The 115343-nt window shown below is 60.6% G+C and carries 99 protein-coding genes and 5 pseudogenes (1 of these 104 running past the window's edge); 46 read left to right on the top strand and 58 right to left on the bottom strand.

The features are described from left to right. Positions 1-521 precede the first annotated feature (521 nt). From PSH57_RS13695 to PSH57_RS13710, 4 genes are all read right to left on the bottom strand, one after another. Positions 522-908 carry a putative zinc-binding protein gene (locus PSH57_RS13695; RefSeq protein WP_305390106.1) on the bottom strand — a complete coding sequence of 129 codons (387 nt, stop codon included), beginning with the start codon at positions 906-908 and terminating at the stop codon, positions 522-524. Between the two features lie 85 nt (positions 909-993). Continuing rightward, the gene (locus tag PSH57_RS13700) at positions 994-1671 is read right to left on the bottom strand and encodes a Crp/Fnr family transcriptional regulator (RefSeq protein WP_305390107.1); all 678 of its coding nucleotides are present in this window, start codon (positions 1669-1671) and stop codon (positions 994-996) included. A 423-nt stretch (positions 1672-2094) separates the two neighbouring features. After that, the gene (gene narL / locus PSH57_RS13705) at positions 2095-2742 is read right to left on the bottom strand and encodes a two-component system response regulator NarL (protein WP_092398418.1); all 648 of its coding nucleotides are present in this window, start codon (positions 2740-2742) and stop codon (positions 2095-2097) included. Beyond that, on the bottom strand, positions 2739-4538 hold the full coding sequence (locus tag PSH57_RS13710) for a HAMP domain-containing protein (RefSeq protein ID WP_305390108.1): 1800 nt from the start codon (positions 4536-4538) through the stop codon (positions 2739-2741). Before PSH57_RS13710 ends, narL begins: the two co-directional genes overlap by 4 nt. A gap of 314 nt (positions 4539-4852) precedes the next feature. Between PSH57_RS13710 and PSH57_RS13715 the strand changes: the two genes are divergently transcribed. The 12 genes from PSH57_RS13715 to PSH57_RS13770 all read left to right on the top strand — a co-directional run bounded on the left by PSH57_RS13715 (position 4853) and on the right by PSH57_RS13770 (position 21299). Then, positions 4853-6154, top strand: a complete 1302-nt coding sequence (locus tag PSH57_RS13715; protein ID WP_305390109.1) for an MFS transporter — start codon at positions 4853-4855, stop codon at positions 6152-6154. Beyond that, the gene (locus tag PSH57_RS13720; RefSeq protein WP_305390110.1) at positions 6132-7529 is read left to right on the top strand and encodes a NarK family nitrate/nitrite MFS transporter; all 1398 of its coding nucleotides are present in this window, start codon (positions 6132-6134) and stop codon (positions 7527-7529) included. Before PSH57_RS13715 ends, PSH57_RS13720 begins: the two co-directional genes overlap by 23 nt. A 64-nt stretch (positions 7530-7593) precedes the next feature. Further along, positions 7594-11367: a nitrate reductase subunit alpha gene (locus tag PSH57_RS13725; protein ID WP_305416658.1), complete on the top strand. Its 3774-nt coding sequence runs from the start codon at positions 7594-7596 to the stop codon at positions 11365-11367. A 1-nt stretch (position 11368) separates the two neighbouring features. Further along, positions 11369-12907, top strand: a complete 1539-nt coding sequence (gene narH, locus PSH57_RS13730) for a nitrate reductase subunit beta (protein ID WP_305390112.1) — start codon at positions 11369-11371, stop codon at positions 12905-12907. 2 nt (positions 12908-12909) lie between these two features. Beyond that, the gene (narJ, locus tag PSH57_RS13735) at positions 12910-13665 is read left to right on the top strand and encodes a nitrate reductase molybdenum cofactor assembly chaperone (protein ID WP_305390115.1); all 756 of its coding nucleotides are present in this window, start codon (positions 12910-12912) and stop codon (positions 13663-13665) included. Further along, positions 13658-14338, top strand: coding sequence for a respiratory nitrate reductase subunit gamma (narI, locus tag PSH57_RS13740; protein ID WP_305390116.1), 681 nt, complete (start codon positions 13658-13660; stop codon positions 14336-14338). Before narJ ends, narI begins: the two co-directional genes overlap by 8 nt. Before the next feature lie 10 nt (positions 14339-14348). Then, positions 14349-15320, top strand: coding sequence for a peptidylprolyl isomerase (locus tag PSH57_RS13745; protein ID WP_305390117.1), 972 nt, complete (start codon positions 14349-14351; stop codon positions 15318-15320). Positions 15321-15345: 25 nt separating this feature from the next. Further along, positions 15346-16338, top strand: coding sequence for a GTP 3',8-cyclase MoaA (gene moaA / locus PSH57_RS13750; protein WP_305390118.1), 993 nt, complete (start codon positions 15346-15348; stop codon positions 16336-16338). A 314-nt stretch (positions 16339-16652) separates the two neighbouring features. Then, positions 16653-18668, top strand: a complete 2016-nt coding sequence (locus PSH57_RS13755) for a ribonucleoside triphosphate reductase (RefSeq protein WP_305390119.1) — start codon at positions 16653-16655, stop codon at positions 18666-18668. A 31-nt stretch (positions 18669-18699) separates the two neighbouring features. Continuing rightward, on the top strand, positions 18700-18861 hold the full coding sequence (gene nrdD / locus PSH57_RS13760) for an anaerobic ribonucleoside-triphosphate reductase (protein ID WP_003182303.1): 162 nt from the start codon (positions 18700-18702) through the stop codon (positions 18859-18861). Next, complete coding sequence (locus tag PSH57_RS13765) at positions 18858-19553, top strand: anaerobic ribonucleoside-triphosphate reductase activating protein (RefSeq protein WP_305390121.1); 696 nt, start codon at positions 18858-18860, stop codon at positions 19551-19553. Before nrdD ends, PSH57_RS13765 begins: the two co-directional genes overlap by 4 nt. A 123-nt stretch (positions 19554-19676) precedes the next feature. Further along, a complete protein-coding gene (locus tag PSH57_RS13770) occupies positions 19677-21299 on the top strand; it encodes a methyl-accepting chemotaxis protein (protein WP_305390123.1) in 1623 nt (540 codons plus the stop codon). A gap of 499 nt (positions 21300-21798) precedes the next feature. Here PSH57_RS13770 and PSH57_RS13775 read toward each other — a convergent pair whose 3' ends face one another. From PSH57_RS13775 to PSH57_RS13790, 4 genes are read right to left on the bottom strand one after another with little or no spacing between them, the layout of a single operon-like run. Further along, the gene (locus tag PSH57_RS13775) at positions 21799-23154 is read right to left on the bottom strand and encodes a 4Fe-4S binding protein (protein ID WP_305444909.1); all 1356 of its coding nucleotides are present in this window, start codon (positions 23152-23154) and stop codon (positions 21799-21801) included. Next, complete coding sequence (locus tag PSH57_RS13780) at positions 23142-23996, bottom strand: FTR1 family iron permease (protein ID WP_305390125.1); 855 nt, start codon at positions 23994-23996, stop codon at positions 23142-23144. The genes PSH57_RS13775 and PSH57_RS13780 overlap by 13 nt, the downstream gene beginning before the upstream one ends. 22 nt (positions 23997-24018) lie before the next feature. After that, entirely contained in the window at positions 24019-24369 is a 351-nt protein-coding gene (locus tag PSH57_RS13785; RefSeq protein ID WP_422766082.1) for a cupredoxin domain-containing protein, read from the bottom strand. Positions 24370-24371: 2 nt separating this feature from the next. Next, positions 24372-24902: an iron transporter gene (locus PSH57_RS13790; protein ID WP_305390126.1), complete on the bottom strand. Its 531-nt coding sequence runs from the start codon at positions 24900-24902 to the stop codon at positions 24372-24374. Positions 24903-25105: 203 nt separating this feature from the next. On the opposite strand from PSH57_RS13790, the gene PSH57_RS13795 reads away from it, so the two are divergent. Then, the gene (locus PSH57_RS13795; RefSeq protein WP_305390127.1) at positions 25106-25339 is read left to right on the top strand and encodes a DUF3079 domain-containing protein; all 234 of its coding nucleotides are present in this window, start codon (positions 25106-25108) and stop codon (positions 25337-25339) included. Between the two features lie 124 nt (positions 25340-25463). Here the strand turns inward: PSH57_RS13795 and PSH57_RS13800 are convergent. The 3 genes and pseudogenes from PSH57_RS13800 to PSH57_RS13810 form a co-directional block, all read right to left on the bottom strand. Further along, positions 25464-27206: pseudogene (locus tag PSH57_RS13800) on the bottom strand (dipeptidase). A 230-nt stretch (positions 27207-27436) separates the two neighbouring features. Next, on the bottom strand, positions 27437-29437 hold the full coding sequence (locus PSH57_RS13805; RefSeq protein ID WP_305390129.1) for a peptidase U32 family protein: 2001 nt from the start codon (positions 29435-29437) through the stop codon (positions 27437-27439). A gap of 115 nt (positions 29438-29552) precedes the next feature. Further along, on the bottom strand, positions 29553-31121 hold the full coding sequence (locus PSH57_RS13810) for a sensor domain-containing diguanylate cyclase (protein WP_305390130.1): 1569 nt from the start codon (positions 31119-31121) through the stop codon (positions 29553-29555). A 217-nt stretch (positions 31122-31338) separates the two neighbouring features. Here PSH57_RS13810 and PSH57_RS13815 point away from each other — a divergent pair, with 217 nt between their 5' ends. The 3 genes from PSH57_RS13815 to PSH57_RS13825 are packed head-to-tail and all read left to right on the top strand — an operon-like array spanning position 31339 to position 32743. Then, positions 31339-31905 (top strand): chalcone isomerase family protein, encoded by a 567-nt coding sequence (locus PSH57_RS13815; protein ID WP_305390131.1) that lies wholly within the window; start codon positions 31339-31341, stop codon positions 31903-31905. Further along, a complete protein-coding gene (locus PSH57_RS13820; protein ID WP_305390132.1) occupies positions 31902-32441 on the top strand; it encodes a DUF3833 domain-containing protein in 540 nt (179 codons plus the stop codon). Before PSH57_RS13815 ends, PSH57_RS13820 begins: the two co-directional genes overlap by 4 nt. Continuing rightward, positions 32438-32743, top strand: a complete 306-nt coding sequence (locus PSH57_RS13825) for a DUF6482 family protein (protein WP_305390133.1) — start codon at positions 32438-32440, stop codon at positions 32741-32743. The genes PSH57_RS13820 and PSH57_RS13825 overlap by 4 nt, the downstream gene beginning before the upstream one ends. A 29-nt stretch (positions 32744-32772) precedes the next feature. On the opposite strand, the gene PSH57_RS13830 is transcribed toward PSH57_RS13825, so the two are convergent. From PSH57_RS13830 to PSH57_RS13855, 6 genes and pseudogenes are all read right to left on the bottom strand, one after another. Beyond that, positions 32773-33261 carry a DUF2878 domain-containing protein gene (locus tag PSH57_RS13830; protein WP_305390135.1) on the bottom strand — a complete coding sequence of 163 codons (489 nt, stop codon included), beginning with the start codon at positions 33259-33261 and terminating at the stop codon, positions 32773-32775. Further along, positions 33261-34526, bottom strand: coding sequence for an SAM-dependent methyltransferase (locus PSH57_RS13835; protein WP_305390137.1), 1266 nt, complete (start codon positions 34524-34526; stop codon positions 33261-33263). Before PSH57_RS13835 ends, PSH57_RS13830 begins: the two co-directional genes overlap by 1 nt. Continuing rightward, a pseudogene (locus PSH57_RS13840) lies at positions 34501-35315 on the bottom strand (DUF1365 domain-containing protein). Before PSH57_RS13840 ends, PSH57_RS13835 begins: the two are co-directional and overlap by 26 nt. Continuing rightward, positions 35312-36559, bottom strand: a complete 1248-nt coding sequence (locus PSH57_RS13845; protein WP_305390139.1) for an NAD(P)/FAD-dependent oxidoreductase — start codon at positions 36557-36559, stop codon at positions 35312-35314. Before PSH57_RS13845 ends, PSH57_RS13840 begins: the two are co-directional and overlap by 4 nt. 3 nt (positions 36560-36562) lie before the next feature. Next, entirely contained in the window at positions 36563-37318 is a 756-nt protein-coding gene (locus tag PSH57_RS13850; protein WP_305390141.1) for an SDR family NAD(P)-dependent oxidoreductase, read from the bottom strand. Then, positions 37315-37737, bottom strand: coding sequence for a nuclear transport factor 2 family protein (locus PSH57_RS13855; protein ID WP_305390142.1), 423 nt, complete (start codon positions 37735-37737; stop codon positions 37315-37317). Before PSH57_RS13855 ends, PSH57_RS13850 begins: the two co-directional genes overlap by 4 nt. 383 nt (positions 37738-38120) lie before the next feature. Between PSH57_RS13855 and PSH57_RS13860 the strand changes: the two genes are divergently transcribed. From PSH57_RS13860 to PSH57_RS13885, 6 genes and pseudogenes are all read left to right on the top strand, one after another. Next, positions 38121-39461 carry a flavin-containing monooxygenase gene (locus PSH57_RS13860; protein ID WP_305390143.1) on the top strand — a complete coding sequence of 447 codons (1341 nt, stop codon included), beginning with the start codon at positions 38121-38123 and terminating at the stop codon, positions 39459-39461. Beyond that, positions 39461-39871 carry a RidA family protein gene (locus PSH57_RS13865; RefSeq protein WP_095144154.1) on the top strand — a complete coding sequence of 137 codons (411 nt, stop codon included), beginning with the start codon at positions 39461-39463 and terminating at the stop codon, positions 39869-39871. Before PSH57_RS13860 ends, PSH57_RS13865 begins: the two co-directional genes overlap by 1 nt. Positions 39872-39881: 10 nt before the next feature. Next, entirely contained in the window at positions 39882-40556 is a 675-nt protein-coding gene (locus PSH57_RS13870) for a DUF1028 domain-containing protein (protein WP_305390144.1), read from the top strand. Next, positions 40549-41718, top strand: coding sequence for an acetylornithine deacetylase (gene argE, locus PSH57_RS13875; protein ID WP_305390145.1), 1170 nt, complete (start codon positions 40549-40551; stop codon positions 41716-41718). The genes PSH57_RS13870 and argE overlap by 8 nt, the downstream gene beginning before the upstream one ends. A gap of 40 nt (positions 41719-41758) precedes the next feature. Then, positions 41759-41863, top strand: a pseudogene (locus tag PSH57_RS13880) (hypothetical protein); the annotation flags it as partial. 50 nt (positions 41864-41913) lie between these two features. Next, on the top strand, positions 41914-42954 hold the full coding sequence (locus tag PSH57_RS13885; protein ID WP_305390146.1) for an ABC transporter substrate-binding protein: 1041 nt from the start codon (positions 41914-41916) through the stop codon (positions 42952-42954). Positions 42955-42986: 32 nt separating this feature from the next. On the opposite strand, the gene PSH57_RS13890 is transcribed toward PSH57_RS13885, so the two are convergent. From PSH57_RS13890 to PSH57_RS13910, 5 genes are all read right to left on the bottom strand, one after another. Then, entirely contained in the window at positions 42987-43898 is a 912-nt protein-coding gene (locus PSH57_RS13890) for a LysR substrate-binding domain-containing protein (protein WP_305390147.1), read from the bottom strand. 210 nt (positions 43899-44108) lie between these two features. Continuing rightward, positions 44109-45311, bottom strand: a complete 1203-nt coding sequence (locus PSH57_RS13895) for an NAD(P)/FAD-dependent oxidoreductase (RefSeq protein WP_305390148.1) — start codon at positions 45309-45311, stop codon at positions 44109-44111. A gap of 244 nt (positions 45312-45555) precedes the next feature. Then, positions 45556-45930: a response regulator transcription factor gene (locus PSH57_RS13900; RefSeq protein ID WP_305390149.1), complete on the bottom strand. Its 375-nt coding sequence runs from the start codon at positions 45928-45930 to the stop codon at positions 45556-45558. A gap of 101 nt (positions 45931-46031) precedes the next feature. Continuing rightward, a complete protein-coding gene (locus PSH57_RS13905) occupies positions 46032-46682 on the bottom strand; it encodes a response regulator transcription factor (protein ID WP_305390150.1) in 651 nt (216 codons plus the stop codon). Then, the gene (locus PSH57_RS13910; RefSeq protein ID WP_422766098.1) at positions 46679-48130 is read right to left on the bottom strand and encodes a sensor histidine kinase; all 1452 of its coding nucleotides are present in this window, start codon (positions 48128-48130) and stop codon (positions 46679-46681) included. The genes PSH57_RS13905 and PSH57_RS13910 overlap by 4 nt, the downstream gene beginning before the upstream one ends. A 546-nt stretch (positions 48131-48676) precedes the next feature. On the opposite strand from PSH57_RS13910, the gene PSH57_RS13915 reads away from it, so the two are divergent. Further along, the gene (locus PSH57_RS13915; protein ID WP_305390153.1) at positions 48677-49618 is read left to right on the top strand and encodes a LysR family transcriptional regulator; all 942 of its coding nucleotides are present in this window, start codon (positions 48677-48679) and stop codon (positions 49616-49618) included. A gap of 25 nt (positions 49619-49643) precedes the next feature. Here PSH57_RS13915 and PSH57_RS13920 read toward each other — a convergent pair whose 3' ends face one another. Continuing rightward, positions 49644-50654, bottom strand: coding sequence for a GlxA family transcriptional regulator (locus PSH57_RS13920; RefSeq protein ID WP_422766099.1), 1011 nt, complete (start codon positions 50652-50654; stop codon positions 49644-49646). Positions 50655-50805: 151 nt separating this feature from the next. On the opposite strand from PSH57_RS13920, the gene PSH57_RS13925 reads away from it, so the two are divergent. The 4 genes from PSH57_RS13925 to PSH57_RS13940 all read left to right on the top strand — a co-directional run bounded on the left by PSH57_RS13925 (position 50806) and on the right by PSH57_RS13940 (position 55546). Then, positions 50806-51798, top strand: a complete 993-nt coding sequence (locus PSH57_RS13925; protein WP_305390155.1) for a helix-turn-helix domain-containing protein — start codon at positions 50806-50808, stop codon at positions 51796-51798. 70 nt (positions 51799-51868) lie between these two features. Further along, a complete protein-coding gene (locus PSH57_RS13930) occupies positions 51869-52801 on the top strand; it encodes a SphA family protein (protein ID WP_305390156.1) in 933 nt (310 codons plus the stop codon). Between the two features lie 10 nt (positions 52802-52811). After that, on the top strand, positions 52812-54071 hold the full coding sequence (locus PSH57_RS13935) for an MFS transporter (protein ID WP_305390157.1): 1260 nt from the start codon (positions 52812-52814) through the stop codon (positions 54069-54071). Between the two features lie 17 nt (positions 54072-54088). Beyond that, positions 54089-55546 (top strand): amidase, encoded by a 1458-nt coding sequence (locus PSH57_RS13940; protein ID WP_305390158.1) that lies wholly within the window; start codon positions 54089-54091, stop codon positions 55544-55546. Positions 55547-55652: 106 nt separating this feature from the next. On the opposite strand, the gene PSH57_RS13945 is transcribed toward PSH57_RS13940, so the two are convergent. Continuing rightward, positions 55653-56087, bottom strand: a complete 435-nt coding sequence (locus tag PSH57_RS13945) for an Rrf2 family transcriptional regulator (RefSeq protein ID WP_305390159.1) — start codon at positions 56085-56087, stop codon at positions 55653-55655. Positions 56088-56233: 146 nt separating this feature from the next. On the opposite strand from PSH57_RS13945, the gene PSH57_RS13950 reads away from it, so the two are divergent. Then, positions 56234-57127, top strand: a complete 894-nt coding sequence (locus tag PSH57_RS13950; protein WP_305390161.1) for an NAD(P)/FAD-dependent oxidoreductase — start codon at positions 56234-56236, stop codon at positions 57125-57127. A 23-nt stretch (positions 57128-57150) separates the two neighbouring features. Here PSH57_RS13950 and PSH57_RS13955 read toward each other — a convergent pair whose 3' ends face one another. From PSH57_RS13955 to PSH57_RS13965, 3 genes are read right to left on the bottom strand one after another with little or no spacing between them, the layout of a single operon-like run. Then, complete coding sequence (locus PSH57_RS13955; RefSeq protein ID WP_305390163.1) at positions 57151-58458, bottom strand: CitMHS family transporter; 1308 nt, start codon at positions 58456-58458, stop codon at positions 57151-57153. Positions 58459-58508: 50 nt separating this feature from the next. After that, positions 58509-58832 (bottom strand): AtuA-related protein, encoded by a 324-nt coding sequence (locus tag PSH57_RS13960; protein ID WP_256230060.1) that lies wholly within the window; start codon positions 58830-58832, stop codon positions 58509-58511. After that, entirely contained in the window at positions 58832-60178 is a 1347-nt protein-coding gene (locus PSH57_RS13965; protein ID WP_305390166.1) for an acyclic terpene utilization AtuA family protein, read from the bottom strand. The genes PSH57_RS13960 and PSH57_RS13965 overlap by 1 nt, the downstream gene beginning before the upstream one ends. A gap of 101 nt (positions 60179-60279) precedes the next feature. On the opposite strand from PSH57_RS13965, the gene PSH57_RS13970 reads away from it, so the two are divergent. Beyond that, a complete protein-coding gene (locus PSH57_RS13970) occupies positions 60280-61155 on the top strand; it encodes a LysR family transcriptional regulator (protein ID WP_305390167.1) in 876 nt (291 codons plus the stop codon). 148 nt (positions 61156-61303) lie between these two features. Here the strand turns inward: PSH57_RS13970 and PSH57_RS13975 are convergent, their stop codons facing one another. Together PSH57_RS13975 and PSH57_RS13980 are read right to left on the bottom strand one after the other, a co-directional pair. Then, on the bottom strand, positions 61304-62155 hold the full coding sequence (locus PSH57_RS13975) for a CAP domain-containing protein (RefSeq protein WP_305390168.1): 852 nt from the start codon (positions 62153-62155) through the stop codon (positions 61304-61306). Positions 62156-62451: 296 nt separating this feature from the next. Next, the gene (locus PSH57_RS13980) at positions 62452-64086 is read right to left on the bottom strand and encodes a methyl-accepting chemotaxis protein (RefSeq protein WP_305390170.1); all 1635 of its coding nucleotides are present in this window, start codon (positions 64084-64086) and stop codon (positions 62452-62454) included. 270 nt (positions 64087-64356) lie between these two features. On the opposite strand from PSH57_RS13980, the gene PSH57_RS13985 reads away from it, so the two are divergent. Beyond that, complete coding sequence (locus PSH57_RS13985; RefSeq protein ID WP_305390172.1) at positions 64357-65187, top strand: undecaprenyl-diphosphate phosphatase; 831 nt, start codon at positions 64357-64359, stop codon at positions 65185-65187. After that, on the top strand, positions 65184-65594 hold the full coding sequence (locus tag PSH57_RS13990) for a DUF1294 domain-containing protein (RefSeq protein ID WP_305390173.1): 411 nt from the start codon (positions 65184-65186) through the stop codon (positions 65592-65594). The genes PSH57_RS13985 and PSH57_RS13990 overlap by 4 nt, the downstream gene beginning before the upstream one ends. Before the next feature lie 3 nt (positions 65595-65597). On the opposite strand, the gene PSH57_RS13995 is transcribed toward PSH57_RS13990, so the two are convergent. Continuing rightward, entirely contained in the window at positions 65598-65951 is a 354-nt protein-coding gene (locus PSH57_RS13995) for an MmcQ/YjbR family DNA-binding protein (protein WP_256230067.1), read from the bottom strand. After that, positions 65948-66856 carry a LysR substrate-binding domain-containing protein gene (locus PSH57_RS14000; protein ID WP_305390175.1) on the bottom strand — a complete coding sequence of 303 codons (909 nt, stop codon included), beginning with the start codon at positions 66854-66856 and terminating at the stop codon, positions 65948-65950. Before PSH57_RS14000 ends, PSH57_RS13995 begins: the two co-directional genes overlap by 4 nt. Positions 66857-66985: 129 nt before the next feature. Here PSH57_RS14000 and PSH57_RS14005 point away from each other — a divergent pair, with 129 nt between their 5' ends. Further along, entirely contained in the window at positions 66986-67594 is a 609-nt protein-coding gene (locus PSH57_RS14005; RefSeq protein WP_305390177.1) for an FMN-dependent NADH-azoreductase, read from the top strand. A gap of 60 nt (positions 67595-67654) precedes the next feature. Here the strand turns inward: PSH57_RS14005 and PSH57_RS14010 are convergent, their stop codons facing one another. Together PSH57_RS14010 and PSH57_RS14015 are read right to left on the bottom strand one after the other, a co-directional pair. Then, positions 67655-68848 (bottom strand): MFS transporter, encoded by a 1194-nt coding sequence (locus tag PSH57_RS14010; protein ID WP_305390179.1) that lies wholly within the window; start codon positions 68846-68848, stop codon positions 67655-67657. A 377-nt stretch (positions 68849-69225) separates the two neighbouring features. Then, on the bottom strand, positions 69226-70815 hold the full coding sequence (locus PSH57_RS14015) for an ABC-F family ATPase (protein WP_092398087.1): 1590 nt from the start codon (positions 70813-70815) through the stop codon (positions 69226-69228). Between the two features lie 402 nt (positions 70816-71217). On the opposite strand from PSH57_RS14015, the gene lpxO reads away from it, so the two are divergent. Then, a complete protein-coding gene (lpxO, locus tag PSH57_RS14020; RefSeq protein WP_305390182.1) occupies positions 71218-72117 on the top strand; it encodes a lipid A hydroxylase LpxO in 900 nt (299 codons plus the stop codon). 24 nt (positions 72118-72141) lie between these two features. Here lpxO and ligD read toward each other — a convergent pair whose 3' ends face one another. Together ligD and ku are read right to left on the bottom strand one after the other, a co-directional pair. Next, a complete protein-coding gene (ligD, locus tag PSH57_RS14025; RefSeq protein ID WP_305390184.1) occupies positions 72142-74130 on the bottom strand; it encodes a DNA ligase D in 1989 nt (662 codons plus the stop codon). Between the two features lie 34 nt (positions 74131-74164). Continuing rightward, entirely contained in the window at positions 74165-75055 is an 891-nt protein-coding gene (ku, locus tag PSH57_RS14030; RefSeq protein WP_305390185.1) for a non-homologous end joining protein Ku, read from the bottom strand. 199 nt (positions 75056-75254) lie between these two features. Here ku and PSH57_RS14035 point away from each other — a divergent pair, with 199 nt between their 5' ends. The 4 genes from PSH57_RS14035 to PSH57_RS14050 all read left to right on the top strand — a co-directional run bounded on the left by PSH57_RS14035 (position 75255) and on the right by PSH57_RS14050 (position 78654). After that, positions 75255-75593, top strand: a complete 339-nt coding sequence (locus PSH57_RS14035; RefSeq protein ID WP_305390186.1) for a hypothetical protein — start codon at positions 75255-75257, stop codon at positions 75591-75593. A 46-nt stretch (positions 75594-75639) separates the two neighbouring features. Beyond that, positions 75640-76788 (top strand): PQQ-dependent sugar dehydrogenase, encoded by a 1149-nt coding sequence (locus PSH57_RS14040; protein WP_305390187.1) that lies wholly within the window; start codon positions 75640-75642, stop codon positions 76786-76788. A gap of 198 nt (positions 76789-76986) precedes the next feature. Continuing rightward, the gene (gene ilvA, locus PSH57_RS14045; RefSeq protein WP_305416660.1) at positions 76987-77994 is read left to right on the top strand and encodes a threonine ammonia-lyase, biosynthetic; all 1008 of its coding nucleotides are present in this window, start codon (positions 76987-76989) and stop codon (positions 77992-77994) included. 381 nt (positions 77995-78375) lie between these two features. Continuing rightward, positions 78376-78654 carry a DUF1652 domain-containing protein gene (locus PSH57_RS14050; protein WP_305390189.1) on the top strand — a complete coding sequence of 93 codons (279 nt, stop codon included), beginning with the start codon at positions 78376-78378 and terminating at the stop codon, positions 78652-78654. Between the two features lie 79 nt (positions 78655-78733). Here PSH57_RS14050 and PSH57_RS14055 read toward each other — a convergent pair whose 3' ends face one another. The 10 genes from PSH57_RS14055 to PSH57_RS14100 all read right to left on the bottom strand — a co-directional run bounded on the left by PSH57_RS14055 (position 78734) and on the right by PSH57_RS14100 (position 90280). Then, on the bottom strand, positions 78734-79672 hold the full coding sequence (locus PSH57_RS14055) for a carbohydrate kinase family protein (protein ID WP_305390191.1): 939 nt from the start codon (positions 79670-79672) through the stop codon (positions 78734-78736). A gap of 12 nt (positions 79673-79684) precedes the next feature. Further along, on the bottom strand, positions 79685-81172 hold the full coding sequence (gene xylB / locus PSH57_RS14060; RefSeq protein WP_305390192.1) for a xylulokinase: 1488 nt from the start codon (positions 81170-81172) through the stop codon (positions 79685-79687). Positions 81173-81353: 181 nt separating this feature from the next. Next, positions 81354-82835 (bottom strand): mannitol dehydrogenase family protein, encoded by a 1482-nt coding sequence (locus PSH57_RS14065; RefSeq protein WP_305390193.1) that lies wholly within the window; start codon positions 82833-82835, stop codon positions 81354-81356. Between the two features lie 15 nt (positions 82836-82850). Continuing rightward, a complete protein-coding gene (locus PSH57_RS14070; RefSeq protein WP_305390194.1) occupies positions 82851-83954 on the bottom strand; it encodes an ABC transporter ATP-binding protein in 1104 nt (367 codons plus the stop codon). 39 nt (positions 83955-83993) lie between these two features. Continuing rightward, a complete protein-coding gene (locus PSH57_RS14075) occupies positions 83994-84824 on the bottom strand; it encodes a carbohydrate ABC transporter permease (protein ID WP_173406940.1) in 831 nt (276 codons plus the stop codon). A gap of 10 nt (positions 84825-84834) precedes the next feature. After that, complete coding sequence (locus PSH57_RS14080; RefSeq protein ID WP_305390195.1) at positions 84835-85767, bottom strand: carbohydrate ABC transporter permease; 933 nt, start codon at positions 85765-85767, stop codon at positions 84835-84837. Between the two features lie 142 nt (positions 85768-85909). Continuing rightward, positions 85910-87223 carry an ABC transporter substrate-binding protein gene (locus PSH57_RS14085; protein ID WP_305390196.1) on the bottom strand — a complete coding sequence of 438 codons (1314 nt, stop codon included), beginning with the start codon at positions 87221-87223 and terminating at the stop codon, positions 85910-85912. A 328-nt stretch (positions 87224-87551) separates the two neighbouring features. Beyond that, the gene (locus PSH57_RS14090; protein WP_305390198.1) at positions 87552-88457 is read right to left on the bottom strand and encodes an AraC family transcriptional regulator; all 906 of its coding nucleotides are present in this window, start codon (positions 88455-88457) and stop codon (positions 87552-87554) included. Between the two features lie 57 nt (positions 88458-88514). After that, positions 88515-89828, bottom strand: a complete 1314-nt coding sequence (locus tag PSH57_RS14095; RefSeq protein ID WP_305390200.1) for a glycosyltransferase — start codon at positions 89826-89828, stop codon at positions 88515-88517. A gap of 80 nt (positions 89829-89908) precedes the next feature. Then, positions 89909-90280: a response regulator gene (locus PSH57_RS14100; RefSeq protein WP_422766083.1), complete on the bottom strand. Its 372-nt coding sequence runs from the start codon at positions 90278-90280 to the stop codon at positions 89909-89911. A gap of 249 nt (positions 90281-90529) precedes the next feature. Here PSH57_RS14100 and PSH57_RS14105 point away from each other — a divergent pair, with 249 nt between their 5' ends. Genes PSH57_RS14105 through PSH57_RS14125 form a run of 5 tightly spaced genes read left to right on the top strand, consistent with a single transcriptional unit; the run spans position 90530 to position 97067 of the window. Further along, the gene (locus PSH57_RS14105; protein WP_305390202.1) at positions 90530-94012 is read left to right on the top strand and encodes a response regulator; all 3483 of its coding nucleotides are present in this window, start codon (positions 90530-90532) and stop codon (positions 94010-94012) included. After that, positions 94012-94827, top strand: coding sequence for a CheR family methyltransferase (locus PSH57_RS14110; protein WP_305390204.1), 816 nt, complete (start codon positions 94012-94014; stop codon positions 94825-94827). The genes PSH57_RS14105 and PSH57_RS14110 overlap by 1 nt, the downstream gene beginning before the upstream one ends. Next, a complete protein-coding gene (locus tag PSH57_RS14115; RefSeq protein ID WP_305390206.1) occupies positions 94824-95411 on the top strand; it encodes a chemotaxis protein CheB in 588 nt (195 codons plus the stop codon). The genes PSH57_RS14110 and PSH57_RS14115 overlap by 4 nt, the downstream gene beginning before the upstream one ends. Before the next feature lie 5 nt (positions 95412-95416). Further along, positions 95417-96697, top strand: coding sequence for a hybrid sensor histidine kinase/response regulator (locus tag PSH57_RS14120; RefSeq protein WP_305390208.1), 1281 nt, complete (start codon positions 95417-95419; stop codon positions 96695-96697). Beyond that, a complete protein-coding gene (locus PSH57_RS14125; protein WP_047229102.1) occupies positions 96690-97067 on the top strand; it encodes a response regulator in 378 nt (125 codons plus the stop codon). Before PSH57_RS14120 ends, PSH57_RS14125 begins: the two co-directional genes overlap by 8 nt. A 67-nt stretch (positions 97068-97134) precedes the next feature. Here the strand turns inward: PSH57_RS14125 and PSH57_RS14130 are convergent, their stop codons facing one another. The 8 genes and pseudogenes from PSH57_RS14130 to PSH57_RS14165 all read right to left on the bottom strand — a co-directional run bounded on the left by PSH57_RS14130 (position 97135) and on the right by PSH57_RS14165 (position 109793). Continuing rightward, on the bottom strand, positions 97135-98805 hold the full coding sequence (locus tag PSH57_RS14130) for a response regulator (protein WP_305390209.1): 1671 nt from the start codon (positions 98803-98805) through the stop codon (positions 97135-97137). Next, positions 98802-100305, bottom strand: a pseudogene (locus PSH57_RS14135) (ATPase domain-containing protein). Before PSH57_RS14135 ends, PSH57_RS14130 begins: the two are co-directional and overlap by 4 nt. Before the next feature lie 153 nt (positions 100306-100458). Then, on the bottom strand, positions 100459-101514 hold the full coding sequence (locus PSH57_RS14140; protein ID WP_305390213.1) for a tetratricopeptide repeat protein: 1056 nt from the start codon (positions 101512-101514) through the stop codon (positions 100459-100461). 409 nt (positions 101515-101923) lie between these two features. Next, on the bottom strand, positions 101924-103345 hold the full coding sequence (locus PSH57_RS14145) for an efflux transporter outer membrane subunit (RefSeq protein WP_305390215.1): 1422 nt from the start codon (positions 103343-103345) through the stop codon (positions 101924-101926). Then, the gene (locus PSH57_RS14150) at positions 103342-106521 is read right to left on the bottom strand and encodes an efflux RND transporter permease subunit (RefSeq protein ID WP_305390217.1); all 3180 of its coding nucleotides are present in this window, start codon (positions 106519-106521) and stop codon (positions 103342-103344) included. The genes PSH57_RS14145 and PSH57_RS14150 overlap by 4 nt, the downstream gene beginning before the upstream one ends. A 15-nt stretch (positions 106522-106536) precedes the next feature. Further along, on the bottom strand, positions 106537-107790 hold the full coding sequence (mexE, locus tag PSH57_RS14155; protein ID WP_305390219.1) for a multidrug efflux RND transporter periplasmic adaptor subunit MexE: 1254 nt from the start codon (positions 107788-107790) through the stop codon (positions 106537-106539). 201 nt (positions 107791-107991) lie between these two features. Continuing rightward, complete coding sequence (locus PSH57_RS14160) at positions 107992-108756, bottom strand: substrate-binding periplasmic protein (protein WP_305390221.1); 765 nt, start codon at positions 108754-108756, stop codon at positions 107992-107994. 164 nt (positions 108757-108920) lie between these two features. Next, positions 108921-109793, bottom strand: a complete 873-nt coding sequence (locus PSH57_RS14165; protein WP_305390223.1) for a LysR family transcriptional regulator — start codon at positions 109791-109793, stop codon at positions 108921-108923. Between the two features lie 101 nt (positions 109794-109894). Between PSH57_RS14165 and PSH57_RS14170 the strand changes: the two genes are divergently transcribed. Beyond that, entirely contained in the window at positions 109895-110320 is a 426-nt protein-coding gene (locus PSH57_RS14170) for a VOC family protein (protein ID WP_256230273.1), read from the top strand. A gap of 48 nt (positions 110321-110368) precedes the next feature. Here the strand turns inward: PSH57_RS14170 and PSH57_RS14175 are convergent, their stop codons facing one another. The 4 genes from PSH57_RS14175 to PSH57_RS14190 form a co-directional block, all read right to left on the bottom strand. Then, on the bottom strand, positions 110369-110851 hold the full coding sequence (locus PSH57_RS14175) for a copper chaperone PCu(A)C (RefSeq protein WP_305390225.1): 483 nt from the start codon (positions 110849-110851) through the stop codon (positions 110369-110371). Then, positions 110851-111456 (bottom strand): SCO family protein, encoded by a 606-nt coding sequence (locus PSH57_RS14180; protein WP_305390227.1) that lies wholly within the window; start codon positions 111454-111456, stop codon positions 110851-110853. The genes PSH57_RS14175 and PSH57_RS14180 overlap by 1 nt, the downstream gene beginning before the upstream one ends. Continuing rightward, positions 111453-111914 (bottom strand): hypothetical protein, encoded by a 462-nt coding sequence (locus PSH57_RS14185; protein WP_305390229.1) that lies wholly within the window; start codon positions 111912-111914, stop codon positions 111453-111455. Before PSH57_RS14185 ends, PSH57_RS14180 begins: the two co-directional genes overlap by 4 nt. Positions 111915-112027: 113 nt before the next feature. After that, a complete protein-coding gene (locus PSH57_RS14190) occupies positions 112028-112630 on the bottom strand; it encodes a helix-turn-helix domain-containing protein (protein WP_305390231.1) in 603 nt (200 codons plus the stop codon). A gap of 161 nt (positions 112631-112791) precedes the next feature. Between PSH57_RS14190 and PSH57_RS14195 the strand changes: the two genes are divergently transcribed. After that, positions 112792-113487, top strand: coding sequence for a B3/B4 domain-containing protein (locus PSH57_RS14195; RefSeq protein ID WP_305416662.1), 696 nt, complete (start codon positions 112792-112794; stop codon positions 113485-113487). A gap of 29 nt (positions 113488-113516) precedes the next feature. Next, positions 113517-114410: a dihydrodipicolinate synthase family protein gene (locus PSH57_RS14200; RefSeq protein ID WP_305390235.1), complete on the top strand. Its 894-nt coding sequence runs from the start codon at positions 113517-113519 to the stop codon at positions 114408-114410. A gap of 54 nt (positions 114411-114464) precedes the next feature. Here PSH57_RS14200 and PSH57_RS14205 read toward each other — a convergent pair whose 3' ends face one another. Further along, complete coding sequence (locus PSH57_RS14205; RefSeq protein WP_305390237.1) at positions 114465-114806, bottom strand: DinB family protein; 342 nt, start codon at positions 114804-114806, stop codon at positions 114465-114467. Positions 114807-114956: 150 nt separating this feature from the next. On the opposite strand from PSH57_RS14205, the pseudogene istA reads away from it, so the two are divergent. Then, positions 114957-115343: pseudogene (istA, locus tag PSH57_RS14210) on the top strand (IS21 family transposase) (it continues 1129 nt past the right edge of the window).

Below are 115343 nucleotides of genomic sequence, written 5' to 3' on the forward strand. Positions count from 1 at the left end.
AGTATTAGCCGCAGTGTTTGTGGGAATAGACTTACAGATTCTTGGGAAAAATCGCCTTCTTAGGATTAATCCTAAGAAATTTCCGTGAGTAATTGCTGAGAATTTTTATGTTCTTGATGCACTGTTTCAGTCAAGACTAGCTATGTAGCGCTGGTTGAACTGATTTAGAAAAATCTGAGTAAAAATTTTAACAATGGTAGTTCCTTCGGACACTATGAAACGGTATGCAGTCATGAAAGCTCCCGCAAAATTTTCTGAAGGAACGCGACACTGGAAATGATCAGTTCAGGCCGAAATGGCAAAGCGTATGAACCAATAAAGGCGTTTTTGCGCTACCTTTTGGGAGCCTGGTTTCCCCGCAATTGGGTCGAGCTGCGTTCGGACGAAGCAGTCGTAAAACCGGCAAATGCATTCTAACTGACATACCGCGGATACAGGTTTTAGGACCGCTTCGCGGTCCAGCGGGAGCAAGCTCCCTCGCCACAGGTTTTGGTGTTCGACACTAGGACCTGTTCGCCTTCTCAAGCCGTCTCGGTGGCTTCGATCATCTGGCTTTCAATTAGCCGCTTGATCTCCTCAAACAACTCGTCACTCTGCTCCTCGGTGCAATCCTCGCCGTTGCGTTTGCGCAAACCGTGGTGGCTGACGATCAGATGCACATCGGCGTGTAGGTCGTGCTGGTTCAGGCAGCTTTCAACGCATTGCAGCGGGCAGCCGTCCAGCGCCAGGATTCTCCGTCCCGAGCGCGCTTTATTGACCAGCGCAGCCACATGCCCGCCGACCCCGACGATGCAGGACATTTCGGCCAGGCCGCTGCGATCCAGGCGCAGGGCCAGGGTATTGGCCAGCTGCGCGACATTCGAGCAACCGGAGCAGGAGTAGACCAAGGGAAGGCTTGAATCGGACATGAGGGTTCTCCTCTGATAGACACTGCCAGTGTGCGAGGCCGGCTGTAGTACGCCTTGATCATGATCAAATCCGAGACCGGCTCGGCTACTGTTGGTAAGCAGTAAGCTCTTCCTCAGCTAGGATCCGAATGTTGCGCCGCTCCATGGCAATCAGGCCACCGTCTACCAGGCGATGGAGAATGCGCGAGAAAGTCTCCGGCTGGATTCCCAACTTGGAGGCCACCAGGCGTTTGGAAACTTGCAGCACTACCTGACCGTCGCGCGGGTCGCGCTCCTGAAGCAGGAAATTGATGACCCGCCGGCTGGCGCTGGCCAGGGTCAGATTGTCGATGTCCTTGAGGCGCTGGTGCAAATGGATACTCATGCTCGCCAGGATCGCCAGGCAGACCTTCGGCTGGTCCTCCAGGGCCTTGCGGTAGTGCGTGCCTTCGATACTCACCAGCGCACTGTCCTTGAGCGCCGACGCACTGACCGGGTAGCACCGGGCCTGGCTGAACAGCAGTGCCTCGGCGAAGGTCTGCCCCGGCTGGATGATTTCCACCAGGTTCTCCTGGCCTTCACCGGTGACCCGGAACAGTTTGATCTGACCGCTGACCAGCAGGAAAAACCGCTTGGCCGGGTCGCCCTGGTGCATGAGCGTGCTGTTGCACTCAAGGCGTTTGAGCACGGCCAGGTTGCACACGTCTTCAAAAACCCGTTCCGGCAACTGGCTGAACAAGTGATGACGACGCAACAGTAAAACGATGGAAGGATGAGTCAGCATGGCGTACCTCCGCGTGCCGTCATGGTAGAACCCCACGCGCTCCCGGCCTATGCCTCGGCAGGCTTACCTCGGAAGAGGGATGGGCTTGCCGCTCAATACACAAACCCTGTGGGAGCAAAGCTTGCTCGCGATAGCGGAGAGTCAGCTTGCAGGGGTGTTGAATGTGCTGCCGTCATCGCGAGCAAGCTTGCTCCCACAGTTTTTCGAGTCATGCGCAGGCGCTGTATTCGCCTGAAACACCCTGTGGGAGCAAAGCTTGCTCGCGATAGCGGAGGGTCAGCTTGCAGGGGTGTTGAATGTGCTGCCGTCATCGCGAGCAAGCTTTGCTCCCACAGTTTTTTCCGAGTCATGCGCAGGCGTTGTATCTGCCTGGAACACCCTGTGGGAGCAAGCTTTGCTCCCACAGAAGGTGTGGTTTGCCGGCTAGCCGGCGCCGCGCAGATGCTCCATGGCCCATACGGCCGCTTCGACCCGTGAGCGCAAACCCAGTTTGTGCAGCAGGTTCTTCACATGAACCTTGACCGTGCCTTCGGTGATGCCCAGTTTGTGGCCGATGACTTTGTTGCTGCAGCCGCCGGCGATGGTCTTGAGCACCTGGCGTTCGCGTTCGGTCAGTTCCACGTCGGCCTGACGGGGAGGGGAGCGCAGAGCCTGGGCCATGACGCGGGTCAGGCCGGGGCTGATCACCAGCGCGCCGTTAAGGGCATCGCGGATGTACTGCACCAGCAGCTCCGGTTCCATGTCCTTGAGCAGATAACCGTTGGCATCCAGGCGCAGGGCATCGCGGATGTCGTCCTCGGCGTCGGATACGGTGAACAGCAATACCTTGCCGGTGTAATGCATGGCCCGCAGCCGGCGCAGGGTTTCGATGCCGTTCATTTGCGGCATGTTGTTGTCCAGCAGCACCAGGTCAGGTTTGAGCGGTTCGATCAGTGTCAGGGCTTCTTCGCCGTGGCTGGCTTCGCCGACGATGTGCAAGTCGTCTTCGAGTTCGAGCATCTGGCGGATCCCTCGACGCATCATGGGATGGTCGTCGACCAGCAGGAGGGTGTGACGCAGGGGGGCGTTCATGATGCGAGACCTTCGCTGTGTTGGCCCAGGAATTCCGGTTGGAAATGCACCTGGATACGGGTGCCCTGGGGCGTTCGGGAGAGAATTTGCAGTTCGCCGCGCAAGCTGCGGGCCCGTTCGTTCATGATGTTCAGGCCGTGATGTTCGCGCTGGTCCACTTCGCCACTGAAGCCCCGGCCATCGTCTTCGACCGACAGTCGCACGGTCTCGCCTTCCTGACGCAGTTCGAGCCAGGCGTTCTCTGCGTGGGCATGGCGCAGGCAGTTGGAGAGCGCTTCGCGGGTGATCTGCAGGATATGGATCTGCTCGCTGGCCGACAGCTCGAAGGCCAGGGTGTCGACGAACAGATGCACCCGGAAATCCCCCCGGCGGGAGAACTCTTCAGCGGTGTCCTTGAGTTCCTGGACCAACCCGTCGTCGTGGATTTGCAAACGGAACGTGGTGAGCAGCTCACGCAACTGACGGTAGGCATTGTTCAGTCCTTCGCGCAGTTCGGCGGTGACGGTTTCCAGGGTTTGCACCGGCTCGCCGCGTCGCATCAGCGTTTGCATGCGGCTGACTTGCAGCTTCATGTAGGACAGGGCCTGGGCCAGGGAGTCATGCAGCTCGCGGGCAATGATCGTGCGCTCATCGAGCAGCAGCAGGCGATGGTCCTGTTCGCGCTGGCGCTTGAGAGACAGCGAGGTGCCGATCAGGTTCGCCAGGGCTTGGATCAGTGCGGTTTCCCAGGGTTGCGCCGCATGACCGTCGACGAAATGCGCCTTGAGCTCACCCAGTTCCGTGCCCTGGTTACTGATGCTGAACGTCTGCGGCCGGGCGCTGTGATGTTTCTGGCAGGTGGCGCAATCGCTGCTGGCGCAGACCTCGCGGCTGTTGGCGCCATGCAGCGACAGCAGTTGCCGGGCAGGTGCCTGCAATTGACCTTGCAGGCACAGCGACAGGCGCAGGCCCGGCAGCCGCTGCTGGAACCGACTGATCAGTTCATCCAGCCCTTCGGCGTTGGCCTGTCGCGTGGCCAGGCTGCGGCTGCTCTGATACAGCAGTTCCAGGGCGGCATTGGCCTGTTGCAGGTTCAGGGTCTTTTGCCGGACCTGATTCTCCAGGGTGCGGTGGGATTGCTCAATGGTCTCGGCCATGGTGTTGAAGCTGGTCGCCAACTGGCCCAGTTCATCCTCGGAATGATGGTTGACCCGCACCTGGAACTCGCCACGGCGAAAGCGTTGGGTGGCGTCCACCAACTCCTGCAAGGGCGTGACCACGCCGTACTGTAATTCATACAGACCGATCAACAGGATGATCATGGTGCTGAACAGCGCCATGCCCTGGATCGTCTGTTGCCAGGCTTGCTTGTGCTCACTCTGGCGTTGCAACAGGGTGACGAACTGGTCCAGTTGCGTAACGAAGGAACCGGCGCTGGCCTGGAAGAATGCCGAATCGCCGCGTTCGATGGCCGGACGCAAGGTCTGGTTCCAACGCTGCACCAGGCTCTGATAGCTCAGATGCAGGGAGGTCTCCGGTCCGTCTTCCAGCACCGCGCGCAGGGACGGGCTTTGGAGGCGTTGTTGCAGGCTGTCGATGATTGCCGGGATATCGTCGCTGGCCCCGGCTGCCAATTTCCAGCTCAGGTGATAGGTCTCCATGCGCACGGAACCGGCGGTGTTGATGGCGGCCGCATCGCCCTGGCTAAACCAGGCAATGAGCCCGGCGCTCAAGGAGCTGGCCAGGGCGAGGATGGCGATCAGGATCACCGCTAGCCCGGCGCGAGCGGGCAGGGAACTGCGCAGCCAACGCATCATCGAGACGGGCCCTGGAAGAAAATCTGCAAACCGAACATGGGGGGGCGCCCTGGCGTGGGGGGGAGGGTAGCAGCCGATCCGGGGCGTACTACCTCTAAAGAGTTGTCGGCCGCTTCATTTTGATAGAAGCGTCGGTCGACGTGTTCAAAGCCTTGATAAATAAAGGTTCTTATCAACTTCAGGCTCTACCCCCTAAGAGGTAGACGGCCCCAGCATAGGCCAGCACCGCCGGGACGCACGTTGACCCAGGTCAAGTTTTGGCGGGGTAGGCATCACTAGGCTGCGCTCATCGAACTGACGGGGAGTGCATCAAGATGCGAGCGCAAGTGCAACAAGGATTGGTACTGGGGATGAGCACCCTGGCCTTCACCGTGTGCTTCATGGTCTGGATGATGTTTGCCGTGCTCGGTGTTCCGATCAAGGAAATGCTGGCGCTCAACGAAACCCAGTTCGGTCTGCTGGCCGCTACGCCGGTGCTGACCGGTTCCCTGGTGCGCCTGCCTCTGGGTCTGCTGACCGACCGCTTCGGTGGGCGCATCGTGTTCTTCCTGCTGATGCTCTCCTGTGTGCTGCCGCTGTACCTGATCACCCTGGCCACCGAGTTCTGGCAGTTTCTGGTGCTGGGCCTGTTCGTCGGGCTGGCCGGCGGATCGTTCTCGGTGGGCATCGCTTATGTCGCCAAGTGGTTCGATAAACAGAACCAGGGCTTTGCCATGGGTGTGTTCGGCGCGGGTAACGCTGGCGCCGCGTTGACCAAATTCCTCGCTCCGGCGTTGATCGCCTTCGGTTCCTGGCACCTGGTGCCGAAGGTGTTCAGCGCCATCCTGTTCATCACCGCGCTGCTGTTCTGGTTCCTCACCACCGAGAAAAAAGAACACAGCGGCGCTGGCGGCGCCACTTTGCGCGAGCAATTGAAAGCCCTGAAAGAACCGGCGGTGTGGCGCTACTGCCAGTACTACTCGATCGTGTTCGGCGGCTATGTGGCCCTGGCCCTGTGGATGACCAAGTACTACGTGCAGGAATACGGCTTCAGCCTGCAAAGCGCGGCGCTGTTGGCGGCGTGCTTCTCGCTGCCCGGTGGCGTACTGCGAGCGGTCGGTGGCTGGATGTCCGACCGCTGGGGCGCTCAGAGCGTGACCTGGTGGGTGTTGTGGGTCAGCTGGATCTGCCTGTTCCTGCTCTCGTATCCACAGACCCAACTGCAAGTGCAGACCGTCAACGGTACCGTGGATTTTCACATCGGCCTCAACGCCACGCTGTTCACCGTGCTGCTGTTCGTGATGGGCATCGCCTTCGCGTTCGGCAAGGCCTCGGTCTTCAAGTACATCGCCAACGACTACCCGAAAAACATGGGCGCGGTGTCCGGCATCGTCGGACTGGCCGGCGGCCTGGGCGGGTTCGTGCTGCCGATCATGTTCGGCGCCCTGGTGGACCTCACCGGCGTGCGCTCGTCCTGCTTCATGTTGATGTACGGCGTGGTCTGGGTCTCCCTCATCTGGATGTACCTCACCGAAGTTCGCAAGCGCCCGCTGCTGGGTAAACAGCCGCCGGCCCTCCAGTCCCCGTTTTCCAGCATTGCCCAAGGAGAAGAACATGTCCGTTCTACAAACGCCTGAAAAGGGCCCGGTCATTCATGACTGGCGTCCGGAAGACCCTGCTTTCTGGGGCAAGAGTGGCAAACAGACTGCCCGGCGCAATTTGTGGATTTCGATTCCGGCGCTGCTGTTGGCCTTCGCCGTGTGGATGGTCTGGAGCACGGTGATCGTGCGCCTGAACGCCATCGGCTTCAGCTTCAGCACCGACCAGCTGTTCTGGCTGGCGGCGTTGCCGGGGCTGTCCGGCGCGACCTTGCGCATCTTCTATTCGTTCATGGTGCCGATCTTCGGCGGTCGTCGCTGGACGGCCCTGAGCACTGCGTCGCTGCTGTTGCCGGCGCTGTGGATGGGTTTTGCCGTGCAGGATCCGGCCACGCCTTACAGTGTGTTCGTGCTGATCGCGCTGCTCTGTGGCTTTGGTGGCGGCAACTTCGCTTCGAGCATGTCCAACATCAGCTTCTTTTACCCCAAGGCCCAACAGGGCACGGCCCTGGGCCTGAACGCCGGGCTGGGCAACCTGGGCGTGTCGGTGATGCAGTTCAGCGTGCCGCTGGTGATTTCCTTCGGCGTGTTCGGCTTCATGGGCGGCCAACCGCAGGTACTGGCTGACGGCAGCTCGCTGTGGCTGCAGAACGCCGGTTTCATCTGGGTGCCGTTCATCCTCGCCGTGACCGTGATTGCCTGGTTCGGCATGAACGACCTGTCCAGCGCTCGTGCTTCGTTCAGCGAGCAGGCAGTGATTTTCAAGCGCAAGCACAACTGGCTGATGTGCTGGTTGTACCTGGCGACCTTCGGCTCGTTCATTGGCTTCTCCGCTGCGTTTCCACTGCTGATCAAAACCTCGTTTCCGGAAGTGATCGCCCTGAAGTTCGCTTTCCTCGGCCCGCTGGTCGGTGCTCTGGTGCGGCCACTGGGTGGCTGGCTGGCGGACAAGCTCGGTGGTGCGAAGGTCACGTTGTGGAACTTCGTACTGATGATCGCGATGGTGTTCGGGGTCCTTCATTTCCTGCCCCAAGGCGGCCAGGGCGGCAACTTCTACGGCTTCCTGGGGATGTTCATGTTGCTGTTCATCACCACTGGCGTGGGCAACGGTTCGACCTTCCGCATGATCCCGGTGATCTTCCGCACCCTGCATGAAAAAGCCAGCCGCGGCCAAAAGCCCGAGCTGCGCGAACAAGCGCTCAAGAACGCTGGCAAGGAGTCGGCCGCGGTGCTGGGTTTCAGCTCGGCCATGGGCGCCTTCGGCGCGTTCTTCATCCCCAAATCATTCGGCACTTCGATGGCCCTGACCGGCGGCCCGGAGATGGCCTTCTACATGTTCGTCGGCTTCTACCTGAGCTGCATCGTGGTGACCTGGTGGTGGTATGCCCGCAAGGGCGCCGCGACACCGTGCTAAGCCGAACCTAAACCTGCGTGGGCGGGGCGCAGACCCCGCGGAGCAAGCCTGAGAGGAACACACTGTGAGTCATTTACTGGATCAACTGCGGTTTTTCAACCGCAAGCAAGGCGAGTTTTCCGATGGTCATGGCGAGACCCGCAAGGAGTCCCGCGACTGGGAGAACGTTTACCGCTCCCGCTGGCAGTACGACAAGATCGTGCGTTCTACCCACGGGGTGAACTGCACCGGTTCGTGCTCGTGGAAAATCTACGTCAAGAACGGCCTGATTACCTGGGAAACCCAGCAGACCGACTATCCGCGTACCCGTAACGACCTGCCTAACCACGAGCCGCGCGGCTGCCCTCGGGGCGCCAGCTACAGTTGGTACATCTACAGTGCCAACCGGCTCAAGTACCCGAAGATCCGCAAGCCCTTGCTCAAGCTGTGGCGCGAAGCCCGGCAGACCCTGGCGCCGGTCGAGGCGTGGGCCAGCATCGTCGAGGACAAGGCCAAGGCCGACTCGTATAAAAGCAAGCGCGGCATGGGCGGTTTCATCCGTTCCAACTGGGAAGAAGTCAACGAGATCATTGCCGCCGCCAACGTCTACACCGTCAAGCAATACGGCCCGGACCGGGTGGTTGGCTTCTCGCCGATCCCGGCGATGTCGATGGTCAGCTACGCCGCCGGTTCGCGTTACCTGTCGCTGATCGGTGGCGTGTGCCTGAGTTTCTACGACTGGTACTGCGACCTGCCGCCAGCCTCGCCGATGGTCTGGGGCGAGCAAACCGACGTGCCGGAATCGGCCGACTGGTACAACTCCAACTACATCATTGCCTGGGGCTCCAACGTCCCGCAGACCCGTACCCCCGACGCGCACTTTTTCACCGAGGTGCGCTACAAGGGCACCAAGACCGTGGCGATCACCCCGGACTATTCGGAAGTCGCCAAGCTCACCGACCTGTGGCTCAACCCCAAGCAGGGCACCGACGCGGCACTGGCCCAGGCGTTCAACCATGTGATCTTCAAAGAATTTCACCTGGACAAGCCCAGCGCCTACTTCACCGAGTACGCCAAGCGCTACACCGACCTGCCGGTGCTGGTGATGCTCAAGCCGATGCTCGGCGTGGCACCGGGGGCCGGCTACCAGCCTGATCGCTTCCTGCGCGCCAGTGACCTGACCAACAACCTCGGCCAGGAAAACAACCCTGAGTGGAAAACCATCGCCCTGGATGCCAGCGGTGAACTGGTTTCCCCCCAAGGTTCCATCGGCTATCGCTGGGGCGAAGAGGGCAAATGGAACATTCTTGCCCGTGAAGGCGGCGAGGGCCGTGAGATCGACCTCAAGCTCAGCCTGATTGGCGATGACGTGGCTGAAGTGGCCTTCCCGTATTTTGCCGGTGAAGCCCAGGAGTACTTCCAGCACGTGGCCGGTGATGCGGTGCAGTACCGTCGGGTGCCGGTACACAACGTGGTGCTGGCCGACGGCAGCGTGGTCAAGGTCGCCACGGTGTTTGACCTGTCGGCGGCCAACCTGGCCATCGACCGTGGTCTGGGCGGCGCTAACGTCGCCAAGGACTACAACGACGCCTCGGTGCCTGGCACCCCGGCCTGGCAGGAGCAGATCACGGGCGTAAGCCGCGAGAAGGCGATCCAGATCGCCCGCGAATTCGCCGACAACGCCGACAAGACCCGTGGCCGTTCGATGATCATCGTCGGCGCGGCGATGAACCACTGGTACCACATGGACATGAACTACCGTGGGCTGATCAATATGCTCATGCTGTGTGGTTGTGTCGGCCAGACCGGCGGCGGCTGGGCCCACTATGTCGGCCAGGAGAAACTCCGTCCGCAATGTGGCTGGTTGCCCCTGGCCTTCGGCCTGGACTGGAACCGTCCACCACGGCAGATGAACGGCACCAGCTTCTTCTATGGCCACAGTTCGCAATGGCGCCACGAGAAGATGAGCATGCACGACGTGCTGTCGCCCCTGGCGGACAAATCGCAGTTTCCCGAGCACGCCCTGGACTACAACATCCGCGCCGAACGCGCCGGCTGGTTGCCCAGCGCGCCGCAACTGAACACCAACCCGCTGAACATTTGCCGCGATGCCGCTGCCGCCGGCATGGACCCGAAAGACTACGTGGTCAAGTCCTGGCAAGACGGCAGTCTGCGGTTTGCCTGCGAACAACCTGACAGCCCGGAAAACTTCCCGCGCAACATGTTCATTTGGCGCTCCAACCTGTTGGGCTCCTCGGGCAAAGGCCACGAGTACATGCTCAAGTACCTGCTGGGCACCAAGAATGGCGTGATGAACGAAGACATCGGCTTTGGTGGCGAATCCAAGCCTACCGAGGCTGAATGGGTCGACAACGGTGCCATCGGCAAACTGGACCTGGTGACTACCCTGGACTTCCGCATGTCCTCGACCTGCGTGTATTCCGACATCGTCTTGCCGACCGCAACCTGGTACGAAAAAGACGACATGAACACCTCGGACATGCACCCGTTCATCCACCCGCTGTCCGCTGCCATCGATCCAGCGTGGGAATCGCGTTCCGACTGGGAAATCTACAAGGGCATCGCCAAGGCGTTCTCCGCCATGTCGGTCGGGCACCTGGGTGTCGAGAAAGACCTGGTCACCGTGCCATTGATGCATGACAGCGTCGGCGAACTGGCCCAGCCGTTTGGCGGCACCGATTGGAAAAGCGCTGGCGTGGCGCCGCAACCGGGCAAGAACGCACCGAACCTGCACGTGGTGGAACGCGATTACCCGAACATCTACAAGCAGTTCACCTCCCTGGGCCCGATGCTGGAGAAACTCGGCAACGGCGGCAAAGGCATCAACTGGAACACCGACGATGAAGTGAAATTCCTCGGTGAGCTCAATCACCATGAGGTCGACGCCGGTATCAGCCAGGGGCGGCCGAAGATCGACAGCGCCATTGACGCGGCCGAAGTGATTCTGTCCCTGGCCCCGGAAACCAACGGCCAGGTGGCCGTCAAGGCTTGGGCGGCCCTGTCGAAATTCACCGGCATCGATCACAGCCACCTGGCGCTGTCCAAGGCCCACGAGGCGATTCGCTTCCGCGACATTCAGGCACAGCCGCGCAAGATCATTTCCAGCCCGACCTGGTCTGGCCTGGAAGACGATCACGTCAGCTACAACGCCGGTTACACCAACGTTCACGAAGCGATTCCATGGCGCACCATCACCGGCCGCCAGCAGTTCTACCAGGATCACCCGTGGATGCAGGCGTTCGGCGAGCAACTGATGAGTTATCGGCCGCCGGTCAACACCCGCACCATCGAAGGCGTGAAGGGCAAGCGCAGCAATGGCGAGACCGAGATCGTCCTGAACTGGATCACCCCGCACCAGAAGTGGGGCATCCACAGCACCTACAGCGACAACTTGCTGATGCTCACCTTGAGCCGAGGCGGGCCGATCGTCTGGCTCTCGGAAGTCGACGCCAAGCGCGCCGGTATTGAGGATAACGACTGGATTGAATGCTTCAACGTCAACGGTGCGCTGACCGCCCGTGCGGTGGTCAGCCAGCGGGTCAAGGAGGGCATGGTGATGATGTATCACGCCCAGGAACGGATTGTGAACGTGCCCGGCTCGGAAACCACCAAGACCCGTGGCGGCCACCACAACTCGGTGACCCGCGTGGTGCTCAAGCCCACTCACATGATCGGTGGTTACGCACAACAGGCCTACGGCTTCAACTATTACGGCACGGTCGGTTGCAACCGCGACGAGTTCGTCGTGGTGCGCAAAATGTCCAAGGTCGATTGGCTCGACGGTTCCAGTGGCGATGATCTGCCGCGTCCACTGCCCACCGATATCGAGGAGAACTGAGATGAAAATTCGCTCACAAATCGGCATGGTTCTGAACCTGGACAAATGCATCGGCTGTCACACCTGCTCGATTACCTGTAAGAACGTCTGGACCAGCCGCGAAGGCATGGAATACGCCTGGTTCAACAACGTCGAATCCAAGCCTGGCATCGGCTATCCCAAGGAGTGGGAAAACCAGGACAAGTGGAAGGGGGGCTGGATCCGCAACGCCGACGGCTCGATCAACCCGCGCATCGGCGGCAAGTTCCGCGTGCTGGCGAACATCTTCGCCAACCCGGACCTGCCGAGCCTGGACGATTACTACGAACCGTTCGATTTCGACTACCAGCACCTGCACACCGCGCCTTTGGGCGAGCATCAACCCACCGCACGGCCGCGCTCGCTGGTGACTGGCAAACGCATGGAGAAAATCGAGTGGGGCCCGAACTGGGAGGAAATCCTCGGTACCGAGTTCGCCAAGCGGCGCAAGGACAAGAACTTCGACCAGATCCAGGCGGACATCTACGGAGAATACGAAAACACGTTCATGATGTACCTGCCGCGCCTGTGCGAGCACTGTCTGAACCCGACCTGCGCGGCGTCTTGCCCGAGCGGGGCGATCTACAAACGCGAGGAGGACGGCATCGTCCTGATCGACCAGGAGAAGTGCCGGGGCTGGCGCATGTGCATCAGCGGCTGCCCGTACAAGAAGATCTACTTCAACTGGAAGAGCGGCAAGTCGGAGAAATGCATTTTCTGCTACCCGCGCATCGAAGCCGGGATGCCAACGGTTTGCGCTGAAACCTGTGTCGGCCGGATTCGCTACCTCGGTGTGCTGCTGTATGACGCCGATCGCATCAGTGAAGTGGCGAGCACCGCCAACGAGCACGACCTGTATGAGAAACAACTGGAGATTTTCCTCGACCCGAACGACCCGGCGGTGATTCGCCAGGCCCTGGCCGACGGCGTACCGCAGTCGGTAATCGACTCGGCGCAACGCTCGCCGGTCTACAAAATGGCCGTGGACTGGAAACTCGCGCTGCCGTTGCACCCTGAATACCGCACCTTGCCAATGGTCTGGTACGTGCCGCCACTGTCGCCTATCCAGAACGCTGCGGCGGCCGGCACCGTGGGCATGAACGGGGTGATCCCGGACGTCGACAGCCTGCGGATTCCGCTGCGCTACCTGGCCAACATGCTCACCGCCGGCGATGAAAAACCGGTCAAGCGCGCCCTCAAACGCCTGCTGGCAATGCGTGCCTACAAGCGTTCTGAGCAGGTGGACGGCGTGCAGGACCTGCAAGTGCTGGCCGATGTCGGCCTGAGCGTGAACCAGGTCGAGGAGATGTACCGCTACCTGGCCATCGCCAACTACGAAGACCGTTTTGTCGTGCCAAGCGCCCACCGCGAAGACGCCATGAGCGATGCGTTCGCTGAACGCTCCGGTTGTGGTTTCAGTTTCGGCAGCGGCTGCAGCGGCAGTTCCGACACCAACATGTTCGGTGCCAAGAAGGCCAATCGCCGCGACGTCATCAAAACCGTGCAGTTGTGGGAGGAATGAACATGCGCATTCTCAAGGTGATTTCGTTGCTGCTCGATTATCCGACCGAGACCCTGGTGGCCGGTCGCGACGAGCTGGAGCAGGCGATTGTGCAGGCACGGGAAATCAGCCCGAAGCAGCGCGCCGGGCTGTTCGAGCTGCTGGAACTGATCTGTGGCCAGGACCTGATGGACGGCCAGGAGCACTACGGCGCGCTGTTCGGCCGTGGCCGCTCGCTGTCGCTGCTGTTGTTCGAACATGTCCACGGTGAGTCCCGCGATCGGGGCCAGGCCATGGTCGACATGATGGCCCAGTACGAAGAGGCCGGTTTTGCCATCGGCGTGAAGGAACTGCCGGATTACATCCCGTTGTACCTGGAGTTTCTCTCCACCCGCGAAGACATCGAGGCCCGCGAAGGACTGGCCGATGTGGCGCATCTGCTGGCCTTGCTGGCGGCGCGCCTGGAAGAGCGGGAAAGCGCCTACGCCAGTTGTTTCCGGGCCTTGCTGCAAATCGCCGGGGCCGAGCCCCAGGTGGCGGTGGCCGAGTTGCGTGAGCAGGTGAAGGCCGAGCCTCGGGACGATTCCCTCGAAGCCCTGGACAGGATCTGGGAAGAGGAGGCGGTGGATTTCATGAAGGCCGAGCAGCAGGACCGTTGCAGTTCACTGCCGAGCGCACCGGGCAAGGCCCGGGACGAAAGCGCGGTGCCGTTGCATTGGGTGGATTTTCAGCATGAAGGGCAGGCCGCAGCGCCGGCCGGGGAGGTGGGCAATGTCTAAATGGGATCTGTTGATGTTCGGGGTCTACCCCTATGTCGCTTTGGCGATTTGCCTGATCGGCAGTTGGGCGCGGTTTGACCTGTCCCAGTACACCTGGAAGGCCGGCTCCAGCCAAATGCTGAGCAACCGTGGCATGCGCGTGGCGAGCAACCTGTTCCATATCGGTGTGTTGTTCGTCCTGGCCGGCCACTTTGTCGGCCTGCTGACGCCGGCGGCGATCTATCACCATGTGTTGAGCACTGAGAACAAGCAGTTGCTGGCGATGGTTTCCGGCGGTTTCTTTGGGGTGCTGGGTCTGATCGGCCTGGTGATGCTGCTTAATCGGCGGCTGAGCGACCCACGGGTGCGCGCCACTTCCAGTACCTCGGACATCCTGGTGTTGGTGGTGCTGCTGGTGCAACTGGTGCTGGGGTTGATGACCATTGTGGCGTCCACCGCCCACATGGACGGCTCCGTGATGGTGATGCTGGCCGACTGGGCACAGAACACCGTGCTGTTGCGTCCGGTGGAGGCGGCCGCAGCCATTGCGCCGGTGGGCTTGGTCTACAAGCTTCATGTGGTGCTGGGCCTGACCCTGTTCGTGCTGTTCCCGTTCACCCGTCTCGTCCATATCGTCAGTGCGCCGGTCTGGTATCTGGGACGTCGTTATCAAATCGTACGGCAGAAGTTTTAAGGAGACGATCATGGCTAGTGGATGCGGATGTGGCGGTGGTAACGGGGGCAGCGGCGGCTGTGGTTCTTCGGCGAAAACGGCGCCAGTGACCGCGCCGGTTAGCGACATCGAACCGGCGGGCGCGGTGCAGTTCGAACCGGCCCAGGCCGGACCGGCGGCGGGCGATGAAGCTGCGGCACAATTGATCGCCAGCAGTGAGCAGGAGTGGCCGATCATCAGCGTCAACGGGGTGTCGATCACCCCCCAGGCGATGGCCCAGGAGCTGCAATATCACCCGGCTGAGAGCCGCGAGGATGCGGTCTACCAGGCTGCCCGGGCGTTGGTGATCCGCGAGTTGCTCCAGCAACGCATCGCCGAACTGGGGCTGGCGTTGCAGGTGGGCGCCGGTGAAAACGAAGAAGAGGCGGCCACGCGGCTGTTGCTCGAACGTGAGGTGCAGGTGCCGCAATGTGACGAGGCGACCTGCCTGCGCTACTACGAAAGCAATCGGGCGCGCTTTCACAGCGCACCGTTGCTGGCGGTGCGGCACATCCTGCTCGAATGCGCACCGGACGACGCCGAAGCTCGTGATCAGGCGCGCGGCCAGGCCGAAATCCTGCTGCAACGCCTGGACGAGTTCCCCGGCAGCTTTGCTGAACTGGCGTTGAACCACTCGGCCTGCCCGTCCAAGGCACAGGGCGGCTCGCTGGGGCAGATCAGCAAGGGCCAGACCGTGCCCGAACTGGAGCGCCAGTTGTTTGCCTTGCCGGCGGGCCTGGTGGGCAATCCGCTGGAAAGTCGCTACGGCTGGCATGTGATCAGCATCGATCAGCGTGTCGAAGGCCAACCGTTGCCTTATGAGGCGGTGGCGACGGCGATTCGCACCCAGCTGCAACAAGGCGTGTGGCAGAAGGCGCTGGTGCAGTACCTGCAAACCCTGATCGGTGCGGCGGACATTCGCGGCATTCATCTTCAGGGCGCCGACTCGCCGCTGGTGCAGTGAGCACCGGCTCAATCAGGGGACAGACATGAACGCCGTGTTGCAGGACGGATTTGGGCGCCAGATCGATTATCTGCGGATGTCGGTGACCGATCGTTGTGATTTTCGCTGTGTGTATTGCATGGCGAAAAACATGACCTTCCTGCCGCGCCAGCAAGTGTTGACCCTGGAGGAACTGCACCGATTGGCGCGGCTGTTCGTGGGGCTGGGGGTCAAGAAAATCCGCCTGACCGGTGGTGAACCGCTGATCCGTCCGGGCATCGTCGGGCTGTGTCGCGACATCGCGGCGTTGCCCGGCCTGCGGGAACTGGTGATGACCAGCAACGGTTCGCAGCTGGGGCGACTGGCCCGGCCGCTGGTCGATGCCGGGGTCAAGCGCATGAACATCAGCCTGGACAGCTTGGATGGCGAGCGTTTTCGGGCGATCACCCGCAACGGTGACCTGGATCAGGTGTTGGCGGGCATTGACGCGGCGAAGGCCGCGGGGTTCGAGCGGATCAAGCTCAACTGCGTGGTGATGAAAGGACGCAACTTCGATGAAGTCCCGGCGCTGGTGCAGTACGCCATCGAGCAACGCATCGACATCAGCTTCATCGAGGAAATGCCCTTGGGCGAGGTCGGGCGTTCGCGGGGCGAGTCGTTCTGTTCCAGCGATGAAGTCCGGGCTGTCATTGCCAGCCATCACCGGTTGCTCGACAGCACCGAAAACAGCGGCGGCCCGGCGCGTTATGTGCGCCTGGAGCAGCATGCGCAGACCCGGATCGGGTTCATTTCGCCCAATACCCACAACTTTTGCGCCAGTTGCAACCGGGTACGCATGACCGTTGAAGGGCGATTGCTGCTGTGCCTTGGGCAGGAGGACTCTCTGGACCTGCGCAGCTTGCTGCGGCGCTATCCGCTGGACGATCAACCGGTGATCCAGGCGGTGCAACAGGCGCTGCGCGGCAAACCCCTGCGTCACGACTTCAACCCTGGTGGGGAAGTGCAGATTGTGCGGTTCATGAACATGAGTGGTGGGTGAGCAGTGCTCAGGTCCCACAAGGGGATCTGTGGTGAATCCAAATCCAACAATCACTCCGTAACCCATGTGGGAGCGGGCTTGCTCGCGAAGGCGGTGGGTCTGCTTGCAGTGATGTTGAATGTGCTGGCCCCTTCGCGAGCAAGCCCGCTCCCACTGGGGATCTGGGGTGCCTTCAAATGTCCTTCAAGCCTGAAGGGCAGTCCACCCTCGATTCTTGATATCGATCAATTGCAACCCTGACTTTTGGCCGTACTCTCCACTGCATATTGTGTTTGAAGCTTGTTAATTATCTATATGTAGTGTCTGGAGCCAAAATGCAGAGCACGTTGATCTCAGTAGGCTGTAACCGCTTGCACAAGCGCGATGGCAGTGTGGTTGCCTTCGACGCGGACAAGATTCGCCAAGCGCTGATCGCCGCCGGCAAGGCCACTGGCGAATACGCCGAATCCGAGGCCGAAGGGTTGCTGGAAGCGGTGCTGACGCGATTGGAAGGGCAAACACGCTTGAACGTCGAGCAGATCCAGGACCGTGTCGAGCGAGTGCTGATGGATGCCGGTTTCTTTCTGGCGATGCGCGCCTATATCGTCTACCGCGAGCAACATGGACGTCTGCGCCGGGATCGCCGGACCCTGGTGGAAGTCGCCACCTCAATGAATGAATACCTGGACCGCGAAGACTGGCGCGTACAGGCCAACGCCAACCAGGGTTACTCCCTCGGCGGGCTGATATTGAACGTGTCGGGCAAGGTCACCGCCAACTATTGGCTCGACGAGGTCTACAGCCAGACCATCGGCCAGGCGCACCGCGAGGCCGACCTGCATATCCACGACCTGGACATGCTCGCCGGCTACTGCGCCGGCTGGTCCCTGCGCACGCTGTTGCACGAAGGCCTCAACGGGGTGCCGGGACGGGTCGAGGCCGGGCCGCCCAAACATTTGAGCAGCGCCTTGGGGCAGATGGTGAATTTCCTCGGCACGCTGCAAAACGAATGGGCCGGTGCCCAGGCGTTCAGCTCGTTCGACACCTACCTGGCGCCCTACGTGCGCAAAGACAAACTCAGCTACGGCGAGGTCCGTCAGTCGCTGCAGGAGTTCATCTACAACCTCAACGTGCCGTCACGTTGGGGCACGCAAACACCTTTTACCAACCTCACATTCGACTGGGTCTGCCCGGAGGATCTGCGCGAACAGATCCCGGTGATTGGCGGCCAGGAGATGCCGTTCGCCTATGGCGACCTGCAGGAAGAAATGGAACTGATCAATCGTGCCTACATCGAGGTGATGCAGGCCGGTGATGCAAAGGGGCGGGTGTTCACTTTCCCGATCCCGACCTACAACATCACCCACGACTTCCCGTGGGACAGCGAGAACGCCGATCGCCTGTTCGAAATGACCGCCCGTTACGGTTTGCCGTACTTCCAGAACTTCCTCAACTCGGACATGCAACCCAACCAGGTGCGCTCGATGTGCTGCCGCCTGCAACTGGATGTGCGCGAGTTGCTCAAGCGCGGAGGTGGCCTGTTCGGCTCGGCGGAACAGACCGGCTCATTGGGTGTGGTGACGATCAACTGCGCACGCCTGGGCTACCTGTACAAAGGTGACACCAGCGCGTTGCTGCAGCGCATCGATACGCTGATGGAACTGGCGAAGGAAAGCCTGGAGGTCAAGCGCAAGGTCATCCAGCACCACATGGACGCCGGGTTGTACCCGTACACCAAGCGCTACCTGGGCACCCTGCGCAATCACTTCTCCACCATCGGCGTGAACGGCCTGCACGAAATGCTGCGCAATTTCACCGATGACCAGCAAGGCCTGCATACCGAGCAAGGCCGGGCATTCGCCCTGAAACTGCTGGATCACGTGCGCGCCACGCTGCTGCGCTTCCAGGAAGAAACCGGCCACCTCTACAACCTGGAAGCCACACCCGCCGAAGGCACCACCTACCGCTTCGCCAAGGAGGACCTCAAGCGTTACCCCGATATCCTGCAGGCCGGCAGTCCGATCGCCCCGTATTACACCAACTCGTCGCAATTGCCAGTGGGCTTCACCGACGATCCGTTCGAAGCCCTGGAACTGCAAGACGAACTGCAATGCAAATACACCGGCGGCACCGTGCTGCACCTGTACATGGCCGAGCAGATCTCCTCCACACAGGCCTGCAAGCAGCTGGTGCGCAAGGCCCTGGGACGTTTCCGTCTGCCGTACCTGACCATCACGCCGACGTTTTCCATCTGCCCGGTCCACGGCTACCTGGCTGGCGAACACGAGTTTTGCCCCAAATGCGACGAGGCCTTGCTGGTGCAACAGCAGTTGGCAGGCAGCGTTCACTGATCCGATCCATCAACCGCAAGGAGCTTCACCCATGAATGCATCGCAAAGCCTTCCACAAGCCCAGCGTCAACGTTGCGAAGTCTGGACCCGAGTGATGGGTTATCACCGTCCGGTGGCGGCCTTCAACCCGGGCAAACAGTCCGAGCATCGCGAACGGGTTCATTTCACTGAAAGCGCGGCCGGGCGTCCATGAGTCGAGCGCTACGGGTCGGGGGCATGGTGCCCCTGACCACCCTCGATTATCCGGGCCAACTGGCTTGCGTACTGTTTTGCCAGGGCTGCGCCTGGCGTTGTCGTTATTGCCATAACCCGCAACTGATCCCGCCGCGCGGCAGCGAAGAGGTGGATTGGTGTCGGGTGTTGGCATTTCTGCAGCGTCGCCAGGATCTGCTTGACGCCGTGGTGTTCAGCGGCGGTGAGCCGACCTTGCAGGACGGTTTGGCGCCGGCCATGGAGCAGGTGCGGCAGATGGGTTTTCGCATCGGCCTGCACAGCGCCGGCATCAAACCGGCGGCCTTCGCCAAAGTGGTCGGGCTTGCCGACTGGGTGGGCTTCGACATCAAGGCTTTGCCCGAAGACGCCCTGGACGTGACTCGGGTTCATGGCAGCGGTGCCGCCAACTGGCGCAGCCTCGACCATCTGCTGGCCAGCGGCGTGGATTATGAATGCCGGACCACCGTGCATTGGCATTTGTTCGACCCCGAGCGGTTGTTGACCCTGGCCCGCCGCCTGAGCGAGCAGAGCGTCACGCGTTTCGCAGTGCAACTGGTGCGCACGGCCCGGATGCTCGACCCCCATCTTTCCAGTGTCTCGGCACAGGCCTTGCAGCCCGAATTGTGGGCCGCCATGCGCGAGTTGTTTCCCTCGTTCGTGTTACGCAGTTGACCCTGCCCAGGGACGCAGGACCGACAGCGGTCCGGGATCGCCGGGCCGCTCTTTTTTATGGCTTTTCTTATGGTTTTCAAATGCGCTGCCAATCGGCAGGTAGTTGAACAGGGAGCATTTGATATGACCAGACTCACCACTGCCCACCGTATCGTGATCGGTTTTGCCATCGCGCCACTGGCGTTGATCGCCCTGGCGTTATACGCCTTGAACGACCTGGCCACGCTGCGCGACCAGGCGGTGCAAATCGTCAGACAGGATTGGCCGAAGATCGACCCGATCATGGTGATCGCCACGGGTGTGCGCGATAACGCCAGGAACACCCGGGACCTGTTGATTGACAAGAACAACGCGCAGGTCCAGCAATCGATCGACATGACCCGGCAACGTATTACCCAGGCCTTTACCACGCTGGAGCCGCTGTTCGACCAGCCCGAAGGCAAAACGGCGTATGCGGCACTGAAGAAGCACCGTGAGGCGTATGTGGCCGCGTTCGTTCAGGTCCAGACGTTGATTCGCCAGGGTGCGACGGACGACGCGATGACCCAACTCAAGCAAGGCGTGATGCCGGCGGAGCTTGAGGTCTACAAAAGCCTGGAAGGGCTGATGGCGATGCAGGGCAAGTTGTTTGTCGAGCGTGAACAACTGGCCCAGGCGCGCTACAGCGATGCGCGGCGCAACATGCTGGCGCTGGTGCTGGCCTGCCTGGCCCTGGTCAGTACGGTTGCAGTCCTGGTGACCCGCAGCGTGACCCGTCCGCTGGGCGGGGAGCCTGATGATGCGGCGCGGGTGCTGAGCCAGATTGCCCAGGGCGACTTGACGATCCGCGTACCGCTGAATGCCGGGAGCGCAAACGACAGCGTGATGAGCAACATGCATGACATGCAGCAGAGCCTCAACAGCATGGTCCGGCACATTGCCGCTTCGGTGGATCGCGTGGCCAGTTCCTCCGAAGAGCTCAGCGCGGTGAGCAGTCAGACCAATAGCACCCTGGAACTGCAAGGTCAGGAAATCGAACAGGCCGCGGCGGCCGTGAACCAGATGACCGCTGCGGTGGATGAAGTGGCGCGCAACGCCGTGAGTACCAGCGAAGCCTCGCGGATTTCCGAGCAAACCGCCCAGCGCGGTCGTGAGCAGGTTCAGGAGACCGTCGCTTCGATCAGCGCATTGGCGCTGGGGGTCACGGACTCTTCAGGACGCATCCAGCAGTTGGCAGGCAGGGTCGAGCACATCAGTTCGGTGCTGGACGTGATCCGCAGCATCGCCGATCAAACCAATCTGCTGGCCCTCAACGCCGCCATTGAAGCGGCCCGCGCTGGCGATGCCGGGCGAGGTTTTGCGGTGGTGGCTGACGAAGTTCGGGCCCTGGCCCATCGCACCCAGGATTCGACCCGGGAAATCGAAGAGATGATCGGCAACATCCGCCAGGACAGCGAGCAGGCCGTGACAGCCATGCAAAACAACAGCGAACTGGTGCAGGCCACCCTGCAAGTGGCCCGGCGCTCCGGCGATGCCCTGGATGAAATCGCCCGCTCGATCTCGCAGATCAACGAGCGCAACCTGATGATCGCCAGCGCCACGGAAGAACAGGCGCTGGTGGCCCGGGAGGTAGATCGTAACCTGGTGGGTATTCGCAACCTGTCCGAACAGGTATTGCTCGGGGCCCGGCATACCGATACCGCCGGCCAGGACCTGGCGCAGATGGCCGGTTCACTGCATGAGACGGTGGCGCGGTTCAAGGTCTAGCCTGTGGGAGCAAAGCTTGCTCGCGAGGCGCTTGCACAGCCAACACCTCCCCAACTGACCCACCGCGATCGCGAGCAAGCTTTGCTCCCACAGGGCTTCGCGTGGTTCCAAGGTATCGTGAACGCCAGCGATCCGCTGAGGGTGCAAAGCTTGCTCCCACAGGGTTTCGCGCGGTTCCAAGGTATCGCGAACGCCAGCGATCCATCGTGGGAGCACAGCTTGCTCGCGAGGCGTCTGTACAGCCAACCCCTCCCAAACTAACCCACCGCGATCGCGAGCAAGCTTTGCTCCCACAGGATTTCGCGTCGTTCCAAGGTATCGTGAACGCAAGCAATCCACCGTGGGAGCAAAGCTTGCTCGCGAGGCGTCTGCACAGCCAACACTTCCCCAACTGACCCACCGCGATCGCGAGCAAGCCTTGCTCCCACAGGGTTTTGCGTGGTTCCAAGGTATCGTGAACGCCATTGATCCAGGTGGGAGCAACGCTGGCGCTGCGTGCTCACCATCCCCAGAACTGCAACCACCAGCCATATCCCACCAGGCCGTTGGCCAATACCAGGCAGGCCATTGCGAGTAGCCGCCGGGGTGCATGTTCCAGGCGCTTGTAGCCCAACCACAGGTTCCAGGCGATTGCCGCCGCGAGCAGCCCAGCCCGTGCCGGTTGCACCCAGTCGAGCAACAACCCTTCATAGCGCAGCAGTTTGACGGTGGTGGCCGACAAGCCGAGGAACAACCCTGCACCGCCGAGGGGCGGCAGGGTGATGGCCAAGGGCCAATATTGTGCAGGATCCCCCGAGAGTCTTGCCGCCAGGCGCATCAACAGCATCAGCGACGTGCCCAGCAGCAAGGCGCTCATGCCCAAGTAAGCGACGATGCAAAAGCCATCGAGCCAGCTGAAACTGTCGTTGAGCTGCGGATAGTGGGTCAGCAGCCACCAGGGGGCGTTGTCCTGTAACGGCCAGAACAGCTCATGGGCGACCAGCCATTGGGCCAGGCTCTGTTTCAAGGCAATGAACCAAGGGCTGACGGTCCACTGAAAGGCCCCCATGGCCAGGCCGATGACGCCGAACAACAACAAGCGCGCGTCCCAGGGTGAGAGGGTGTTTGCCGTTGAGTGAAGGATTTCCTGGTTGCTGGAGCGGGCAATCAGACGCACCGCATCGCGCTGGCCACTGCAGCGACCACAGGCGTGGCAATCGGCGGCACCGCGCATCCGGCGAATGTCCAGCAATGGCGCGCAATTGGGGGGAGGGCGGCGCGGCGCGGGGTTTTCCAGCCAGCGTTGCTCGTCCACCTGAAAGTGCACCGGTGCCAAACGGGCGAGCAGGGCGAAGACGCCACTGACTGGACACAGGTAGCGGCACCACACGCGTTTGCCTCGGGCAAACAGCAGGCCAACGATCACCGCTGCGACGGTCGAGCCTCCCAGGATCAGCAGCGCCGCCTGGGCATAGTCATAGACGCTGATCAACTGCCCATAGATCGTGGTCAGGCAGAACGCCAGGGTCGGCCAGCCGGCCCAACGCACCCCGCGCGGCACGCCCAGGCCCTTGCCATATTGGCTGGCCCATTCACTCAAGGCGCCTTCAGGACACAGCACGCCACACCAGAGCCGGCCAAACAACACGATCGACAGCAACACGAACGGCCACCAGATGCCCCAGAACAGAAACTGGGCCAGCAGCGTGAGGTTGTCGAACAGGCGTGCCTGGCTACTGGGCAAGGGCAACAGTGCCGGCACCACCAGCAGCACCGCATAGAACAGCACCACCGCCCATTGCACGGCGCGAATGGTTGCGCCGTGGCGGCGCATGCCATCACCCAGGCGTTGCAGCCAGAGGTTCAAGTCGGACATGGCAGCGTTTGCGCTTTGCGTGGGCGTAGCCAGCCGGCAACCACCAGCCAGTAACCAAGCCACACCAACAAGGTCATGGCACTGGGACTGGCTCGATAGCCGGTGAAATCCGCCAGGAAACCACCCAGGCCATGGCTGTCATCCAGTACCGCGCTGCTGTCCCAGAGCGTGTCGCCGATGCCGTGATAGACCACTTCGGGCCAGTCCATCGCGAGCAACTGTCCGCTGATCCGCTCGATGGCGCTGACCAGCAGCGCCGCTCCCAACAGCAACAGGATGGTTTCGCTGATGGCAAAGAAGCGCGGCCATGAGATGAACCGTCGACTGCCGTGCAGCAAGGAGATGGTCAGCAGCGCCAGCACCAGACCGGCCAGCGCGCCCACCGCGAACACACCCAGTGGCGCCCCTTGCAGACGAGCACCGGCGCCATACAGGAAGACCACGGTTTCACTGCCTTCGCGGCTGACGGCCAGCAACGCCAGTACCATCAGCCCCCATCCTCCCTGGCGGCTCAAGCGCTGGTCGGCGTGACGCGTCAGATCGTGTTTCAGGGTCCCGGCGTTTCGGTGCATCCAACCGACCATTTGCACGATCAGCAGACTGGCGACCAGCGCCAACGAAGCCTGGAACCATTCATTGGCCGCGCCGCTCATGGCTTCGCCGGCCAACAGAATCAGACCGGCCAACACACCCGACAGCAGCAAACCCAGGGCCACGCCAGCCCAGACGAACCGCAGCAACTGGCTGGCCTGTTGCTGCCGACTGACCCAGGCCTGGAGTATGCCGATTACCAGCAGCGCCTCGACGCTTTCACGCCAGACAATAAACATGGATTGAGTCATGCAAACGCCTCCTGTTCGCCGACTACTGGGCGAGGATTCCGCCCTCGGGCAGTTGCGGGTTGAATTCATCGAAAAACGGATAGTGCCCGGGGCGCAGCGGGTGAATGACGACAAAAGTCGTGACGCCGGGCGACAGGACCTTTTCGACCCGCAGCGGCGTGCTTTCAAATTCCGCCGGACCCTGACCGACGTTTTTCAGCACGATCTTGAAGCGCTGCCCAGCCGGCACTTCCAGCAGCGGCGGGGTGAAATGCCCGTCGCGCATGCTCAACTCGTAAGTCAGCAGTTGGGAATGGGCGATTGAGGGCAACAGCAAGCCGACCAGCATCCACCCGGCCAGATATAGCGGTGTTCGGCTCGTTGAGCGACGCATCCTCAATACCCGCCTTTTTTGCCAATCCCTGCGTAGACGAATTCGTAATGCAGTTCACAGCGCTCAAACCACGGCGCCACGCCGGTTTCCTTGTCGGTATGCCGGCCGAGGGAGTCATGACCACCAGGCGGCAGGACGGTGAAGGTCAATTGGTATTTGCCGGGACCGAGCAGCTTCACGTTGTCGCCATAGTGCGGCCCGTCATTGGCAACCATGGCGTGGAAGTCGCCCTTGAGCGGGGTGTCGTTGCCCTGTTTTTTCAGTTGGAACGACACGTTGAGGTAGGGCACGAAGCTGCCTTCCTGAAAACCCTGCTGGTTGTCTGCCGTGGCCCTGATATCGGCCTCCAGGTGAACGTCAGACTCGGCGGTTGGGCGCATCATGCCGGCCGGGGCCATTTCAATCGGTTGCAGGTACACCGCGCCGACCTCCAGACCCGGGCACATTTGCGGTTCACCAATGGGATATTCCTTGGCCTGGGCCAAGGGGGCGAGAAACAGCAGGGCGAGAGACAGCGGAGCAAGGGTACGCATGTGAAGACTTCCTGAAGAACTAAGGGGTGGCCGAGTCTAGGAAGCTTTGCTGCGAATAATAATGATTCTTGTCAATTTTCAAGATAATTTTACCCGGCGAGAGCACCGCTACAGTCATGCAGGCTGTTCTTGATCGATATCAAGGGCACTTTAGCCCTGGAGCGGTAGGGTATGGGCACACCCATCGGCTATACGGGGTCGTCATGGCAAAGCCCTTTCCCATCAGTCCGAAACATCCCGAGCGCATTTGCTGGGGCTGCGACCGCTATTGCCCGGCCAGCGCCTTGGCGTGTGGTAACGGGGCTGATCGAACGATGCACCCGGCCGAAATGATCGGGGAGGATTGGTACCTGCATGGTGATTGGGGGGTGGAGCTGGCTGACACGGCGGACAAGGCGCCGGTTGAAAGCACCAATCACCCTGACGAAATGAAGTAACCCTGTGGCGAGGGGATTCATCCCCGCTCGGTTGCGCAGCGACCGCAAAATCTTGGGGCCGCTGCGCAGCCCAGCGGGGATAAATCCCCTCGCCACATTAACGCCAACCTTCCCGGACAGGTGATCACAACTTCGGCAACTGCCCGATCCGCCCCATCATCTCGGTCACGATCTGCAGGTCCAGCAGGAACTGCTCGACGGTCTTGAACTCGTTGTCGTTATGACCGGTGTACTTGACGTCGGGCATGGCCAGGCCGAACTGCACGCCGTTGGGCAAGTCATGAACCGAAGTGGCACCAGCGGAGGTGCCGTACTTGTGCTCCATGTCCAGGTTTTCACTGGCCACGGACAACAGTGCCTTGACCCATTCACCGTTCGGATTGCGGTACATCGGCTCATCGATTGAATAGTCGAACGCCACGGCAACCTGCGCCTTCTTGCTCCAGGCGACCAGCTTGTCGGCGATTTCAGCCTTGAGCGTTTCCGTCGGCTTGCCCACTGGCACGCGCAGATTGACGGCCAGCTTGAAGGCTTTGGCATCCATGCCGACATATGTCAGAGAAGCGGTCAGCGGCCCCATGAAGGCGTCGGAAAAGCCAATCCCCAGTTTGCTACCCACGTAGTCCAGGCCCCAGTTGTCGGCGGCATAGCGGGCGGCATCGGTGATGTGGTTGTGCTTGAGCGCAACCTTGCCCTCGAGGCTGTTGATGAAGTCCAGCATTCTCGCCACCGGGTTGACCCCGGACTCTGGCTCGGAGGAATGGGCGGACACACCCGTGAAGGTCAGTTTGACGTCGTTTCCGACGACCTCGGTGGTTACCTGGAAGTCGCCGCCGTTACCCTTGGCGTACTCAGACGCGGCTTTTAGCAGCGTGGCGGCCAGTTCAGCAGGCTGGTCGCCCACGAAAGTGGCAACCGATGTGGACGGAATCTGATTGGTGGCCAGGCCACCGGTCATTGCCGTGATCTCAGCCCCTTTGCCCTGCGCCTCCCGCCGGGCGAAGTTCGCCATGACGGTGCCATAGCCTTTTTCCGCAATCACAACCGGGTAGCCGCCATCCAGCGCCAGGTTGTAGTTGGGGGTTGGGTTGCGCTCGAAGTAATAGGGGATGGCGTCGCCGGTGGTTTCCTCGGTAGTGTCTACCAGCAGCTTGAAATTCCTCGCCAGCGGCAGCTTTTCTTCCTTGATGATCTTCATCGCGTAAAGCGCCACGACGATACCGTTCTTATCGTCTTCGGTGCCCCGGCCGTACATGCGGTCGCCCACCAGGGTGACCTTGAACGGATCCAGACGAGTGCGCCATCTTTCAATACCCAGTTTTCCGGGGTCACCGGCACGACGTCGGCATGGGCGTGAATGCCCACGACTTCGTCGCCACTGCCATGCAGTGAAATCTCGTAGACGCGGTTATCGATATTGCGAAAGTCCAGATTGAAGGCTTGGGCAAGGCGCTTTGATTTTGTCCGCGATCTTGAGGAACTCGGGGTTCTCGTGCTGGGCAACGCCGTCCTTGCGAAAGGTCGGGATCGCCACCAGTTCGCGCAGGGTTTCGGTGGCGGCGTTACCGTATTTCAGCCGTGCATAGAGGCCCAGCAGACGATGGATTTCGTTCTGCTGCTCAGCCGAAAGGGGCTTGTTGTCGAGGAACGTGCAGATGGCCGGGGCGAGCTTGGCGGTTTCGGCCAACTCGCTCCTGGCCACATATCCCAGGAACTGCCTGAAGTCTGTGAAGGAGGTGTCAGCGAAGGTTTTGACGAGGGCCGAACTCTGTTGCGCAGTGATATTGGCCAAGGCGGGTGGGGTGATCGACGCCAGGCTGGACAGCAGCAGGGTGGTCACGGCCAGGTGCTTGAGGGAAAAGTCCATTGCGAGGGGCATTCCTTTGCAGGTGGTGGGAAGCAGTGAGTGATTAATGAAACAATCACTTACAACCTAGCACCGAGAAGGGCCTGCCGGGGAGTTTTGTCATCAACATTCATGCATGCTGATCCACCGCTATCGCGAGCAGGCTCGCTGCTCCCACAGGGGATTGGGGGTGGTCACCGATTTTGTGACCACTTTGCAACCCATGTGGGAGCGAGCCTGCTCGCGATTGCTTAATGCGGAGCGCGAGGGATCGTCTTGAGCAGATCTTCCGGGCTGATGTGACCGACGATTGGCTCCGCGCTGCTTCCCGGCAGCGGCAGGTCGAGGATATGCCCCTTGATCTTGCCGACCACATGCATCTCGCAGGGTTTGCAGTCGAACTTCAGCGTCAGCACCTCGTCACCATGGATCAACTGCATCGGCGCAACCTTGGTGCGCACGCCGGTGACGCCCTTGGCCTGCTTGGGACAGAGGTTGAACGAGAAACGCAGACAGTGCTTGGTGATCATCACCGGCACTTCACCGGTTTCTTCGTGGGCTTCGAACGCCGCGTCGATCAGTTTCACACCGTGGCGATGATAAAAATCCCGGGCCTTCTGGTTGTAGACGTTGGCCAGGAACGACAGGTGCGACTCCGGGTACACCGGCGGCGGCGTGGTCTCGGCCTTGCGCCCCCCTCGGGGATGGGCCTCGACACGGGCGGTGGTCAGGGCTTCGATGACTTCGCGGCGCAATGCCTTGAGCTGTGAGTTGGGAATGAAATACGCCTTGGGCGCATCCAGTTCGATGGCGGTGGCGTGGTACTCGGTGGTGCCCAGTTGGCCAAGCAGATCGTGCAGTTGCTCCAGTGCCTGTTCCGGCTTGTTCGCCAGGCCGAATGGCCCGTCCAGGCTGACGCTGGCGCTGACGCCTTCCTCGCTGGTGGCGGTCAGGTCCAGGCGTTCTTCACGCAGGCGTGCGACCCAGGCCAGGCCCACCCGGCGCTCGGAGGAGGTCTTGAGCAGGGCTTGCTGCCAGTTGTGGTCCAGGTTGCGGCTCAGTGGATGGTTGGGGCGCAATGCGTGCAACCCTGCCGGCATTTCATTGGGCTCGACGCGGTAGCGGTAGCGCTTTTGGCCGTCCTCTTCGAATTCACCCTTGGGCTCGGCGATGTTGGCGCGAAAACCCACCACTTCTCGCTTGACCAGCACGTTGAGGCCATCGCCGTTGGACAGCGGATCAAAGGTCACGACCTGCAGGTCGCGCTTGCCGACTTTCTCCACCACGCCCACCGGCACGCCGGTAAAGGTCGGGGAATCGAAGGCGCCGATGTCGATCTTGCGCTCACTGACAAAGTAATCGGTGCTGCCGCGATGGAACGTCTTCTCCGGGTCAGGCAGGAAGAAGTGCGCGGTGCGACCGCTGGAAGCGCGGGCCAGGTCCGGACGGTCTTCGAGGACATCGTCCAGGCGCTGACGGTAGTAGGCAGTGATGTTCTTCACATAGCCCATGTCCTTGTAGCGTCCTTCGATCTTGAACGAACGCACGCCGGCTTCCACCAGGGCACGGATGTTGGCGCTCTGGTTGTTGTCCTTCATCGACAACAGGTGCTTCTCATAGGCAACCACCCGGCCCTGGTCATCCTTGAGGGTGTAGGGCAGGCGACAGGCCTGGGAGCAATCACCACGGTTGGCGCTGCGTCCGTTCTGGGCGTGGGAGATGTTGCACTGGCCGGAAAACGCCACGCACAGCGCACCGTGGATAAAGAACTCGATGGCCGCGTCGGTTTCGTCGGCGATGGCGCGGATTTCCTGCAGGTTCAACTCCCGTGCCAGGACCAGTTGGGAGAAGCCGGCCTGATCAAGGAACTTTGCCCGTGCCAGGGTACGGATGTCGGTCTGGGTGCTGGCATGCAGCTCGATCGGCGGGATGTCCAGCTCCATCACCCCTAAATCCTGGACGATCAACGCATCGACACCTGCATCGTACAACTGGTGGATCAACTGGCGGGCCGGCTCCAGCTCGTTGTCATGCAGGATGGTATTGATCGTGGTGAACACCCGGGCGTGGTAGCGATGGGCGAACTCCACGAGCCGGGCGATATCACTCACCTCGTTACAGGCGTTGTGACGCGCGCCGAAACTCGGGCCACCGATGTACACGGCGTCAGCGCCATGCAGGATGGCCTCGCGGGCGATGGTCACGTCGCGGGCGGGGCTGAGCAATTCCAGATGATGTTTGGGCAAGGACATGTTTTTTATCAGGCTGGTCACGGTCGAAGCGCGCATTGTAGCTGCCGGACGCCCGACAGGCACCTGCGGACGTGGATTTGCGCGATATGACCGATATGCGGCTTTGCCGTAGGGATCAGCCCGGTGATGCATCAGGGCTGCACCAGCGGTTTCGCCCAGTGTTTTTCGCCAGATACAAGAAGGCATCAGCGGCCTTGATCAGCATGGCCGGCGTTACGTCCTCGGTGCTTGGCCGGCAAGTGGTGATGCCCGCACTGGCCGTGACCAACCCCAACGGGTGGTCGCTGTGCTCGATGTTCAGCGCTCTGATGGACTCCAGGATATCTTGTGCAATCCTGCCGGCGCCCGCGCTGTGGGTGTCGGGCAGCAAAATGGTGAACTCTTCACCACCGTAGCGCACCGCCAGGTCACCGGGCCGTTTGATCGCTTGCTGGATCGCTCCCGCGGTCGCGCGCAGACAGTCATCCCCGGCAGCATGTCCGTATTTGTCGTTGAAACGCTTGAAGTAATCGACATCAAGCATGATCAGGGCCAACGAAGTGTCTTGGCGTCTGGCCCGGCGAATCTCATCGGCCAATGCGATGTCCAGCCGCCTGCGGTTGCCCAGGCCGGTCAGGCTGTCAGTCAGTGCCATATCCCGCATGGTTTGGTGGGCGCTGCGAATCTGTTTCTCCATGGTCATTCTGTAGCGCAACTGGCTCAACACGATCAGTCCGAAGCCGACGAGTATCACGATCAGGAATATCAGGACGAAGCCGGTCTTGAGCAGGTCGTGACGCCAGGGGGCGATGATGGATTCGCGAGACAATCCGGCCTCGACCACCAGCGGATAAGTGGTCAAGGCCCGGTAGCCGTACAGGCGTTCGGTGTCGTCGACGACGGCCCTGGCCTCGACGACGCCCCGATTGGAGTTCGGCAGGTGCTTACGGAAGATCACGCTATTGACCAGGCTCTTGCCGACCACCGAGGCGACGAAGGGCCGCCGGACCAGAATGGTGCCATTGCGCATGGCCAGGACCAGAGCGCCCTTGTCGTCGATCTTGAAGTCGCCGTAGTAGTCCACGAAATAGCTGACCTTGACCGTGCCCAGCAGCACACCGGCAAACGAGCCGTCAGGATTATTCAAGCGGCGGGAGACGGGGATGATCAGGTCGTTGGTCGATCGGCTCCTGATCACCTCGCCGATCCGCACGTTTCGGTCCTCGTGGGTGCGGTGATACTGGAAGTAGTCGCGGTCGGCATTGTTCGCCAGGGCCGGCGTTGCTTGCTTGTCCGTGACCACCCATTCCCCGTTGGGGCCGTAGATAAACAAGCCGTGCAACTGCGGCATGATGGCAGACTGCTGGACCAGCAATTTATGGATGCGTGGGATGTCGATGTTCTGCAGGCCATCGCCTTCCACTCGCTCACTGAGTGCGGCGGTCACCACGTCCACTTGTCGAATGGTGTCTTCGGCGTGCTGGGCGGTCGCCCGCACCAGGTTCGTCACCGAGTCGCGGGCGGAGGCAAAGGCTGCGCGATAGTCACGCCATGTTCTCCAGCCTTCAACGGCCAGGAATACCATCACCACCACGAGCATGAAACTGATGGTGAGCCGCAATGCAGCTCCGGCCCGCGCTACCTGAGGGGGAAAGGATTCGTCAGCACTTTCATTCTTTTGTCGCGGCCGTTTGCGTCCGAGCATTAACATTTCCTTCTACAGCACGACTGCGCCTTATTCGGGCGCAGGGTACTTTATTCGATAACAGCACGTTAGCTGATGGATTCGAAGCAGTCACAGATCGCGACAGTATGGTTGATATAAACGGCATAGCCCAAAACGCCCTTCAAAAAAGCTGTACAAATCACGCTTCATGTACAACTATTGAGCGACCTTCGGCAAATCCAGTGATGCTTTTTCAATGGCCAGGTCGTTTGCGTTCAAGAAAAGCCTCAGCCGGTTCATGACCTGCGTTTTGGTGCTTTACGCCAGCCAGGCTCTCTGCGACTGGCGCACGGTACTGCCTGATGCACGTCTGGTGGGGCAAGCCGATTTTTCCTGGTACGGGTTCGATCTCTATCAGGCCAGGTTATGGAGTTCGGCTTCGCAACCCAGCCTGGAAACGCCGCTGGCACTTGAGTTGAATTACCGCCGCTCTATCAGCAAGCAAACCCTGGTGCAAGCGAGCATCGAGGAGATGCGCCGTATCGCGGGTAAATCCCTGGATTCCGGACGGCTCGACAGTTGGACCGATGACATGCGGCGGTCCTTCGTCGACGTCAGGGCAGGCAGTCAAATCACCGGGCTTTATCTGCCTGGCAAGGGTTGTCGCTTTTACGTCGACGGGCGCTTGACCCATGAAGTCGACGATCCAGCGTTCGCTCGTTTTTTTTTCGCCATCTGGCTCGATCCCCGCACCCGGTATCCGGCGTTGCGGCAACAGTTGCTGGGGCTCAATAACACGCGCGCGGTGGGGGAAACACCATGATTCGGTTAATGGTTGTACTGCTTTTAATAATGAGTTTGACCAGTTGCGGGAACGTGAATGTCGATCGTTATGCTGACCAGCAACCTCAGCTCGATCTGGTGCGTTTCTTCAGTCAGCCAGTCAAAGCCTGGGGCATATATCAAAAACGTTCCGGCGAGGTCATCAAGCGTTTCGAGGTGCAGATACTGAGTCGGCGCGAAGGCGAACGGCTGATACTCGATGAGCGCTTTCTCTACAGTGACGGCAGCCGACAACGGCGCGTATGGACGCTGACCCCCGACGGCCCGGGGCACTGGCGCGGTCGCGCCGACGATGTAATCGGCGAGGCGCAGGGAGAGGTGGCTGGCAATGCGCTGCGCTGGCGCTATCGATTGAACCTGCCAGTAGACGGATCGACTTACGAAGTGACCTTTGACGACTGGATGTACTTGATGGACGAAGACACGATGATCAACCGTTCGAGCATGAGTAAATTCGGCGTCGAGTTGGGTCAGGTGACGCTGTTTTTCCGGCGCCAGGGCGCAGGCCTGCCATGAACCTGCAAACCCTGATCGAGCTGGCCGTCGAAGGCCGGGTACACGAGCTGGAGTTGTGGTCGCTGGAGGGCGGTATCTACGTGTTGCGTGCGCGACTGGACCGCGGGTTTCGTACGTTGCTCGACAACTCGGGACGGACGTTGCACTTGCGATCCACTACCCATTTGCGTGAGTTGCTGCGTGACGCGCCGCGGTTACCCTGCATGTTGGTACAGCATGTCGTTCACGACGAAATGTGTGGTCAGCGTGAGGGACCGATAGAGCCTTTGCGCGTGCCGCTTTTTCTGGATGAACCCTGGTAAATGCTGTTTGCTTGGTTGGGGTTCAGGCCTTAATGGGAATCAGCCAGGCGCAACGCCAACGGCAGCCAAAGTGCCCATAAGGGCGCCAGCACCAGAGCGGTTCCCACGATGCCAAGCGGCAGCGCAACACCGGCCAGCGGTGCTCCTGCGCAATAGGCCAGCGGACCGCCGACCATGCCCACCAACGCACCGCGCCATACAGGCCGCACGGCCCAGGCCAGGCTGTGGCGCAAGCTTGTGGCAAATACCAGCCAGAGCAGCGCCAGCCAGAGGGGCAGGGCGGTCTGAGCGAATCCGAACAAACCCAGCATACCCAGGCACCAGTCCAGCGCCATGCCGCACAGCCCCACACGTATCACGGCCTGCAGCTCGGCCCGGGGTTGTGGACAGAAGCTCAGGTGAGCGAGCAATCCCGCTGCAACAGCCAGGAGCCACCAGGCATTCTGTGCACCCAGCACACAACCCCACCAGCCCAACTGGACCCAGAGTGCGTTGACGATCAGGCCCGCGCGACTCATCAGGTTTCCCGTTGCTCCAGTAATGGGGCCTGACGCGCCCCGGGAGCGGCAAAGAGCAGTTGCGCGACGCCGATGGCACGCTCCTGGAATCCGCCTTCGCAGTAACACAGGTAGAACTCCCACAGGCGTTGGAAGGTTTCGTCGTAACCCAGCTCCAGCAGCGCTTGACGTGACTGCCGCAAGTTATCGTGCCAGTGTTTCAGCGTGTGGGCGTAGTGCGCGCCGAAGTCTTCCAGATGCAACAGGTTGAGCGGTGTGTGACGGCTGGCGGTGTTTAGCAGGACGGACAACGATGGCAGCGCGCCGCCGGGAAAAATATGCCGCTGGATGAAGTCTACCGAGCGTCGTGCCTGCTCATAACGCTGGTCGCGAATGGTGATGGCTTGCAGCAACATCAGGCCGTCATTCTTGAGCAGTGCGGCGCAGCGCCGCAAGTATTCGGGCAAATAACGATGACCGACAGCTTCGATCATTTCGATCGAGACCAACTTGTCGTAACGACCCTCCAGGTCGCGATAGTCCTTGCACAGCACCTCAATGCGCTGCTGCAGGCCCAGCGCCTCGACGCGCCGACAGGTGTGGGCGTACTGCTCGTGCGACAAGGTCGTGGTGGTCACCTTGCAGCCATAGTGGCTGGCAGCATAAATCGCCAGGCTGCCCCAGCCAGTGCCGATCTCCAGCAGATGGTCGCCAGGCCGCAGGTCGAGCTTGCGACAGATGCGCTCGAGCTTGTTGAGCTGGGCTTGCTCCAGACTTTGTTCGGGGCTTTCGAACATGGCGGCCGAGTACATCATGGTGGGATCAAGCAATCGCTCGAACAAGTCATTGCCCAAGTCGTAATGGGCAATGATGTTGCGCCGCGAGCCCTGCCGGCTGTTCCGGTTGAGCCAGTGCAGCCAGCGCAGCACCGGGCGACCAAGGCGAGCCAGGCCGCTGTCCATTGCATCGAGCACCTCCAGGTTGGCGACGAACACGCGGGTCACCGCCGTCAGGTCGTTGCTGCGCCAGTATCCCTGGATATAAGCCTCACCGGCGCCGATCGAGCCGTTACTGGCGAGCATGCCCCAAACGACGTCGTCGAGAATTTCGACTTCGGCCTGCAGAACACTGGCCGGATCGCCGAAGCTTAACGATTCGCCATCGAGCAGCAGACGCAAGTGGCCTTGGCTCAGGCGCCGCAATTGGCCGAGGACAACGTGCTTGAAGAAGCCGTCGTTGAACAGGCGAAAGCTGCCGGCCTTAGCACTCAGGGTGGGTTCGGGCATGGTCGGGGTCCTTGTGGGCGGTTTCGCCGACGCTCAGGCCGCTCTGGCAGGCCTGATGGTCGTGCAGGGGTGTGCGTTTGAAGAGCAGGCGCAAGGCCTGCCAGTAAATGGCGCTCAAGGTGCGCAGGCTCATCCACGGAAAGGCCAGAACGTGACGGCGCACGGCTGCGGCATCGAGAGGTTGGCGCTTGAGCGCAAGGTCGGCCTCGAACACCTTGCTGCCATCGCGCCAGTTCTCCATATGCACCCGGATATGTGAGTCCACGACCAGAAAACGCATGCGGTACTCCATGTCCTGAGGCAGGAACGGTGACACATGGAACGCCTTGGCCACCCCGGAACGCATGAGGCTCACCGGGGCTTACCGGCAACACATAGTGATAGCGTTCGCGCCATGGAGTGTTGCGTACCTCACAGAGAATGGCTGCCAGACGCCCATCGGTTTCGTGGCAGAAATAGAAACTCACCGGATTGAAGGACAGGCCCCAACTGCGCGGTTGGGTCAGTAGCTGGATTGTGCCCTGGGGGAGCGGTGCCCAGGGCTTGGGCAAGTAATTCGCGCACCGCGTCGACCAAGGGGACGCCCAGACGTGTGCGCGCGGGCAGGTAATCGCGCTCGCGCCAGCACAGCGGTGCCAGGGGCCACCCTCGCAACAGACGTGACAGGCCCAGCACCTGAGTTTGTTCGGCGAGGTCCAGATACAGCATGCCGATGGGGTATCGGAACCCATGGGCGCGGGGTGAATAGCGGCGATGGTCGATCCAGCCGCGGCACAGGCTACTGTTCAAAGGTATTCCCCAAAATGCCCGGCCACATCCAGCGCACTGACCACACCGTCTTCGTGAAAGCCGTTGGCCCAATAGGCGCCGCAGAAGTAACTGTGCTGGCGCCCTTGCAGATCACCCTGGCGGGCCTGGGCGGCGACGCCGGCGAGGCTGTATTGCGGATGCGCATAATCGAAGCGAGCCAGGACCTTGGCCGGATCCACCACGTCACTCTGATTGAGGCTCACGCAGAAGGTCACCGGGGCTTCCAGGCCCTGGAGGATGTTCATGTTGTAGGTCAGCGCGGCAGGCGCACGCATTGAACCGCCCAGTCGGTAATTCCAACTCGCCCAGGCCTGGCGTCGCTGCGGCAAGACACCGGTGTCGGTGTGCAGCAGTACTTCGTTGCTGGCGTAGGCCAGGGCAGCGAGCACTTCACGTTCCGCTTTGCTTGGCGTTTCGAGTAACGCCAGGGCCTGGTCGCTGTGGCAGGCAAACACCACTTTGTCGAAACGCTCAAGTCCCGCAGCGCTGAGGATGCCCACCCCTGTAGCGTCGCGGCTCACGCGCTGCACCGGGCAGTTGAGCCGGATATGCTGGCGAAAGTCTGCGCACAATGGCTCGATGTAACCCCGCGAGCCACCCTCGATCACCCGCCATTGTGGGCGTCGGTTGACCGATAGCAGGCCGTGGTTATGGCAGAAACGCAGGAAGAATTGCAGCGGAAACTCCAGCATTCCAGCAGGCGACATCGACCAGATCGCCGCCCCCATGGGCACGATGTAATGGTCGATGAACCGTTGTCCATAATTGTGGACATGCAGGTAATCACCCAGCCGGGTAGTGCGGTCAATGCGTTGCGCCTTCAAGTCGGCAGTGGCCTGGCGGTTGAACCTGAGGATGTCCTGCAACATGCCCCAGAAACCCGGCGACAGCAGGTTGCGTCGTCGGGCGAAAAGGCTGCGCAGGGTATGCCCCTTGTACTCCTGGCCAGTGGCTGGGTCATGCACCGAAAAGCTCATCTCAGTGGGACGGGAAGTCACACCCAACTGGTCCAGCAACCGGATGAAGTTCGGGTAGGTCCAGTCGTTGTAGACAATGAAACCGGTGTCTACGCCATAACGCTGGCCTTGCCATTCCACGTCCACGGTGTGGGTGTGGCCGCCGATCCGGTCGTCGGCTTCGAACAGGGTGATCTGGTGCTGGCGAGCCAACAGGTACGCGCATGTCAGCCCCGATATGCCGCTGCCGATGATTGCGATGCGCATGCTTCAAGACTCCTGGGAAGATCGTGCCAGGCGCCGGCCAAGGGCCAGGCGCCAGCGGGCGGGCAAGCGTCCGAGCAGGCGCAGGACGAAGGTGAAGAACCATGGGAAAGCGATGTCCAGCGGTCGCGCCTGCAGGCGCTGGGCGATATGCCGCGCCGCGCGTTGTGCCGACCAGCGCATGGGCATCGGGAAGTCGTTGCGGCGGGTCAGCGGGGTGTCGACGAAACCGGGGCTTATCAAGGTGACATCGATACCCTCGGCCGCCAGATCGATGCGCAACGATTCGAACAAGTAGCGCAACGCCGCCTTGGACGCGCCATACGCGCCGGCACGCGGCAAAGCCAGCCAGGTAACCGCGCTGCATACCCCCACCAAATGCGGGCGTTGGCCTCGACGCAGTAAGGGCAGGGCGGCTTCCAGGCAGTGGCTGGTACCCAGCAGGTTGGTGGTCAATACCCGTTCGACCAGATGCGTGTCGAAGTGCCCCGGCTCCAGGTACTCGCAGGTTCCGGCGTTGAGAATCACCAGGTCCAGCGCCCCCCACTGAGCGTCGATGGTCTGGCAGATATCGGCCACTTGCGCCGGATCGGTCAGGTCACCCGGCAGCACCAGGACCTGGTCCAGATAGCCAGTCGCTAAGGCCTGAAGGGGCGCGACCTGGCGCGCACTCAGCGCCAGACGGTGTCCTTGCTCCAGAAGCTCCGAGGCCAATGCCGCGCCGATACCGCTACTGGCGCCGGTCAACCAGATGCGACTCATGCCAGCCTCCGCTTGAGCCAGCTGATCATCGAGCCGAACAGTGGAAGGTGCTCGTAGAGCAGGGCACCAGCGTCGAAGAAATCCTGGTGCAGGTAGACCCGTTCGTTCCAGCGCAAATAACTGCAGCCTTGCAGTGAGATGAGTGCACCGCCTGCCAGACGTGGGTGGCTGTAATGCAGGGTCCAGCGTAGATATCCCTCGCCGGGGCCGACCTCATCAAAGCCATGAAAGTCGTAGCGCACCTGATCGACGTTGGCATACATCTGGGCGAAGTAGTTGCGCAGGGCAGCTAGGCCTTCGATCCGATGTAACGGGTCCTGGAACTTAATGTCGGCGCTGTAGAGGGCATCGAGCTCGGCCAGATGGCTGGCGTCCAGCTCGGCGAAGGCGCGGGCAAAACCCTGGAGGTAGGCAGACATGTCAGGCTCCGAATTATTGTACAGGCAGTAATTCCTGTACAAGTTTTCGAAGCCTACTGCACGGCCTGTACGTTTTAAAGTGTTTTGTATAGGTATTTGTAAAGTTGTATAACTTTGCCGCTGAAGAGAGCCCGGTCATGACCGGGCTCGGCTGCGAATCGCCTCTTGTCCTTGCGCAAAGACGCATCGTCCAGGGCGTAGGCAATACAGCAGTTTTTTCCTTTCCAGCAACGATAAAAACCCTCGTTTCGCAAATTCCCGCCTGCCAACACAATCGCTTCGACATCGCCTGTCGATCGTCGCAAACACAGAACAACAAGAAATCCAAACCCGAGGCGGCGCCATGCCGGCCTGAACCATCCCACTGCCGGAAGTGCACAGACATGCCCGTTGAGACCCTACAGATAGATACGCTTGTTATAGGCGCCGGCCAGGCCGGCGTGGCCATGAGTGAACATTTGAGCCGCCAAGGGGTGCCTCATCTTGTGGTGGAGCGCAACCGCATTGCCGAAGCCTGGCGCACCGCGCGGTGGGATTCGCTGGTTGCCAACGGCCCCGCCTGGCATGACCGCTTTCCAGGGCTGCAATTCCAGGGACTCGACCCCGATGCCTTCGCCACTAAAGATCAAGTGGCCGACTATTTCGAAGCCTATGCCAAAAAATTCAACGCGCCGATCCGTACCGGTGTGGAGGTCAGGAAGGTCGAGCGTAACGTCGGCCGTCCGGGCTTCAGCATTGAAACCAGCGCGGGTCTGATCGAGGCCAACCATGTGGTGGTTGCCACCGGGCCCTTCCAACGGCCGGTGATTGCGCCCATCGCCGCTGATATGGCGCAGGTCACCCAAATGCACTCTGCCCAATATCGCAATCCCCGGCAGCTCGCCGAGGGCGCGGTGCTGGTGGTGGGGGCGGGTTCGTCGGGGGTGCAGATTGCCGATGAACTGCAGCGCGCCGGCAAGCAGGTCTACCTCTCGGTGGGCGCCCATGATCGCCCGCCACGGGCCTATCGCAACCGGGATTTCTGCTGGTGGCTGGGAGTGCTCGGCGAGTGGGATGCGGAGGCCGTCCAGCCGGGCAAGGAACACGTGACCATCGCCGTGAGCGGTGCCCGTGGTGGTCATACGGTGGACTTTCGCAAGCTGGCCCACGAGGGCATCACCCTGGTAGGCCTGACGAAGTCGTTCAACGGTAGCGTCGTGACGTTTGAACCCAACCTTGCCGAAAACATTGCCCGTGGCGATGAAAACTACCTGGCGCTGCTGGATGCCGCCGATGCCTACATTGCCCGCAACGGCCTGGACCTGCCGCCGGAACCTGAAGCCCGCCATCTGTTGCCTGACCCGCACTGCCTGACCCATCCGATCCTGGAACTGGATCTGCTGGACGCTGGCGTGACCACCGTGATCTGGGCCACCGGCTACTCGGTGGATTACAGCTGGCTGAAGGTCGATGCGCTCAATGCCAATGGCAAACCCCGGCACCAGCGGGGTGTTTCCAGCGAACCGGGTGTGTATTTCGTGGGCCTGCCATGGCTGTCGCGGCGCGGCTCGGCGTTCATCTGGGGCGTATGGCACGACGCCCGGCATATCGCCGACCACATCGCGAAACAGCATACCTATCTCAGTTACCGGGACGCTTCGCAGCGCCAGAACGTCGACGTTCAGGACCCCGCACTCATTAGCGATTCGAACAGTTCGAAAACCAGCCTCCTGGGAGCCCGTTGATGCCGACCCACACTCGCATTCGTATGTTCAACACCCAAGACACCTATCCCAACCAGACGCTGGACAACGACTTGTGCCAGGCCGTGCGCGCCGGCAACACCGTCTACGTGCGTGGTCAGGTCGGCACTGATTTCAACGGCCAGTTGGTGGGTCTGGGCGATCCGCGCGCCCAGGCCGAACAGGCCATGCGCAACGTCAAGCAATTGCTGGAAGAGGCCGGCAGCGACCTGAGCCATATCGTCAAGACCACCACTTACCTGATCGACCCGCGCTACCGCGAGCCGGTGTACCAGGAGGTCGGCAAATGGCTCAAAGGGGTGTTCCCGATTTCCACCGGTCTGGTGGTCAGCGCCCTCGGCCAACCGCAATGGCTGATGGAAATCGACGTAATCGCGGTGATCCCTGAATAAGGAGTGGACCATGACTTTTTCAATTGTCGGGCGCTGCGCCGAGACGGGCCAGTTGGGTGTCGCTATCAGTTCCTCGAGCATTGCCGTCGGCGCCCGTTGCCCCTGGTTGCGAGCCGGTGTCGGTGCGGTGTCGAGCCAGAACATCACGCTGCCGGCCCTTGGTCCACAGATCCTTGACGAACTGGCTGGCGGCCTGGCCGCGCAAGAGGCTGTCGACCGCGCCCTGGCGCGCAATGGCTATAGCCAGTACCGCCAGGTGGCGGTGGTGGATGCCCACGGACGCACGGCGATTTTCAGCGGCAGCCACGCCTTGGGTACCCATCACGCGCTGGCCGGTGAGCAATGCGTGGCGGCCGGCAATCTGTTGGCCAGTGTGGGCGTGATCGACGCCATGGTTACAGCATTCGAGCACAGTGAAGGTTGCCTTGCCGCGCGCCTGATGAGTGCGTTGCAGGCCGGGCAGAGCGCAGGTGGTGAAGCCGGAGCGGTGCACTCTGCGGCGCTGTCGGTGGTGGATGAGCTCACCTGGCCGATCGTCGATTTGCGTGTCGACTGGGCCGAGGAAAACCCCATTGCTGAGCTGAAACAACTGTGGCTGGCTTATCAGCCGCAACTGCAGGACTACCTGACCCGCGCCCTCGATCCGACCCTGGCCCCCAGCTATGGAGTGCCAGGTGATGAGTGAGTTGCGCAGCCGCGCACTGCTCGCCAGCCTGGTGGGCTTTGCCACGGTCAGTCGCGAGTCGAACCTGGCGCTGATCGAGTTCGTGCGTAGCTACCTCCACGATCTGGGCGTGAGCTGCGAACTGATCTACAACCCCGAGCGGACCAAGGCCAACTTGTTGGCGAGCATCGGCCCAGCGGTGCCCGGCGGCGTCGTGCTGTCCGGGCATACCGATGTGGTGCCGGTGGACGGACAGCACTGGACGGTCGATCCGTTTTGTCTGAGCGAGTCCGGCGGCAAGCTGTACGGCCGGGGCACCGCCGACATGAAAGGCTATTTGGCTTCAGTGCTGGCGGCGGTGCCGATGTTCCTCGCCAGCCCGCTTCGTCGGCCGGTGTACCTGGCGTTCTCCTATGACGAAGAGGTCGGTTGCCTGGGTGTGCGCGATCTGCTGCAAGTGCTGGCGCAGCGTATTCCCCAGCCTGCGTTATGCCTGATCGGCGAGCCCACCCAACTCCAACCGGTGTTGGGCCACAAGGGCAAGTTGGCGATGCGTTGCCATGTCAAAGGGGCGGCCTGTCATTCGGCCTATGCGCCCTACGGGGTGAACGCCATCGAACAGGCAGCGCGCCTGATCGGTCGGTTGGGGGAGATTGGCGCGGATCTGGCCGAACCGTCACTGCACGATGCGCGCTTCGATCCGGCGTACTCAACGGTGCAGGTGGGCGTGATCCAGGGCGGTACCGCATTGAACATCGTCCCGGCCGATTGCCGCTTCGATTTCGAAGTGCGCGCCTTGCCGGATTTCGCCCCACAGGTCGTCGTCGAGCAATTGCGTGATTACGCCGAGCAGACGCTGCTGCCGACGATGCGGGCAGTGCAAGGCGACACCGCGATCCGGTTTGAACCGCTGTCCGCCTACCCGGGCCTGGCAACCCCGCCTGACAGCGCCGCCGCGCGTCTGGTTGCCGAGCTGTGCGGCAGCGACGCCTTCAGCACCGTGGCATTCGGCACCGAAGGCGGCCTGTTTGACCAGGCCGGCATCCCGGCGGTGGTCTGCGGCCCCGGCAGCATGGACCAGGGGCACAAAGCCGATGAATACGTGAGCGTTGAACAGATGGCGGCCTGCGACCGATTGATGGAACGCCTGGCGAGCGATCTCAGTGAACCTAGCACTCCATGACCGCGAGGTGTCCGGAATGAACGATTTCGATGACGAAAAAATCATGGCCCCGGCGCTGGTGGCCAGCCACGCCGACATCAACGAACTGGTCGACAAGACCCGTATTGCTGTAGATCGCACCGCCCGCGCTTACGGTCGCCTCTGAGTCCCATCGCCGGCTCGTGCGGGCGAGCCGGCCTTTCGAGGAACCGCTTCATGTCCAGATCCTTGCGTTGCAATATTGCGTGTGCCCTGGCGCTGTTGAGTACCAGTGTCCTGGCCGCGCCACAGAGCCTCACCGTGATTTCCTTTGGTGGCGCCACCAAACAGGCCCAGGACAAGGCCTACTTCCAACCCTTCAACGCCAGCGGTGCAGGAAGCATCGTCGCTGGCGAATACAATGGCGAGTTATCGAAGATCAAGGCCATGGTCGCGGCCGGCCACACCAGTTGGGACGTGGTCGAAGTCGAAAGCCCCGAGCTGTTGCGCGGATGTGAGGAGGGCCTGTTCGAAAGGCTCGATCTGAGCGCCTTGGGTGATCCGGCGAATTTTGTGCCGGGAACACTCACCGAATGTGGCGTGGCCACTTATGTCTGGTCGATGGTGCTGGCCTATGACCAGAGCAAGTTGGCCAAGGGACCCAAGTCCTGGGCGGATTTCTGGAACGTCACCGAATACCCGGGCAAGCGCGGGTTGCGCAAGGGGGCCAAGTACACCCTGGAAATTGCCTTGCTGGCCGACGGGGTCAAGGCGCAGGAGTTGTACAAGGTGCTCAACACCCCCGAAGGTGTGTCACGGGCGTTCGCCAAGCTGGACCAGATCAAGTCAAACATCCAGTGGTGGGAGGCCGGTGCGCAACCGGCGCAGTGGCTAGTGGCGGGGGACGTGGCGATGAGCGCCGCCTACAACGGGCGCATCGCTTCGGCGCAAAAGGAGGGCATGAAGCTGAGTATCGTCTGGCCGCAAAGCCTGTATGACCCGGAGTACTGGGCGGTGGTCAAGGGCACGCCGAACAAGGCCTTGGCCGAGCAATTCATTGCCTTTGCCAGCCAACCGCAGGCGCAGAAGGTGTTCTCGGAAAACATCCCTTACGGACCGGTGCATCGCAAAGCGCTGGCGTTGTTGCCTGGAACCGTCCAGGAACAGTTGCCTACTGCCGAAGCCAACCTGGCCGAAGCCCGGGCCGTGGATGCCGAGTTCTGGGTTGACCATGGCGAAGAACTGGAGCAGCGCTTCAACGCCTGGGCGGCTCGCTAGCCACAACGCTCAAGACACCTCCAATGGTTGGCTTAGGCCAGCCATTGTTTGAACTGCTCCTTGCAATAATCCACGAACAACTGCGCAGGTTTGGTCAGATGCGCGCGCTTGAGCCATCCCGCCACCAGTGCCGAACCGGTCACGTCCTCGGCGATGTTGACGCACACCACTTGCTGCCCATCGTAGGTACAGGTGGAATGTGGCCGGGTTACCAGCAACGCAAAGCCAAACGATTGCCCGACCATGCCACGGACCATTTCGATCGAGGGTGAGCTGAAAACGATGTTAGGTGTCAGACCCAATTCCTCGAAAATGCTCACGAAGTAGGTCCGGCTGGGCTGCACGTCCAACAGAATCATCGGTTCCAGCGCCAGGTCGCGCAGGGACACCTGAACCTGGCTGGCAAAGCGGTGCTCCGCCGGCAGCAGCGCGTAGGGTCGTTGCGGCGCCATCAGCGCCTCGGTCTCGATGGTGCCGTCCAGGTCATGCTCATAAAAAATCGCCAGATCGAAACGCCCCCCCGTCAAACCTTGCACCAGTTCCTGTTGCTCGCCGTCCTGCAGACGGATCTCCACGCCTGGGTAACGCTGGCGAAAACCGGCGATCAATCGTGGCAAGTACAGTGGCGCGACAGTCTCGAAGCAGCCGATGTCGATCTGACCGCTGACCACGTCGTTGTCGGCCAGCGCGTTCTGCTCGAACTCTCGCGCCATGCGCAGCAGTTCCTGGGCTTTGCGATAGAAGCGAGCACCGCTGGGGGTTAGCGACACACCCTGGGCGTGGTGACGGATGAGCAGTTGCACGCCGAAACTGTCTTCCAGCCCTTTGACGGCGGTCGCAATCGATGGCTGGGCGATGTACAGCTTGCGGGATGCTTCGGCGACGCTGCCACATTCGACGGTGGTGACGAAGTACTTCAGCTGACGCAAGGAATAGGACGCCACGGCACACCTCGATCCGGATGATTTTTGCCTACCTTACCTTGTGCACAAAGGGCAGTGGGCGGGCATTGCGACGGATTTCACTGGGCAGTGACGATATTCCGACTGGCTTGGGGACGAGCGCCTGAAAAAAACGCCTGCCCAAGCATCATTGGCAGGCGTCCGGGTAAGACCGGCACAGAAAGGAGGGACTGGCCGGGGGCGGAAACGGACTCAGGCCACCGGGATCAACGGGTCGGAAGCGGCCAGGGCGGTCGCGCGATCAGCCGCGGGGGGATAGATCCACACGGTGTTGATCTGGGTCTTGAGCGCCTTGGCTTCCTGCCCGACCAACTTGAGCTGGCGATCCCAACCCTCGGTATACACCGCGCCCCAGGCCCCCAGGTCCAGGCAGGTCACGTACTTGGGTTGGCTGTAAGCCATCGGTGCGACGCCCAGCAAGTCGGCCGCGACGTTGTTGCCGGCATAGCGGCCCAGAGCGATGGCGTGCTGGCAGGACATCGCCGCGTAGTTCCCCAGCGTGTCGGTGGCGGCATAGGCCACGTCACCGGTGGCGAATATGTCGTTCTGGCCCAGGACTTTCAGGTTGGCATCGACGTGCAGGCGACCCTGGCGATCGCGAGTGCCGGGTATCTGTTGGGTCAACGGACTGGCGCGAAACCCCACGGTCCAGATCACGGTATGGGACTCGATACGCTGCCCGCTCGACAGGGTGACGCCATCGGCATCCACCGATTCGACCGAGGCGTTGACGACCCACTCGATACCCAGATGCTCGGACGCTTCGACAATGGAGGGACTAATACCGTCGCCCAACGCTGCGCCGATCTGCGGCCCGCGATCCACCACGATGACCCGGATGTTCGCGTCTTCACCCAGGACCGCGCGCAGGCGCGCGGGCATTTCGGTGGCGGTTTCGATCCCGGTAAAGCCGCCGCCGGCCACCACCACGGTGTTGCGGGCCGGGCTGTCCGGCAGATTCTTCAGGGACTTGATATGGGTTTCGAGACGGGTTGCCTGTTCGATTTCATCAACGTCGAAGGCATGCTCGATCATGCCTTCAAGATCCGGGCGGACCAGTTGGCTGCCCGCCGCGAGCACCAGACGGTCGTAGCCCAGGCTGCCCTGGGTGCCGAACACATCCACGTAGTCAACGCGCTTATTGTCGACATCGATACGGCTCGCCGAGCCTTGTACGAATTTCACGCCCACCGCGTCGAACAGACCACCCAGCGGGGCGGCCATGGTGTGGACGTCCGGCTCATAGAAACGAGGACGGATGCGCAGCTCAGCCTGAGGGGCCAGGACGCTGATCTGCACGTCATTACGATCGTGTTGGTCCAGCAGCCGGGCGGCGCTCAATGCACTCCAGACCCCGCCGAAACCTGCGCCAACAACCAGAATATGTTGTTTCATGATGAGCTCCCGAAGACAAAATCGATACGTTGAATTGTTTAACTGTTTCAGCGTGACCGTGTCGCGACTTACTCCAAACGCGCCTGGCTGCAATGAGTTGCCATCGAGCACATTCAGTTTCGGTTCGCTGTAGGGAAGCTTATTGGCAGGACCTGCGTTTAACACTTCTACATAAGGTCATCGGGCCTATGCCTGGGTAGGGGGGATTTATACAAAGGTATGAGGTCGCGACGATGGCGCGGTATCAGGAAGGCCGGGCAAGTACCGATTCGATGCAGGCGATCAATTCAGCGCAGTCGAAGGGCTTCGGAAAAAACGCCACCGGCTCGGGCGCACCGGCGCTGACACGGGGTGGCACGCCAGGGTATCCGGTAATGAAAATGATCGGGATATGAATGCCCAGGGTCGACAGTCGATCGTACATTTGAATGCCGGTCATGCCAGGCATTTGAATATCCGATATCAGGCACGCTGTACTTTTAAGCTCACAGGAAGATAGAAAGTCCAAGGCGCCCGCGTATGTTCTAACCCGATATCCGTGGGAACGTAACAAGCCATCCAGTGCAATTCGAACTGACTCATCATCATCAATAATTGAAATAGTTGCGGTATTGGACATGTCGATACCTGGAGGTGATATCAGGTAGCCATAAAGGCGCCCGTGTCACTGCAAGATACGCCGTCCAATGGTCCCGCCAAGTATACGTGTGTATGAACTTTCTACTGCTCGCCACGCCATTCCAGCACCTGGGCCATGCGAACCAGATCGGCAAACGAGCCTGCGCACATTTTGCGCATGGCTTGGCCGCGGTGAATCTTGACCGTGATTTCGCTCAAGTCCAGTTCCCCGGCGATCTGCTTGTTCATCAGGCCTGACGCCGCCAGCGCCATGACCTGTTGCTCGCGGGGCGTCAATGTGGCGTAACGGCCAAGCACTTGCTGATGGCTGCGTTCGGCGTCGCGCCGCTGGCGGTCCTGGTGATGGGCGGCGGTCACGGCGTCGATCAGGTCTTGTTCGCGAAACGGTTTGGCGAGGAAATCCACGGCACCGGCCTTCATCGCCCGCACGGTCATGGCGATGTCACCGTGGCCGGTCATGAACACGATGGGCAGATGGACGTTGGCCGCGGCCAGCGCCCGTTGGCACTCCAGGCCGCTGGTGCCTTGCAGCCGTACATCCAGAACCAGGCAACTGGGCAGGTCGGGCCTGGAATGGTTCATGAACTGTGCGACCGAATCGAACAGATGCACCTGCAGGCCGATGGAGCGCAGGAGGCTGCCGAGGGATTGGCGCAGCGGTGCGTCGTCGTCAACGATATAGACGATGGGCTCTTTGCCGATGACCGGGTTCGTGGGCTGCATGACGTTCATTGCCCGCTCCCCGACAGAGTGGTGCCCGTGAGCCGTGGCAGCGCGAACCTGAACGAGGTGCCTTGGCCGACCTCGCTGGTCGCCCAGATCCTGCCGTCATGGAAGTCGATGATGGACCGGCAGATGGAAAGGCCCATGCCCAGGCCGTTTTCCTTGGTGGTAAAAAACGCATTGAACAAGGACGGCAGGACCTCGGGGGCAATGCCGGTTCCGTGGTCAGTCACCTCCAGCAACACTTCGTCATCCTCCATCCAGGTGCGTATGTGCAGGGTTCGTTCGTGTACCTTGACTGCGTCCATGGCGTGACAGGCATTGATGATCAGGTTGATGATCACTTGCTGCAGTTGCACCCGGTCTGCGCTGACCTGGCTGTCGGTCGCTGCCAGGTCCACCTTCGCCCGGACTTTATGATGAGCCAGTTGCTGCTGGACCAGGTTCAGGGTCTCGCGGACGATGTCGTCCAGTCGCTCGGGCTGGCGCACCGGGTCGCATTTGCGCGACAGCGCCCTGATACCGCTGATGACCTCGCTGGCGCGACAGCCGTTGGCGACGATTCGGTCGAGGCAATCCAGGGCTTCCCCGAGATCGGGTTCCGGACGTTTGAGCCAGCGGCGGCAGGCCTCGCCACTGCTGGTGATGGCCGTCAGTGGCTGGTTGACCTCGTGGGCAATGGACGCGGCCATTTCCCCCAGGGAGGTCAAGCGCGTGACGTGGGCCAATTGGCTCTGGGCGCGGAACAATGCGTCTTCGGCCTGCTTGCTGGCGGTGACGTCCATGAGCGCGCCCAAGTACTGGAAACGGCCATGCTGGGCGAGCAGGGGGCTGGCGATCATGTGGATGTGCTTGATGCGCCCATCAGGCATCAGCAGGCGCAGCTTGACCTCGATCTGCGGTTCACCCGCGGCGGCCTGTTGGAAAACCCCGCGTGCCAGCTCGAGGTCTTCAGGGTGGGTGCGCGCCAGCATCATCGACACCGTCGGTGTCTTGTTGGGCGAGTACTCGAAAATCCGTGCCGACTCCGCCGACCAGGTCAACACTTGTCGATCGCCGCGAAAGCCCACGCTGCCGGTCTGGCTCAGGCGCTGGGCGCCGATCAGGTAAGCCTCGTTGTGCCGCAGGCTGTCGGAAGCCTGCTTGCTGCGCAGCGCCAGGAACGCAATGGCGGACAGTGCGGTCAGGCAGCGGAAGAAGCCGGTGGTCGATTCCCAGCGGTGATAGCCGCCGTTGTACAAGAACATCGCGGTGAGCAAGCCCATGCACATCAGCGCGACGGTGATCACCAGATTGATGGAGAACAGGTTGGCCGCCATCAACAACAAGGTGATGTACAGCAGGGTCGGAGCCAGGTCGGAATGGGTCTCGGAGTTGATGATGACAATCCCGCAAGCCACCACCAGGCCTACCAGCCAGCCGAGGGCGTTGACCAGCGGATGGGTACTGATTCCCATCGACAGTCGCGGCCCCCTCTGGCATGGGGTGTATCGCAGGCTGTCATAGACGTTCTTGAGCATCGCGGAGGGTAGGGGCACGCTGGCAGACCTTTTGTTTTTACGTGGTCTCGCTCTGGATGTCGGGGGACAGAGCATCGGTTCGTATCTTAGAAGCGCCGCTTGGGCTGAGGTAGGACATAAAACCCTGAAATTGCGCCAGGCCGTGCCAACACATCCCTTGTGGCGAGGGGATTTATCCCCGCTGGACTGCGCAGCAGCCCCCAAAACCAGTCAACTCAATTTGCCTGACACCCTGTGTTTGTCGGTAGCCAGGGCCGCTTCGCGCCCAGCGGGGATAAATCCCCTCGCCACAGGGGTTGGGTATATACCGAAGTATCGATGATGTTGCCCAAAGGGTGGGGTGAGTGTCCCAACGTACAACAGACACTGGCCTGCCTCGGGGATTACGCTTTCAACACCTCGTCGCCGCAGGCCTTGATGGAGGGCGCAGGCGATGATCTTGTCCACTCCTGACTCAATGGCCTGGTGCCTGGGGCGACGACGATGATGAACAGAAATGACCTGCGTCGTGCTGACATCAATTTGCTGGTGGTCTTCGAAACCATGATGCACGAGCGAAACGTGACCCGTGTCAGCGAAAAGCTGTTTCTCGGCCAGCCAACGATCAGCAGTGCCCTGGCACGCCTGCGGTTGATGTTCGATGACCCCTTGTTCATCCGTTCGGGGCGGCTGATGGAGCCGACCTCCCGAGCGCGCGAAATCTTCTCCAATCTGTCACCGGCACTGGACGGCATCGCTGCCGCCTTGAGCCGCTGCCAGGCGTTCGAGCCAGCCACCAGCGAGGCGACCTTCCATATTGGCCTTTGCGATGACGTCGAGTACGCGCTGTTGCCGGACCTGTTGCGGCACTTGCGGGTGGAGGCCCCTGGCACCACATTGGTGGTGCGCCGGACCGATCAATGGCAGGTGTCCCAGCTGTTGGCCAACGGCGAGATATCTCTGGGCATCAGCCCGACCCTGGAGCTGCCGGCCAATGCCCGGCGCAAGACGCTGCGGCCGATTCGACCGATGCTATTGCGCGCCGATTCGCAACCCGGCGAACTGACCCTGGATGAATTCTGCCGTCGGCCCCATGCCGTCGTGTCATCCATGGGCAATGTCATCGATGACTCGGATCGCGCGTTATGCCTGATGGGCCGACAGCGCAGGGTGGTGTTGACCGTGCCGCAGTTCAGCGCCTTGCCCGTGCTGTTGGCCGAGAGCGACATGATCGCTATCGTGCCGGATTACGTCGCCCAGGCGATGGCCGTGGTGACTGGCATGCGGGCTCAAGCGGCCCCGATCTGCTTGCCCCAGCACGAGCTTTCCATGGTTTGGCGCGGTGCTTCGCACAATGATCCGGGGGAGCGCTGGTTGCGCTCCCGTTGCAGCGCACTCCTGGCTGAGCAGGACGATTCGCAGAAGCGATCCAGGAAAGTGGCCTGACAGGACAGTAGCGCAAGTTTCGCGCTCAACGAGAAAACCGGTTGCGATACTCTCGGGGGGAAATCGACAGGTGGCGCTGAAATGTGTGACGCATTCGCTCCTCGTCACCGAAACCGCTGGCGCGGGCGATCTGGTCGATGTTGCGCTGAGAGTCTTCCAGCATTCGCCGCGCGGCCTCAAGGCGGAACATCTCGATGGCTTTGGCCGGGGTTCGGCCGGTCTGGCGTTTGTAGACCCGGGCAAAATTGCGCGGGCTCATCCTGGTCTGGCGGGCCAGTCGCTCGACGGTGAGGTTGTTGTCGTCCAGGTGTGCGCAAATCCACACGTGCAATTCATCGAATCCGGCGCTCTCCTGCATCTGCAATTGCAACAGTTGGCTGAACTGCGCCTGCCCGCCGGGGCGCTTGAGAAACACCACCAGCTCACGGGCCACCTGCAGGGCCACGTCGCGACCGCAATCGGCTTCGACCAATGCCAGGGCCATGTCGATGCCGGCGCTGACACCGGCCGACGTCCATACGTTGCCCTGCTGGATGAAGATCGCATCGAGATCCACCTCAACTGACGGAAAATCACTCCTGAGCATCTCGCACATAGCCCAATGGGTGGCAGCCCGGCGCCCGTCCAGCAAGCCGGCCTGGGCCATGAGGAAGGTGCCGCTGCACACCGATGCAGTGCGCCTGGCCTGGACCGAGGCATTGCGCAGCCATTGCACCAGGTCGACACAGTCGATCATCGCCTGCCGTATGTCCGGTGCGCCGGGGACGATCAGCGTATCGATGAGCGTCCCGTCGAGCTCATGCAGGGCACGGGTATCCACGACCAAGCCTTCGGCGCTTTGCATCAATCCGCCTGCCAGGCTGGCGGTGTGCATGGCGTAGCCGGGCAGGGCGCGTTCGGTCATGGCCTTGGTGGCGGCCCAGAACACCGTTTGGGCGCCGGTCAGGTCCAGCAAGCCCATCTGCGGATAGGCCAGGAATACCAGGGTGCGCGGTTGGGAAATGGACTCGGCGGCGAGGCCGCCATCCAGGGTCATCTTGTTCATGATGGTTTCGCGCTGGGTGTTTGTCAGGGACGGTAAAGAAGTCTATCCGTTTTCGGCACAATTGAACGAGTGGCCTACCAGGCGGAATGGAACTTGCCTGAGCGTTGACCCATAAGCCCTGGAATCATCAAAGGTCGGGTCAATGAACAATGACAACATGGCGCAGCCAGCGGTCTCGTCGGACGGGCTGCCAATGCTGCCGATCAATCGGTTCCGCACCACAGACATCGACGAGCATGCCCGGAACATGGGCGGTTGGCAGGTTTGTTATGACCAGTTGACCCCCGGGCGCTTCGACGGCGAGTTGATCGAGTTCCGCTCGGAGTGGATGCAACTGGTGCGCGACCGCTCTAATCAGGCCCTGACCAAGCAAGGCATGGCCTGGGAGGGCGCCATCACCTTCAGCGTGCCGCTGCGTGCGGACGGGCCGGTCTTCTGCTCCGGGCACCCGATTGTCGAGCGCAGCCTGTTGGTCGCCCGTGGGCATAACCTGCCCGAGTTGCGCACGCCCCAGCATCTGGATCTGCTCGGTGTCGCCATCGACGAGCAGGCGTTGGAGCATGTGCTGGAACGTCAAGGCAGCCGCTTTCGAATTACCGATCTTCCCAAGTGTTACCGTCTCGGCAACTCGACGCTGCCCGCCGAGCTTGCGGCATTATTCGATGAGCTTGAAGGGGGCGAGCAGGGGCGTGACTCATTGCTGGGTTACGAGTCGATTCGTCGTGGCCTGCGTGACACGGTGATGCTGCACCTACTGGACCTGGTGGCACCGGACGAGGCGCCGCCGCTTAACCCCACGGCACGCAAACGCATGGTTGACCGGGCCCGGGAATACGCACTGACGCACGTCGACGAACCGCTGTCGATCCTTGACCTGTGCAACCACATCGGCGCCAGTCGGCGCAAATTGCAGTATTGCTTCCAGGAAACCCTGGGCATCAATCCGGTGGCCTATTTACGGGCGTTGCGCCTCAATGCCGTGCGCCGTGAACTGCGCAATGGGGATCAGGCCCTGGGCGTCCAGGAAGTGGCTGCACGCTGGGGCTTCTGGCATTTGAGCCGGTTTTCCAGCGACTATCGGACCCTGTTCGGCGAAACACCTTCACAAACCTTGCGCCGCACGCATCTGTGCTGAAAACGGATAACCGCTGACGAAGCGGCTCCCTAGGATGGCCCCTACACCACATGGTCGGGAGGGGCATTCGATGTATCAAAATAAAAAAACCAACGTCTGGCGCTGCACGTGGCTTACCTTGGGGCTGATCGGTCTCTGTACCGCTGCCCAGGGCACCGAAAACGGAGCGCCGACCACGGCGGTCGGGGTCTATGATTTCGGCGCAGGCATGATGCCGCCGGCCACGCCCTTTGGCACCGTCGGCCTGCGCACCGCGTTCTATTCGGCCAACGTGCAGAAGGACCGCCACGGCAAGTCCGTGGACAACAATTTCTCCCTGGATGTGCTGTCCATCGGCGTTGCCTATATGCGCATGACCGATTACACCGTGCTGGGCGCCAAGTATGGCTTCGGTGCCGTCGTGCCGTTCTTCCAGATGGACGCTTCGGTACAGGTGCAGACACCAATCGGTCCGCTGGACCTTGCGGCCGATCCGTTTCGCATGGCCGACATCCAGCTGTTGCCGGTGATCCTGCAGTGGACCCTCTCGCCCAACCTGTTCGTCAACACCCAGTTCCAGATCCAGGCACCGACTGGCGACTATGACAAGAATCGCCTGATTTCGCCGGGGCTCAATCACTGGACCTTTTCGCCGATCCTCAACGCCACTTACATCTCCGACAGCGGCTTCGAAGTGTCTTCCAGCTTCGAAGTCGACATCAACACGCGCAATCCGGCCACTGACTACAAGAACGGCGTTGAGTACCGCCACGAATTCGCGGTGGGCCAACACGTCGGGCCATGGACTGTGGGCGTGGGCGGGTACTACTACCGCCAGTTCAGCGATGACGATGCGCCGGGACTGCAAGCGGGCAATCGCGCCCGGGTGATGGCTGTCGGGCCGGCGGTGAGCTACTTCAAGCCGGGTATGCCACCTCTGTGGTTGCACGTCTACAAGGAGTTCGACGCGCGTAACCGTGCCGAGGGCTACACCACGGCGCTGCGCATTTCTCACAGTTTCTAAAGGGGCTCCCATGAACCAATCAAGTTCCGTTTCAACGGCCGCAGCCCCGTCACGCGAGGCCACGGGTCGGCGTGAAGGGCTGGTGCTGATGCTCGGCAGCAGCCTGACCATCATGGGCTCGGTGATGGTCGCACCCATCTTGCCCCGTTTGGGCGCCGAATTCGGCCCTATGGAACCGCGGGCCGATCTGCTGGTGCCGTTGGCGATCACCGGGCCGGCCCTGACGATTGCCCTGTGCGCGCCGTTGGCCGGTTGGCTGGCGGACCGGGTCGGGCGCAAGGCTCTGCTGGTGATTGCGACGTTGCTCTACGCGGTGCTCGGCGCGCTGCCGGCGATGCTCGATAACCTGCCGGCGATTGTCGGCACCCGGCTGCTGTTCGGCTGCGCCGAAGCGGCGGTGATGACCTGTTGCGCGACCCTCATTGCTGACTACTGGCACGGCGAAGAGCGCTTGCGCTATGTCAACCGGCAAGTGGTGACCATCGGCCTGGTGGGGGCGCTGTTTTTTGTGGTGGGCGGGGCGCTCGGGGAGCATTCGTGGCGCTCGCCGTTCCTTTTGTACCTGCTGCCATTGTTGCTGGTGCCCGCCATGATGAAGGTGCTGTGGGAGCCATCGATGGCCAAGCGGCCGAGGACCGAGCAGCCAGCGGACGAATCGGCTCCGGCCAAGGTCGCGGTGCGGTCGCTGGTGGTCGGTTACCTGATGATTCTGGGCGGCATGGTGCTGACCTTCATCGTGCCGATCCAGGCGCCGACACTGTTGGTTGGCCTGGGCATCACCTCCAGCACGCTGATCGGGCTGGCGGCGGGGTTGAGCCTGCTGGCGACCCTGGGCGGTTCGTTGATGTGGCCCTTGCTGCGCCGTCGCTTCGGCATTGCCGGTTGCAACGCGCTGTTGCTGAGTCTGATAGGGCTTGGGCTCTGGCTGCTGATGCGCGCCCAGAGCTACAACGCCGTGCTGGTGGCGGTCTTCATCCAGGGCCTGGGTTCCGGATTGCTGGTGCCCAACGTGATGGCTCCCGTGATGAATGCCTTGACCGCCAGCACCCGCGGCCGCGGGCTGGGAGGGTTCACCTCGTTTTTGTATATCGGCCAGTTCGTCAGTCCGCTGGTGGTGGCCTTTGTGGGCGCCTTCGCCGGCGAGCTGCGCCAGTCGATCCAGTGGCTGGCCGTCGCCAGCTTTGTCGCCGCGTTGCTCTGGATCGCCGTCGGCTTGCGTACTCGAGGCCATGGTCAGGCGAGCACTTTCGGCTCCCGTCAATCGTCATGAAATAAGGAATCTGAAGCATGGGCATGCAAGACATCCACCACTTGATGGACAACGAAGACGCTTGCGCACTGGCTGAGTGGGTCAGGCGCGGCGAGATCCGCCCCGGCGAACTGCTGGAGGCGGCCATCGAACGTCTTGAACGGGTCGAGCCGCAGCTCAATGCCGTGGCCGAGCGCTTATACGATGCTGCGCGGGAAGCGGCCGACACGCCTGAGGTCGGGCAAGGCCTGTTGGCGGGCGTACCGACGTTGATCAAGGACCTGTTTTCACCGGTTGCGGGTGCGGCAATGACCAACGGCTCACGCGCATTGGGCGATTTGCGGGCGGATTTCGAATCTGAAGTTGTCACACGCTTGCGACGGGCGGGCTGTCAGGTGATGGGCACCAGCACCTCACCGGAGTTTGGCACTTCGTACTCCACCGAATCTTCGCGTTTCGGCGCCACCCGAAACCCTTGGAGCACCCGTCATAGCGCCGGTGGTTCAAGCGGTGGCGCAGCAGCGCTGGTGGCGGCCCGGGTAGTGCCGTTCGCCCACGGCAACGATGGCGGCGGGTCGTTGCGGGTGCCGGCCTCTTGCTGCGGGGTATTCGGCTTCAAGCCCAGTCGCGGCCTGCTGCCGTCCGGGCCGATGGTCGGCGAGGGTTGGGCGGGGATGGGCACGCCCCATGCGATCACCTTGTCAGTGCGCGACAGCGCCGCGCTGTTGGACGCCACCGCCGGAATGGACCTGGGAGCGCCCTATGCAGCGCCGGTCCAGGCTTTGCCCTATGTGACGGCGCTGCAGCGCGATCCGCGGCCGTTGCGCATTGCCCTGGTGGAGCAACTCGGTCCCTGGCCGACATCGCCACAGAGCCTGAAAGCCGTAGGCGAGGCGGCGCGGTTGTGTGAATCCCTGGGCCACCGTGTTGAACCGGTGAACCTGCCGGTGGTATTGCCGGAGTTTCTCGACCAGGTCTTCACCATCATCGGTGCAAGCACTCGCCATTACGTTGACCTGCTGGGCCAGATGCGCGGGCTCGCGGTACAGGCCGAGGAACTGGAGGTGCGCACCCGGATCATCCTGCGGGACAAGGGCAACGTCAGCGGCGCCCAGTACGCGGCCGCGGTGGAATGGATTCATGCCCTGGGCCGGCAACTGGCGATGTTCATGCACGATTACGACCTGATCCTCACCCCGGTTTTGACCCGTGAACCGGTACTGATTGGCGAGCTGGACGTTGAAGATGTGTGCATGAGCCTCGACCAACTGGTGGAGCGCTACCACAGCTACTCGCCATTCACCGCGCTGTTCAATGCCAGCGGCCAGCCGGCGATGTCCGTGCCGTTGTCCTGGAGCAGCAACGGTCTGCCGATGGGCGCACACTTCGCCGGTCGCTTTGGCGAAGAAAGCACCTTACTGGCCCTGGCCGCGCAACTGGAACGCGCCCAGCCGTGGCGTGGCCGGGTGCCCGCGGTGAACGCCTGTCGTCGTTGAAGGCGGCGGTGTTTCAATAAAGTGAAGCGGGCCGGTTCCAAGAACGGCACATCCGGCGTCGATGGAATGCCGATCTCGATGTCTGATCGGGCCCGTTTCCCACCATTCAGCCGTGCACCTCCCGAAAGCGCTGATCAAAATCCTCCGCCAACTGCGCCAGGGTGATGCTGCCCAAACGCTTGAGCAGCAACGCCTGGGCCTCATCGAATGCACCCGTCAGCGCCGCATTCACCGCTTGTTCCACCAGGCACTGCGGGTGATCGGTGGACAGGCCAATGGCAAAAATCGAGGTGCTGCCCAAGGCCTGATGAATGTCGAGCAAGGTCATCTCTGCCAGTGATTTGCTCAACGTCCAGCCGCCGCGATGGCCTTTTTCTGAGGTGACGTAGCCCTGTTCCTTGAGCAGCGCCATGGTCCGGCGCACAACCACTGGGTTAGTGCCGAGCATCTGCGCGATGGTGTCGGAAGTGGCGGATTGCTGGTGACGGTCCATGTGGATGAGCACATGAAGCATGCGGGACAGACGAGTGTCGTTTCTCATGTTAACGGCGTTGTTCTGTTGTTGAGACGGGGCTGAGTATCGCCTGTAATTGCAAAAGTTACGAGATCGTTGACAATGGCTTTTCAAGAAACTTACGATGTGTCGAGACTTTAGCGGTCCTTCGAAAACCACCCTGGAGAGAGATCATGGGCTACGACGTCATCATTACAGGCGGCAGTTACGCGGGTATGTCGGCAGGTCTTCAACTGGCACGGGCCCGGCGAAAGGTGTTGGTGATCGATGGCGGGCAGCGCCGTAACCGGTTCGCCGCGACTTCCCATGGGTTTCTTGGCCAGGATGGCCGCGCGCCTGCCGACATCGCCGAGGATGCCCGCGCCCAGCTCATGGCGTATCCAACGGTGGAGTGGGTGTCGGACACCGTGGTCCAGGCCCGTAAGGAGGAGGGCGGCTTCACTCTGGAAACCTCCCGTGGCCAGCATTTTCAAGCCCAACGCCTGCTGCTGGCCACCGGAGTGGTCGATGATTTGCCGGCGGTGCAGGGCCTCGCTGAACGCTGGGGCAAAAGCGTTTTCCACTGTCCTTACTGCCACGGCTATGAGTTGGACCAAGGACCGATCGGCGTGCTGGCAACCTCGCCAATGTCGCTGCACCACGCCTTGATGCTTCCCGACTGGGGGCCGACGACGTTCTTCACCAATGGCGTATTCGAACCGGACCCGGAGCAGCGGGCCAGCCTGGAGCTACGTGGGGTGACGCTGGAGGCCGAACCGGTCGAACGCATTGAAGGCGAGCGGGCGAATGTGGTTCTGGAAGGCGGGCGGGTGGTCGCCATTGATGGTCTGTTCGTCTTACCCCGTACCCGCGTGGGCAGTTCGTTGGCCGCCTCTCTGGGGTGTGAATTCGAGGACGGCCCGCTCGGTGCCTTCATCCAGACTGACATGACCCGGGAAACCAGCGTGCCGGGGGTGTTTGCCTGTGGTGATGCGGCCATGCCGTTCGGCTCGGTGGCACTGTCCGTGGGCGATGGCGTGCGGGCGGGATCGGGCGTGCACCGATCATTGATCTTCGGCGCACACTGAAAATCCGTTCCCCGCCCTGAACCCTAAACCTGTACCGCCCCGGTCGCCACGGCGAAGGCGAGCATCACCAGGCTGACGCCCCAAGCCCAGAAAAAGGTGTAGGCCATGTGCTTGCGCAACTCCACGCCGGACAACGCCAGGGCAAGGTACACGCTGGGCACCACCGGGCTGATAGAGAAACCGGTGTTTTCACCGATCAGCATGGCTCGGGCAACGGCTTCGAGGGGGACACCCGCGGCCGCGGCCACGTCCCTGATCACCGGCAACAGCGCAAAGTAGTAGGCGTCCGGTGAAAAGATCATCCCCAGGGGTACGCCAAAGAACCCGACAATTACGTGCAGGTACTGGGCGGACCCGCCAGGAAGAAAGTCGATCAGCGCCAAGGCCATGCCATCGGACATTTTTGCCCCGGACAGCACACCCAGCAACACGGCGGCGGCCATCATCACCAGCACCATTTGCAGGGCGTCGGATGCGTGGGCCTTGAGGCGTTCGGCCTGGGCATCCAGGGAAGGGAAGTTCAGCGGCAGGGCAATGCCCAATCCCACCATGAAACAGGCATACAGGGGGAAGATGCCGGTGAACAGGCAAGCCAGGATCGCGCCGGTCAGGGCTACGTTCAGCCAGTACCGCAGGTCCCGGGGCGAGAGGCCGAATTGGCGACCTTCGGTGGACAGGCTGTCCAGATCGACGCTGGCGGCCGCTCCCAATGACATCGGCCGACGGCGTTGGGCTCGCGAGCCCAGCACTGTCGCCACTAGCAGCATGCAAACCAGACCCACCAACTGCACCGGCAGCAACCCTAGCCAAAGCTCGGTGGCATCAAGCCCGGATACTGCCGCGGCCCGGGCAGTGGTGCCGCCCCAAGGCACCATGTTGATCACCCCGGCGGTGGTGCCCACCAGGCACAACAACATTGCTGGATTCATGTTCAGGCGCTTGTACAAAGGCAACAGCGCCGGAATGGTCAGCAAAAATGTTGCGGCGCCCACCCCGTCCAGATGCACCACTGACGTCACCAGCACCGTGACCAGCGCCACGGCCAGCGGCTTGCCGCCGGTGCTGCGGATCAGCAGGTTGACCAGCGGGTCGAACAGCCCGCGATCCCGCATGATCCCGAAGAACAGAATGGCAAACAGAAACAGCGCGGCGGTAGGGGCCACGGTGATCAGCCCGGCCTTGATGAATTCACCGATTTGTCCGGGGTTGAAACCGGCCAGCAGGCAAGCGGCGACGGGTAGGGTGGTGAAAGCGACGACGGGGCTGATCCTGCGCAGCAAAATCAGCCCGATGATGACCAGCATCATCAAAAAACCCAACGTTGTAATCATGGTGCAGCCTCTCTTTTTATTGTTGTCGACGGGACGGGCGCGCGAGTCCTTCAGCCCTGCGGTCGGGGCAGGCGCAGGGACAGGAGCAGATAACTCAAACTTTTGCCATGGCGATCAAGGCCACAACTGAGGTTTACGCCGCCTTCCAGGGCGTCTTCGAGGACGAAATTCAGCGCATGCAGATTCGGCAGTTCATAGCGATGCACCTTGGCCGGCTGGCGTGTGGCGAATTGCTCGGCGACTCGTTCGCAGGTCAATTCACGCAATAACCATGGGTAGTGCGCCGGATCGAGGGGAAATACCGCAATGCTGAGGATATTGCCTTTGTCTCCGGCACGAGCGTGGGCGAAGTCGGCGAGGGTGACCAGGTTCATCAGTACCACTCCAGGGTCGTGTGGATTTCGCTGCGCGGCAGCAGGAAGCTGCGGGTGGTGACGGCTTCAGCGAGGTGCCGGCGAACACCTCCACCTCCGGCCGGACCGTTGGTGTAAAGCGACTCCACCTCAGCCAACAGGGTCTGGACCATTGCCGGGTCCGTGTGGGTCAGGCCGACGCGCACACGCACATCGTCGAGGGCTGGCGCCAGGGCCAGCCTTTGCTCCAGGTAACGGCCATTGTGGTCATTGAACAGACTGGCGACACCCGACAAATCGATCCAGGGCTGTACGCCTGGCGCCAGCCGGTTAAAACGTTGCAGCAGAATCTCCCGGGCCAGGGCGGCTCGGGCCACGGCACTGGGACCGGCATAGGAAATTTCCGCTTCGCCGAACCAGAGACCGCGCACACCGGCCAAGCCCTTGAGCGTATCGGGGCGCGGATGGCCCAGCAGGCCGCTGATCTCAACGCGGTCATCACCCAGGTCCCTGACGCGGGCCTGACCCAGGTCCAGCACCACATCCGGGGTCAGATAGCGGCGCGGATCATGCACCTCATAAAGCAATTGTTCCTTGACTGTTTGCTCGCTGACGCGCCCCCCGCTGCCTTGGGTTTTGCCAATGATCAAGCGTCCATCCTGATGGATTTCGGCAATCGGACAACCGAGGTTCGCCGGGTCCGGGATCTCTTTGATCCCAGGATGGGCAAAGTACCCGCCGGTGACCTGGGTGCAGCATTCCAGCAGATGCCCGGTGGCGGTGGCGATGGCCATCTTCTGCCAGTCATCGGCGGCCCAGCCCAGCCCATGGCGAATCGCGCCCACCGCCAGCGAAGGATCGGCCACTCGCCCGCACAGTACGATGCCGGCACCTTCTGCCAGCGCCGTATGAATACCGTCGGCACCGGTGTAGACATTGACCGACACCACATCTGCCGGGTCCAGGGGCAGCCATTGCTTGAAGCGCGGCGTGGTTTCTTCCAGCAGGTCATCGCCCAGTACGCAGGCAATTTTCAAGGCCGGATAGCGTCCTGCCAAGGTTGCCCGCAGGCGCTGTGCGGCGGCTCTGGGGTTGGCTGCACCACCGTTGGTAATGATGGGGATGCCGGCTTCGATACACACATCCAGCATCGGTTCGAGGAAATCGAACAGGCGCGAGGCGTATCCGGCTTGGCGATCGAGCCCTCTGCGCAGTTGCGCTTCGGCCAGCGTCCGTTCGGCCAGCAGCTCAAGCATGATGTAGCGCTGACCGTTTCGTTGCGCCAGGTCCTGGGCCAGACGCAAGGCGGCGTCCGGGCGATCATTGGCAAAACCGGCGCCGCATCCGACGAGAATTGTTTTTGTCATGTCCGTTTCCACTGATGGGATGGCCCATAGTGGCGGGCATGGATTGTTCTGTGAATTTTAAAGGTAGAATCAATTGATCCATTATCTTTATAAGTGCAGCCATGAACGTTTCTTTCCGACAGCTTCGTGCCTTCATTCTGATCGCTGAAACCTCAAGCTTCACTCGCACCGCTGAACAGCTTCACCTGTCCCAGCCAGCGCTGAGCTACAGCATCCGCAAACTGGAAGAAACCATGGGTTTGCAGTTGCTGGCGCGCAACACCCGCAGTGTCGAGCTGACGCTGGCCGGCGAACACTTCCTGCCCCAGGCCAGGCGCATGCTCAGGGACATGGACGATGCCGTACGGGACGCTCGCGACACCCTCAGCCTGAGTCGCGGCTCCCTTCGCCTGGCGGCACTGCCCACGGCGGCCGCTTCGTTCCTGCCTGTGGTTATCGCCTCGTTCCAGCGCGAACACCCGGGTGTACGGGTGAGCGTCTTGGATGGCCGGGCGGGGGAGATCATGGGTTGGGTGCAGCGCGGCGAGGTGGACGCGGGCATTACCTCGTTACCCGAGGACCTGTCCGGGCTGAGCTTCGTGCGTCTGCTGGATGACAATCTGGTGTTGCTGACCCACAAGGATCATCAGCGCGACAGTCTGGACGACTGGAAGCGCAGGCCCTACATCGCCCTGACCTCTGACACCAGCATCCGCCCCTTGGCCGACGCAGCGTTGCGCTACCTGAACGTCGAGCCTGAGCCGGCCTGGGAGGTGGCGCACATGAGCACCGCCACTGCGCTTGTACGCGAAGGGTTGGGTTTTTCCCTGCTGCCGGCCAGTTGCACGGCGGTGTTCAATATTGGTGAGCAGTGCGCGGTGATTGCCATTGAGCAGCCTGGCAAGCGTTCGATCGGCCTGTTGCAACACAAACCTGTGGCCCAGTCGCCGTCGCTGAGCCAGTTCATGCAGCATTTGCGGCAGACGTTGCGCCGGTGATGACAGTTCCATCGTCATCGCGAGCAGGCTCGCTCCCACAGTTTGTGCCCGGGAGATGCACCTTTCGTGCTCGCCATAAATCCCTTGTGGGAGCGAGCCTGCTCGCGATAGCGGGATTCCAGTCAGCGCCAAGCGATCTGGTTAAACACTATTGGGTGCCAAACATCGCCGTCCAATAGATCCCTGCATCACTTTTTGGGTCCACCGCATAGCCGGCGCCCAGCTCTTTAAACTGCGGGTTCATCAGATTGGCGCAATGTCCGGGGCTTGCCAGCCAGCCGTCCACCACCTTAAGGGCCGTGTCCTGTCCGGCGGCAATGTTCTCGCCGATCAATTGGCCGAGGTAACCGGCCAGTTCGGCGCGATCGCCCGGCATGCGGTTGTCGCGATCCTTGTGGTCAAAGAAGTTGTTGTTGGCCATGGCCCGGGAGTGAGTCACGGCGGCCAGAGCCAGGGTGGCGTTCCAGGCCAGCGGCGTCGTCGCCGCGTAGGCTTCGGTGCCACAACGGCGCGGCTGGGCACGAGCACTGTTGATCAGCTTCAGTAGCTTCTGACCTTCGGCTTGCCAGTCCCCCAGACGCGCCGACAACAGCGGACGCGCCAACACGATTCGCCATTCGCGATCCAGCCGACTGACACCGATGTCGACGAACTGCGGGTCCAGCACCACCCGGCAGAAACTCTCCTGCACCGCCTTCATCGCGGCTTGCGCGTCCCGCGGCCCGGACAGGCTGATGGCCTGTACGTTGACCATCGGGTAGGCCGTGCGCGCCAACGCCTGCTGCAGGTCGCCAATGCCGTTGGCCGAAAGGATCAGTCGCGAGTCCATGGCCAGCGGCGGCAGCTCCAGAGAGGCCTGATCCGCGCAGCTTTGCGACTGGCTGCGGTAAAGGTTGATGGACTCGACCAGTTGCGTCTCTTCGGTGGCCAGGACACTGGTGGCGAAGGCCAGTCCCAGCGACAGCCCGATAAGACGCATGACGGATGAAATGGCACGCATGTAAATCTCCCTTGAGCGGACGGCGCCTATGATGCGCAATTTTTGCCCGGCTGGGGCAACGGTATTCACGCTCTCTTGAAATCCCTCGCAACGGCACCGTTGGGTACCGTTTGGGACAATCCTCAAGTAGTGGGATCAACTTTCAGGCGAATAAGTCCATTTCCGTCGATTTAAGGGCAAAAAAACGCGAATTATCAGCTCATGTGGTGAGGTCAGGGCCCGGTGACCGATATCTGTTTTGAGGTGGGTTACAACAACCTGTCCAACTTCAATCGGCACTTGCGTATCGAGATGCACTAGACCCTGAACTGCCTCAGCAACCCGTTCAACTGCTCACTCAGCGACTTCAGGCGGGTACTCGCCAGGCTCGACTGTTCGGCAGCCAGGGCGGTGCTGTGGGAGAGGCCGGCGGCCTGGGTCACGTTCTGATTGATATCTTCCACCACATGGGCCTGTTGCAGCGTGGCGCTGGCGATGGAGGCGTTCAAGCTGTTGAGATTACGCAGCGCCTGGCCGATGGCGTTGAGGCTGGCACCTGCCAGCCCGGCTTGCTCGATGGTCAATTGCGAAGCACGGCTGCTGTCGCCGATGACTTTCACCGCCGCTTCGGAATGGTTCTGTAAGCGTTCGATCATCGCCTGGATCTCGGCGGTGGACTTCTGCGTGCGCTGGGCCAGCAACCGTACTTCATCGGCCACCACGGCAAAGCCTCGGCCTTGTTCGCCGGCGCGGGCAGCTTCGATCGCGGCGTTGAGGGCCAGCAGGTTGGTTTGCTCGGCAATGGAGCGAATCACCTCCAGCACGCTGCCGATCTGGGTACTTTCGCTGGCCAGGGTGCGGATCACTTCCACGGCCTGGTCGATGGTCTGGGACAGTCGGTCAATCTGCTGCAAGCTGCCGTCGATATTGATCTGGCCCTGCTGGGCCTGGGATTCGGCGTCGCGCATTTCGCTGGCGGCGTGTTCGGCGTTCTTGGCGACGTCTTGCACGCCGTAGGTCACTTCGTTGATCGCAGTGGCCACCAGTTCCATCTGTTGCGATTGCTGCTGGCTGCGTTCCTGAGCCTGGGCCGCGTCGTTACCCAGTTCGTTGGACGATTGCCCCAAGGCACTGGCCGAGTCCTGCAATTGGCTGACCACTTCGCGCAGTTTGGCGGTAAATGCATTGAAGTGCCGGGCCAGTTGCGTCACTTCGTCCTGGCCATGGGTGTCGAGGGTGCGGGTCAGGTCGCTTTCACCACTGGCGATGTTGGCCATGGCATTGACCGTTTCCTGCAACGGCCGAACGATGCTGCGCACGATCAGGGTCAGGAGCAGGCCCATGAGCAGGGTGATCGCCAGGCCGATCAGTGAAGCCTTAATCACTTGGGACCGGAATTCGGCCTGCACGTCATCTACGTACACGCCCGAACCGATGATCCAGCCCCAAGGCTCGAACAGTGTGACGTAGGAGGTTTTCGCCACCGGCGCATCAGCGCCCGGTTTCGGCCAGAGATAATCCACCATGCCGGCGCCCTTGGCCTTGGCGATGGCGACCATCTCGTTGAATAGCGCAAAACCATTCGGGTCGCGAATCGCCGAGAGGTTCTGGCCTTCGAGTTTCGGGTTGGTCGGGTGCATGACCATCACGGGGGTCAGGTCATTGATCCAGAAGTAATCACTCTGGTCATAGCGCAAGCCGCGCACCGCGCTAAGGGCCTGCTTCTGCGCGGCCTCGCGAGTCAGGGTGCCAGCCGTTTCCAGACCATGGTAATAGCTCAGCACACCGCTGGCAGTCTGGACCACATGCTGGGTTTTCTGCACCTTGGCCTGATACAGGTCGGTGTGGATCTGCTTAAGCATGAACGCGCCTAACGTGAACAACATCACGATGGACACGACCAGGATGAGCCACAAGCGTCGGCTGATCGACACACTGCGCAAACTATTCATACGCTGTCACTCCGTTTTTATTCTTGTCATCAACGACCGCCTGAGCTTGTGCGTCCGGCAGGTGTTCCTGACCGACCTGGAGCCATAACGCGGCAGCGTTATAAGAGGTTCTCTGATAGGATTTCGGCCCCGCAGCGCAAAACCTGAGCCTGTCCTGATTTTTTCATGGGTTTTCTTGAGAAATCGCAGTCACCGTGCGCCTGCTGTTTACACCTGCATAACGCTTAAATTTTGATGAGACGTGCGCAAGCATAGTCTTTTGGGGGATGAATGGATTTGTGGACCGCCTTTCAGGCACTGATTCTTGGCGTGGTAGAAGGCTTGACGGAGTTCCTGCCAATCTCCAGCACGGGGCACCAGATTATTGTCGCGGACTTGCTTGAGTTCGGCGGTGAGCGGGCGATGGCGTTCAACATCATTATCCAGCTTGGCGCGATCCTGGCCGTGGTCTGGGAGTTCCGGCGCAAAATCTTCGACGTGGTGCTGGGTTTGCCCACCCAGCCTGGCGCTCGCCGGTTTACCGCCAACCTGCTGATTGCCTTCATGCCTGCCGTGGTATTGGGTGTGCTGTTTGCTGACTTGATCCACGAATACCTGTTCAACCCGATCACGGTGGCGATGGCCTTGGTGCTGGGCGGTTTCGTGATGCTCTGGGCCGAGAAGCGCGAGCATAAGGTGCACGCCGAAACGGTAGACGACATCACCTGGAAAGATGCACTGAAAGTCGGCTTCGCCCAGTGCCTTGCGATGATTCCCGGCACCTCCCGCTCGGGCTCGACCATCATCGGCGGCTTGCTGTTCGGGCTGTCGCGCAAGACCGCGACCGAGTTTTCGTTTTTCCTGGCGATGCCCACAATGGTCGGCGCGGCGGTCTACTCGGGGTATAAGTATCGCGATCTGTTCGTGCCTGCGGATTTTCCAGTGTTCGCCATCGGTTTCGTCACGGCTTTCATTTTCGCCATGATCGCGGTCCGGGGCTTGTTGCTGTTCATCGCCAGCCACAGCTATGCAGTATTCGCCTGGTACCGGATCGCTTTCGGCCTGTTGATCCTGGCAACCTGGCAGTTCGGTTGGGTGGACTGGACGGCGGCCCAGCCATGAGTCGCCCAGGCCGTGAGCCAGGCAGCGCAGTGCAAAGCTTGCGGCTCAAACTCGTGGTATTTGCGCTGGTGTGCGCCTTGCCGTTGTTTGGCTCGCTGTTGCTCGGGTTGCGCGCGGTGTCCTGGGTGCCCCTGACGGCCTATGGCCTCGTCAGCATGGTGGCGTTTTTGTTGTACTGGAGCGATAAGCGCAAGGCCCGCACTGATGCCTGGCGCACCCCGGAAAACGTATTGCATGCCGTGGAACTGGCCGGTGGCTGGCCCGGGGCGCTGCTGGCCCAGCAAGTGTTTCGCCACAAGACCCGCAAGGTGTCTTTTCAGGTGGTGTTCTGGTTCATCGTGTTGCTGCACCAGGTGTTCTGGATCGACCAGTTATTCCTGGGCAGTTCTCTGCTGATGCTGTTCTGAACTTCACGACAACAGCAAACCCACCTGGGTGCGCTTGGGCAGCTTGCTCACCACCAATTGGTGGGAACGCTGCAGCAGGCCACGCAGTTCATCGGCACCCAGCGGGTAGGGCGTCTGCATAATGACCCACTGGGCCCGCGCCAGGTAGGGCGCCGGGTGAATCCCGGGGCGGTCGCAATGCCCCAGGAACAGGTCCTTGTCGACCTTGAACGCCAGTGACTCGCCCCGCAGGTTCTGCAAGGCGAACATCTTGTTGCCGGCAATGGAAAACACCCGCACACCGCCCCATTTATAATCCTCCCTGGCGCCAGGCAGCCCCAGGCAAAACCGCGCGACATCCTCTTCGCTCAAGCTCATATTTTCCTATCCCCACAGCCATCGAATGCTTCTACCAAGTGGTCGATCCACGCGCGCACCGCTGGCAGCATGCCGCGCCGATGCGGGTAGACTGCCTGCAGCCAGCCGTCCGGCAGCGACCACTCGGGCAATAACTCCAGCAGTGTGCCGTCCTGCAGTTCCTCCTCGCAATACATGCTCGGCAACAAGGTAAAGCCCAGGCCGGCGAGGACGCAGGCGCGGCGCACAATGAAGTCGTCGATGCCCAGCCGGGCTTCCAGGGCCAGTTCGACGGGCTCTGCGTTGGCCTTGAGCAGACGCAGGTGTACCAGGCGGTCGGCGTCCAGCGCCCCGAGTATCGGCAGCTTCTTGAGATCCTCCGGGGTGTTGATCTGCCGCCCTTCGACAAACGCCGGGCTGGCGACCATGAGCAGTCGCGCCTGGCGCAGCCGTCGTGTCATCAGCAACGGGTCTTCGTCCCCCAGGTCGCGCACGCGCAATGCCACGTCAATCCCTTCGCTCACCAGGTCCACTCGCCGATTGACCAGCATCATGTCCAGCTGCACTTGAGGGAATTTTTCCAGGAAACTGGCGATCACCCCTCCCAGCATCTGGTGAGCCAAGCCCACTGGACTGGAAACCCGCAGGCGCCCGCGCGGCTCAGTGGACATGCTCGCCACGGCTTCATCGGCCATCTCGGCTTCCAGCAGCATGGCTTGGCAATGACGCAGATAACGCTCGCCAACGGCCGTGAGCTTCAACTGGCGGGTGGTACGTTGCAGCAGTCGCGCGCCGAGGCGCTCTTCCAGTTCAGCGATACGCCGTGACAGCCGAGATTTGGGAATACCCAGCAGGCGCCCGGCTGCGGCGAAACCACCGGCTTCGACGACTTTGGCGAAGTAGTACAGATCATTGAGGTCTTGCATATCGAGCTCTATTGTCCTGTCAGTGGAACGAACTATCGCATTAATACTGACTTATCGACTATTGGCTTCATCGATAGGATTGTTCTCAATTGATCGCTTGGTCGCGATCCTCACTTGGAGAGCACATACATGAAACTGTTGCACATTGATTCGAGCATCCTGGGCGACAATTCCGCGTCCCGCCAATTGAGCCATGACGTGGTTGAGGCCTGGAAAGCGGCCGAAGCGGACGTCATGGTGACCTACCGCGACCTGGCGGCCGATGCCATCAGCCACTTTTCCGCCCAGACCCTGATCGCCGCCGGTACCAGCGCTGAACTGCGCGACGCCGCTCAGAAGCACGAGACTGACCTCAGTGCCTCGACCATGGCCGAATTCCTGGCCGCGGACGCGGTGGTTATCGCCGCGCCGATGTACAACTTCACCATTCCGACCCAGCTCAAGGCCTGGATCGACCGTATCGCTGTGGCCGGGCAAACCTTCCGCTACACCGAAGCTGGCCCAGAAGGCCTGTGTGGTGGCAAGAAACTGGTGATCGTTTCCACCTCAGGCGGCCTGCATGCCGGCCAGCCAAGCGGCGTGGCGCATGAGGAGTATCTGAAGGTAATGTTCGGTTTCCTCGGTATCACCGACATTGAGTTCGTTCGCGCCGAGGGCCTGGCTTACGGTGACGAGATGCGCACCAAAGCCATGAGCGAAGCCAAGCTGCAGATCAGCGAGCAATTCGCCGCAGCGTAAAGACCGCGCAAAAAATACCAGGCCTGGGCGAACCGGCCTGGTTGGTTTGCGCAAGGTCGATCAATAATCGGCTTTTTCGGTACGATGGCGCAGCAGTAAAGTCAGCCCCAGTCCGATGATCGACAGCAGTGCCGCACAGAAAAAGATCGAGGAATAACCCAGATTCAACGCCACCGCGCCCATCAAGGGCCCGGCAATCGCCAGCGCCAGGTCGAAGAACACCGCGTAGGCACTCAGTCCTGCGCCACGACTGGTATTAGGCACCTGCTTGATGGCCTCCACGCCCAGCGCCGGATACACCAGCGACAGCCCGAAACCGGCCAGCCCCGCGCCGATCAAGGCGAAGGCGGTGGAGGGCGCCAGCCAAAGCAACACCAACCCCAAGGTTTCGATGCACATGCAGGCAATGGCCGTCCTGAAGCCTCCGAAACGGGCGATGCTGGAAATGAACAACAATCGCGACAGGATGAAACAGACGCCAAACACCGTCAGGCACCAGGCCGCACCTGTCCAGCCGCGACTGACATAAAACAACGTGATGAACGTGGTGAGCGTACCGTAGCCGATCGAAGCCAGACACAGGCTCGTTCCGTACGGTGCTATACGCCCGAATACCGCCCAAAAAGGCAGGCGTTCGCCGCGAATGACCGGCACCGAAGGCTTTTTGCGGATCAGCAGCAGGGCCGCACCGGCCAGCAGCGACAAGGCGATACCCAGGCTGACAAAGCCCAGTTCCCCGACCATCACCACCCCCAGTGGCGCGCCGATGGCAATGGCCCCATAAGAGGCGATGCCGTTCCATGAAATCGAGCGGGCCGTGTGTTCGACACCCACCTGGCCCATGCACCAACTGATGGTCCCCACGCCAATCAGGCCCTGGGCCACGCCGAGCAGCAACCGGCCGGCGATCAGGATCAACAGGCTCAGCAGTGGAAAGCTTTGCAGCAGCGTCGAGAGCAACGTCAGCAAACCACTGAGGACGATCCCGTACAGTCCATAAACGATCGCCCGCTTGGTGCCGATACTGTCCGATAGCCGCCCGGCCATGGGTCGACTGAGCAGCGTCGCCAGATACTGGGAGCCGATGGTCAACCCGGCCACCACGGCACTGAAGCCCAACTGCTCGTGGACATAGCCCGGCAACACGGCAATCGGCAGGCCGATGCAGAGGAAGGCGATGAAGGTATAAAAAACGATGGAAATGATCTGCCAGGTGATCGACAGGGAACTGGGGGCGGGTGAGTGCGTTGGCATGGGGCTCGTTCGCGGGCGGCGGTTAAGAGAGCTTCATCATGGCGTGCGGCGGGAATAAAAGAAAGCAGGCTAACGGTTTGCCCGGCAGGTGATGGCGCCGACGCTATCGCGAGCAGGCTCGCTCCCACATTTTGATCTGCGGCGACCGGAGACATTCGGTCTGCAGCCTCCCTTGTGGGAGCGGGCTTGCTCGCGAAAGCGGTGGTTCAGCTTGCAGAGATGTTGACTGTGCCGCCGCCTTCGCGAGCAGGCTCGCTCCCACAAGGGGGCAGGTGCAGGATTCCTCCCACAGCTCTTATCCTTGGAAACTAAAAAGCCCTGTCACAACGGACAGGGCTTTTCACTTGCAGCTTGAAGCTTACAACTCATGGCTGCTCTTAGAACAGCACACCCTGGCTGCGCAGGTAATCGTCATAGGTGCCGCTGAAGTCGATCACGCCGTCGGCGCTCAACTCGATGATGCGCGTGGCCAGGGACGATACGAACTCTCGGTCGTGGCTGACGAAGATCAGCGTGCCCGGGTAGTTTTCCAGCGCCAGGTTCAGCGCCTCGATGGATTCCATGTCCAGGTGGTTGGTCGGTTCGTCCATCACCAGCACGTTCGGCTTTTGCAGGATCAGCTTGCCGAACAGCATGCGACCCTGTTCGCCACCGGAAATGACCTTGACCGACTTGAGGATCTCGTCGTTGGAAAACAGCATGCGACCCAAGGTGCCACGAACCAGTTGTTCGCCGCCCTGGGTCCATTGGCCCATCCAGTCGAACAGGTTGACGTCGTCTTCGAAGTCGTGGGCGTGGTCCTGGGCGTAGTAGCCCAGTTCTGCGGCGTCGGTCCATTTCACGGTACCGGCATCCGGCTCCAGTTCATTGACCAGGGTGCGCAGCAAGGTGGTCTTGCCGATGCCGTTCGGGCCAATGATCGCCACGCGCTCGCCGGCTTCGACGGTGAAGCTGAAGTCCTTGAACAGCGGCTTGCCATCGAACCCTTTGGCCATGCCTTCGACAATCACTGCCTGGCGGTGCAGCTTTTTGGTCTGTTCGAAGCGAATGAACGGGCTGACACGGCTCGATGGCTTGACCTCGGCCAACTGGATCTTGTCGATCTGCTTGGCGCGAGAGGTGGCTTGCTTGGCTTTCGAGGCGTTGGCCGAGAAGCGGCTGACGAACGATTGCAGTTCGGAAATCTGCGCTTTCTTCTTGGCGTTGTCCGACAGCAGTTGCTCGCGGGACTGGGTCGCCACGGTCATGTACTCGTCGTAGTTGCCCGGGAACAGACGCAGCTCGCCGTAGTCCAGGTCAGCCATGTGAGTGCAGACACTGTTCAGGAAGTGACGGTCGTGGGAGATGATGATCATCAGGCTCGAACGCTGGGTCAGCACGTTTTCCAGCCAGCGGATGGTGTTGATATCCAGGTGGTTGGTCGGTTCGTCCAGCAGCAACACTTCCGGGTCAGAGAACAGCGCCTGAGCCAGCAGTACCCGCAGTTTCCAGCCGGGCGACACTTCGCTCATCGGGCCGAAATGCTGCTCGATGCCAATCCCCAGGCCCAGCAGCAGTTCACCGGCACGGGACTCGGCAGTGTAGCCGTCCATCTCGGCGAATTCGGTTTCCAGCTCTGCCACGGCCATGCCGTCTTCTTCGGTCATTTCCGGCAGCGAATAGATGCGGTCGCGTTCGGCCTTGACCTTCCACAGCTCTTCGTGGCCCATGATCACGGTGTCGATCACGGTGAATTCTTCGTAGGCGAACTGGTCCTGGCGCAGTTTACCCAGGCGCACGTTCGGCTCGAGCATGACCTGGCCGCCGGATGGCTCGAGGTCGCCACCGAGGATCTTCATGAAGGTCGACTTGCCGCAACCGTTGGCGCCGATCAGACCGTAGCGGTTACCCGCGCCGAACTTGACAGAGACGTTTTCGAACAGCGGCTTGGCGCCGAACTGCATCGTGATGTTAGCTGTAGAGATCAAAGGTTTATCCTGCGGAACATTCAGAGTAGCTAAGGGTGCGGCAGTACCTGTTCAGTACCTGTTTGCGCAGGTCCCGACCGCGCAAAAGCATCGCGGTCGCAAGCGCAAGGGTCCATCCGGCATAAGAGGACAGCAGCATACGGAGCGCCTGACCCAAATAGACGTATGCCGAAGCCGGAATCCGGTATCGGCCAAAAGGGGGCGCGTAATGTTTGGCGGCAATTGTACTGATCTGACCGCGTTAACGATAGGGTGTAACCCAGGCAAGACAGTTTTTCACAACTCAGGGATAACCTTCGGTTACCAGTTGTGGCTAAATTGCTGTCTCACTTACACCATTTCCCACGCCGCCTGGCTGTGCGGGAAGTGGCAGCCTGTCCACTTTTGATGTGTGCGGATACTGTGAAACTCATCATTGCCGCGATCTATATCCTCTCTATCGGCTATGTACATCTGCGCGGGCGCGTTCGGCACAAGCTCGGACGCCAGTTGAGCGACCATTCGTCCTTCCTTGCGCCGATCAACTGCCTGCTTTACCTGTGCTCGAAACTGCCCAACAAGCCGTTCCTGAACCCGGCGCAGTTTCCCGACCTGAGTCCGCTGCAGACCCATTGGCAGGAGATCCGTGCCGAAGGCCAGAATTTGCTGCGAGCGGGCGAGATCAAGCGTTCCAACCAGTACGACGATGTCGGCTTCAATTCGTTCTTCAAGACCGGCTGGAAGCGTTTCTACCTGAAGTGGTACGCCGACAGCCATCCCTCGGCCATGAAGCTGTGCCCGCGCACCACTGAGCTGGTGCAGAGCATCGGTTCGATCAAGGCGGCGATGTTCGCCGAGCTGCCACCGGGTTCCAAGCTGGTTCGTCATCGCGACCCGTATGCCGGGTCCTATCGATATCACCTGGGCCTGGAAACACCCAATGATGCCGGCTGCTACATCAATGTCGACGGTGAGCATTACCATTGGCGTGATGGCGAGGCGGTGATATTCGACGAAACCTTCATTCATTACGCCCAGAACACCACGCCACACAATCGCATCATTCTGTTTTGCGACGTTGAACGACCCATGAGATTTCGCTGGGCTGGAGCATTTAACCGCTGGTTCAGCCGCACCGTGATGGCTGCCGCCGGAGCGCCCAACGACGCCGGTGACAAGACGGGCGGCCTGAACCGCGCGTTTTCCAGGCTTTACAGGATCCGCCTGCAAGCCAAGGCGCTGAAGAAGCGCAACCGCAAGCTGTATTACTTGCAGAAGTGGGCGTTCTTCGGCGGTCTGCTGGCGGTATTTATCTGGATCTGAGCGCGGTGACACTCCGTACCAGGATCATTCCCCGGGTTTTTGCGCGTCCAGTTGCTCCCACATCCTGGCCGTGATTCGCTGGCGATGGTTGTAACCCTGCCAAGGGTCGGCACCCAGGTTTCTGGCCCGTTCAAGCGCGGTATAAATATCCCATTGCTGGGCGTTACGCAGACCGTCGAGTTCGGCCCGGGCAATCGGTACTGATACCGGCAGACCTGGCCGAGCGCGCACCGAGTAGGCGGTTACGGTGCTGGCGCCCCGGGCGTTACGCAGGTAGTCGACAAATATTTTCCCGACACGGTTCTTGGGCCCCATGGTCGCGGTGATCCGTTGTGGCATCTGCCGGGTCATGAACAGGGAGATGGCTTTGGCGAAAGCCTTGGTAATGTCCCAGCCTTCACTACGGGCCAACGGCACGATGACATGCATGCCTTTGCCTCCGCTGGTCTTGAGGAAGGCCTGCAAACCCAGTTCGTCGAGTACCGAGAGGGTCAGGCGAGTCGCCTCAATCATGGCGCTCCAAGGCAGCGATGGGTCGGGGTCCAGATCAAGAACGAACAGGTCCGGCGTCTCGATCCGATCATGCGTGGCGGCCCATGTGTGTAACTCCACCGTGCCCATTTGTGCCGCGCTGACCAACGATTGGACACTGTCGATTTCCATCAGCGCGGCATGGCCGGGATCCAGTCCCGGATCCAGCTGTTTGATGTGGGGAATGTCCAGGCGATCGGCGTGCTTCTGAAAGAATTGCTCCTCGCCGATTCCCTCGGGGGCCCTCAGCAGGGCGACAGGGCGCTGCTTCAGATGCGGCAGAATCCAGGGAGCGATGTCCTCGTAGTACTGCGCCAGTTCAACTTTCTGCACACCGCTGACGCTGTCGATGACGCGCTCGGGGTGGGAAATATCCACCCCGGCGACCTGTACGACTCGGCTTTTGCCGCGGATCGAGGCCTTGGAGGGCATGGTTTTTATCGGAACGGGTTGCTCGCGGACAACCTCACCGGCCGGCGTGTCGCTCGACAGGTCCAGGAACGCCGCCTGACGCACCAGACCGTCGCGGGTCCATTCGGCGAACTCGACCTCACAGACTTGGGTCGGCTCCACCCAATGCACGCTGCGGCTTTGCGAGCTGCTAAGCGGTGCGGCCAGTGGCGAATTGTCTCGCTCCAGGGCACAGAGTTGCTCGTGCAGTTGTTTGAGCCAGGATTGAGAAAACCCTGTGCCGACGCGGCCGGCATATATCAATCCCTTGGGCCCGTTGACCGCCAGCAACAGGGCGCCGAAACCACTGCGCCGGCCTTTGGGGCGGGTGAAGCCGACGATCACGAACGCCTGGCGCAGACGACACTTGAGTTTGATCCAGTCGGCGCTTCGTCGGGACACATACGGGCTGCCGAGGCGTTTGCCGACCACGCCGTCCAGGGAGAGCGCGTTGGCACTTTCAAAAATGTCGTGCTGGTTGGCGGAAAACGACTCAGAGAAGCGCAGTCGCTTGCTGGTGTTGTTCTTCAGCGCCTTCTTGAGGGCCGCCCGGCGCTTTTCAACCGGCGTCTGGCGCAGGTCGACGCCATTGAGAAAAGGCGCATCAAACAGCACATACACCAGGTCTACCGTGCGGCCAATCTCGAAGGCCTGTCGCAGGGCCGCAAAATCAGAGTGCCCCTCGTCATCGAGCAAGACCAGTCCACCATCAAGCCAGCTGTCGCTCAAATTCAGCTCGGCCAAGGCATCGGCATGCAATTGCAGACGAGCGGTCCAGTCCTGCTGATTGCGGCTGAGCAAACGCACCTCGCCATCTTCAATGCGGGCCATTAAGCGATAGCCATTGAACTGGACTTCATAACGCCATTCACCGGCGGGGGGTTGCTCCACGGGTGTGGCGCGCTGCGGCAGCAAGCGCTCGGGAAGTGAGTTGGCGACATCGGCCTGGTTCTGCCGAGTGCGCTTGCGGCTTGTTTTCTGCTCCGGCTCTGCACCAGACAAACGGGCGTATTCTCTCTCGGCCTTGGCCATGACGGATTCCCTTGTATTGCGGGCGCTCGGGAGGTTAGCCCCGGGACGCCTTGGTGGCTTTTTTTACGGGAGCGGATTTACTGGTCTTCGCCGGTTTTGCAGAGGTTTTTGCGGCAGGTTTGTCAGGCGCCTTGCCCTTGCCGCCCAGGCTGCGCTTGAGCAGTTCGGTAAGGTCGATGACATCGGCGCTTTTGCGCTGTTCTTCGCCCGGTTCGGTTTCCACCGCCTCGAGCCGGCCTTCTTTGGCCTTTTTCTCCACCAGTTCCATGATCTTGTCTTCGAAGCTGTCCCGGTACTCTTGCGGCTCCCAATCGGCGCTCATGTCCTGCACCAGCCGCTTGGCCATCTCCAGCTCCCCCTTGGCCAGGGTTGGCTTGATGACTTCATCGCCCAGCTCCAGGATGTCGAGTTCGCGCACTTCGGCGGGCCAGCGCAGCATCACCAGCACCAGCGCAGACTCCAGTGGCATCAGGGCCGCCAGATGCTGGCGGGTATGCAGCACGACATGGGCCAGGGCCACCTTGTTGGTCTTGATCAGGGTTTCGCGCAGCAGGGCGTAGACCTTGCCGCCGCGTTTGTCTGGCGCCAGGAAGTAGGGCGTGTCGATGTTTTGCAGAGGGATTTTTTCGCTGTCGACGAAAGAAAAAATATCGATGGTCTGGGTGGACTTGGGGTGGGCCGAGCGAATTTCCTCTTCGCTGAGCAGAACGTATTGGCCTTTCTGATATTGCACACCCTTGACGATATTTTCCTTGGTCACTTCCTTGCCGGTGACCTTGTTCACTCGCTTATAGCCAACCGGGTCCATGCTGCGCTTGTCCAGCCAGTCGAAGTCCACACCCTGGGAGGAAGTGGCCGACACCAGCGCCACAGGAATGTGGACCAGTCCGAAGCTGATTGCGCCTTTCCAGATTGCCCGTGCCATGGAGAGGTTTCCTTGCCGGTGAATGAGTCATTCAGGTGACCTTGCGGCCTTCGCAAAAGTTTCCACGGAGCGCCGGTTGACCCGCCCCTGCATTACCTTCGAGACGCTTGGTTACATCTTCGGACGGACATTTTCCTTAACAACGGCGAACCTGCGGCGTAGCGTGCTTTCGATATGCCTGAATCCAGGAGGTGCTCCGATGAACAGGCTGCTACTCGCCATCATGACGCTATTGCTGACCAGCGCTGCCCAGGCGGCAACGCCTGACCGCGGGGCCATGGTTCTGGCCCAGAACCTGCCAAACAACAATCCCTATAACAGTCCGATCCGCCGGGCCAATCCCAACAGCATGCAGGGCACCCGGCCCAACGTGCCGATGATTCGTAACAACCCGACGGTTCCTGTTCCCCGGCCACCCACGCTGGATAACGGCGGCATCGGCAATGGTTATCCTCGCTCCGGACAGCCTGCGGGTTCACCGTCGCCCACGATCAAGTCCCCAGCGCCTGCGAGGAACACCCAGAACGGCACTCGCTAGGTGTTGAGCCTGCTGGTCCCTTTCCACACCACAGAAGGAAGTGTGCATGTTGCGTAAAACACTCCTGGCCGCGTTTTGCGCCAGCGCTGTACTGACTCTCGCCATGCCGGCGGCTGCCGCGCAAACCCAGCAACTCAAGAGCGAGGAGGGCACGGTGGAGGTGACCACCGTGGTCAAGGGGCTCGAACACCCCTGGTCCGTGGCTTTCCTGCCTGACCAACAGGGCATGTTGGTCACAGAGCGAGCGGGCAACCTGCGCCGGGTCAGCCCTGATGGGCAGCTCTCGGCGCCGTTGAACGGCGTACCTGAGGTCTGGGCCAAAGGCCAGGGCGGTTTGCTGGACGTCGTGCTGTCGCCGGACTTCAAGCAGGACCGCACGGTCTACCTGTCATACGCCGAGGCCGGCGATGACGGCAAGGCAGGCACCGCCGTGGGCCGTGGGCAATTGTCCGAAGACCTGCAGAGCCTCAAGAACTTCAATGTGATTTTCCGCCAGCAGCCCAAGCTTTCCACGGGCAACCACTTTGGCTCGCGCCTGGTGTTCGATCGGGACGGCTATCTGTTCATCACCCTGGGGGAAAACAACGAGCGTCCCACGGCCCAGGACCTGGACAAGCTCCAGGGCAAGATCGTGCGCATCTACCCGGACGGCAAAGTGCCGGACGATAACCCGTTTGTCGGTCAGGCAAACGTGCGCCCCGAGATTTGGTCCTACGGCGTTCGCAACCCCCAAGGGGCGGCGCTCAATCCCTGGAACGGGACGCTGTGGGAGAACGAGCACGGCCCCAGAGGCGGCGATGAGCTGAATATCATCGAACGCAGCAAGAACTACGGCTGGCCGCTGGCGACTCACGGCATCAACTACTCCGGGGCGCCGATCCCGGAAGCCGGCGGCAAGACCGCCGAAGGCACTCTTGGCCCTTTTCACGTCTGGGAAGTGTCGCCAGGGCTGAGCGGCATGGCGTTCTATGACGGTGATCGCTTTAAGGCCTGGCAACGCAACGTGTTCATCGGTGCGCTGGTGTCGCGGAATCTGATCCGCCTGGAACTGGAGGGTGACAAGGTCGTTCACGAAGAACGCCTGCTGGGTGAGCTCGGCGAGCGTATCCGCGACGTTCGCCAGGGGCCGGACGGTTTCCTGTACGTGCTGACAGATGATGACGATGGGGCGCTGTATAAAGTCGGGCTCAAGTGATTGGCCGCAGTGCCCATTGACTTGCCTGCCAGCGGCAGGCTAATTTCCAGCCATGACCAGCACCGTATTGCGTAGCCAGCCAAGCATTATTACCGCCATTCCTTATTTGGCGGGCTAGCTGACGACTGCACCCAACCCGCCTCCGAGGCGGGTTTTTTCTTTCTGTCTCCGGAGTTTTGTCCAAACCAGGAGACCGCCATGACCACCACACGCCCCGAGCAGGCCCTGCTAGAGCGCTATGTTAAGAAGATCCTGGCCGCGCCAGTGTACGACTTGGCTGTGCGCACACCGCTGCAGGCGGCCCCTGCGTTGTCTGAAGCCTTGGGCAACCGGATCCTGCTCAAGCGTGAAGACCTGCAGCCGACTTTTTCTTTCAAAATCCGCGGCGCCTACAACAAACTGGTACAACTGACCGCGGAGCAACGGGCTTGCGGTGTCATCACTGCTTCGGCGGGCAATCACGCCCAAGGCGTGGCGCTGGCCGCCCGTGAGCTGGGCATATCGGCCAGCATCGTCATGCCGCTGACCACACCGCAGCTCAAGGTACTGGGCGTGCGCAACCGGGGCGCCGAAGCCGTGCTGCACGGAGAGAGCTTTCCTTTTGCCCTGGAATACGCACTGGAACTGGCCCGACAGACCGGACGAGAGTTCGTTTCGCCCTTCGATGATCCGGACGTGATCGCCGGGCAGGGTACCGTCGCCATGGAAATCCTGCGTCAGCACCCAGGCCGCCTGGACGCCATTTTCGTCCCGGTCGGGGGTGGAGGGCTGATTGCCGGGATCGCGGCCTACGTCAAGTACCTGCGCCCTGAGGTTCGTATCGTTGGGGTAGAGTCGCAACATTCCGCCTGTCTCCAGGCGGCGCTGGCAGCGGGTGAACGGGTAAGCTTGCCAAGCCTGGGAACCTTTGCCGACGGCGTTGCTGTTGCGCAAATAGGTGCCTACGGCTTCGACATCTGCCGTTTCTGCGTCGATGAAGTGATCACCGTCACCGACGACCAATTGTGCGCAGCCATCAGAGACATCTATGACGACACCCGGTCGATAACCGAGCCCTCGGGCGCCTTGGCGGTCGCCGGCATCAAGCAATACGTCGCCCATACCGGGGCACGGGGCCAAACACTGGTGGCAATCGATTCAGGCGCGAATATCAATTTCGATAGCCTGCGCCATGTGGCGGAGCGGGCTGCTGCCGAAGCCATTTGAAGTTTTTTACGCTACGTCACACTTTTTTCGGAGCAGGCGACGGGTGCCCGTTCGCGTCCGCGCAATAAGGTCTAATCTAGCTTGCGACAGGAGCACAGGCAGTTGCAGTTTGCATGAGGAAAATCCCGCTTCCTTGCAATTTGCACGCACGCTCCAACTGTCCTTAACGCTAAGTAGTTGATTTGGATCAATCGGGATTTTCTTTAAAGCAGGCATATTTTTTGCGGGATGATTCAGGAGTTCCCTCTAGGGCTCGATGAGTAGAAACGCCAAAAAGCGAACGAACGGCACGGCATTCGTAGTCCCTGTCCGCATGGAAGAACGGACGAGAATATCACCGTCGTGAACATAAATTGGCCGCCTCAACAGGAGAGAGTCGCCATGTTTTTATCTGCCCTCGAAATGCGAAACATCATTGAAAGCAGCTTGCTGCCCAAGCGCTCGCAATGCACCTTGTCACCCGAGCTGTCGATGACAATCAAGATCTATGACGATCATGAAACCGATCGCGTGGCTTTGATCAAAACCGACATCGATGCCAATAAACTTAATGGTTGCCGCGCAATCAACGACCTGATTGCCGAGTTGCGCACCGAACTTGACCACAATCCCCACGCCGGTAATCACTTCCATCAGCAACACCGAATGACCGGGCGCTGATCACGACCCTGTCTTTATAAGACTCACGTCTGGGGGCGGTCACTGGCCGCCCCCAGCGTCTAGCTTCTACCAGTCCAGCTCAGTCCAATTGCTGCCGATAAGGCAGATCCGGCCCAGTCCTGCCGCAGGTCAGCGCAGCAGCGCGCATGGCAAAGGCGAGCATGGCGCTAACCTGCTCCCGAGTCAGGGTCTGCAGGCCTTCCACTGAATCCAGTTGTTGCTCAGTCAGCCAGGTAATCAATGCCGCCTGGAAGGTGTCGCCTGCGCCGACGGTGTCGGCGATTTGCACCGGGCAAGCGGGCATTGACCAAGAACCGTGCTGACGGCTGAATACCGTCGCGCCTTGGCTGCCACGGGTCAGGAACACCAGTTGGCAACGGTGCTCCATCCAGCGTTCGATGATGGTCTGTGGCGGTTGCTCGGGGTAAAGCAGGCTCAGGTCTTCATCGCTGACCTTGATCAAATCGGCATATTCGACCAGCGTTGCGATTCGCGAGCGCCACAGTTCGATGTCTGGCTGCGGGTTGAGTCGCACGTTGGGATCCAGGCTGATCAGACGTTTGCCGCTCTCGCGCCGTACCAGGGCCAGTAGGGTATCGGCAACGGGTTGCACCACCAGAGAGAAGGAGCCGACGTGCAGGCCGCGTACCTGCGGGCCGAGCACCGGTAGATGCTCCAGGCCCAATTGCCGATCCGCGCAACCTTCACCACGAAAACTGTAGTGGGGCGAGCCGTTGGCACCGACTGCCACCATTGCCAGGGTCGTAGGGGCGTCGAAGTCCAGCACGTATTGGCTGCTGATGCCTTCGTCGAGCAGAACCTGGTGCAAGCGCCGACCGAGGTAGTCGGTGGACAGCCCGGTAAACAGCGCCGACTCCACTCCCAGGCGCCGCAGTCCTACCGCCACGTTGAATGGCGAGCCGCCGGCAATGGCTTTGAAGTTGACCTGTGAGGCCGTGCCGCCCATCTCGTTTTCGCTGAAAAAATCAAACAGCGCTTCACCACATACCAAATACATAATTCTTTTATCTCAGAGACTTGCAACATGTTCTTGATAGTGGACATAAGCTTTTTGCGATGCTGCAACCTGCTCGGTAACAGGCCGCGTTTCACTGGCCGGGTCGAGCTTGACACAACGCTCGCACAGATCGGCCAGGCTTTCCCGTGAGCCTGAATGGCACCACGCCGCCTGAATCGCCGCGCCCAGGGCGGCCGCTTCGCTCTGTTCAGTGCAGATGACCGTCGTATCCATGATATCGGCGACGATCTGCCGCCAAATCGGGCTTTTCGAGCCACCACCGATCAAGCGGATGCTCTGGGCCTCAAGTCCGTTGGCGCGCAGCAGGTCCAGGCCATAGCGCAAACCGAAGGTTGTGCCTTCGACCACCGCCCGGCACAGATTGGCCCGGGTCAGGTTGGTGGTGGTCAGACCGAAAAGGCTGCCGGTGGCATGGGGCAGGGCGGGAACCCGCTCACCGTTGAGAAACGGAAGCATGCACACGCCTTCGGCGCCTATCGGCGCCCTTGCGACCAAGGCGTTGAACGCTTCAATGTCCAGTTCCAGCAGTTCGCGCATGGCCCCGGTGGCGTTGGTCAGGTTCATGGTGCAGATCAGCGGCAACCAGCCACCACTCGATGAGCAGAAGGTTGCCACCGACGGCTGTGGGCTGACCGCAGGTTCTGCGGCATAGGCGTAGACCGTGCCGGAGGAACCCAGGCTCATGGTGATCACCCCGGGCTGGATGTTGCCGGTGCCGATGGCGCCCATCATGTTGTCGCCACCCCCGCTTGCCACCCCCGCGTCGGGGTTGATGCCCAGATGTGCGGCGACGGCCGGCAGGATCCGCCCGACCGGCTGATGGGCCTCGATCAGCTCCGGCAATGCCGACTGCAGCCGGCCATCGGGATCGATGTGTTGCAGCAAGCGCACGTCCCATTGACGGGTACGGACGTTGAAATAGCCGGTTCCCGAGGCGTCGCCGTATTCGCTGCAATGGCGGCCGGTGAGCCAGTGATTGAGAAAGTCGTGGGGCAACAGGATGCTGGCGATGCGGTTGAATAGCTGTGGGTAGTGCTCACGGGTCCACAGCAGTTTGGAAACCGTGTAGCCGGGTGCGATGACCACGCCCAAGCGTTCCAGAGAGCCGCTTTCGCCCCCCAGGTGGGCCAGCAGACGATCGTTTTGCGGGGTGCTTTCGGTGTCACACCACAACTTGGCTGGCCGCAGGACCTGGCCTTGGTCATCAAGCAGTACCAGGCCATGCTGCTGTCCGGAGACACTGATGCCGAGAATGTCCTGGCCATCAACTCCAGCGGATGCCAGGGCCTGATGGGTCGCCTGGGTGAACGCGTCCAGCCATTGCGCGGTATCTTGCTCGCGTCGCCCGTCAGTGCCGCTGATCATGGTGTGGGCAGCAGCGCCGTGTCCCAGGACTTGACCGCTGGTTGCGTCCAGGATCAACGCCTTGGTGCCTTGGGTGCCGCAGTCGATGCCCAGGAACAATTGTTGGTTTGCCATAAAAATCCTTGGGTTAGGAACCGTTGACACAGAACATGTGGCGAGGGGATTTATCCCAGCTGGGCTGCGAAGCAGCCCAAATGTATATGCTACAGGGGTGCATCAGACAGGATGTCGGGGGACGCTTCGCGTCCCAGCGGGGATAAATCCCCTCGCCACAGAAGCGGATCGGGTGCGCAGTTTAGTCCGCGTCAGCCAACACCCGCTCAAGCGTCCGCGTTACCCCGTGCTCGCGCAAGCTGTTGCAGCACCACTCAAATGCTGCCACGAACTCTGGCGAATTGGGGATGGCGGTGCCAAAAATCTCTTCGACCTCCAGCATCCGCTGGGTCACCAGCGCATCGTCGGCCACCAGCGCCTGGCAGAACGCCGCCCGCGGGTCCGGGATCGAGTAGCTCACGCCATTTTCGTCCAGGCCTTTCAAATACACAGCCCAGGCCGCTACCACCAGCGCCGCGCGGCGGGTTTCGCCGCCGTCGGCAATCAAACGGTTGATCGTCGGCACGGTGAATTTGGGAAACTTCGACGAGCCGTCCGAACACACCCGCTCCAACTGGTCGGCAATCGCCTGGTTGGAAAAGCGCTCTACCAGGGTGTTTTTGTAGTCGGTCAGGTCGATCCCCGGTACCGGTGCCAGTTGCGGGGTCACGTCCAGGTCCATGTAGGCACGCATGTAACGCACGAACAACGGGTCGTTCATGGTTTCGTGGACGAAGCGATAACCCTTGAGAAAACCCAGGTAGGTCAGCGCCAGGTGACTGCCGTTGAGCAGCTTGATTTTCATTTCTTCATAGGGCGACACGTCATCGGTGAACTGCACACCAACCTTTTCCCAGGCCGGGCGACCGTTGACGAACTTGTCTTCCAGTACCCATTGCACGAACGGCTCGCAGACCACCGGCCAGGCATCGTCGACCCCATGCTCGTCATGCAGTTGCAGCCGGTGGGCGACGCTGGTCATGGGGGTGATGCGGTCAACCATGGCGTTGGGGAAGCTCACGTGGCGGTCGATCCATTGCCCCAACTCAGCGTCGCGCAAGGCGGCGAATGCCAGCAGCGCTTTGCGGGTCACGGCGCCGTTATGCGGCAGGTTATCGCAGGACATCAGGGTGAATGCCGGGGTGCCAGCGGCGCGGCGCCTGGCCAGGGCGGCACAGAGGAAACCGAAGACGGTTTTCGGTTCATCCGGATGGGCCAGGTCGTGCTGGATTTGCGGCAGGTGGGCCATGAACTCGCCGTTGCTGTCGTCGATGCAATAGCCGCCCTCGGTGATGGTCAGCGAAACGATGCGGATTTGCGGGTCGGCCAGTTTGTCGATCAGGATCTGGGCGCCGTCTTCGGCCAGCAGCATGTCATTGATGGCCCCGATCACCCGGACTTCGGTGTCATCGGTATCCCCCAGCTCGTACAGGGTAAACAGGTAGTCCTGGCTGGCCAGGTCATCCCGGGCGCGGCGATCTTCGGCGCGCAAGCCCACGCCGCAGATGGCCCAGTCCAGGTCGGCGCCGGTGTTCATCAGCGCATCGGTGTAGTAAGCCTGGTGTGCGCGGTGGAAGCCGCCGACGCCGATGTGGGCGATGCCCTGGCTGATCTCGCTCAAGGAATAAGCGGGCAGAGCGACCTCAGGGCTGAGGTTGTGCAGGTTCTGTCGATTGAGTTTCATCACAAGTCTCGGCAATCAGGCGGCGATGCGCAGCGCACGGGTGACCGCCACGCCCTCGGCATCGAATAAGTGGCAGTGTTCAGCATCCAGGTGCAGGTTCAGTTGCTCACCGAAACGGCTCGCCAGGTCGCCGCGCACGCGCATGGTCAACGCTTCGCCGGAGGCGGTCACGACGTGACAGAAGGTGTCGCTGCCCAGGCGCTCGCTGACATCGGCGGTGACTTGCAGCGTGCAATCGCCCGCTTGTGCCAGGTTCAAGTGCTCCGGGCGAATCCCCAGGGTCACCGCGCCGCCGACGCTCAGGCTGGCCCCGCTCAGAGGCAGGCTGATACGCGTGCCGGCGTCCAGCAGGACCTCACAGCCCTGGTTTTCCAGTTGTGTGACTTTGCCTTTTAGAAAGCCCATTTTCGGCGTACCAAGGAACCCGGCGACAAACAGGTTGGCCGGCTGGTGATACAGCTCCAGCGGCGAGCCGACCTGTTCCACGCGCCCGCTGTTGAGCACCACCACCTTGTCGGCCAGGGTCATGGCCTCGACCTGATCATGGGTGACGTAGATCATCGTCGCCTGCAGCTCCTTGTGCAGCCGCGCCAGCTCCAGGCGCATCTGCACTCGCAGGGCGGCGTCGAGGTTGGACAGCGGTTCGTCGAACAGGAAAATCTTCGGGTTGCGCACGATAGCCCGACCGATCGCCACCCGCTGACGCTGTCCGCCGGACAACTGCTTGGGCTTGCGCTCAAGCATTGGCCCCAGTTCGAGGATGCGGGCCGCTTCGTTGACCTTCTTCTCGACTTCGGCCTTGGGCACACCGGCCAGATCCAGGGCGAAGGACATGTTCTTGCGCACGCTCATGTGCGGGTAAAGCGCGTAGGTCTGGAACACCATCGCCAGGTCGCGCTTGGCCGGGCTGACCTCGGTGATGTCCCGACCGTCCAGTTCGATGGTGCCGTCGCTGACTTCTTCCAGGCCGGCGATCAGCCGCAGCAGCGTGGACTTGCCGCAACCCGACGGGCCGACAAAGACCACGAACTCGCGGTCGTTCACCTCAAGGTCGATGCCCTTGATGATGGAGAAACCTTCGAAACCTTTTTGCAGATTCTTGATTTTCAGGTTGGCCATGATGATGGGCCTCCACTTCTGATAATTGTGTAAGGCGCGTTATTTCACGGCGCCGAAGGACAAACCGCGCACCAGCTGTTTCTGGCTGATCCAGCCAAAAATCAGGATCGGCGCGCAGGCCAGGGTCGAAACGGCGGACAACTTGGCCCAGAACAAGCCTTCGGGGCTGGAGTAGGAGGCGATCAGGGCTGTCAGTGGCGCGGCTTTGGACGAGGTGAGGTTCAGCGACCAGAACGCCTCGTTCCAGCACAGGATCAGCGACAGCAGCACAGTGGAGGCCAGGCCACCTTTGGCGATGGGCAGCAGGACACGAACCATTTCCTGCCACAGCGTGGCACCGTCCAGGCGCGCGGCTTCAAGGATGTCGCGGGGGATGTCCTTGAAGTAGGTGTAAATCATCCAGACCACGATGGGCAGGTTGATCAGCGTGTAGATGATGATCAACGCAGTCCGTGTGTCCAGCAGGCCAAAGCTCTTGGCCAGCAGGTAGATCGGCATCAGCACGCCCACCGGCGGCAGCATTTTGGTGGAGAGCATCCACAGCAACGTGCCTTTGGTGCGTTGGGTTTCGTAGAACGCCATGGAGTAGGCCGCCGGCACCGCAATCAGTAGGCACAGGGCGGTGGCGCTGAAGGAAATCACCACCGAGTTCCAGGCGAAGCTGAAGTAGTTGCTGCGCTCGTTGATGTGCAGGTAGTTCTCCAGTGTCGGCGCGAAGATGAACTGCGGCGGCGTGGCGAACGCGTCGATTTCGGTCTTGAAACTGGTCAGCACCATCCAGAAGATCGGGAAAAAGATCAGGATCGCGATGGCCCAGGCCAGCGTACCCAGCAGCAGGCTTTGCAGGCGACGGGATTGTTGAAGTGTCATGGCTGCGGCCTCAGTTCTTGTCGGTGAGGTTTTTGCCGATCATCCGGACCAGGATGATGGCGGCGATATTGGCAATCACCACGGCAATCAGGCCACCGGCCGACGCCATGCCAACGTCGAACTGCACCAGCGCCTGGTTGTAGATCAGGTAGGCGAGGTTGGTCGAGGCGTAGCCGGGGCCGCCGTTGGTGGTGGTGAAAATCTCGGCGAACACCGACAGCAGGAAAATGGTTTCGATCATCAGTACCACCGCAATCGGGCGGGCCAGATGGGGCAGGGTCAGGTGCCAGAAAATCGCGATGGGGCCAGCGCCATCCAGGCGGGCGGCTTCTTTCTGTTCCTGATCCAGGGACTGCATGGCCGTCATCAGGATCAGAATCGCGAAGGGCAACCATTGCCAGGACACGATGATGATGATCGACAACAGCGGGTAGTGGGCCAGCCAATCCACCGGCTGCGCGCCGAACAACTTCCACACTGAGGCGAGGATTCCCGAGACCGGGTGGAAAATCAGGTTCTTCCAGATCAGCGCGCCCACGGTGGGCATGATGAAGAACGGTGAAATCAGCAGCACCCGCACGATGCCCCGGCCGAAAAACTCGCTGGCCTCCAGCAGCGCACTGATCAACACCCCGAACACGATGCTGATCAGCAACACGCTGCCCACCAACAGCAGGGTGTTGGTAGCACCGGGGACGAAGCCCGAATCGGTCAGGAAGTAGGTGAAGTTCTCCAGCCCGACAAATTCGTTCTCACCGGGGTAGAGCAGGTTATAGCGGATCAGTGAGAAGTAGACGGTCATGCCCAATGGCACGATCATCCACAGCAGCAGCAACCCCACCGAGGGACTGACCAGAAACCAGCCTGGATTGGCCAAGCGGCTTTTGCGAACCGGTGGGACAATCTCGCTGGGTGCTTTGGCGGTAGTCGTTGAACTATTCATGGCATTGAACCGATTTTTTGCGGCCTATGAAGATCCAGTGTGGGAGCGGGCTTGCTCGCGAAAACGATCTGTCAGTCACATTAATGTTGGATGTACTGGCCTATTCGCGAGCAAGCCCGCTCCCACAGAAGGCGGGAGCGAGTTACTTTTTGGGATACCCGGCGCGTTTCATTTCGCGCTCCGTGGTCTGCTGGGCGGCGGCCAAGGCCTGGTCGACGGTGGTTTGACCGATCAGGGCGGCGGAGAACAGCTTGCCGACCTGGGTGCCAATGGCCTGGAACTCAGGGATGGTCACCAACTGGATACCGATGTACGGCACGGGTTTGAGGGTCGGTTTGCTCGGGTCGGCGGCCTTGAGTGACTCCAGGGTCACCTTGGCAAACGGCGCTGCTTTCATGTAGGCCTCGCTGTACGTCGAGGCGCGAGTGCCAGGTGGTACGTTGGCGATGCCATCCTTCTCGGCGACCAGGGCGCCATATTCCTTGGAGGTGGCCCAGGCGCTGAAGGTTTTTGCCGCATCCTTGGCTTTGGAGCTGGCCGGGATTGCCAGGGCCCAGGAGTACATCCACGCCGAGCCCTTATCAGTGACTTGTGTTGGTGCGTAGGTAAAGCCTACGTCTTCGCTGACCTTGCTCTGGCTCTTGTCAGTGACAAAAGAGCCGGCCACGCTGGCGTCGACCCAGATCGCACATTTGCCGCTGTTGAACAGCGCCAGGTTTTCGTTGAAACCGTTGCTCGACGCCCCCGGCGGGCCGGACTGCTTCATGGTGTTGACGTAGAAGTTCAGGGCGTTTTTCCACTCGGGACTGGTGAATTGCGGCTTCCATTGTTCATCGAACCAGCGCGCGCCATAGGCGTTGGCCACGGTGGTGATCAGCGCCATGTTCTCACCCCAACCGGCCTTGCCCCGCAGGCAGATGCCGTACTGTTCCTGATCCGGCTTGTTCAGCTTGGCCGCGAAATCGCCGATCTGCTCCCAGGTCGGCCGTTCCGGCATGGTCAGGCCAGCCTCCTTGAACAGGTCGGTGCGGTAGTACGTCATTGAGCTTTCGGCGTAGAACGGCAGGGCGTAGAGCGTGCCCTTGACCGACAGGCCTTCACGTACGGACGGAAAAATATCATCCAGGGCATAACTGGCCGGCAGATCCTTCATCGGTTCGAGCCACCCCTTGGCACCCCAGAGTGCAGCTTCGTACATGCCGATGGTCAGCACATCGAACTGTCCGCCCTGGGTGGCGATGTCGGTGGTCAGGCGCTGGCGCAGGACGTTTTCTTCGAGCACCACCCAATTGAGCTTGATGTCCGGGTGCTCGGCCTCGAAGGTTTTCGAGAGCTTTTGCATGCGGATCATGTCGCTGTTGTTGACGGTGGCTATGGTGAGGGTCTGTGCGCCGAAACTGACGCTGCTGAGGGTCATGCAGGTGGAGACAAGCAGAGCTTTTACCGAAGGTTTCATCGCGCACTCCTTTTCCGCGCCAAGAAGGCTGCGGAAGGACAGTTATTGTTTTTGTGTCTTCCGGATGAAGGGAAGAATGTGCGCTGATTACAGCCCTCAATTGACGGCGTGACAAATCATCCGTCGCACTTTGGCTGATACTTTTTTGCACTGGATGGGATTTGGTGTGGAGAGGGGTTACCTGTGGCGAGGATTTATGTGGGAGCAAAGCTTGCTCGCGATGAAGATGACGCGGTCTCCCGGAGAACCGAGGTGCTTGCATCGCGGGCAAGCCTTGCTCCCACACAGTGGGGATAAATCCCCTCGCCACAGGGATAATCCGGGATTGTCAGCCCTGGTTCTGCTCGGTCAATCGCTGCACCGCCAGCCGCCGATAATGCGAAGGGGTCATGCCCTTGAGCTGCTGGAAGCGCCGGTTGAAGTTGGAAATGTTGTTGAAACCCGATTCAAAACACACATCCGTCACCGGTTTGTCGCCGTCGGCCAACAACTCGCAGGACTTGCTGATACGCAGGCGATTGACGAACTCGATAAAGCAGCGGCCGGTGGCCTGTTTGAAGACGCGGCTAAAATACGTGGGCTTCATGCCCAGGTGGTCGGCCACTTCTTCCAGGGACAATTCCCGTGCGTAATGAGCAAAGATGTAATCCACCGCACGGTTGGTACGGTCGATGCTGTGCTCGTCCGCCGGTTGCCCCGCGGTAGCCCCGGAGAGCAACTGATAGTCATCGGTTGCGGCCAGCAGCTCCATCAGGATGAAAAAATGCCCCAGGCGGCTCATGCCTTGAGAATCGGCGATGCGCTGCATCAGGATCATGGCCTGGCGAATGGTGCGCTTGCAGCGAAATTCGATGCCGTACTGGGCGCGCTCCAGTAGCGGCGCGACGGTCTTGAGCTCGGCAAATACCTGATGACCGCTTTCGAACAGCTCGTCGGTAAAATTGACCAGCATGTCACGCTTGGGCACCACTTCGTCCTCGGCCACCTGACTGATCCAGTTGTGGGGCAGATTGGGGCCGGTAAGAAACAGCGATTGCGGGTAAAAGTTGCCGATGTAGTCACCGATGAACACCTTGCCGGAGCTGGCGACGATCAGGTGCAACTCGTATTCCTTATGGAAATGCCAGCGCACCAGCGGGCACGGGAAGCCGTGCTGGCGATAGATGATGGACAGCCCGTTATGGTCGTCCATCAACTCGTAGGAGGGGTCGGTGACTCTTGCAGTTCGGGTCATGGCCTGGCGCTTTTATTGTTATTGCCTCTGGATAATGCCCCCTTCGCCGCACGGGTGCTACCCCGGAACGCTTCCTGCCTGGCTGTTGCGGTTCTTCTCCTCAATCCACTGGGACATGTATTGAGTGCTCTTGTGTTGGTGGTGACGCAACATACTGCCGGTGAAGTTGTCCCGGCGCCGTTGCGCAAGGTCGCCGCGACAGGCATCGAGGCAATCAATCAGCGCCGGGCCATGGACCTGCCGACGGTAACGGTCCGCCAGCAGCGCCAGGCCGTTATCGCGGGCACGGGTCCAAAGGCTCTGGTCGCTGTACAACTGCACAGCGGCGCGGGCGATATCTTCGGCGCTTTGGTCAATCGATCCGGGCCAGGGCATTTCACCGTGCATGGCCTCTGCGCCGATGGGCGTGGTGACATTGGGTGTGCCGCACAGCATGGCATCGATCAGCTTGCCCTTGATGCCGGCACCGAAACGTAGCGGCGCCAGACAGACACGTGCCTGCGACATGACCTGCAGAGCGTCTTCGGCCCAGTTCATGATGTGAAACCCTTGGGCCGGGTTGTGCAACGCCGTTGCCTTGGGTGGGGTGTAGGCGCCATACAGATGCAGTTGTGCGCCCGGCAGCTGTTGGCGGATCAGTGGCCAAATGGCGTTTTTCATCCAGAGCACGGCGTCCCAATTCGGCGCGTGACGGAAGTTGCCGATGCTCAGGAAGTGCGCCCGATCCTCGAACGGCACGCGCGCTTCGCTCGGCAGGTCCAACATCAGCGGGCACCAATGCAAGAGGTTGCGGGGCAGTTTGAAATGTTCCACCAGCAGCTCGATCTCGACTTCGGACACCATCAGGTTCAGGTCGCATCGATACAGGGCAGCGATTTCCCGCTTGGCCAGGTCGGTGTTAGCCATCAACTCGAACGCCTGAGGCAAGTCCTGTGCAAACAGATCGCTGAAATCCTGGGAAACGCCATCGTCCTTCAAACGATCCTTGAGCCGCTGATGCCGGGCATGGCGCAGGCTTTGCAAATCGGACGTCTCCAGCACCCGAAGGGCGCCGGGGCAGTGTTTCTCGACCCGCCAGCCGAACTGTTCTTCCATCATGAACTGGTCGAACAACACGATATCCGGGGCCAGCTCAGCGATGAATGCGTCGAAGCTGCTGCTGTTGAGTTCGATCGGCACTTCGCGGATGCCCAGCGCGATCAGGTCGGCACGGTTCTCGCCAGGGCCCGCGGGGCTGCTGAAGGTGATGTCCCAGCCTTGCCCGAGAAAGGCTTCCAGGATCTGCATGACGTGCCCGCTGGCAGCCGATGAACGCGGCTCGGGCCAGACATAGCCGATAACCAGAACCTTGGTGGCGGTGGGTTGACGCATGAGCAGGTGCTTCCTTGGAATGAATCGACGTGGGCGCTATCAGCGCGGGGCGCCGATAGTGACCAACAATCCCGTCCGGCTCAAGAAAGAATGCCGTTGACCTTATCGCGCAACTGATCGATGGAAAAAGGCTTACCAATCACCGCCATGCCTTCAGGCACATCAATGCTTTCGGCATACCCGCTGGCAAACAGAATGGGCAGCTGAGGCCGAGCCGATCGGGCCTGCTTGGCCAGCTCGCGACCGTCCATCACCGGCAGGCCGACATCGGTCATCATCAGGGCGATGGGCTGCGCATCATCGCTCAGATACGCCAGGGCCTGTTCGCAGCCGTCCGCTTCCAGTACCTGGTATTCCAGCTCTTCCAGCACGTCGACAATCAACATGCGCACGATGTCGTCGTCTTCGACTACCAGAATGGTCGGCTGGGTATCAGGAGCGGGGTTGTGCATGGTAGACATTCTCGGTGTATTGGGTTGGGAGGACGCGCCGAAAAAAGCGGCCTTATGCATGAGTAAGTGGCGAGGCGGCACAAGTTCCCAGGGTTGTACAAGAAAGGATCTATAGTACAAGAGCTGACAAGGATCGTCGCTGCCTCAGGCTTTTCGTGGAGTTTGCGCCTTTGACTCGTCAGAATGTGGATCCAACCGGTGTTTTTCGGCAAACTCCACGGTTTTCAACTGTCCACCAAGGCTTATTCCATGACTCCTTCGTCTTCGGTTGACGAGCAAAGTTTTCGTAAGCTCCTGAGCCGCAATATCAGCCTGCCCCTGGGCATCGGCGCCCTTAGCGCCGTGTTTTTCATCGTGCTGATCACCTATCTGTTGTCGGTCATCCAATGGGTCGGGCATACCGACCGGGTGATCAATAACGCCAACGAAGCGCTCAAGCTGAGCGTGGACCTGGAAACCGGCATGCGCGGATACCTCTTGACTGGCGACGAGCACTTTCTAGACCCCTATGAAGTTGCCAAGCCGCGTATCGCCGTCGCTCTGGACACATTGCTGGAATTGACAGCTGACAACCCCGTCCAGGTTGACCGGCTGCGCAAGGTACAAGCGCTCCAGGTGGAATGGGCCAATTACGCCCAGGACATGATCAACATGCAGCGCAACAGCGGCGATTACCGGGGCGCGGTAAAGGCCGGGCGCGGCAAGCGCTTGACCGATGAAATACGTAAGACCTACGAGGATATCGTCGAGACCGAACAGCAACTGCGTGCCGAGCGCAACGAGCAAGTGCGCACCACCACCCTCTGGAGCATCGCTCTGTATCTGTTGTTCGTCGCCGCCGTCAGCGGGTTGCTGGCCTATGTCGGGCGCCGGGATCTGTTGGGCTTGTCCACCAACTACAGCGCCAGCCTGAAGGTCCAGCAGCAGAGCGCTTTGCACTTGGAAAAACAGGCCTGGCTGCGCAACGGCCAGACGCAGCTGGCCGAACAGGTCCTGGGACAACTGACATTGAACCTGCTGGGTCGCAACATCCTGCAGTTTTTCGCCCAATATATGGGAGCAGTGGTTGCGGCGCTTTATGCACGGGAAGAAAGCGGTCTGCTCAGACGTGTCGCCACCTATGGCATGTCCCGGGAAGACGACGAACACCAGCAGGTGATCGTCGTCGGCGAAGGCATTGCCGGGCAGGCCGTACAACAAGCGCGTCTCATCCGCCTGGATGATGTGCCCGACGACTACCTGAAAGTCAGCTCCGGCCTGGGCCAGGGTTTGCCCAACAGCGTAGTGGTGATGCCGACCAGCGACGATGACCGGATCAACGGCGTTATCGAACTGGGCTTCCTGCGACCGTTGACCGACCGTGATATCGAGCTGCTGGAACTGGTGGCCGGCAACATCGGCACCTCCATCGAGGCGGCTCGCTATCGACAGCGCTTGCAGGAAGTCCTGGCCGAAACCCAACAGCTGAACGAAGAGTTGCAAGTTCAGCAGGAGGAGCTCAAGACGGCCAACGAAGAGCTGGAAGAACAGTCGCGTATCCTCAAGGAATCCCAGGCTCATCTGGAAGCCCAACAACAGGAACTGGAGCAGACCAACGAGCAACTGGCTGAACAACGCGATGTCATGGACCAGAAGAACAGTGAGCTGAACCTGGCGCAGATCCAGTTACAGGAACGCGCCGAGGAGTTGCAACGTTCGAGCAAATACAAGTCCGAGTTCCTGGCGAACATGTCCCATGAGCTGCGCACGCCGCTCAACAGCTCGCTGATCCTCTCCAAACTGCTGGCGGAGAACCCGCAACAGAACCTTAGCGAGGAACAGGTGAAATTTGCCGAGTCGATCTATAGCGCCGGCAACGACTTGCTGAACCTGATCAATGACATTCTTGACATTTCCAAAGTCGAAGCCGGGAAGCTGGAAGTGCGCCCGGAAAACACCGGGGTGTCGCGCCTGGTGGAAGGGTTACGCGACCTGTTCAGGCCTCTGGCGGCGGAAAAGGGCCTGAGCTTCGAGGTGCAAGTGCTGCCTGACGCGCCGGCCATGCTGTATACCGACCGCCAGCGGCTGGAACAGGTGCTCAAGAACCTGCTGTCCAACGCGGTGAAGTTCACCGAACAAGGCACTGTTTGCCTGTCGGTGGCCGGCCAGCCGGGGGCGGGCATCGCCTTCACGGTGCAAGACTCGGGGATCGGCATCGCCGCCGATCAGCAACAAAGCATCTTTGAAGCTTTCCGCCAGGCCGATGGCACCACCAACCGCCGTTATGGCGGCACCGGCTTGGGACTGTCGATCTCCCGCGACCTGGCGGCCTTACTGGGCGGCTCAATCTCTGTCTCCAGCGAGCCAGGGCAGGGCAGTGTGTTTACGCTGGTATTGCCTGAGCGCTATATCGAACCGGGTGAAACGCTGGCAGAACCGACGGGACTCACTCCGGCGGCCACACTGCCGGTACGTGCTGCGCCTGAACCTGCGCCTGCGCCGCTGATCGCCCAGGTCGATGCGCCCATCACCCAGTTTCCCGATGATCGCAATAACGCGCCATTCAGCAGCCGCTGCATTCTGGTGATCGAAGACGAGCCAAGCTTTGCCCGGATTCTTTTCGATCTGGCCCACGAACTCGGTTACCAGTGCCTGGTGGCCCAAGGTGCCGATGAAGGCTTCGACCTGGCCTCGCAGCTGATTCCCGATGCCATTCTGCTGGACATGCGCCTGCCGGATCACTCCGGGCTGACGGTGTTGCAGCGGCTCAAGGAGCAACCTGGAACCCGGCACATCCCGGTGCACGTGATTTCCGTTGAGGACCGTGTCGAAGCTGCGATGCACATGGGCGCCGTCGGCTATGCGGTCAAACCGGCCACTCGCGAAGAACTCAAGGAGGTGTTCGCCCGCCTGGAAGCCAAGCTGACCCAGAAGGTCAAGCGGGTGTTGCTGGTGGAGGACGATGACTTGCAACGCGACAGCATCACTCGCCTGATCGGCGACGATGACATCGAGATCACTGCTGTCGGCCTGGCCCAACAAGCCCTGGATCTGCTGCGCACCAACGTCTACGACTGCATGATCATCGACCTGAAGCTGCCTGACATGCTGGGCAATGACCTGCTCAAACGCATGTCCACCGAAGAGATCTGTTCGTTTCCGCCTGTGATTGTCTACACCGGACGTAACCTGACCCGCGATGAAGAGGCCGAACTGCGCAAGTATTCGCGCTCGATCATCATCAAGGGGGCCCGCTCGCCGGAGCGGTTGCTGGACGAGGTCACACTTTTTCTGCACAAAGTCGAATCCCGGTTGTCCCATGAACGGCAGCGGATGCTCAGAACCGCCCGCAGCCGTGACAAGGTTTTCGAGGGCCGCAAAGTGCTGCTGGTGGACGATGATGTGCGCAACATTTTCGCCCTGACCAGCGCCCTGGAGGCCAAGGGAGCGATCGTCGTCATCGGCCGTAACGGCTATGAGGCGATCGAGCGTCTGAACGAAGTCGACGACATCGACCTGGTGCTGATGGATGTGATGATGCCAGAGATGGACGGTTTCGAAGCCACCGCGCTGATCCGCAAGGACCCACGCTGGCGCAAACTGCCCATTATTGCCGTGACGGCCAAAGCCATGAAGGATGATCAGGAGCGCTGCCTTGCGGCCGGTTCCAACGATTACCTGGCCAAGCCCATCGACCTGGATCGTCTGTTCTCGCTGATTCGCGTGTGGTTGCCGAATATGGAAAGAATTTAGTGGACCGAGACACTGACATTGAACTTCGTTTGTTGATCGACGCGATCTACCTCAAGTACAGCTATGATTTTCGGGACTATTCCGGCGCCTCCATCAAGCGCCGGGTCCAGCACGCGCTGAGCCAGTTCGAGTGCAAGACCATCTCGGCATTGCAGGAGCGCGTGCTGCATGACCCGGGCATGTTCATGCAATTGCTGCAATTGCTGACGATCCCCGTCAGCGAGATGTTTCGCGACCCATCGCATTTCCTGGCGATTCGCGAAGAAGTGGTGCCACTGCTCAAGACCTACCCTTCGATAAAGATCTGGATCGCCGGTTGCAGTACCGGAGAGGAGGTCTACTCCATGGCGATTCTACTGCGCGAAGAGGGCCTGCTGGACCGCACGCTCATTTATGCAACCGACATCAATCCACGCTCTTTGGAAAAAGCCAAGCAGGGCATCTTTTCCCTTGAAAACGTGCGCGCCTACACCCAAAACTACCAGCGCGCCGGAGGCAGACGGTCATTTGCCGATTACTACACCGCTGCCTACGATTACGCGATGTTCGACAAAACCCTGCGCGAGAATGTGACTTTTGCCGACCACAGTCTGGCGACCGACAGTGTATTTTCAGAAACTCAGTTAATTTCCTGCCGTAACGTACTTATTTACTTCAACAAAAAATTGCAAGATCGTGCATTTGGACTGTTCCATGAGTCCCTTTGTCACCGTGGCTTCCTGGTGCTGGGTAGCAAAGAGACGCTGGATTTTTCGTCCTTTGGCAAGCAATTCGAACCGTTGGTCAAACAGGAACGGATCTATCGCAAATTATGAGCCAGATGACCAACAGATCCAGAGCCCCTATCGAAGCCATTGTCGTCGGGGCGTCCGCTGGCGGCGTCGAAGCGCTGCTCAAGGTCTTTGGGCAACTGCGCAAGGGCTTCGGCGTGCCCATCCTGGTGGTGCTGCATCTGCCCGACGAGCGCGACAGCCAGATGGCCAGTGTTTTCAACCACCGTCTTGCGGTACCGGTGCGGGAGGCTCAGGACAAGCAGGATATCCAGCCAGGCACCTTATACGTTGCCTCGCCCGGCTATCACCTGTCGGTCGAAGCTGATCGCAGCCTGTCATTGAGCCTGGAGGACCCGGTGCACCATTCGCGACCGTCCATTGACGTGCTGTTCGAATCCGCCGCCGATGTCTTCGGTCCGAACCTGCTGGCGGTAGTGCTGACCGGCGCCAACAACGACGGCGCCCGGGGGCTGGCCAGGGTCAGGGAGCTGGGCGGAATCACCGTGGTCCAGGACCCTGACGAAGCCCAGGTTTCGACCATGCCCGAAGCAGCGCTTGCCCTGCACGAGCCCGACCATATTCTTACTTTGCAAGGCATCGGCCAATTATTGGCCGCGCTGGAATGAACTACATGCCAAGAGATATTCAAGCCAAACTGCTGATCGTCGATGATCTGCCGGAGAATCTGTTGGCCCTGGAAGCGCTGATCAAGCTTGACGATCGCCAGGTTTTCAAAGCCCTGTCGGCCGATGAGGCGCTGTCTTTGCTGCTGCAACACGACTTTGCCCTGGCCATCATCGATGTGCAGATGCCGGGAATGAACGGGTTTGAACTGGCCGAGCTGATGCGCGGCACGGAGAAGACCCGCAGCATTCCTATCATCTTTGTCAGCGCCGCAGGCCGCGAACGCAACTATGCCTTCACCGGCTATGAAAGTGGCGCGGTGGATTTCCTGCACAAACCGCTGGACAACCACGCCGTCAAAAGCAAGGTCAATGTGTTTGTCGAGCTGTATCGCCAAAGAAAGGCGATGAAGGAACAGGTCATCGCATTGCAGGAGAGTCGCCGCGAGCAGGAGGCCTTGTTGCAGCAGTTGCAGGCCACTCGCGGTGAGTTGGAACAAGCGGTTCGTATGCGCGATGACTTCATGTCCATCGTCGCCCACGAGGTCCGCACGCCTCTCAATGGCCTGATTCTTGAGACGCAGTTGCGCAAGATGCACCTGGCCCGGGACAACGCAGCGGCCTTCAGCCTGGACAAGGTGCGGGCAATGGTCGAACGCGATGAGCGTCAGATCAAGAGTCTGATCCGGCTGATCGAAGACATGCTCGATGTGTCGCGGATTCGCACCGGCAAATTGTCGATCCGCCCGAGCCGCTTGAACCTGACGGCGCTGGTGGAAAATCTGCTACGCAACTTCCAACCGCAGATCATGGCGGCCGAATGCTCTTTGATCAGCACAACCGAGCCGGCGGTGGAGGGGCACTGGGATGAATTCCGGATCGAGCAGGTGGTGTCTAATTTGCTGACCAACGCCCTGCGTTATGGCGGGAAAAGCCCGATCGAAGTGCGCGTGTACAAAACGCCTGAGCATGCTTGCGTCGAAGTCCAGGACCACGGTATCGGCATCAGCGAAGAGAACCAGCAGCGCATCTTCCAGCAGTTCGAGCGAGTGTCATCCAAAGCTGTCGCTTCCGGCCTGGGGTTGGGGCTGTACATCTCCGAGCAGATTGTGACGGCTCATGGGGGTACTATCACGGTCAATAGCCGCCTCAATGAAGGGGCGTTGTTTCGCGTTTGTCTGCCTTTTGAGAAAACGGTCTTGCCCAAAACCGTCGAACAGACGCAACCTCTGAGTGACCCTACGGTCGTATCAGCAGCTATTGATCGAACAAAGGCTTCTCATGAGTGAAGATGCGCAAGACGTTGTACTGATCGTCGAGGATGATCCGTCGATCCTGATGGTATTGTCGGCTTACCTGTCGGGTGAAGGGTATCGAGTGTTGCAGGCCGAAAACGGTGAGCAGGCTTTCGAAATCCTGGCCAGCAAGCCCCACCTGGACATGATGATCACCGACTTCCGCCTGCCGGGCGGTATTACCGGTGTGCAGATCGCTGAACCGGCGGTCCGGTTGCGCCCCGACCTGAAAGTCATCTTTATCAGCGGTTATGCGCAGGAAGTGCGCGATACCGACAGCCCCATCACCCGCAAGGCCCCGATCCTGGGCAAACCGTTCGACCTGGATGTGTTGCAGGACATGATGCGGACGATGTTGTCGTAGGTTTGTAGAAGGAGGGCGGGACTTTGTGGAAGCAAGCTTTGCTGCCACAAAATCCATGATTATTGCCTCATACCTTGATCATTTCCCGCACCTTGGCCGTCAACAGGTCAAAAGTGAACGGTTTGGTGATCATCTGCATGCCCGAATCAAGAAAGCCGCCGCGCACCGCTGCATGCTCAGCATAACCGGTGATGAACAGCACCCGCAGGTCCGGGCGGATCTGCCGGCCGATTTCCGCCAGCTGCCTGCCGTTCATGCCTGGCAGGCCCACGTCACTGATCAGCAGATCTATGCGCTGGCTTGACTGAAGGATCGGCACTGCGCTGTCAGCATCGGCCGCCTCGACGAAGGCATAACCCAGTTCGCTCAGTACGGCGCTGACCAGCACCCGCACCGCTGGGTCGTCCTCGACGATCAACACGGTCTCACCGTCCTGTGCGTACCGGGCATGCTGTGTGTCGACCAGTGGCTCGTGTACCTCTTCACCCGCGAAGCGCGGCAGATAAAGGCTCACGGTTGTGCCTTTGTCGACTTCGCTGTTAATCGTCACATGACCATGCGACTGCTTGCTGAACCCATAGATCATCGACAGCCCCAGCCCGGTGCCCTGGCCGATCGGCTTGGTGGTGAAAAACGGGTCGAACGCACGGTTGATGACCGCTTCGGGCATCCCGCAACCGGAATCCTGGACACTCAGCACGACGTAATCGCCCGGCTCCAGGTTGGTATAAGCCTCGGTAAAGTCGGCATCCAGATGTTGATTGCACGTCTTGACCACCAGTTGCCCACCCTCGGGCATTGCATCCCGGGCGTTGAGCACCAGGTTGAGCAGGGCGCTTTCCAGCTGGTTCGGGTCGGCTTCGGCGACCCAGAGCTGATCGTCCAGTTGCATGTCCAGCCGAATACTCTCGCTGAGGCTGCGCTGCAACAGTTCACCCATGGACAGCACCAAGGTGTTCATCTGCACCGCTTTTGAGTCCAGCGATTGTCGCCGGGAGAAGGCCAGCAAACGGTGCGTCAGGCCGGCTGCGCGATTGGCCGATGTCACCCCCAGGTCGATCAGGCTGTCCAGATCCTCGGTACGGCCTCGGGCCAGGCGTCGGCGCAGCAGTTCGAGGCTGCCGATGATCCCGGTGAGCATGTTGTTGAAGTCATGGGCGATGCCGCCGGTGAGCTGCCCGACCGCTTCCATTTTTTGCGACTGGCGCAAGGCCTCTTCGTTGTGGCGCAGTTGGGCCGTGCGTTCTTCCACTTGTTGCTCAAGGGTCTCAAGGGTGGTTTGCAGGCGCAGTTCGCTGTTGCTCAGGTCGATGAGCCGGTCTCGGGCTTCGTACTGTCTGCGACGACCACGCAGGGCAGTGGTGACCACACTGACCAGGGTGACCGGGTGAAAAGGGCGCTCGAGGAAAGTGACGTTGCCCAACTGGGTGCCGATACGGGCCGCCGGATTCTGTTCCGGGCCGCCGTGGTGGGTCAACAATACAATCGGCAGGTCTGACCAGGCCGGTTGCTCTTCGATATGTAATAACAACGTTTCCAGATCCGGCCCGACCAGGGCTTCGGAAGAAATGACCAACAGGCCGGCGCCGTGCTCAAGCTCTTCGCACAGGTGGCCCAGATGCTGGCAGATGAGGCCGCCGAAGCCGGCTTCGCGCAGGATCATCAGGGCGACCTGGCTGTCGCGCCCCAGCGGCGCGAGGATCAACGCCCGTTCCGACAGGGGCTCGACCAACGTCACTGTTGGTCATCCTTGAGCAACGGGTTATCCGCTCCCATGTAGTTCGGCACCCCACGCAATACACCCTGGAACGCTTCCAGCGGCTCGCCAATGGTCATGCCCTGGCTACCGATGCGGTATTCGCGAATAGTGGATTCATGGCTGCCGGTGCGTTTCTTGATGATGGAAATCGCTCGGCGAACTTTGCCCAGCGCTTCGAAGTAACGCAACAGAATCACCGTGTCGGCCAGGTAGGTAATGTCCACCGGAGCCTGCATGTCGCCCACCAGACCATGTTGCGCGACGGTCATGAAGGTCGCAGCACCCCTGCGGTTCAGGTAGAGCAGCAGCTCATGTACGTGCAGTACCAGGGCGTTTTCTTCCGGCATGGCGGCTTGGTAACCATTGATGCTGTCGATCACGACGGTCTTGATGTTACCTTCATCGACGCAACGGCGTACCCGATGCGAGAATTCACCGGGAGACAGTTCAGCGGCGTCCACCTGTTCGATCACCAGGTTGCCGGTCTGCCTCAGTGCTTCCAGGTCGATACCGACGTTCCTCATGCGTTCAAACAGCAGGGCCCAATTCTTCATCGAAGATGAACAGCGCGGCTTTTTCGCCACGCTGCACGGCAGCCGCAGCGAAAATCATCGAAATCAGCGACTTGCCGGTGCCGGCGGGTCCCAGGATCAAGGTACTGGAGCCAGTCTCGATGCCACCGCCGAGCAAGGCGTCCACGCCATCCAGGCCGCTGGACAGTTGCTGACGCAGGTATTGTCCACGATGTTCGGCCGCCACCAGGCGCGGGAAGACATGAATGCCGTCGCCCATGATGGTGAAGTCGTGAAAGCCACCACGGTATTTCTGCCCGCGATACTTGACCACCCGGATGCGTCGCCGCTCGGCGCCATAATTGGGCGTCAGTTCTTCCAGGCGAACCACCCCATGAGCCACGCTGTGTACGGTCTTGTCCAGGGATTCGGTGGTCAGGTCATCGAGCAACAGCACCGTGGCGTCGTAGCGCACAAAATAATGCTTGATCGCCAAAATCTGGCGGCGATAGCGCAGGGAGCTTTGCGCCAGGAGGCGGATCTCCGACAAGCTGTCGAGCACCACCCGGGTCGGTTTGACCCGTTCGACCACTTCGAAAATCTGCCGGGTCGCTTCCCCCAACTCCAGGTCCGAGGAGTACAACAGGCTTTGCTGATGCTCGGCGTTGAGCAGGCTTTCGGGAGGGGTCAACTCGAAAATATGCACGTTTTCATTGATCGTCCAGCCGTGGGACGCCGCGCCCTGGCGCAGCTCACGCTCGGTTTCCGACAGCGTGATGTACAACGAGCGTTCGCCGGCCTTGGCGCCGGCCAAGAGGAATTGCAACGCGACCGTGGTCTTGCCGGTCCCGGGTTCCCCTTCCAGCAGGAACACATGGCCGCGGGACAAGCCACCGGAAAGGATGTCATCCAGCCCTTCGATACCGGTGGCGGCTTTAGCGCTGATCAACTCGTTAGATGTAGACAAAAAAAGCCCTCTCATGACTAGGGAAATGGGCAGCAGGCTGGAGTACGCCTGAAAATGAACTGCCTGAACACTTGACCTTTCACCGTGATCGCGGTTCCGCTTTCGTTGACAAAACGAGGTGTACTGCTTAATTTTCTGGCATCGGTGCAACGCCTACAGGCCTTGCTGCAGCGCCGGATCATCGGGGTTGAGTTGCTCCAGTTGCGCCAACAGGATCTGCACATTCTGCAACTGCCCGGACTCCTTCCAGTAGTTGATCAACAACACTCGCGCCCTGCGATCAGCCGGGTAGCGCTGAACGATTTCCTGCAACTGTTTCTGCGCCGCTTCCAGTTCCTGCTCGGCATACAGGGTGGTTGCCAGGTCATAACGGTAATGTCGGTTATCGGGCTCAAGCTCCACCGCTTTTGCCAAACCAAGCAGCGCGTACTCCGCCTGGCCATGGTGCAGCAGCCACAGGCCCAATGCATGTTGCAGATAAGCCGACTCAGGCTGGGCTTTCAACTGTTGGGCAAGCAATTGACGTGCAGCGTCGGCCTGGCCCTGTTTGTCCAGCACTTCGATCTGCATGACCAGCGCCGGCAGGTTGTCCGGCTGCAGGCGCAACACCTGTTCCAGCGCCAATTGAGCTTTTTTCAGTTCGGCGTTGTGCAGATGCAGCCGGGCAAGTTGATAGTGCGACTCGGCGGTTTGAGGACCGTCTTCAAGCATCTGCTCCCACAGGCCGATGGCAAGCTGCATAGGCCCGAAGTACAAGCCAAGCTCATCCGGCGACAAGCCCAGCAACGCGTTCACCGCGGCGAACCGGACGCTTGGGTCTTGATCTTCGAGCAACGGCCCCAGTAACAGGCTGCGCTGTCCCGTGGGTACCAGCCCGCCGATGCTGCCAATGGCCGCCCGACGTACGTCCGGCGACTCGCTGTGCAGATCCGCGTCCGCCAGCTTCAGGGCTTGGGGGCTCGGGTAGTTTGGCAGCTCGGCATGCAACCACACCCGGCGTTTGGGCGACAGGTCCGGGCGACCCAGTTGTTGATAGAGCATCCGCGCCGCCCCTGGCTGCCCATGGCGTGCGTGCTCCAGTGCTTCACTGTAGCCACGCTTGATTGCCTCCGGGATTTGCGGCGTGGTGCTGCGTAGCCACATTGCGACTAGACCGATTACCACCAGGACGAACAGGCTGAGCAACAGATAGCGGCGAGGCGAGGGCATGCAGGTAGTCCATAACCAGGAAGCGTGAAATGCCGCAAGCTTCGGTCAGGCGCAGGCTTGAGTCAAACCTTAGTAAAGCGTTTGCACCTGATCCTGTGGGAGATTCTATGTTGCAGGGCAAGCCTTGCTCCCACATTGGCTTTTCAGGGTTAACCGATTCGGTGTTCAACGCAAATCCCTTGTGGGCTTGCTCGCGAAGGCGGCGGCACATCCAACATCTCCTCATGCTGATCCGCCGTTTTCGCGAGCAAGCCCGCTCCCACAATGGAGCTGCGGCGAACCTCGATTCGGTGCTCCGCAAGAGACTGGGTTTGCGGCAGGCAAAAAAAGCCCCGCGTCCAACATGGGAGGCGGGGCAAAAATTTGGTTGGTTGCGGCCAACCAAAGGAGCTCGGTTGAATACGGTCGGTCAGTTGCTGGCTACGGTTTCCGGTTTCCAGCCACCGCCCAGGGCCTTGTAGATCGCGACAATGCCGCGATACAGGTCCACTTCGGCCTGGGCCTGAGTGTCCTCGGCGGCCAGGCGTTCTCGTTGGGCGTCAAGCAGGACGAGGAAATCCACAGTGCCTTCGCGGTAGCGGATTTGCGCCAGGTCAGCAGCGGCTCGGCTCGATTCGCTCTGACGAATCAGTGAAATCAGGCGTTGCTGGCGCTTGCCGTAGTCGCTGAAGGCGTTTTCCGATTCCTCCAGGGCCAGCAGCACTTGCTGTTCGTAGGTCGCCAACGCGCCGTCAGCCTCGGCGTCGGCACCGCGCATACGAGCCCGCACGCTGCCCAAGTCGAAGGCGGCCCAGGTGATGCTTGGCCCCAGCGCCCAGGCATTGGCCGCCGATGAGCCGATCTGCGAACCGCGCCCGGCGGTGAAGCCCAGGAAACCGCTGAGGCTGACCCGTGGGAACAGGTCCGCCTTGGCCACACCGATGCGCGCGGTGGCGGCAGCGAGTTGGCGCTCGGCGCTGAGAATGTCCGGGCGACGTTGCAGCAGTTCGCCCGGATCGCCAATCGGCAGCGCCTTGGCGATGGCTGGCAGCTGTTTAGGGCTCAGGTCCACGCTCAGTTTGTCCGGGCGTTCGCCCAGCAAGGTAGCGATGCGGTTGCGCTGGCGTACCTGTTCGGCCTGCAACTGCGGCACGCTGGCTTCGACTGAGGCCAGGCGCGCATCGGCGCGGACCACGTCGAGCTGATCGCCGACGCCGGCATCACGCAGACTTTCGGTGATTTTGCGCGACGCCTGTTGGTTTCCAAGGTTCGCCAGGGCGATTTTTTCCCGTAGCTGGGCGCCACGCAGTTGACCGTAAGCGTCCACCAGTTCGGCGATCATGGTCACCTGCAACTGATAGAGATCGGCTTCGACCGCCTGCTGATCGGCATCGGTGGCTTCCAGATTGCGCCGGATGCGCCCGAACAAGTCCAGCTCCCAGGCCATGTCCAGGCCCAGGTCATAACGTTCGGTGCTGACCCGGTCGGTGGTTTCTCCCGGGACCTGGCCTTTGCCCAGGTTGCTGCTGGCGCGGCTGGTAATGGTCGGCATGACGTCATTGCTGGCGTCGTCGCGTATCGCCCGGGCCGCTCGCAAACGGGCGAACGCCACGCGTAACTCGCGGTTGCCTTCCAGGGAACGGGTTACCAGCGCATTGAGCGTCGGGTCTTCGAACTGCTGCCACCAGATCCCTTCGAAACGGGCCCGGTCGAAATTCTTCTGACCGGCGGCACCGTCGGTGGCGGTGGTGATGTTCGCCGCGTCCGTTTGCGGGGCCTTGTAGTCCGGGCCTACGGCACACGCACTCAAGGCCAGTACCAGCAGGCTCGGCACAAACACTTTCAAACTCATTGTTGCGCCTCCAGTTTCAACGCCCGGGCCGCTTTGCGGGCCTCGCTGCGCTCGACGAAGTTGCGGATCAGTACATAGAACACTGGCGTGAGCAACAGGCCGAAGAAGGTCACCCCGAGCATCCCCGAGAACACCGCGACCCCCATGGCATGGCGCATTTCCGCACCAGCACCGCTAGAGAAGACCAGCGGCACTACGCCCATGATGAACGCGAAGGAGGTCATCAGGATCGGCCGCAGACGCAGGCGGCAGGCCTCCAGCACCGCAGCCAGGGGGTTCATGCCCTCGAGCTGTTTATCCTTGGCGAACTCGACGATCAGAATGGCGTTTTTGCAGGCAAGTCCCACCAGTACGATCAATCCGATCTGGGTAAAGATGTTGTTGTCGCCGCCGGAGAGAATCACCCCGGTAATCGCCGACAGCAGGGTCATCGGTACGATCAGGATCACCGCCAGCGGCAGGCTCCAGCTTTCGTACTGTGCCGCCAGCACCAGGAACGCCAGCAGGACGCAGAGCGGGAACACGAACAGCGCGGTGTTGCCCGAAAGGATCTGCTGGTAGGTCAGGTCGGTCCACTCGTAAGTCATGCCGTTGGGCAATTCGTCCTTGAGCAGTTTTTCAATGGCTTTTTCAGCCTGGCCGGAGCTGTAGCCCGGGGCGGCGGCACCGTTGATTTCCGCGGTGATGAAGCCGTTGTAATGCATTACGCGGTCAGGCCCCGAGGTGTCGCTGACCTTGATGAAGGTCGCCAGCGGGATCATCTCGCCACGGTTGTTGCGCACCTTGAGCTGGCCGATCTGGTCCGACTCCAGGCGGAATTGCTGCTCGGCCTGAACGTTGACCTGATAAGTGCGGCCAAAGCGGTTGAAGTCGTTGGCATACAGCGAACCCAGGTAAATCTGCAGGGTGTCGAAGATGTCACTGACGGCCACGCCGTGGGTCTTGGCTTTTTCGCGATCGATGGCGGCATCGACCTGGGGCACGTTCACGGTGTAGCTGGTGAACAGCCCGGCCAGTTCCGGCACGTTGTGACTCTTGGTGATGATGTTCATGGTTTCTTTGTACAGCTCGTCGTAGCCCAGGTTGCCCCGGTCTTCGATTTGCAGGCGGAAACCACCGATCGTGCCCAGGCCCTGTACCGGCGGCGGCGGGAAGATCGCCATGTAGGCTTCCTGGATTTCCGAGTACTGGCCGTTCAAGGCCCCGGCAATAGCCCCGGCAGACATGCCTGGGTCCTTGCGCTCGTCGAAAGGCTTGAGGGTCACGAACACGATGCCGGCGTTCGGGCTGTTGGTGAAACCGTTGATCGACAGGCCGGGGAAGGCCACGGCGCTTTCAACGCCCGGTTGCTTGAGGGCCATGTCCGACATGCGTTTGATCACGTCTTCGGTGCGGTCCAGGCTCGCGGCATCCGGCAGTTGGGCGAAGGCCACCAGGTATTGCTTGTCCTGGCCCGGTACGAAACCGGTCGGGGTGTTGGAGAACCCGAAGAACGTCAGCCCCATCAAGCCTGCGTAGACCAGCAAGGCGATGCCGCTGCTGCGGATCACGCGGGCTACTGTGCCTACGTAGCTGTGGCTGGCACGGTCGAAGAAGCGGTTGAACGGACGGAACAACCAGCCACCGAAAATCTTGTCCAGGAACCTGGAAAAACGGTCTTTGGGCGCGTCATGACTCTTGAGCAGCACCGCAGCCAGCGCTGGCGACAGGGTCAGAGAGTTGAATGCCGAGATCACCGTGGAGATGGCAATGGTCAAGGCGAACTGCTTATAGAATTGCCCGGTCAAGCCACTGATGAACGCCGCCGGCACGAATACTGCGCACAGCACCAGTGCCGTCGCGATGATCGGCCCGGTCACTTCGCCCATGGCGCGTTTGGTGGCTTCGACCGGAGTCAGGCCCAAGCCGATGTTCCGTTCGACGTTCTCCACCACCACAATGGCATCGTCCACCACGATACCGATCGCCAGGACCAGCCCGAACAGCGAGAGCGCATTCAGCGAGAACCCGAACAGGTGCATCACGGCGAACGTACCGATCAGCGATACCGGCACGGCTACCAGCGGAATGATCGAAGCGCGCCAGGTCTGCAGGAACAGGATCACCACCAGCACCACGAGGATCAGCGCTTCAAACAGGGTGTGGACCACTGCCTCGATGGAGCCGCGCACGAAGATCGTCGGGTCATAGACGATGCTGTAGTCCATCCCCGCAGGGAAGTTCTGCTTGAGTTCGTCCATCTTGGCGCGAACGTCATTGGAGATCTGGATGGCGTTGGAACCAGGCCGCTGGAAGATCGGGATCGCCACCGCCGGCTGGTTGTCGAGCAATGAGCGCAGGGCGTATTGACTGGAGCCTAGCTCCACTCGTGCGATGTCTTTGAGGCGGGTGATTTCACCGTTCTCGCCGGAACGAATAATGATGTTCTCGAACTCTTCCTCATTCACCAGGCGTCCCTGAGTGTTGATCGAGAGCTGGAATGCCTGGGCATTGGGTGCCGGAGGCGCGCCCAGGGCACCGGCGGCGACCTGGCGGTTCTGTTCGCGGATGGCGGTGACCACGTCGGTGGCAGTCAGGTTGCGCGAAGCAGTCTTGTTCGGGTCAAGCCAGACCCGCAGGGAATAGTCCCCCATGCCAAACAGCTGCACATCACCCACGCCGCCCAGGCGCGCCAGCTCATCCTTGATGTTGAGCAGGGCATAGTTGGACAGGTAAAGCATGTCGTAGCGCTGGTCCGGCGAGGTCAAGTGCACAACCATGGTCAGGTCGGGCGATGCCTTGTCCACCGTGATGCCGATCCGGGTGACTTCTTCCGGCAACTTGGGTTCGGTCCGGGTGACACGGTTCTGCACCTGCACCTGGGCGTTGTCCAGATCGGTGCCCAGCGCGAAGGTGATGGTCAGGGTGATCTTGCCATCGGCGGTGGATTGCGAGGACATGTACAGCATGTTCTCGACGCCGGTGATGGCTTGCTCCAGGGGCGCGGCCACGGTTTCGCCGATGACCTTGGGGTTGGCGCCCGGGAAGTTGGCACGCACGACCACGGTCGGCGGCACGACTTCCGGGTATTCGCTGATCGGCAACTGGAACAGTGAGATGGCGCCGGCGATCAGGATCAGCAGCGAAAGCACCGCTGCGAAGATCGGCCGCGAAATGAAGAACTGGGAAAATTTCATCTTGAGTTCAGTTCCTTAACCGCGTGGGGTCGCAGCGGCCAGTTTGCCTGCCGATTCGGGCGCAGCCTTGGCGGGTGCGACTTGGGGCAGGTTGCTGGCTTCGAGCGCTTTTCGTTGTTGTGCCAGGGCGGCGATGGTTTCGTCGCTGGCCATCGGTATGGTTTCAGGCGTGACCGGCGAACCCGGACGGGCCCGTTGCAGCCCTTTGACGATGATGGTGTCGTCCTTGCTCAGACCATTGCGCACGATGCGCAGGCCTTCGATCTTCGGCCCCAGTTCGACGGCGCGATACGCCGGCTTGTTGTCGGCGTCCATCACCAGCACGAATTTCTTGCCCAGGTCGGTACCGACAGCTTCGTCGTTGATCAGCACGGCCGAATAAGTGCCGCTGCCCACCAGCTTCAGTCGGGCATACAGCCCAGGGGTGTAGGCGCCATCCTTGTTGTCGAACACCGCGCGGCCACGGATGGTGCCGGTCTGCGGATTGACCTGGTTGTCGATGAAATTCATATGGCCCAGGTGCGGATTACCTTCCTCGTTGGACAGGCCCATGTAGACCGGAGTGGCCTGACCACGCTGGCCGTCGCGAGCGAGGCGGGTGTATTTGAGGAAGACACGCTCGTCGGCATCGAAGTAGGCGTAGACCTTGTCAGTGGACACCACGCTGGTAAGCGGCGTGACATCGGCGGTCACCAGGTTACCGGCGGTGATGTCCGCACGGCTGACGCGACCGCTGATAGGCGACGTGACCCGGGTGAAGCTCAGGTTCAGTTTGGCCAGGTCCAGTTGTGCCTGGATCGCCGCTGCCGCAGCACGGGCTTCCTGAGCAGCGCTGGTGCGCGAATCCGCCAGCTCGGCGGAGATGGCGTTGCTCAAACGCAGACGCTCGCCACGCTTGGCTTCGTTCTCGCTGCGGGTGGCGGTGGCTCGGGCCTGAGCCAGTTGGGCGTCGAGGCGACGCACTTCTGCCTGGAAGGGACGCGGGTCGATCTGGAACAGCAAATCACCTTTCTTGACCAGAGCGCCTTCGGTGAACGCTACGTTGTCGATCTGCCCTGAAACGCGGGGTCGGATCTCGACGGTTTCCGGCGCCTCGAGGCGCCCGGTGAATTCGTCCCACTCGTTGACCGGTTGTTCCAGCACCTTCGCCACACTGACTTTGGCCGCCGGCATGGACGCCGCCGTATCAGGGGTCTTGCCGCATGCACTCATCACCAGCACCGCCATCAGTGCGAGGGGAAAGCGCAGTTTTGAAAGTGAATATTCCATGGATAGTATCCGCCAAGAGTATTGAGATGGGCGGATCATGCGGGGGGAGGCGGTGAGGCACGAATCGAATGAAGCAAAGGTAACTATCATTCGGAATGATATAAGACATCGCCCAGCCCTCTAGCTGAGGGCTTTCGTTAGGCTGCTATCAATTTTGTTGATATCCCTTCAGGTTGCCGGAGGCGCTGAACGGCAAGAACGCTACTGCGGCAGGTAGCGGTCATGGATGCGCTGGATCTCGCCGCTGGCGCGCAGGCTTTCAATGGCTGCGCGCAGCTTCTCGACCATCTTCGGCGAACAGCGTCTGGAGCAGGCCAGATAGAGATCGGCGCTGCTATTGACCGGACTCATGAGCAGTTTGCGCTTGGACACCTTTGGCCAAATGTACCGACTCTCAGGGACGCCGTTGAACCAGGCGTCGATACGTCCCATCAAGAGCATCTGGGCAGGGTTGTCGCCGATGGCCAGCGGATAGATCTGGTCGTCGCTGAACCCTTCGGTGCGCAGGATCTCCTGCTGCGCGCTTCCCAGGCCGACGCCGATTTTGCGGAAGGTTTGCCGGGCTTCGGCGAAGCTGCTCACTGGCCGGTCGAGGGTGAAGAAGGCTCGCTCCATGGGCATGACCGAAGCGATCCAGGTGAAGCGATCCTCACGTTCCGGTGTACGCGACAGCGGCGCGATCAAGTGATTGCGCTGTTCGCTGACGTGCTTCTGCGACCGGGCCCAGGGGAGGATATGGAGCTGCACGGCATACCCGGCCTTGGCCATGGCCGCCACGGCCACATCACCGACAATTCCGTGCCCCTTGGGGTCATCGACAAACGTCAGCGGTGGTGCGTCCAGTATGTGCAGTTCAATCGTCAAGGGTGCGGCGTACGCGCTACAGACAATCAGCATCGGCAGCACCAGACATAGGCGCGAAAGTGCTTTTGTACGGCCTTCCAATACACATTTGATCCGGCTCATGATCGATACTTCAGGCATTGAAAGTGATGCGCCGTTCCAAACGCACGGCGCCGGAAACATCGTCCTGCCATGTTCACCACGGCTTTTTATTAGTACCTATCAACGCTGTCGGCCTGACTGCGTGTATCTGAAGGTATAGATCATCCAGCCGACAAAAACCTTGTTTACCCGAGACGGGTCCTGGCTTGTTCAGCAATCAGTTGGGCCAGTATTCGCACCGGTTCGGCGAGGCTGGACCGATGCACGAGCCCGATATCCCGATGGAAGGCGTGCGGTCCAAGGTCGAGGGCTCGCACACCTGCCGGCCAATCATGATGAGCGGCTGTCTGCGGCACCAATGCCACGCCTACACCGTTTTCAACCAGCTTGATGATGGCCTCCAGTTCATCCAGCTCGCACACCTCGCGCAAAGTGAAGTGCATTTGCCGCAGGAAACGATCCACCTGCCTGCCGCCAAATGATGCGCGGTCGTATCGGATAAATGGAAGGCTGGAAAGGAGTGCAGCCCAATCCTCTCCCGACACTTCGCGCGGAACAATCAGTCGATAGGGCTCAAGCGCCAGAGTCGTCCAGCGCAGGTCGTTTTGAAGGGGGAAGGGCGGACGAATAATGGCCGCCATGTCGATTTCGCCAGCATCCACCAGGTTTACCAACTCCATCGACACCCCTGGGAGTACCCGTGTACGGCACTGGGGACATTGTTGGTGGAACCTGGCCAGCGCATCCGGCAGATAGGAGCGCTGGACCGACGCAATGGCGCCGATGTTGATCAGGACGCTGGCTGTAAGCTCCGCAGTGCCGCCGCCCAGATTGTCGTAGAGGCGAAGCAACTCTTGCGCCTGCAGGAGTACCTGGTGTCCCTTGCGGTTAAGGTGAGCCGAGCGTCCTTTCCTATCGAATATTTCGAAACCCAGCTGCGCCTCCAGGCGCTGGATCTGTGCGCTCACCGCGGCCTGGGTGAGGCCGATCCGGTTCCCTGCCGCGGCGAATGTGCCTTCCCGTGCTACGGCGATGAGTGTCTTGAGTTCTTTGATCATTCACAAATATTAATTGTGTTTCTAAGCAATATATATTGATTTTTTTGCGTTCGGCGGCGCCTTACGATGGCTTCATCCGCAAAAAAACAAAAGGAATCCTGATGAGCCTCTCTCCCTTCCACCTCGCAATTCCGGTTTACGACCTCGCTGGCGCACGCACTTTTTACGGTGAAGTGTTTGGACTGCCAGAGGGTCGCTCAAGCGCCCAATGGGTCGACTTCAACTTTTACGGCCATCAACTGGTGATCCATGAGCAACCAAAGACTGCTTCCCAAGAGAGCGTCCATAGCAATCCGGTAGACGGCCATGACGTACCTGTTCCTCACTTCGGCATAATTCTGGGCTGGGAAGAATGGGAAGCGCTGGCCGAGCGATTGAAATCCTTCGGCACCGAGTTTGTGATTGAGCCCTACATTCGTTTCAAGGGCCAGGTTGGCGAGCAGGCCACGATGTTTCTGTTCGATCCCTGTGGTAACGCGCTTGAATTCAAGGCGTTCAAGGATATGAGCCAGCTCTTTGCAAAGTAATACAAACAAAGGTGGACAGGCGCAGGGCTGCGCCTGCTTACAAAGCGCTCAATGCATCTTGCTGTGATCGCGACCGTCCATATTGTTAAGCGCCCGAACCGGTGCTTGCACATCAACCGTTTCTTGCTCGCCCCTGGCATTTTCAACCGTCAGGGTCAGCGCAACGCTATCGCCTTCTTTCATTTGGCCGGTCAGGCCCATCAGCATCACGTGATAGCCGTTTGGATCAAAACTGACGGCCTTGCCCGCTGGCAGATTGACGGATGCCACCGGCCCCATTCTCATCACGTCGTTGCTCATGGTCATTTCGTGTATCTGCACGTCCCTGGCCACGGGGGAGGTCACGCTGAGCAGTTTGCTGTCGCTGTCGGCGGTGACGGTCATGAACGCGCCCGTTGCGGACTGGTTCGCAACGGTGGCGCGTACCCAAACGTCATCGACTTTGGCTTGCGCCGAAACCTGGAACGCGAACCCTAGCAATGCCAGACCGATTACAGCGTTTGTGAGGATTCTGTTCAAAACAGGGCGCATCAGCAGACCTCCATGACAGTCAGCAGATCTTCGGTACACTCTTGTGCCGAAAGGGATTGAGACAGCCCCAGGCGCAACGTACCCCGGGAGTCGTAGACAAAACTGGTGGCGGTGTGCGACAGGGTGTAAGTAGAGCCTGCCGGCACTTTTTCGTAGAACACATCGAACTCTTTGGCCGTGGCCGCGGTTTCTTCGAGTGTGCCGTACAGAGCGACGAAGGAAGGGTCGAACGTCTTGACGTAGGCGTCGAGGATTTGCGGAGTATCGCGCTCAGGATCCAGGGTGATGAAGATCACCTGAAGCCGCTCGCCGTCGCGTCCCATCAACTTCTTGATGGTCGCAGCCCGGGCCAGGGTGGTCGGACAGATCGCTGGGCACTGGGTAAAGCCAAAGAAAACCATCGGCATCATGCCGCGAAAACTCGACAGCGACTGGGTGTTGCCTTCGGTGTCCTTGAGCTTGAAGGTACGCCCCAGAATCTTGTCGCTCAGATCCTTGCCGTACTTGTACGACAGTTCGCCACGCGTGTCGCAGCCGGCGACCAGGCCCAGCCCGAGCACGCCCATGCCTGCAATCACCTTGCGGCGAGTCAACAAAGCCGTCATTTATTACCGCCTTTTGCATGCCCGTCAGTCGGCAGGACTGGCGGGCGGGTTAGCCATAAAAGCGGCGCATGATACCAAAGTGCGCTGCTGCGCCGGTTTGCGATCACCGGGCAGAACGGCGTGGGGCGACAAAAGGTGTAAGAAAAGGTGACAGGCGATTCTGTGATTGTCCCCTTAAGAACCGCACACACATGCGCTCGGGAGATCATCTTCGACTTCAGCAACCTTCGGGGCGACAGAAATGATTTGTCAGGGCTGGATGTCGATGTCTTGACTCCGTTGTTCGACAGTTGGATCACCGCCATGCCCTTGGTCAGCAGGCCGGTCATCGGGTAGCGTTTCAGAGGCTGTCCGGATCGCCAAAAAACATTTTGACTGGGCTCTAGAACTATATTCAGGCAGAAAAATTTCAAATATGCCCCCAGTTGCATGTGATGCTCGAGCAGTTGCGAGCGCACACCCTGGCGGTAATCCTGCGTGGGACTTGATGGCTTTCGGTGGCACAGCCCTTTTGAAATTGTCTGGTTCGCCCGCTTTGCAGATGCTCACTGGTTGCCAGTCTGTCGGGTATCTACTGATGGATCTCCGTCACGGACATGGTGAACACCAACCTGGATCTGCCAGCGTTGGAATAGGAGTGAGGTACATCGGTTTTGGCCACCGCCGAGCTTCCCGCAGGTATGACCAACTCTGTTTCCCCTACCACGCATTTCAGCGTGCCTTTCTCCACATGAAACAGTTCAAGCGTGCCCTGAGGATGCCCCTGCGAAGCGAAGGATTCGCCTGGGTGCATTTCCCAACGCCACAGCTCGATCATATTAGGGCCGGACGTTCCCGCCAGAAGGCGCGCCGTTCCTCCCAGGTCACCGGTCCAGAGCGTGGGGATGTCTTGGCTGTCGATGATATGGGCGGATGGGGCTTCGGTCACATTGACGACGTCTGCAACAGACAGCCCAAGCGCGGCGGCAATTTTGCAAAGGATGCCGATACTGGGGTTCGCCGTACATTTCTCAATTTCGACGACCATTCCTTTGCTCACCCCTGAGCGGCGGGAAAGCTCATCCAACGTGATCTTCTGTGCTTTGCGCGCCTGTTTGAGTGTGCGCGCAACGGCCAGGCTGACGGTTTGAGCGTCAGCACCCGGGGTAGTCGACAGGCTGTTATTCGTGGTCATTGATGAGGGTCATGAGAAAAAATGTGTGGGGATTCTCAGCCTTTAACAATCGCTCCGTCAATCTGCATACACGTTATAGTAGATGATATCAGTCATTATATTGACTTTATTGGTCGTCGCTGGCTAGCATGAAATGACATTTGGGTTCCTGGAGGTTTTTGATGCTGTCCGTACTGCCGTTGATCGATCAAGCCGTTGCAGAATTGGCTCCGGAGTTCAGGGCCCTGAGCGTTGTGGTGGAAGCTGCGCCACTGGCTCATCCTGAGGTAGCTCAGGGCGCGCTGGACCGTGCTTGCAAGGCTGTGCAGGAAGGTGGGCCAAGCTGGGGAGAGGCCCATCTGGCCGCATGGGCTGAAACATTCCGAAAGTTCGGGGCCAAGCCGCAGCGCACGCCTTGTTCAGCTGAAGCACTGCGTAAACGGGTTTTACGTGACGGCAGCTTGCCGAGCTTGGATCCCATCGTCGATCTCTACAACGCCATCAGCATTGAGTATGCCATCCCGGTTGGCGGGGAAAACATTGAAGCCTATGTGGGTTCCCCACGGCTGGTAGTCGCAGATGGCACTGAGCCTTTTGACACCATGAAAGAGGGTGCTCCTGCTTTCGAGTATCCAGACGCCGGCGAGGTTGTCTGGCGTGATGACAAAGGTGTGACCTGCCGTCGCTGGAATTGGCGGCAAGGTGTCAGGACCCGTCTCGGTGCTGATGCGAAGTGCATGTGGTTCATTCTGGAGAGTTTGCCGGCGATGCCGCTTGAAGCCTTGACGGAGGCGGGGGACAAGCTGATCGAAGGGTTGCAGCAAATGATGCCAGGCGTCCAGATCGAAAGCTCATTGATTGGACCTGGGGTCCAATAGTCGACAGACCACTGCTGGGAGTGATGACGATGTTTACCGGCCTTAGTGCATTTCCTCTGACGCCTATGGATGAGCAGGGTGTGGACGAAATTGCTTTTACCCGTCTTGTGCAGCAACTGGTGGCGGCGAAAGTAGATTCCATCGGGGCTCTCGGATCCACCGGAAGTTATGCGTATCTTTCCCGAGCCGAACGTTCTCGAGTTGCTCAGTTGGCAGTAGAGGCCGCGGAGGGTGTGCCTGTGATGGTGAGTATCGGCGCGCTGCGTACACGCGACGTTTTGCTGCTGGCTGAGGATGCGCAAGCCGTGGGAGTCAAAGCCTTGTTGCTGCCACCCGTGTCATATCAAAAACTGACTCAGGACGATGTTTTTTCGATGTACGAAAGGGTTTCGGCCAACGTCTCAGTTCCGCTATGTGTCTATGACAATCCGGGTACCACCCATTTCGATTTTACCGATGAGTTACATGGGCGTATCGCGGAGCTACCCAACGTCAGGTCAATCAAAATTCCGGGCGTCCCCGACGCGCCGCACCTGGCCAGGGAGCGCGTGGAACGTCTGCGAAAATTGATTCCGAGCCACGTGACGATCGGAATAAGCGGAGATGCGTTAGCTGCTATTGGCATGAATGCCGGCTGCGATGCCTGGTACTCCGTCATGGGCGGTTTGTTCCCCAACACAGCGCTCGCCATCACGCGAGCTGCATTGTCAGGGGACGCCGCTGAAGCCGTGCGCCTTTCTGAATCGTTGAAGCCGCTTTGGGCTTTGTTCAGGCAATTTGGCGGTAGCTTTCGAGTGATAGCAACAGCGGCGGAGCTACGCGGGTTTACTCACTCTCCGAGTGTACCTTTGCCACTCAGAACCATTGCAGGAGAAGGACGCGAGCAAATTGCAGCAGTGATAGATGCGCTTGAATTGAGCTGAGCACCGCGGGAGCATTCTGGCTCATCATGGTTGAGGAGGCAGAAACCCAACTGTCTACAGTTTCAAAAACGTCGTGAAATGGTCCTGGTGTCCCTCCAGGATTTCCCTGGGCAGGATCGTGCCAACACCTCCTCGATGCTGAAGGCCATGAGAAAGCACATGAGCAAGGATTTGCTCCTTGGTCATGTTGCCCGGTTTGCCGTCTTTGAAGATAAATGCCACAGGTTCAGACAGCTCCGTTGCAGTGACTGATTTTGTGTAGTCAACAAACCATTGATTTGCCTTTGTGAATGCCTCTTCTAGCTGACGCAGGTCTTGCGTGCGGATTCCACGCGCATTTGGACACCCATTCCACGAACACTTGGACAGCGATTCCACGCTGACTTGGACACTCATTCCACGGCCACTTGGACACTGATTCCACGAGCACTTGGACAGTGATTTCTCACTGATCCGATCCACGCTCAGGCAGGCGGCAACGCAGGACTATTCACTACCATCGGCCTCTTTTATCGAAGCGAAGAGGTCGTCGTGGAGCGTATATCCATGCGTAAAATCCGAGAGGTACTACGCCTAAAGTTCGACGCCGGCCTGTCCGTGCGCAAGATCGCCGCCAGTCTGCGCATCAGCAGCGGCAGTGCCGGCAATTACCTGCACCGTTTCAACGCTTGCGGGCTGACTTGGCCGACATCATTGTCGGACGCCGAGCTGGAGCGATGCCTGTTTCCGCCAGCACCAACAGTTCCCAGCGATCAAAGGCCGATGCCTGATTGGGCTTGGGCGCATGCCGAGCTGCGCCGCCCCGGCGTGACTCTGGCCTTGCTCTGGCAGGAATATCGACTGGCGCACCCGCAAGGCTTCCAGTACAGCTGGTTCTGCGAGCACTACCGGCTCTGGGCCGCCAAGGTCGACGTGGTCATGCGCCAGGAACAT

This window comes from Pseudomonas hefeiensis (assembly GCF_030687835.1).
GTDB classification, from domain to species: domain Bacteria; phylum Pseudomonadota; class Gammaproteobacteria; order Pseudomonadales; family Pseudomonadaceae; genus Aquipseudomonas; species Aquipseudomonas hefeiensis.

Bases quoted from the DNA above. Each gene is read 5' to 3' on its own strand.
- xylB (WP_305390192.1), bottom strand. From the start codon at position 81,172: ATGGCAAACCAACAATTGTTCCTGGGCATCGACTGCGGCACCCAAGGC.
- ilvA (WP_305416660.1), top strand. From the start codon at position 76,987: ATGACCACCACACGCCCCGAGCAGGCCCTGCTAGAGCGCTATGTTAAG.
- PSH57_RS13930 (WP_305390156.1), top strand. From the start codon at position 51,869: ATGTATCAAAATAAAAAAACCAACGTCTGGCGCTGCACGTGGCTTACC.
- PSH57_RS14075 (WP_173406940.1), bottom strand. From the start codon at position 84,824: ATGACACTTCAACAATCCCGTCGCCTGCAAAGCCTGCTGCTGGGTACG.
- PSH57_RS14150 (WP_305390217.1), bottom strand. From the start codon at position 106,521: ATGAAATTTTCCCAGTTCTTCATTTCGCGGCCGATCTTCGCAGCGGTG.
- PSH57_RS13980 (WP_305390170.1), bottom strand. From the start codon at position 64,086: ATGAATAGTTTGCGCAGTGTGTCGATCAGCCGACGCTTGTGGCTCATC.
- PSH57_RS13790 (WP_305390126.1), bottom strand. From the start codon at position 24,902: ATGCGTACCCTTGCTCCGCTGTCTCTCGCCCTGCTGTTTCTCGCCCCC.
- narI (WP_305390116.1), top strand. From the start codon at position 13,658: ATGTCTAAATGGGATCTGTTGATGTTCGGGGTCTACCCCTATGTCGCT.
- PSH57_RS13770 (WP_305390123.1), top strand. From the start codon at position 19,677: ATGACCAGACTCACCACTGCCCACCGTATCGTGATCGGTTTTGCCATC.
- PSH57_RS13910 (WP_422766098.1), bottom strand. From the start codon at position 48,130: ATGGGAATCAGTACCCATCCGCTGGTCAACGCCCTCGGCTGGCTGGTA.
- PSH57_RS14090 (WP_305390198.1), bottom strand. From the start codon at position 88,457: ATGACCCGAACTGCAAGAGTCACCGACCCCTCCTACGAGTTGATGGAC.
- PSH57_RS13785 (WP_422766082.1), bottom strand. From the start codon at position 24,369: ATGCGTCGCTCAACGAGCCGAACACCGCTATATCTGGCCGGGTGGATG.
- PSH57_RS13700 (WP_305390107.1), bottom strand. From the start codon at position 1,671: ATGCTGACTCATCCTTCCATCGTTTTACTGTTGCGTCGTCATCACTTG.
- PSH57_RS13830 (WP_305390135.1), bottom strand. From the start codon at position 33,261: ATGAGTCGCGCGGGCCTGATCGTCAACGCACTCTGGGTCCAGTTGGGC.
- PSH57_RS13935 (WP_305390157.1), top strand. From the start codon at position 52,812: ATGAACCAATCAAGTTCCGTTTCAACGGCCGCAGCCCCGTCACGCGAG.
- PSH57_RS13710 (WP_305390108.1), bottom strand. From the start codon at position 4,538: ATGATGCGTTGGCTGCGCAGTTCCCTGCCCGCTCGCGCCGGGCTAGCG.
- PSH57_RS13715 (WP_305390109.1), top strand. From the start codon at position 4,853: ATGCGAGCGCAAGTGCAACAAGGATTGGTACTGGGGATGAGCACCCTG.
- PSH57_RS13900 (WP_305390149.1), bottom strand. From the start codon at position 45,930: ATGTCCAATACCGCAACTATTTCAATTATTGATGATGATGAGTCAGTT.
- PSH57_RS13695 (WP_305390106.1), bottom strand. From the start codon at position 908: ATGTCCGATTCAAGCCTTCCCTTGGTCTACTCCTGCTCCGGTTGCTCG.
- ku (WP_305390185.1), bottom strand. From the start codon at position 75,055: ATGGCACGGGCAATCTGGAAAGGCGCAATCAGCTTCGGACTGGTCCAC.
- PSH57_RS13765 (WP_305390121.1), top strand. From the start codon at position 18,858: ATGAGTCGAGCGCTACGGGTCGGGGGCATGGTGCCCCTGACCACCCTC.
- PSH57_RS14095 (WP_305390200.1), bottom strand. From the start codon at position 89,828: ATGCGTCAACCCACCGCCACCAAGGTTCTGGTTATCGGCTATGTCTGG.
- PSH57_RS14205 (WP_305390237.1), bottom strand. From the start codon at position 114,806: ATGAGTGTCCAAGTCAGCGTGGAATCGCTGTCCAAGTGTTCGTGGAAT.
- PSH57_RS13810 (WP_305390130.1), bottom strand. From the start codon at position 31,121: ATGCTCGGACGCAAACGGCCGCGACAAAAGAATGAAAGTGCTGACGAA.
- PSH57_RS14145 (WP_305390215.1), bottom strand. From the start codon at position 103,345: ATGAGTTTGAAAGTGTTTGTGCCGAGCCTGCTGGTACTGGCCTTGAGT.
- mexE (WP_305390219.1), bottom strand. From the start codon at position 107,790: ATGGAATATTCACTTTCAAAACTGCGCTTTCCCCTCGCACTGATGGCG.
- PSH57_RS13860 (WP_305390143.1), top strand. From the start codon at position 38,121: ATGCCCGTTGAGACCCTACAGATAGATACGCTTGTTATAGGCGCCGGC.
- PSH57_RS13985 (WP_305390172.1), top strand. From the start codon at position 64,357: ATGGATTTGTGGACCGCCTTTCAGGCACTGATTCTTGGCGTGGTAGAA.
- PSH57_RS14125 (WP_047229102.1), top strand. From the start codon at position 96,690: ATGAGTGAAGATGCGCAAGACGTTGTACTGATCGTCGAGGATGATCCG.
- PSH57_RS14195 (WP_305416662.1), top strand. From the start codon at position 112,792: ATGCTGTCCGTACTGCCGTTGATCGATCAAGCCGTTGCAGAATTGGCT.
- PSH57_RS13940 (WP_305390158.1), top strand. From the start codon at position 54,089: ATGGGCATGCAAGACATCCACCACTTGATGGACAACGAAGACGCTTGC.
- PSH57_RS13820 (WP_305390132.1), top strand. From the start codon at position 31,902: ATGATTCGGTTAATGGTTGTACTGCTTTTAATAATGAGTTTGACCAGT.
- PSH57_RS13955 (WP_305390163.1), bottom strand. From the start codon at position 58,458: ATGATTACAACGTTGGGTTTTTTGATGATGCTGGTCATCATCGGGCTG.
- PSH57_RS13915 (WP_305390153.1), top strand. From the start codon at position 48,677: ATGATGAACAGAAATGACCTGCGTCGTGCTGACATCAATTTGCTGGTG.
- PSH57_RS13815 (WP_305390131.1), top strand. From the start codon at position 31,339: ATGGCCAGGTCGTTTGCGTTCAAGAAAAGCCTCAGCCGGTTCATGACC.
- PSH57_RS14055 (WP_305390191.1), bottom strand. From the start codon at position 79,672: ATGTATTTGGTATGTGGTGAAGCGCTGTTTGATTTTTTCAGCGAAAAC.
- PSH57_RS14005 (WP_305390177.1), top strand. From the start codon at position 66,986: ATGAAACTGTTGCACATTGATTCGAGCATCCTGGGCGACAATTCCGCG.
- PSH57_RS13795 (WP_305390127.1), top strand. From the start codon at position 25,106: ATGGCAAAGCCCTTTCCCATCAGTCCGAAACATCCCGAGCGCATTTGC.
- PSH57_RS13865 (WP_095144154.1), top strand. From the start codon at position 39,461: ATGCCGACCCACACTCGCATTCGTATGTTCAACACCCAAGACACCTAT.
- PSH57_RS13895 (WP_305390148.1), bottom strand. From the start codon at position 45,311: ATGAAACAACATATTCTGGTTGTTGGCGCAGGTTTCGGCGGGGTCTGG.
- PSH57_RS13870 (WP_305390144.1), top strand. From the start codon at position 39,882: ATGACTTTTTCAATTGTCGGGCGCTGCGCCGAGACGGGCCAGTTGGGT.
- argE (WP_305390145.1), top strand. From the start codon at position 40,549: ATGAGTGAGTTGCGCAGCCGCGCACTGCTCGCCAGCCTGGTGGGCTTT.
- PSH57_RS13855 (WP_305390142.1), bottom strand. From the start codon at position 37,737: ATGTCTGCCTACCTCCAGGGTTTTGCCCGCGCCTTCGCCGAGCTGGAC.
- PSH57_RS14190 (WP_305390231.1), bottom strand. From the start codon at position 112,630: ATGACCACGAATAACAGCCTGTCGACTACCCCGGGTGCTGACGCTCAA.
- moaA (WP_305390118.1), top strand. From the start codon at position 15,346: ATGAACGCCGTGTTGCAGGACGGATTTGGGCGCCAGATCGATTATCTG.
- PSH57_RS14180 (WP_305390227.1), bottom strand. From the start codon at position 111,456: ATGACGGCTTTGTTGACTCGCCGCAAGGTGATTGCAGGCATGGGCGTG.
- PSH57_RS14200 (WP_305390235.1), top strand. From the start codon at position 113,517: ATGTTTACCGGCCTTAGTGCATTTCCTCTGACGCCTATGGATGAGCAG.
- PSH57_RS14100 (WP_422766083.1), bottom strand. From the start codon at position 90,280: ATGCACAACCCCGCTCCTGATACCCAGCCGACCATTCTGGTAGTCGAA.
- ligD (WP_305390184.1), bottom strand. From the start codon at position 74,130: ATGGCCAAGGCCGAGAGAGAATACGCCCGTTTGTCTGGTGCAGAGCCG.
- PSH57_RS14175 (WP_305390225.1), bottom strand. From the start codon at position 110,851: ATGCGCCCTGTTTTGAACAGAATCCTCACAAACGCTGTAATCGGTCTG.
- narH (WP_305390112.1), top strand. From the start codon at position 11,369: ATGAAAATTCGCTCACAAATCGGCATGGTTCTGAACCTGGACAAATGC.
- PSH57_RS13995 (WP_256230067.1), bottom strand. From the start codon at position 65,951: ATGAGCTTGAGCGAAGAGGATGTCGCGCGGTTTTGCCTGGGGCTGCCT.
- PSH57_RS13780 (WP_305390125.1), bottom strand. From the start codon at position 23,996: ATGACTCAATCCATGTTTATTGTCTGGCGTGAAAGCGTCGAGGCGCTG.
- PSH57_RS13975 (WP_305390168.1), bottom strand. From the start codon at position 62,155: ATGCGTGCCATTTCATCCGTCATGCGTCTTATCGGGCTGTCGCTGGGA.
- PSH57_RS13805 (WP_305390129.1), bottom strand. From the start codon at position 29,437: ATGTCCTTGCCCAAACATCATCTGGAATTGCTCAGCCCCGCCCGCGAC.
- PSH57_RS13845 (WP_305390139.1), bottom strand. From the start codon at position 36,559: ATGCGCATCGCAATCATCGGCAGCGGCATATCGGGGCTGACATGCGCG.
- PSH57_RS13755 (WP_305390119.1), top strand. From the start codon at position 16,653: ATGCAGAGCACGTTGATCTCAGTAGGCTGTAACCGCTTGCACAAGCGC.
- PSH57_RS14035 (WP_305390186.1), top strand. From the start codon at position 75,255: ATGAACAGGCTGCTACTCGCCATCATGACGCTATTGCTGACCAGCGCT.
- PSH57_RS13920 (WP_422766099.1), bottom strand. From the start codon at position 50,654: ATGACCCTGGATGGCGGCCTCGCCGCCGAGTCCATTTCCCAACCGCGC.
- PSH57_RS14160 (WP_305390221.1), bottom strand. From the start codon at position 108,756: ATGAGCCGGATCAAATGTGTATTGGAAGGCCGTACAAAAGCACTTTCG.
- PSH57_RS13965 (WP_305390166.1), bottom strand. From the start codon at position 60,178: ATGACAAAAACAATTCTCGTCGGATGCGGCGCCGGTTTTGCCAATGAT.
- PSH57_RS14165 (WP_305390223.1), bottom strand. From the start codon at position 109,793: ATGATCAAAGAACTCAAGACACTCATCGCCGTAGCACGGGAAGGCACA.
- PSH57_RS14050 (WP_305390189.1), top strand. From the start codon at position 78,376: ATGTTTTTATCTGCCCTCGAAATGCGAAACATCATTGAAAGCAGCTTG.
- narJ (WP_305390115.1), top strand. From the start codon at position 12,910: ATGCGCATTCTCAAGGTGATTTCGTTGCTGCTCGATTATCCGACCGAG.
- PSH57_RS13945 (WP_305390159.1), bottom strand. From the start codon at position 56,087: ATGAGAAACGACACTCGTCTGTCCCGCATGCTTCATGTGCTCATCCAC.
- PSH57_RS13885 (WP_305390146.1), top strand. From the start codon at position 41,914: ATGTCCAGATCCTTGCGTTGCAATATTGCGTGTGCCCTGGCGCTGTTG.
- PSH57_RS14010 (WP_305390179.1), bottom strand. From the start codon at position 68,848: ATGCCAACGCACTCACCCGCCCCCAGTTCCCTGTCGATCACCTGGCAG.
- PSH57_RS13905 (WP_305390150.1), bottom strand. From the start codon at position 46,682: ATGAACGTCATGCAGCCCACGAACCCGGTCATCGGCAAAGAGCCCATC.
- PSH57_RS14085 (WP_305390196.1), bottom strand. From the start codon at position 87,223: ATGAAACCTTCGGTAAAAGCTCTGCTTGTCTCCACCTGCATGACCCTC.
- PSH57_RS14105 (WP_305390202.1), top strand. From the start codon at position 90,530: ATGACTCCTTCGTCTTCGGTTGACGAGCAAAGTTTTCGTAAGCTCCTG.
- nrdD (WP_003182303.1), top strand. From the start codon at position 18,700: ATGAATGCATCGCAAAGCCTTCCACAAGCCCAGCGTCAACGTTGCGAA.
- PSH57_RS13775 (WP_305444909.1), bottom strand. From the start codon at position 23,154: ATGTCCGACTTGAACCTCTGGCTGCAACGCCTGGGTGATGGCATGCGC.
- PSH57_RS14000 (WP_305390175.1), bottom strand. From the start codon at position 66,856: ATGCAAGACCTCAATGATCTGTACTACTTCGCCAAAGTCGTCGAAGCC.
- PSH57_RS14170 (WP_256230273.1), top strand. From the start codon at position 109,895: ATGAGCCTCTCTCCCTTCCACCTCGCAATTCCGGTTTACGACCTCGCT.
- PSH57_RS13835 (WP_305390137.1), bottom strand. From the start codon at position 34,526: ATGCCCGAACCCACCCTGAGTGCTAAGGCCGGCAGCTTTCGCCTGTTC.
- PSH57_RS13850 (WP_305390141.1), bottom strand. From the start codon at position 37,318: ATGAGTCGCATCTGGTTGACCGGCGCCAGTAGCGGTATCGGCGCGGCA.
- PSH57_RS14115 (WP_305390206.1), top strand. From the start codon at position 94,824: ATGAGCCAGATGACCAACAGATCCAGAGCCCCTATCGAAGCCATTGTC.
- PSH57_RS13970 (WP_305390167.1), top strand. From the start codon at position 60,280: ATGAACGTTTCTTTCCGACAGCTTCGTGCCTTCATTCTGATCGCTGAA.
- PSH57_RS13925 (WP_305390155.1), top strand. From the start codon at position 50,806: ATGAACAATGACAACATGGCGCAGCCAGCGGTCTCGTCGGACGGGCTG.
- PSH57_RS14140 (WP_305390213.1), bottom strand. From the start codon at position 101,514: ATGCCCTCGCCTCGCCGCTATCTGTTGCTCAGCCTGTTCGTCCTGGTG.
- PSH57_RS14080 (WP_305390195.1), bottom strand. From the start codon at position 85,767: ATGAATAGTTCAACGACTACCGCCAAAGCACCCAGCGAGATTGTCCCA.
- PSH57_RS13720 (WP_305390110.1), top strand. From the start codon at position 6,132: ATGTCCGTTCTACAAACGCCTGAAAAGGGCCCGGTCATTCATGACTGG.
- PSH57_RS14040 (WP_305390187.1), top strand. From the start codon at position 75,640: ATGTTGCGTAAAACACTCCTGGCCGCGTTTTGCGCCAGCGCTGTACTG.
- PSH57_RS14120 (WP_305390208.1), top strand. From the start codon at position 95,417: ATGCCAAGAGATATTCAAGCCAAACTGCTGATCGTCGATGATCTGCCG.
- PSH57_RS13825 (WP_305390133.1), top strand. From the start codon at position 32,438: ATGAACCTGCAAACCCTGATCGAGCTGGCCGTCGAAGGCCGGGTACAC.
- PSH57_RS13745 (WP_305390117.1), top strand. From the start codon at position 14,349: ATGGCTAGTGGATGCGGATGTGGCGGTGGTAACGGGGGCAGCGGCGGC.
- PSH57_RS13990 (WP_305390173.1), top strand. From the start codon at position 65,184: ATGAGTCGCCCAGGCCGTGAGCCAGGCAGCGCAGTGCAAAGCTTGCGG.
- PSH57_RS14070 (WP_305390194.1), bottom strand. From the start codon at position 83,954: ATGGCCAACCTGAAAATCAAGAATCTGCAAAAAGGTTTCGAAGGTTTC.
- PSH57_RS13960 (WP_256230060.1), bottom strand. From the start codon at position 58,832: ATGAACCTGGTCACCCTCGCCGACTTCGCCCACGCTCGTGCCGGAGAC.
- PSH57_RS14065 (WP_305390193.1), bottom strand. From the start codon at position 82,835: ATGAAACTCAATCGACAGAACCTGCACAACCTCAGCCCTGAGGTCGCT.
- narL (WP_092398418.1), bottom strand. From the start codon at position 2,742: ATGAACGCCCCCCTGCGTCACACCCTCCTGCTGGTCGACGACCATCCC.
- PSH57_RS13950 (WP_305390161.1), top strand. From the start codon at position 56,234: ATGGGCTACGACGTCATCATTACAGGCGGCAGTTACGCGGGTATGTCG.